Source organism: Alteromonas sp. KS69, from assembly GCF_003989595.1.
Lineage (GTDB): Bacteria > Pseudomonadota > Gammaproteobacteria > Enterobacterales > Alteromonadaceae > Alteromonas > Alteromonas naphthalenivorans.
Genome location: NZ_PYHU01000033.1, coordinates 1 through 115,343, shown reverse-complemented (window position 1 = coordinate 115,343; position 115,343 = coordinate 1). Strand labels below are relative to the sequence as shown.

Genomic DNA, 115,343 nt, shown 5'->3' with positions numbered 1-115,343 from the left:
TTTGATCAATGCTGCTCGGTCGCGGTTAGACGCGTTGCAAATGCCAAATGAAGCGATTCAGTCCTTAATATCGAGCAAAAAAGTTCGTCAAACGATCACTTTTTCGGCACCGCAAACCGGGTTTGTTGACAATTTAAATATCCGCGAAGGATTCTTTATCAAGCCAGGCAATACCCTCCTATCCATTGGTGCGTTGGATGAGGTGTGGGTTGATGCTGAAATCTTTGAACGGCAATCCGCGCAAGTCACTGTTGGACTTCCCGTCACAATGACGTTGGATTTTTTACCCGGCAAAACATGGGAGGGTGAGGTTGATTACGTCTACCCCACACTTGAACAGAGCACTCGAACGCTGCGGGTTCGGTTACGCTTTAAAAATGCCGATTACGCGCTTAAGCCGAACATGTTTGCCCAGATCACAATACATTCAGACTTTGACTCAGACAACGTTCTTGTGCCATCAGAAGCGGTTATCAGAACCGGCACGCAAGATCGTGTTGTCTTGGCGTTCGGTGACGGGCAATTCAAGTCCATTGCCGTAGATGTAGGTCGAGTGGTAGAGGACTACACTGAGATTACTACAGGTCTCATCGACGGGGATCAGATTGTCACCTCTGCACACTTTTTACTCGATTCAGAAAGCAGTATCAGTTCAGATTTTAAACGTATGGAAGCACCTGATGCACTCCCGTCGTCGGTTTTTACCGAAGCCACCATCACCGATGTTATGCCCTCACATAACATGATAACAGTGAACCATGGCGCCATCAGTGAATGGGATTGGCCAGAAATGACAATGGATTTTACTGTCGCCAACCACGTAGACCTAACGAGTTTGCGGCAAGGTATGGGGGCGCATATTGAAATTAGTAAAGAAAACGATGGTCAGTATGTGGTAACGACGGTGCATATCATTGACGACAATGCTGATACACAGACTATAAATGGACGCACTATATGGACTGAAGCAACGATTAATTCAGTTATGTCCTCACACAAAATGCTAAATCTTGACCACGGAGCAATTGAAGCGTGGGATTGGCCCGCGATGACAATGGATTTCTTTGTTGCTGACACTATCGATTTATCACAGTTGGAAGCTGGTATGGATTTGCATATTGAAATCACCAAAACCGGTGATAGCGACTATCTGGTAACAACCATCCATGTAAAATCAGCAGAACCAAGTTCAGCGCAAAGCGCAGTGGTGACAGGCACCATTAATGCCATCAATACGCAGTCTCGTGTAGTCAATATTTCACGTGAAGCGATCCCAAAGTGGGATAGGCCTGCGGCAACTCTTGACTTTACCGTGAGCGACGCTATCGATATCAGCCAATTTACGGTCGGTGCTGACATTACATTTACGTTTGAGATCACTGACGGCAACTTTAGGATCCTGAGCATTCAGTCTGAAAGCCAAGATGCTTCGATGGATCATAGCAACCATGGAGGAGCACACGAATGATCGCTGCTATTATTCGATGGTCAGTTTCCAACCGCTTCTTCGTATTACTGACGACCTTAATTATTATCGGCGGTGGTTTATTCACGCTAAAGAATACACCAATTGATGCATTGCCCGACCTATCTGATGTCCAGGTCATCATTAAGACGAGTTACCCTGGACAAGCACCTCAGGTGGTTGAAGATCAAGTGACTTATCCGCTTACCACAGCGATGTTGTCGGTACCAGGCGCTAAAACAGTCAGGGGTTATTCTTTCTTTGGCGACTCATATGTCTACATCATTTTTGATGACAGCACGGATCTCTATTGGGCCCGAAGCCGTGTATTAGAATACCTGTCTCAAGTTGCTCCCAATTTGCCTGAAAATGCTCGGCCACAATTAGGCCCAGATGCAACGGGTGTGGGTTGGGTTTACTTGTATGCATTGGTTGACCGCACAGGCAAAAACGACATATCACAACTACGTAGTCTGCAGGATTGGTTCCTCAAGTACGAACTGCAAACCGTTCCCGGTGTCTCTGAGGTTTCTGCGTTAGGCGGCATGATAAAGCAATATCAAGTTAAAGTTGATCCTGAAAAACTGCGGGCTTATGGGATCCCGCTATCGCATATTCAAATGGCCATCAAAAGAGGCAACCAAGAAGTTGGCGCATCTGTTATTGAAATGTCTGAGGCTGAATATATGGTCAGGGCGACAGGGTATATTTCAAGCAAACAAGATATCGAAACGATCCCTCTCGGCGTGAATGAAAATGGTACGCCGCTGTTGGTTAGGGATATCGCGGATGTGCAATTAGGTCCTCAAATGCGCAGGGGTATCGCTGAGCTGAATGGCGAAGGAGAAACCGTAGGCGGCATCGTTGTTATGCGATTTGGAGAAAATGCTCAAACAACCATTAACGGAGTCAAAGCTAAACTCGACGATCTTAAAAAAGGATTGCCGGATGGCGTCGAAATCGTCACGGTTTACGATCGCTCAGCTTTGATTGAACGGGCGGTAGATAACTTGGCCTCTAAACTGGTAGAAGAGTTTATCGTCGTTGCCCTAGTGTGTATCGCGTTCTTATTTCATGTACGTTCATCGCTGGTCGCAATTATAAGTATTCCTGTCGGGATCATCACGGCAATCATCGTGATGTATATGCAAGGTATCAATGCGAACATCATGTCCTTGGGGGGGATCGCTATTGCTATTGGTGCAATGAGCGATGGGGCCATTGTCATGATCGAAAATATGCATAAGCATATGGAGCGAACCCCCCTGACGAAAGAAAATCGATGGCAGGTCGTCATAGATTCAGCGTCTGAAGTCGGACCTGCGCTGTTTTTCAGTTTGTTGATCATCACCGTTAGTTTCGTACCAGTGTTTACGCTGGAAGCGCAAGAGGGCAGGATGTTCTCGCCGCTTGCATTCACCAAAACATATGCGATGGCCGCTTCCGCAGCGCTTGCGATCACCTTGGTGCCAGTTTTGATGGGGTACTTTGTGCGCGGTAAAGTACTTGCGGAGCATAAGAATCCTGTAAATCGGTTCTTGACGTTTTTATACATGCCAACACTGAAAACGGTATTACGTTTTCCCAAGTTGACCATGCTGGTCGCCGTTATAGTACTGGGAATTGGGCTTTGGCCAATTGATAAGATCGGTAGCGAATTTATCCCGCCGCTTGATGAAGGTGACTTAATGTATATGCCGACGACTTATGCCGGTATTTCGATAGGTAAAGCACGCGAGTTATTGCAACAAACCAATAAACTGATCAAGACCGTTCCTGAGGTCGAAACGGTGTTTGGCAAGGTCGGACGAGCCGATACGGCAACCGATCCTGCGCCATTAACAATGATAGAAACGTTTATACAATTAAAACCTCAAGATCAATGGCGTGAAGGCATGACGACCCAGGATCTGATCAAAGAATTTGATGCTGTGGTTAATTTGCCGGGGTTAACGAACGCATGGGTTATGCCAATTAAAACGCGGATTGATATGTTGGCTACCGGTATTAAGACCCCCGTGGGCATCAAGATTGGAGGTCCAGATCTTATGGAAATTCAAAAGATTGGTCAACAAATTGAAACGATACTTTCAGATGTTGAGGGCACTGCATCCGTTTATTCAGAGCGCGTTGCCGGCGGGCGTTATGTCAAAGTCGATATCCAACGTGAACGGGCCGCTCGCTATGGTCTTAACATAGCAGACGTTCAACAAGTTGTTTCTAGTGCGATTGGAGGAATGAATGTTACACAAAGCGTCGAAGGATTAGAGCGCTACCCAGTGAATATTCGATATCCACAATCATATCGCTCATCACCTGAATCATTGTCATTGTTGCCTATTGTCACACCACAAGGCAAACGCATTGCGTTGGCTGATGTCGCGGATGTGTATATTGAAGATGGTCCCCCAGGCATTAAAAGTGAAAATGCACGCCTTAATGGCTGGGTGTATGTGGATATTGATGGTGTAGACATTGGCTCTTATGTCGTCGCAGCGCAGCAGGTCGTCAGTGAGGAGCTGGTATTGCCTGCAGGATACTCCATAACGTGGTCGGGACAATATGAATATATGTTGCGGGCAAAAGAAAAATTAACCTATGTAGTGCCATTGACTTTAGCCATTATCGTGATCTTGTTATACCTCAACTTCCGCAATTTTATTGAAGTAGCGATCATCATGGGAACGTTGCCTTTATCGATGGTCGGTAGTATTTGGCTTATGTACTTAGAGGGGTTTAACTTTTCAGTGGCAGTGGGCGTTGGCTTCATTGCATTGGCCGGGGTCGCTGTCGAGATTGGCGTCATTATGCTGGTGTACTTGAATCATGAGTACCAGGCGTTAATCGACAAATGCAAAATGGACGGTATCAAACCCACCGTAGGAATGCTAACCGAAGCCGTATTGCATGGCGCGGGTTTGCGTGTCCGGCCAGTCATGATGACGACCGCAACCATTATATTCGGACTATTACCGGTACTTTATGGCTCAGGTACGGGGTCTGAAGTGATGAGTCGTATCGCTGCGCCCATGGTGGGCGGGATGGTCAGTGCGATTTTATTGACGCTACTTATTTTACCAGCCATTTATTTAATATGGCGAAAACAGCAGCTCAAAACGATGAGTAATTGGTAGTTATGCGTCGCCTTGCTCGTCGGTTACATCGTTTTCTAATGCTGTTAGTCGGCGGGCAGATATTTCTGTGGGCGATGAGTGGACTCTACATGGTGTGGTTTGATATTCACTATATTCATGGCGATCACTTTGTAAAAGGGCCTCCTGTACTCTCGTCATCATCAAGGTTAGAGATTAGCTTCAAAGATGCACTTAGTCGCTTTCCTGAAGCGACCTCAATCATCTTAGAAACCTTGAGAGGAGAGCCTGTTTATCGATTAATGCATGCCGGTGAAACAGTTCTGATCAGTGGTTTGTCTGGTGACATTATAGAGCCACTTTCAGATAAGCGAGCCGCTGCCATCGCAATATCGCGTTTAAACCAACCGTATGAAGTTGACAGTGTCACGTTGCTGGGTGAAAACGAAGAGGATAGTCCGGTTGGGCAACGAGGACGTCCATTATGGCGAGTTGAATTTAAAGGCGCACTTGCGCCAACATTTTACGTCAGTCAAGACACAGGTACGGTTGAATATATTCGACATGCCCCTTGGCAAGTATTTGATTGGTTATGGCGCCTCCATATTATGGATTACCAAGAAGGTGAAGACGTTAGTAATACACTATTAGTGAGCATGACTATCATAGGGCTGTTGGCCGCATTAGCAGGCTTGCTATTGCTGCCTTATTCCTTTTCGTCATCGCGAAAGGCAGCTGACTGAAATGTTCTGGCGGATCATTCACAAATACCTTGCATTAATTGTGTTTTCACAATTAATGGTTTGGCTCGCTACGGGTTTTTTACTCGGACAGGCTGAGCACAGTAAACCGCTCTCCAGAATCGCAAGTGACGCTATTGCAGGAAGTGTATTAACGCCAAACCTAATATCCGTCGAGAACGTCCTTATACGCTCACCCAATGCACTCTCTATTGAGCTGCTTAGCTTGTTGGGAAACCCGACCTATAAGGTTATGACGCACTATGCTAGACATGCCAATGAAAGAGAGTATGAGTTAATAGACGCGATAAAGGGAAATAAAATAGAACTAACAGCGAACGATATCCGTGATCTGGTCAACAATCAGTTCCGGCTAACTTCGCCTATTCAAGATTTGCGCCGTGTTGATCCGCCGATAGAGCATCTACCCAAAGAGCAACAATCGGTTTGGCATGTACGTTTATCAGACAGAGAAACGACACACATTTATGTCCGAGCATCGACAGGGGAATTAGCCGGCGTCGTCGATAGCAACAGGGAATGGACAAACTTGTTGATGCTATTGCACTTTATGGATTATCAGAACACCGGCTCATTTAATCACTGGTGGATCAAGGCTCTCGCGTTACTGACTGTGCTGTTGAGTATTTCAGGAATTACGTGGCTGGTTAGCCTCGTTAAAAATAAGCAAGTATTCATTGGGTGGTCGTATAGAAAGCAAGACTTAGTGGTACGAGATCAGCAAGGTTACCTCCAAAACGTCGTTGCTAAGGACAATGAATCACTTCTGGATTGTCTACAGCACAACGCCCTTTCTATTGGGTCAGTATGTGGGGGAGGGGGAACATGCGGCCAATGTATTGTGCGCCTTGATCCATCGGCTGCCATTTCAGTTGCAGAACGATACCGCTTATCTCAAGACAGGTTGTTGTCCGGGTATCGTTTAGCTTGTCAGCAAAACACTGATTTGAAAGGCAACGTTCAGCTTGTAGAGTCTCCAAACCCCAAAACAGTATCATGCGAGTTGCTCTCAAACACATTCATTACACCCTTTATCAAAGAATTAAGATTTAAATATCAAGGCAGTGTTCCACTGGATTTTAAGCCTGGCAGTTTTGTTCAATTCACGATTAAAGAAGGTCAATCTTTAGCGTTTCCGAAAGACTTACCGAGACGCTATCAGCCTTATTGGCCGCGTTTTGAATCAGCTACATTTTCCCATCCAAACACTGTCAGGCATTATTCAGTTGCAAACCGAAATGATGGTAGTGGCGTGCTTACATTCAATATAAAAATGCAACCGGCACAATCTAACAACCAAAGACCTGGCATCGGTTCTTTTCACCTTGGTAATTTAAGCATCGGCACGGTGGTTGATATAGTTGCGCCTCGAGGGGGATTTAACTTACTTGATGACCTTGGTGTACGAGAAATTGTGTTGGTCGGTGGGGGCTCGGGTATAGCACCTCTAAAAGCTCTAATCGATGAACTAATATTTGGCTTGCATTCGACACTGCCTATAACCCTCTTTTATGGCGCCAAACACCCTGTTGAATTGGCAAATCATTGCTGGTTAAAAGCGGTTGAAACACAACATTCTAATTTTACCTATCAACCGATTGTTTCAAACGCCTCTTCAATTTGGTGTGGACCGGTGGGGCGCGTGCAAATACCTTTGGCCGTATTTTTAGATACACATCGCGACCTCCATCGGTGTTTGTTTTTCCTCTGCGGTCCTCCGGCAATGATGAACGATGTAACCCAATTACTATTACGCTACTCCGTCAATGAAAATGCTATACAAATCGATTCATTTTCACCATTTACTACTACTTAAAACTACCGAGGTTTATTTATGAAAACACTATTGTCAACGTTCTTACTGACCGCTCTTTTCTTGAGCACAAGCAGTTATGCTCACACATCGTTGAAAACGTCCATGCCAAAAAACAATGCGATGTTAATGTCATCGCCTCCACAATTGTCCGTTGTTTTTACTGAGCCAGTTCGTTTGGCCAAATTGACGTTAAATTCTCAAAACGGCGAGCCTGTCGACTTTAATTTTTCTCCATCGATGGAGTCTAGCACTTTCTTTAATTACGACTTACCGACGTTATCGCCGGGTAACTATACCGCACAGTGGATGTTACTTGGTGAGGATGGGCACAAAATGGACGGTTCATTTGACTTCATGGTTCACGGAAGCAAGTCCATGCAAGATGACAAAAAAGCCCATAGTCAACACAAAGACCATTAAAGAGGAAGATTAAAATGGCAATTTGGGAAGTATTGATCCTATCCACGAAGCTTACTGTCTATCTAGGACTGTCGGCGCTTTTAGGCGGATTTCTTATCCTTCTTTTAGTGCCATTTAGTCTGGAAAAACAATCTCAAGTTCGTCTGCTTCTGCAAGGTCATATTATTAAGTATATGGCTATGTTTGGTTTAGTTGGTGTTTTCGCGACTACGTTGGATTTCTTTTTCCAAGTGGGGTCGCTATCTCAAACGGGTTTCACAGGCATGTTTGATGCGGTCATGCGACGTATGGTTGCACAATCTACTTTAGGGACTATTGCAATAAGTCGGCTGTGCATATTCATCGTCGGCATTGCTTTTTGTGGATCGTTTTATTGGCAACTCGCTCGCAAAAAAACGCCTCAATTTATCGTGACTCTTCTTGGTGCAATAATTCTGTGGGGGAGTATTGGATATGTATTCATGCTTTCCGGGCATACCGTGCAACTGGAACGTTCATATGGTTATGCGTTAGCTGTGCATGTGATCATCGCGCTAAGCTGGATGGGCGCTCTTTGGCCGTTGTCAGCAGCATGCCTACACCTATCGCCTACACCGCTATACACTCTGATGCGGAAATTTGGTCATCTTGCTATAGGACTGGTGAGCCTGCTGCTCCTTGCCGGCACTCTGCTAGCATGGGAGCTAGTTGGTTCTGTAGGTAATTTATTCAATCAAATCTATGGACAAAGCCTGCTGTTAAAGCTGGGCTTTGTCAATGCGATCCTGCTGCTTGCCGCATGGCATAAATTAAAATCAACCCCCAAGCTTTTAACGCACAGTAACGCAGCGATAGAAATGCGCCGTTCGATCCAAATTGAAATGCTCATTGGACTATGCATTTTTCTGATCACCGCTGTTTTGACTACTGTTCTTGGTCCTCAATCTTAACTTTGGATTTATATGAAAATTAATTACGTTTTAACGATTGTTTTGTCTATTGCGCTGCTTTCATTTAGTACGTTTGCTCATGAGCCACTCAAATCAATAGAGCGCTCTGCAACTCACTTCAGTGGCTTGGATACTGCAGCGGGTCGCAGTGTGCTCGCTTATCACGAAGCATTATCTAATGGCCAAGCGGATGACGTCATGAGTGCATTGACATCCGAAGTCATTATTTTAGAGGGATCGCGAATAGAACGCAGTGCCGAAGAATATCGGCAACATCATTTACACGCTGATATGCGATTTTCTGCGGCTGTCAAAACCACAACAATTGAACATCATGTTCGCGTTTATGGGGATACGGCGGTCTCAATTGCCAGAAGCCACACCCTTGGCACATACAAAGGTAAACAAATTGATAAGCAAGGAAATGAAACACTGGTACTTAACCTTATCAATGGTCATTGGAAAATAAGTCATATCCATTGGTCCCATTAACACTTTAATTTATAGGAAAACTTTAAATGACGTTACTTATACGAATCTCACTCGTCCTGATGTTAAGCACAACTACACTGGGCGTCTTTGCATCACAGGCAGATGAAGACAAAGCGACGATTGAAGAAATTATCATTGCTATTGAAAACGGTTGGGAGTCGGGCCAAGGACGGCCTTTTTATGAACACTATCTCGACCATAAAGGTGCTCGATACATTGAATCAGGCGGCCAAAACACAGGATTAAGTGATCTCGTCGAAAATCATGTGGAGCCAGAGAAAGAAGTACTCAAACGCCTCACCATCGATATATTGGATATGGATATTACAATTGATGACGATATGGCATGGGCGATTACGACCGTAAATGTGTCTGGTGAAGTAAGAAAAACTGGCTCAACATTTGACAAAAAGGGCTACCAAACGTACTTGTTTAAACGAACGAGTAATGGATGGAAAGTCATACATTCACATTCGTCTACCCGCGATAAAAAGCCCCACAAGCATCATTAAGCGACGTCAGTATGCCCATCACTCGCAACGTTACCCTAGACATCATGCGCACGGTCGCCATTGTATTAATGGTGATCTTTCACTTCGCGTATGACTTGCGGTTCTTTGGCTGGGTAGATTGGAATGTGCCAAATGGTCCTGGTTGGAAACAATTTCGGTATGTCATTTTATCACTCTTTTTCTTAAGTGTGGGTGCATCATTGGTGTTCGCTCATCACCAACGCGTGGATTTGAAATCCTTTGCGAAGCGAATAATGTGGATAGTGGTATGGGCATGCGTTATATCACTATTTACTTATTGGTTTTTCAATAGTAATTGGATATTTTTTGGTGTTTTACACTTTATCGCCGTGGCCAGTGTACTATGCCTTCCCTTCGCACGTTATCCAGTCATGGCTTGTTTTATTGGGATAGGGATTATTACACTGTTCTTAACGAATGTGGTTACAAGTAAATGGCCGTTTAACTTATGGGAATTGGGGCTGCCGTCATCACCCAACGATTATGTTGCACTATTTCCTTGGGTTGGCGTTGTATTGCTGGGCATTGGCGTTGGCCATATGTTTATTAAGGGTATAGATCCCTGTGCTTCACTGAAATTATCAACTAAAATCACGTTTTTAGGACGTCACAGTCTTGCTGTGTATGTGTTACATCAACCTCTGTTTTTTGTAACATTAGGCAGCGTGTATTGGCTTTCGCATTCGGTTATGTGAGTCTAAGTTGAAGGTGAGACAATGATAATAAGGGACCTTTGACAAAAGTAGAGCGTTGTTTGTTTTACAAGTAGTCTCGGCGTTTCTAGCACTTGTATATCAGTAATAGTGTGGGTTCATCCAAGCAATAACCGCAGAAATAACGGCAACTAGGATGGCTGTTAATGTTAATACTGTGTTGGCCAAATTGCGTGTCGCTTCATTATATAACGTTTTCACCGCATCAATATCTTGTTCAATACGCGCAAGTCGACGATTAACTTCTGCATTGGAAAGCGTAGCATTTTCCAATAGTCGTAAATCTCGATTAATCTCATCAACCTGTTTTTTAAGGCCAACTAATCCGCGATAGAAGTCTGCGTGAACATAGTCATCGGTATCGGCAAAGCAAATGGTGGGAAGAAGTAGAGTAAAAACTAACATCCATTTAAACACTGTATATATCCTAATTACTGCAACTGACGGTTGATCGCCATAGCGCTTGAGTAAGTATTACACCAGCTTAACGGTTTATTGTAAATCCCGCTGCAAAGAGCCTGCAAACCTAAGTTGAGGGTCGTATTTCTTTTTTAAAGCAATCAAACGCTCTACATGGTGACCGAAATAACTGGTCAATGGACAGTCGTTGCCCATGTCATAATTTTGGTAGGCATGGCCATTAAAAAATGGGGATAATCGTTCATAGGTTTGATTAACCCAGTCTATAACCTTGGTATTGTCTTGATCGGGCAGAGTCACACCCGTGATGCTACATACAAATGAGGCATCGCGATGAATAAATGCGGTTTCATGGGTCTCGATATCCTGGATCGCGCCACATAACGGATCGAGCATAATGCCCGCTGCGTTGTCTGGGCAAGACTGATAGCATTGCAAAAGCGCATCAATAAACTGTTCCGTAAGTTCACCTTCAATGATCCCATTGCGCCAATAAAGTGCGTGCCCTTGTTCATATTCATTTGACTGGCACTCTATGTATTGTTTATGCGTAACAGAGATATCGGCATCCGTTTCCCATTTTGCTATGTTATTTAGGTTGGAGTCAGGGTCTTCACTAAACCCCATAATTGATATTTTTGCATTTTGTAACGCTGAACGAGCGATGTATGCATATAAGAATTGCGTTCTCGGCCCCTGCAGTACAGCATCGCTGTATTGCTTTAAAATAGGCTTTGCCTTTTGAATTGGCCATTCAATGATACCTCCTTGAACATAAGCTGGAGCCGGGTGCAGCCTAAATGTTATGTGGGTGATAACGCCAAATTGAGAGCCGCCACTGCCGCGTAGTGCCCAAAAAAGATCAGAGTGTTCCAAAGTGTTTATAACTCTTTGCTGACCATCTGCTGTGATCAGATTAAACGCCAAGACATTGTCGCAACTTAACCCATGTTTGCGTGACAAAAAACCGATCCCGCCGCCTAACGTTGCTCCTACAACACCGACATCCGGGCAGGTGCCTAATGGGATCACTTTCTTATATTTCGATAAGAACAGATCCAAATTATGATTTTTCACACCCGCGCCCACTCTTACTGACTGACCAACTGCGCAAAGTTCTATACTTTGAAAGGCAGACATATCAAGGACAATGCCACCGTCAATAACGGCCGCACCCGTTACCCCATGGCCGCCGCCTTTAACTGATATTTGTAAATTAAGGCGATTGGCATAGTCAATTGTATTAATGATATCGACGTCTGACTCAGGCACGACTATCGCATATGGAAAATGTGAAATGGCTCGATTAAAAACATGACGCCGCGCTGAATAGCCTGTACTTCCAACGTCCCAGACACTGCCGCTTAACTTGTTTCGCAACGACAGTGAGTCAGATTCAGTTGGCTTCGTTGAAATAGTTTTATTGGTATCAATTGGGTTGAGCGGCGCTTCGTCAATGCTTTGCAATAAATCCCAATTTGTTCTGCTAAATGTCTTTGGGTCTATACGATTTAACAATTGCCAAAGGTATTGTGCAACAAGGCGCGGCGGTAGTAGCTTGTTCTCTTCATGTAAGCCTCTTAAAAAGGCCGACATCGGCAGTACATCGCTTGGCACTTGCCGGATTTTTTTTTGCATCGCTGTATCAACATTTCCGGGAGCTGCGGTGGCAAAAACAGCTACATCTTCATTAACTTCTTGTCTAAAACAACTACACACCATATTTAAAGCCGTTTTACTCACACAGTATGCTGATGCGCCTTTCACTGCACTAACGGGTTGCTCGCTTGTCAAATACAGTACGCGGCTATGTTTAAACTTATCCAGGCACAGTTGTGTTATCAAAAAGGGGATATCGCAGTTGATTCTTTGTGCCGTGCGCCATTCTTTGTAGCCTATTGATTGAATAGGTTTAAGCGGTGTGACAATACCTGCACAATGCACTAAGTAATCAATCTGTTCGTATTGGCTAAGCGTTTCTTGAATTTCAATCGTTGCCGCTTCGTTATTAAAATCAACGTGTTCTATGATGAGGCGGGGTTCAAATTTTTCATTGAACGCTCCTAGTCCTGAGCTATCACGACACAGTGCAACAACAAGCATATTTGGATCCCTTGATAAGAATTCATTAGTCAATGCTAATCCAATCCCTGATCCTGCACCGGTAATTACCGCAATTTTGTGTTTCGTCATTTCTTATTATCCGCTCACCCAATTAAAAATTGCATCTGGTATTCAGCATATGCCGCTGCAAAGTAGCTATGAGGAGACCTGTTGACGCAGCTTGAGCATAGATAATTTTGAACCAAGGATAAATAAATCGATGATTAGATTACGGAAATGTAATGATTCTGTAATCCGATTGTCGTGAAGGATTGATCTAAATCAATTACATTTATCGTGTGATTTATAGGATGGATTTCATCAAAAGCAAAGGATAAATCGGGTGCAAAAAATTACGATAGCACTAATCTGCAATGCCACAAATGCCTATAACAGATGAAGAGCTTGAGGTTTTGGCCGAATTTTTATCGCCCAAATAGCACCTTGACCTGAGTCTAAGACATAGGATTAAGGTGACAAGTCGTCTATTTCAAACCTAAACCGCTCATGTGAGCACAATTAAAGGAAAAATTATGAAAACATTAACGTCATTATTACTGGCCAGCGCCCTTGTCGCTGCGCCAATTGCGACTTCTTACGCGCATCAACACACTGATAAATCTGACATGCCGATGATGGACGGTCAGATGATGAAGAAAATGCAAACACATATGGAAGAAATGCAAGCAGTTTTAGATGCAGTAAAAAGTGAATCTGATCCTGAAAAGCGTGAAGCCATGTTGCATGAGCATGCCCAAAAGATGCAAGACATGATGGGCATGATGGAAGGCAAAGATTCGATGGGAATGAAAGATGGAAAAGGAATGAAAGGCGGCATGGGCATGGAGCATAAACACAGTGATATGTCGACCGATGAGAAAATGAAAATGATGGAACAGCGTATGGCCATGATGGAAGACATGATGGGGCAAATGATGGGACATACGGCTGAAAAAGCGAAGCCAATACACAAGCATAAAAAGAACTAATCAATGCGTTATGAGGCTGGAAAAGCGACTGCCTCTTTTCTTTTAATAATCGCGGGAGTTTTACATGAACAAATTAATCAAGCTTTTATCAATTGCAGTCTTGTCTGTTGGGCTACTAGGGGGCTGTGCAAGCCAGGTATACCATGACTACATCATGAGTGGGCAGGTTGTTACCGTCGATGATAAACAAGTAGTGGTGTGTGTCTCTGACACCGATGGTCTCAAAGAACATCAAGTCTTTAATGTTTATCGCACCGTTTTTGATGCGACAGCAATTTCTGAAGGGGAAGACGGCTACTCGCGCGAATTCGTGGGCAAAATTCGATTAGGTAAGACGAAGGATGAGCATTTTGCAGAGGCTATTGTACTTGATGGCGAACTTGCACGTTATGACATGGTCGAGTTTGATCGTGGGTTTTAATCGATATTTTTGAATAGGAGCATGCCGTTGTGAAGATTAGAGAGTGTCACCAAACCTACCGTTTAGCGGCTATTGTGAGTCTGGTATTATCTAGTGTCTTATTCACAACCGCGTGTTCAGCGGTAACACAACAAACTAGTTCGAAAGAAAAATCTCAAGAAACACAATCTTCAGACACTGCGCCCGAGTTAGCACCGGCTGACTTTGCAAAGATCCAATCAGCTTTGCGCTCATTAGACAACTCACTGGCAGCGCGATCAAAAAGCAATATCGGCGTTAAACAAAGCGATGCCAGCCCTCAACTCAACGAATCATCTACGCCCCCCAAAGCGACGAGCAAGATGAAGATGGGCATGGGAAAAGGGAAAAAGAAGATGACAATGAACGGAAAGTCTTGCATGGGGATGATGTGTAAGATGATGATGAAAAATAGTTCGATGATGGGTATGCCTCCTGAACAAAATACACCGGAGATATCCAAACCTTCATCAACGATAAGCTTGCCAGGTGCGAGTAGTGCACCTCATATTTACCACCTTGGTGAACAAGCCTTTTTCTTAAACCACACAACAACATTAGAACTAACAGATACGCAGTATCAAACGTTGTTATCGATTCAATCTGAGTGGGAGTCTTCCCAAAAAAGCCTTGCGCAGCAGCGTAGTGCATTAGAGGCATTATTGTGGGAATTGACAGCCCAAGGATTGCCTCAATACGACAATATTAAAGACACCATTAGTGAAATAGAGGCCATAAACAGCACCCTACGCCTACAGTTTATTGCTTCGGTGGGGAAAGCCGTCTCAGTATTAACACCCCCGCAGATTGCGAAAATAAATGCGCTATGGGCGGCTGAACAAAAGGATGCGTCATGACTAGGGGGAGTAAACGCGCATCAATCATTCACCGCTATTGTGTCATTCTAAACGTCGTTCTTTTTTTCGTGATTATAAATGCGCACGCACAGCAACAGACTGAGGATAGTGAGCATGCCAGTCATCATCCTGAGGCAGCGAATGGGCCGATTGTTGCGGCAAGCACAGATTCTCCGCCTTTAGCCAACCAAGTTAAAGGTCAGCCGGGCAATGCCAACGCAATGATGGGGCCAGGTATGGCAAAAGGCATGGATAAAATGATGGAGAAAATGGGAGCGCCTAAACCTAAAGATCTCTATCCAACTTTAATGCGGATGCAATCAACCACGCCGGAACAAAGAGATAGTATCTTAGGCAAAGCGTCGGCGCGTATGCAACAAGGAAGTGAACAACTGACTACCGGGTTTGAATCGCTCGCCCGTGCCGCAGCCGTTGATGACTATACCCAAATGCAAGTAGCTGTTGAGACCGTTAAAGAAGGGATCGCGCATTTTGATAGTGGTCTTGCGGCAAAACGGGCAATACAAGATGGGCAAGATCCCAGAAGAGTGGCATTAACCTGGTTTAAATCGCAAATGAATTTGCTACCCAGTTCACCAGTGAATGATTCCTCAACACTATTTGGCATGACGCCGTTTCATACTGCAGTGATGCTTGTTCTGCTGATCTTCACTGTCGTCATGGTGTATGTTTATGGATTTAAAATGCGCAGAGCTGCCGCATTGCTAGAAGAGCTTAGGTCCACTGAGACCGCAAGCGCTTCTGCGCCCACTAAGCAAACATCACCTAACGAGATACCTACTAACGCACCTGTAGGGACTGACGCTGTTTTAATACCCGCTACAGCGCATGTATTACCTTCTACGACTATGTCACCGCGTAAAGGTGTCTATAGTGGCAGTATGCAAGTCACCGGTATTTTTCATGAGACCCATGATGTTAAAACGTTTCGACTTGCCAGCGCCGATGGTCAAGTCATCCCATTTAGTTTTGAACCTGGACAATTTGTGACTTTTACGCTCACGATTGATGGTGTTGAAAAACCGGTGAAACGGTCTTACACCATCGCATCATCACCCACTGAGCAGTATTACTTTGAAGTCACCATCAAACGCGAGGAATTCGGTGTTGTTTCTCGTCATATGCATGACGTCGTAAATGTGGGAGATACGCTTTCAATTAAAGCGCCTGGCGGCAAGTTTTACTTCAATGGTCAAGATGCAAGTAGCGTTGTATTGATTTCAGGGGGGGTTGGGATCACGCCCATGATGAGCGCGGTACGTTATTTAACCACGACGTGCTGGGACGGTGACATTTATTTTCTGTTTTGTACGCGAACGTCTAACGATTTTATTTTTGAACAGGAATTAAAATATCTACAAGCACGTCACCCAAGGTTGAAAGTACTCGTCAGTATGACACAGGCGGATGGCACATCTTGGATGGGACCTCAGGGGCGTTTTTCATCGGCATTGATAAATGAATTCGTGCCGGACATAGCATTAAAAACAGCACACATTTGTGGGCCGCCGGCAATGATGGATGCAACCAAGGATATTTTATCTGAATTGGGTATGCCTGAAGCGAATATTAAAACAGAAGCTTTCGGTGGTGCGAGTCCGAAGAAAACGGCCACTAAAACGGAGGTCGCCCCAAACACGCCTGTAAACAATACGCGCCAAGTGCGATTTAGTTTATCAAATGCACAGGCACAAGCCGGCACAGATGAAACCGTATTGGACGTTGCTGATGGACTTGATGTTGATATTGAGAATTCGTGCCGGGCAGGCTCTTGCGGCAGTTGCAAAGTGAAATTACTGCGCGGCGATGTTGATATGGAGGTTGATGATGGGTTGGAGCCAGAAGATAGGGTCAGTGGTTATATTTTAGCCTGTCAAGCCATCCCTAAAACTGATGTGGAGGTGGAAGCATAGTGAATAGTCAAGAACGAACCATTGTAGGCAGCTTGGTGGTCTTAATGATCTTACTTTGGCTAGGGTTTGTGTGGCACCGTGACCCAGCATTCCCTGGCAGCTTTGCTGGATTTGTCGTTGGTTTGACTGCGCTGGTATTGATGTTTATTCCGTTGCTTTACATGATCATTAAACGCAACAAAGCACTTAAGAAAGTCGTGACCAAGCAAATAGCCATGCCTACGCTACTGCGCATTCATATTTATGCTGGAGTATTGGGACCTATTCTTGCACTCATCCATAGCGCCCATCGTTTTGATAGTGCTACTGGAGTCTCCATCATCATCTTTATGATGGTCGTTGTGATCAGTGGGTTTGTTGGTCGGTATGTACTAGGACTTATTTCCTCAAATGTGAAAGAGAAAAAGCGTCAAGTGACCGAACTCCAAGGTGCACTTTCAAGCGCCAAACAATCTCTAAAAGACGCGGTCTGCGACGTAAGATATTCGACTTTCGCCCAAACATCAGCGAGACACATTCCATACATTGCTTTAAGTGTACCTACTTCAGCGCAAAGTAAGCTGTTTCGACAAGAGAGTAAGGTTCTATCTATTATCGATGCCATTTCTGATGTTGAATACAGCATTCTGATTCACGACACTGCGAAAACTTGGTTTGCTCGTTGGTTGAAATTTCATATCGTGATTTCGATAACGCTCTATGGCGTATTGTTCTTTCACATTTTCAGTGAAGTTTACTTTGGACTACGCTGGTTATGATCAAGTGGATAATAGTCATTCTGGGCTTAGTCGCAGCGGGCTTTGGTGTTAGCCATTTTTTTCACACACCAGAGGATCTTTCAAAAATTCCATGGGAACAAATGGTAGAGCCTGGTTCACTGAGCAAAGCGCATGCGTTTTTGGCGGATGACTGCTTGAGTTGTCACACGCCAGTAGAAGGCGTTGAGCGCGACAAGTGTGTCGCCTGTCATGCAAATGATACCCATATCGTCGCGCGTCAACCTACTGCGTTTCACGCCGACATAACAGAATGTGCTAGTTGTCATACTGAGCATCAAGGTGAGGATGCTAGGATTTCACTGATGAACCATATTGCATTGGTCGATATTGGGTTCAATATGCTCCCCAACCCAAACGTGCCATTTGACGAAGGCGCAGCCACGATGGCTTTTTTAGAAAATGTTCTAGCGAATAAGCAAACGGCTGATCCCCTATTTGTGCATCCCGACGTCAGTGATAAAGAAGCATTATTGAATTGTTCACAGTGCCACAGCAACGATGATCGCCACTTCACGTTGTTCGGAGAGGATTGCGTGCAATGCCACAGTACAGACAAGTGGTCACTGCCGACGTTTATTCACCCCTCGAGTCAATCTCGTGATTGCAATCAATGTCATGAAGCGCCGCCCAGTCACTACATGCAACATTTTAAAATGATTTCCGCCAAAGTCGCTGGCGAGCCAAAAGCCAAAGTGGAGGCGTGTTATGCCTGTCATCAATCGACTTCCTGGAACGATATTAAGCGTGCCGGCTGGTACAAGCATCATTAAGGGGGAGAAACTGTGATCACAAATTCCATTGCGCTGGCAACCTCACTGTTGGTAGCAATAGTATTGTTTCTGCCTCGCCTACGACAATCTGTCCAATGGCGAGCGACAGTAACACCGCTGGCTTCAATTATTGGCAGTGGCTTTTTGATCATTGCACCACTGCTGCATTCGGTAATGGGTAAATGGGCGCTACTGGGCATTATTTTATTGTCGACTCTGGCATATTTGTTGGGTTCAGTCATTCGCTTCAATATACGTCATGCAGAGCCTGAGCTTGCTCGCAATTCACACGGCAGTATCGCAACGCTTGAGAAAGCCAGTCAATGGGCCCTCGGTGCTGCATACGCAATTTCTGTGGCGTTTTACATTAGCTTGTTTGCCGCGTTTGTCTTTGACCGCTTTGCTATTGACGATACAACGCTCATCAAATTGTTTACCAGTGGGCTGCTTGTCATTATTATGTTGGTCGCTTGGCTTCGTGGTGCAAGAGGATTGGAAACCATCGAGTTATTCGCAGTCACAATTAAGTTGGCGATTATTATTGGTGTACTAACAGCACTAGCAACTTACGATATACAAGTAAAAAGTGCGTGGTTTAAACATGAGGCGATACAATCCCTCAGCCATTTTGAAACCCTTAGCATGCTTGCCGGTATGCTCATGGTGACACAAGGGTTCGAAACCACGCGTTTTATGGGCAATAGCTATAATGCAGAGCAGCGTATTAAAGCGGGACGATATGCCCAGTGGATTGCCATTTTCCTTTACGTTGTTTTTATTGGTTTAACCTGTCCCATTTTTCTCGATTTTCCGATAACCGAACTGAATGAAACAACCATTAGTTATACCCTGGGTCAAGCCATTTGGGTATTGCCGATATTATTACTTGTGGCCGCGACGGCAAGCCAGTTAAGTGCCGCATTAGCCGATACCATAGGTGGCGGTGGTTTGCTAAAAGAGCTCTTCCATTTATCTATATCTCCTCAGTTTTATTATGTTCTTGTCATCGCGATTGCCGGCATATTAGTTTGGTCATCCAACGTATTTGAAATCATTAATCTCGCGTCAAAGGGATTTGCACTTTATTACCTTATACAAACACTCATCGCATTCAAGCTCGTACTACTGCGGCCCAAAGAACAACGCTTCAAATCGCTTCAATTGCTTGGTCTTTGCGCGATTGTTGTTTCCTTATCCTTTGTGATTGGCTGGTCAATACCAGCACCGCACAGTTAATAGAGGACAGAGGCTAATGCAATCCGCAAAAACATGTACGCCAGCAGTTCGCGTCGCAAACAAGGTTAAGCAATATACCATAATAGGGGTAGGAAACATTTTACAGCGTGATGATGGCGTTGGTATACATGCTATCCAAGCCTTACAGCCCATGTTTGAAGACTATTCAAATGTGTCGTGCATTGATGCTGGGACACTGAGCTACGAATTATTAGAATGGGTGTCAAATTCAGATCATACCATTGTCATAGATGCCGCCTATATGCGATGTCCAGCTGGCACGGTTAAAGTCTTCAAAGATGATGAAATCGCGCAGCAATTTGAACAGGCAACGGCGCACTCTGTTCACCAAATTACGTTACGCGATACCTTATTAACCAGCCAAACATTGTTCTCAAAACCGACTGAAGTGACGTTAATTGGCGTAGAGCCTGAAACAATCGAGTGGGGGACGTCCTTAAGTCCAAAAGTCAGTGTCGCGCTCTCTTCCATCATGGATATCGCGTGTGCGTGTCTTTCTACCGATAATTTTCACGCCAATACTCCAGCGATTGAAAAGGAGTCACGATGAACGAAGAACTCATTTTTATAACATCTAATGCTGACACTACGGGCAATGTGATCCCGCTTTTGCATCAGATTCGTCATGCCTTATCCCAGTTACTTGCGCAGCAAGAAGAAACCACGATAGACCTGCGGCGATTGCCATTGAGTGCAAGTGAAGAATCACAGTTGGAGACTTTTCTGGGTCATGGAGAAGTGAAAGCAGATATTCAGGCACTGGGTGACACAGTGGTAATCGAATCACGATATACCGGCGTCTGGCTTGAAACGCATTACAACGAGGAAGCCGAGATCATGGGCAAATATGTGCATATCTGTGACTGTCCACCGCTCATAAAATCTCAACCAGAAGATATGGTGTTATCGCTCAATAATATCGTATCAGACATTCAATCAATGTCTGATACATCGACGAATGACGCGGCTGAGGAGGATTAAAATGTCTCTACCCACACTAAATGCGCAGTTACAAGCGTCAGGTATATCCAGACGCACATTTCTAAAGTTCTGCGCTACGACAGCATCATTGCTCGCCTTACCTCAAAGTGCGGTTGCCGACCTCGCCAATGCACTGGGGAATGCAAAACGACCTTCTGTTATTTGGTTGCCCTTTCAAGAATGTACTGGGTGCACCGAGGCGATTTTACGCTCTCATGCCCCCACTCTGGAAAGCCTTATCTTCGATCACATTTCATTGGATTATCAACATACAATAATGGCTGCCGCTGGAGAGCAAGCAGAGGAGGCACGACGCGCTGCAATGGAAGCGCACAAGGGACAATATTTGCTGTTGGTCGATGGTTCGGTTCCGATGGGGAATCCCGGTTACTCAACGATCAGTGGAATGAGTAATGTTGATATGTTGCGTGAATCGGCCAAAGAGGCTGCGGGTATTATTGCCATTGGTACCTGCGCATCTTTTGGCGGGATCCCCAAAGCTAACCCAAATCCGACGGGCGCTGTTGCAGTCAGCGACATCATTACTGATAAACCAATCGTCAATATTTCAGGATGCCCACCACTGCCTATCGCGATAACAGCAGTGTTGGTTCACTACCTCACATTTAAGCGTTTTCCTGACCTTGATGCACTGCAACGACCACTCGCCTTTTTTGGTGAAACCATTCACGACCGATGTTACCGGCGTCCGTTTTTTGAACAACGTAAATTTGCAAAATCGTTTGATGACGAGGGGGCTAAGAAGGGCTGGTGTCTGTTTGAGCTGGGTTGCAAAGGGCCTGAAACTTTTAATGCGTGTGCAACCGTTAAGTGGAATCAAGGCACCAGTTTTCCTATTGAATCTGGGCACCCGTGTCTTGGCTGCTCTGAGCCCGACTTCTGGGATAAAGGCAGTTTTTACCAAGCCCTTTTTCCATGGGAACGATACAAATCTAAACCGGGTAAAGGTGGACAGAAGCACGCCGGTAAAAACGCATAAGACACAATAGGCAAAGCATATGGACAAGACATCAAATAATGACCGATTGGTCGTCGATCCCATCACTCGAATCGAAGGCCATCTTAGGATAGAAGCTGAAATGGATGGTAATACGATCAAACAGGCGTTCTCTTCGGGTACCTCTGTACGAGGAATTGAACTGATCCTGCAAGGCAGAGATCCTCGGGATGCGTGGGCGTTTGCTCAGCGTATCTGTGGCGTTTGTACATTGGTACATGGCATGGCATCGGTTCGCGCAGTCGAAGATGCCCTCAGAAAAGCGTGGCGTACAAACGCCAAGTTAGGAGTGGCTATTGGACATCCGGCCATGACGTCCATGCCAAAAGGGCCGCTGCAACATGGTAAAAAAGGCAAAGGGCACCGTCATTCAGGCACCGTGATAGGTTCATTGAGTGAAGCTGAGATGGCTATCCCACAAAATGCACAATTAATCAGAAACATCATGATCGGCACCCAGTATGTGCATGATCACGTGATGCATTTTTATCACTTACATGCCCTTGATTGGGTTGATGTTGTATCGGCTTTAGATGCGGATCCAGCTAAAACGGCAGCGCTTGCTGGTCAACTTAGCGATTATCCTCGTTCATCTCCTGGTTATTTTAAGGATATGAAACAAAAAGTTAAAACGCTGGTTGAGTCGGGACAACTGGGGATATTTAACAATGCATATTGGGGGCATCCGGGCTACAAACTGCCACCTGAAGTAAATTTAATGGCGCTAGCGCATTATCTAGATGCGCTAACGTGGCAACGTGACGTTGTTAAAGTTCACACCATATTTGGTGGCAAAAACCCTCATCCCAATTTTGTCGTCGGCGGTGTACCGTCACCCATTAATTTGAATGCATCAACAGGAATTAACACACGACGATTAGTGCAATTACAAGATGCCATCACCCAAATGAAGACATTTGTCGATCAAGTGTACTATCCAGATATTTTGGCCATTGCGGGTTATTACAAAGAGTGGGGAACACGAGGCGAGGGGCTGGGTAACTTTCTAACCTATGGGGACCTACCGACGACCTCAATGGATGATCCCGCGTCATTTTTATTTCCCAGAGGCGCAATACTGGGTCGCGACTTGAGCAAGGTATATGAAGTCGACTTAGATGATCCATCTGAAATTCAAGAATTCGTTTCTTCATCTTGGTATCGCTATAGCGGCGGAAATACAAGTGGCTTACATCCTTTCGAAGGGCAAACAAACCTTGAATATACCGGCCCAAGGCCCCCGTATAAGCACCTTAATACGAGTGCTGAATATTCATGGTTGAAAAGTCCGCGTTGGAAAGGCCATGCAATGGAGGTCGGTCCGTTAGCGCGTGTATTAATGATGTATGCGAAAAAGGATGCTGCAGCGCAAGACATCGTCAACCGCTCTCTTTCTATCTTGGACTTAGCGCCCTCAGCACTTTTCTCGACACTCGGCAGAACGCTCGCCAGAGCGGTTGAAACCAAAATTATCGTCAACCAGCTACAGGATTGGTATGACCAATTGCTTGATAATATTGCGAGCGGCGATACCGATACGTTCAACCCTTTATATTTTGACCCAGCGAATTGGCCTGTAAAAGGTCAAGGCGTCGGGGTTATGGAAGCGCCCAGAGGCGCTTTAGGGCATTGGTTAGTCATGCAAAATGGAAAGATTGATAACTACCAATGTGTCGTGCCCACTACATGGAACGCAGGACCTAGGGATCCTAATTCACAGGCCGGCGCGTATGAAGCCGCGCTGCAAGATAAACATACACTACATGATCCTGACCAACCTTTAGAGATTTTGCGAACGCTTCATAGTTTCGATCCGTGCCTTGCATGTGCTGTGCACGTGATGGATGAAACCGGTGAAGAGCGTCTGCAACTGAAAGTTCGTTAGTCATAGTTGAGGAACTATTATGAGCATCCAAAATATTACAAAGCATCTTACTAACCCACTAATATTAATTTTCTACTCGGTGTTGGGCTCACCAGCGAGCTACGCGCATCCGGGCCACCAAGGCGATCATTCCTTACTGTTAGTCGCACTCCTGTCAGTCACAGTGTTAGTGGCGGTTGGGCTCTTTGTGTACAGAGCGAGAGTGAGAAGTGACGCAATACGGGTACCACAGTAATGTGCCTCGCTGTTCCAATGAAAGTCACAGGAATAAAAGGCTTTAATGCGATATGCGAAGCCAAAGGTGTTTCTCGCGAGGTCAGTTTACATTTAATACAAGGATCAGGTGTCAAGGTGGGTGACTATGTAATGGTGCATGTGGGTTATGCACTGCAAGTGATCACGTATGATGAAGCGCAAGTGACGTGGGAGTTGCTCGATCAGGTGATTGCTTACGATGCATGAAATGAGTCTGTGCTATAGCTTGCTTGACACAATTGCCGTTTACCAACGTGCAAATATGGATAAGTGTGTCGGTCTTGTCCACGTCAAAATCGGCCCACTTTCAGGTGTTGAGCCTGATTTACTGCATCAGGCTTTTTTGACTTGTAGGACACACTCTATCGGCGATCAGGCAGCGCTTCAAATTCACACTAGCGCTATCAAAGTGCGCTGCACATTGTGTGGGAAACATAGCCGTGCAGTAGTAAACCGTATCATATGCGCTAGCTGTGGTTCGTGGCAGACAGAACTCATTCAAGGCGATGAGTTTGTTTTACAGCGAATTGAATTCATCCCGTCCGAAATATCAACCGAACCAAAGGAAAGACAATATGTGCGGTAATTGTGGGTGTGAAACACCTAGGAAAATCGAAAAGCCTATTCAGCAAATGACAAACGTCGTTGAGGTTCATGCGAATCTAAAAAGTAGCAATGATACCCAAGCGATCACAAATTGTGCTTTGTTTGATGCACATGATGTGATGGTGATTAATTTGATGTCATCGCCAGGCAGCGGAAAAACACGGTTGCTGGAAGAAACCATCACTGCGCTCAAATCTCAATACAACATGGCGGTGATTGAGGGCGATCTCGAAACTGAAAATGATGCTAACAGGATTAGGCGTCATGGTGTGCAGGCTGAGCAAATTGCGACAGGGCAAGGGTGCCATTTGGACGCTAATATGGTGTTTAAGGTACTCGGGAAATTTAACCTCGAAAAGCTAGACGTTTTGTTTATTGAAAACGTTGGCAATTTAATTTGTCCCGCATGTTTTGATTTAGGGCAGCACTTGAATGTGATCTTGTTGTCGGTACCAGAAGGCGACGATAAACCCGAAAAGTACCCCGTTATGTTTCGTGCCGCAGATGTCATGCTGATTTCAAAGACCGACTACTTGCAGTTCCACGACGAATTCAATGTGGCGCGTGCGATCCAGTCATTTCGTAAAGTGGGCAATAACGCCCCTGTTATAGAAGTGTCTTCAACGCAAAGTAACCAGCTTGAGGCATGGTTTGCTTACTTTATAGAAACCATTAATGCTCGTGACTCTCGCTCATTGCAAGAACGGGGAGCTTAAGAGTATGTATAGTGTTGAATCGTTACTATCTCTGATCAAGAAAACGCCGCTTACAAAACCGCTCCGTATTCTCAATGTCTGTGGTGGTCATGAGCGCGCGATCACGCGCGCTGGCTTTAGAACGTTATTTCAACACAATATTCATCTGATCCCCGGCCCAGGCTGCCCCGTCTGTATTTGTCCAGAAGAAGATATCGCATTCGCGATTCACTTAGCACTCAACGAAAACGTCGTCATTGTGAGTTTTGGTGATATGCTCCGCGTGCCCATCGATTGTGCTATCGATGGTTGTGATTCATTGATAGCAGCAAAAAATAGTGGAGCAGATGTTCGTCCTATTTCGTCTGTGCAAGAAGCAGTATCTATTGCGATAGGTGAACCTGAAAAGGCGGTTGTATTTTTTGCGGTCGGTTTCGAAACCACCATGGCACCGGTTGCAGCAGCATTGCTTGCTGATTTGCCCAATAACCTTAAAGTTTTATTGTCTGGACGTCTTACTTGGCCAGCTGTTGCCCATGTGCTTAGAAGTCAAAAAGATACATTTGACGCCCTTATTGCACCAGGCCATGTCGCAACCATTATGGGATGTGAAGAATGGCAATTTGTTATCGACCATCATGATTTACCCGTCAGTATTTCAGGATTTCATCCAGAAAGTCTGCTTTTGTCGATCCATGCACTTATCAAAAACTGTTCTAGCAGAGTCATTACACTGAACAATAGTTATCCCGAAGTGGTCAAGCACCATGGTAACTCAGCGGCTAAAACTCTTTTAAAAACAGCGTTTACCCAGGTTGATGCGCATTGGCGTGGAATTGGTGTCATACCGCGTTCTGGATTTTCATTGGCTGCAAAATTGTCGCACTTAGACGTTACCAACCATTATGAGCCAATCGATTCTAGTTCACGAATTATACAAACCGGTCTAAAAACACCCCCGTCCTGTGAGCAAGTGATACTTGGGCAAATGGCACCTGATGGGTGCCCATTTTTCGGTAAGGAATGTATACCGGCTTCGCCCAAAGGAGCCTGTATGGTTTCCGACGAGGGGGCTTGCAGAATCTGGTATAGTACTGGTGAGCGCTCAGTAATAGAAGTTATTGAAAAGGGAAATACGCAAAAAGTGGAGATAAAGTCATGACGGCTTCCGGCTCGCACGAAGCAAATCAAAATAATGCAAAAACGATTGCGTATGAGCTAATCATTACAGGGATGATCCAAGGCGTTGGCTTTAGACCCTTGATTTACCGTTTAGCCCATGAAAAAAACCTTGTGGGATGGGTCAAAAACGATTGTGGGTGTGTGCGCATACATATTGAAGGCTCAGAATCAGATGTTGAACAGTTTTCATATGACTTACTAAATAATGCGTCACTGGTATCGTTGTGTTTGCTCGAAAAGAAAAGCATTAAACCCAATGGCTTAGGCACATTTTCGATAGAAGAAAGCAGTCATGACCCATTAAGCGGGACGGTATCAGTGCCTAAAGACTTGTATTTGTGTGACGCTTGTCAGTCCGAGTTACTGTCTACAGCTAACCGGCGCAGTGATTATAGTTTCATCGCGTGCAGCGAATGTGGACCACGATTCTCGATGTTGCGGGCAATGCCCTATGACAGAAAAAATATTAGTATGTCTGCGTTTCCTATGTGTGAGACGTGTCACCAAGAATATCAATCCCCGCATGACAGGCGCTTTCACGCACAGCCTATCAGTTGTCGCGCATGCGGACCTGAAGTGTTTTGTTCAACAGTTGGCGGTCGTGTGATCGCGCAAGGTGATGACGATGTTGTGACTGCGGTTGTGGGATGCCTTAACCAAGGTGCAATCATTGCGTTAAAAAGTGTCGGCGGGTATCACTTAATTTGTGACGCGCAAAACACTGAAGCGGTTGATCTACTGCGGCGACGAAAGAATCGACCCGACAAGCCTTTTGCGGTGATGCTTCCAGAGCCGCAAAGCGATGTTCCTGGACAGAGTTGGCTCGATAACTGTGTGGTGGTAAACAGTCAAGATAAAGCGCTCCTATCAAGCTCTATAAGACCTATTTTGCTTGCACCAAAAAAACGCAATGCACCCATTGCAGAAAACGTAGCGCCAATGCTTAGTGATTTGGGGGTGATGTTACCATGCAGTGGTTTGCATTTGATGCTCATGAAGCAATTCAATCGTCCGATGATCGCAACCTCAGGCAATGAATACGGTGAACCTATGGTCACATCGACGTCGTCTGCACAACAACAGCTTTCCATGTTGGCTGATTTTTTTGTTCATCATAATCGCGATATCTGTCACACACTTGACGACTCCGTTCTAAGAACTGTGATGTCAGGCGCTATACCGTTTCGTCTAGGGCGGGGCTTAAGTCCCCTGGAATTAACGCTTCCCTATGACGTGGAAGAACCCCTTCTCGCGGTGGGGGCGAATCAGAAAAACACGGTATCGTTTGCATGGAAGAACCGACTAGTGGTAACGCCGCATATTGGCGACCTAGATTCGCCTATAATGCAGGAACATTTTGAAAAATGTATCAGTGATTTTCAAGACCTTTATCATGTCAGTCCGCAGCGTATTCTGTGTGACCGACATCCTGGCTATATTAGTTCTCGTTGGGCCAAGGAAAGCCCATTACCGTCCAGTGAAATTTTACATCATCGTGCCCACGCATCCGCCTGGGCGTTATCTGCTGAAGTCTCGTCACCTAGTTTGGTTTTTGTATGGGATGGGGCAGGGATAGGCAGTAATGGTGATTTGTGGGGTGGTGAAGTGTTTTGGGGCTCACCGGGCAATTGGAAACGCATTGCATCATTGGCTCCTATGAAACTGCAAGGCGGGAATAAAGTACCATATCAGCCTTGGCGCAGCGCCGCAGCACTTGCATGGGAGACTAGTTTCACGGAGGTCGATTTGACCCACTTTGACCCAGAGCACCTGAGTTTCAAGGCATGGAAAAACGAACTTAATTGTTATTTTAGTAGTTCGATGGGAAGACTGTTTGATGCAGCTGCGTTTGCCTGTTGTGAACAAAGTGAAGTCTCATATGAAGGGCAAGCACCGATGATGCTTGAGAGTGTTGCATCCACGCCATCCAAGATTGTGCCGTTATCCTTGATACAGAAAAGTGATGATTTCATTCTAATGGACTGGCGAACGATGGTGCCTGACCTATTTGATAAAACAGTACCCGCACAAATCCGCGCCGCAAATTTTCACGCATCACTCATTGAAACTGCGTGGGAGTTAACCCAGCGTTGTCGCAAAAAGTATGATTTCAAACATATTGGTTTGGCCGGAGGCGTCTTCCAAAACCGCATTTTATGCGATGGCCTAGCTGAACGTTTTGCACAATCAGACATTCCTGTTGTTATCCCAAGCAGTTTACCTTTAAACGATGCAGCAATAAGTGTCGGGCAAATTCACGAATATTGCTCAAGGAGATCATCATCAAAGGCATAGAGCGTAATAATCGAGCATCATCAGAACCGTTGGACACCGATACTATTCGGTTAGCGCAAGGCAATGGTGGAATATTGACCAAAAAACTTATTAATGATGTGTTTAAAAATACTGCCAATAAGGAACTAGATCTGCTACACGACGCGGCTTCGGTAACCTTCGCCGGTCCCTTTCTGAGTATGACAACCGATAGCTTCGTTGTCTCACCTTACACATTTCCAGGTGGCAATGTGGGGGCATTAAGTATTTACGGTACCGTGAATGATCTGGCTGTCGTTGGCGCGACCCCTCGGTATATCAGTACTGCATTCATTATTGAAGAAGGCTTTTCGATGACGGCTCTCAAGGAGGTTGTCCATAAAATGCATCAAGCTGCTGTAGAAACCAATGTGTCCATAATAACGGGAGATACTAAAGTCGTTCCAAAGGGATTCGGTGGTGGCGTTTATATCAATACAACGGGTGTGGGTGACAGCCAAGAAACACCAATTTGGGATACGAGTCTTATAAGGCCGGGCGATCATGTACTTGTCAGTGGCTCTGTTGGCGATCACGGTGCTTGCGTATTACTGGCGCGTGAGGACTATGGGTTGCATGGCCAATTAAAGTCCGACTGTGCCAGCGTTTTCCCGTTAGTCAATGCAATCAGAGACTTAGAAGGCGTTCGTTTTGTCCGAGACCCAACGCGTGGAGGACTATCAGTGTTACTCCATGACGTGGCAACTGAAACGGGTTTCAATATCGAGCTAATTGAAAATAACATTCCGGTGCGTCCAGAGGTCGCAAGCGTGTGTGACATTCTAGGCTTTGATCCTTTCGTTTTGGCTTGTGAGGGACGCGTTATTGCAATTGTCAGTCCCGATATTAGCAGCGAAGTACTCACTCATTGGCGGGGTATAAAAAACGGTGAAAATGCCCAACATATTGGTGTTATATCAAAAAATACAGACTTAAAGGGCCGCGTGTCGATTATTACGCCAATGGGAGGGCGACGCTTCATGAGTGAACTTGAAGATGAGCCACTTCCACGGATCTGTTGAAGGTTTAGGTGTTGACCTGTGAGCGGCTCACAGGTTTATCGTATGAAGGTGAGAGTAAAACATAGGATTAAAGGCGTGTTGTAGCAGCACAACTATGTTGATAAAGAAGGGGGTTTAAAATGCGGGTAAAACAAATAGCAGATGCACTAGATATTAGCGTTGATACCGTACGCTATTATACGCGCATTGGACTTTTGGTCCCAAATAGATCCCACAATGGATACAAGTATTATCGGCCGGCGGATGTGACGCGACTACGATTCATTTTAAGTGCTCGGTCACTAGGTTTTTCGGTCAATGATATTAAAGAGATCCTAGTTACATCTTCACAAACCAATGCGCCGTGTCCAACGGTAAGGCGTGTTATTGAAAAGAGGTTGAAAGAGACTGAACAGCGGTATCAGGACATGCATGAACTTAGAGAGCGCATGCGCTTAGCCACTTCAGAGTGGCAAAACAAACCCGATCAACCTCCAACGGCCGATACGATATGCCATTTAATTGAAGGTTTCACAGCGCTTAAGTCATAACAAGGTTTAAATAGGGAGTGGTTTATGAATTCTAAAACAGACAGTGCGAAAGCACATGGGTGTTGTAGTGGCGGCGATAAAACATCAACTGCGAACGAAGCGGTTGACACTAAAACGCAGACCAGACAGGTGTCTTCCGATGCAGGCGAGATACAACTTAATATTCAAGGGGCGAGTTGTGCCAGTTGCGTCACTAAAATTGAAATAGCCTTAAAACAAGTCGCAGGCGTCACCAGCGCAGAAATGAACTTTGCACAGCGTACAGTGCTTATCAATGGTAATGCCTCGCCAAGCGAACTGGTTCGTGCGGTAGAAGAAGCTGGGTATAACGCAACGCTGGCAAATGCCGATTCTGATGAGGCTGCCATTGAAGAAAAAGAGCAAGCGGATTGGGCATATTATAAAAAGCTAATGCGACATATGGTCATTGCATTGTCGCTTGGAGTACCGCTCATGATCTATGGTTTGGTAACCGGGGAAATGAGCGTCAACACGACCACGGAGCGAATTGTATGGTTGATTATTGGGCTCATGACATTAGGTGTCATGGTGTTCTCTGGTCGTCATTTTTATGTGGGTGCATGGAATTCGTTTAAAAATCATTCGGCCAATATGGATACTTTGATAGCCTTGGGTACAGGAACCGCCTGGTTGTACTCGATGACAGTTGTGTTCTTTCCGGGGTATGTCCCTGAAATGGCACGACATGTTTATTTTGAGGCAACCGCCATGATCATCGGCCTAATTAATTTGGGCCTGGCCCTTGAGATCAAAGCACGCGGTAAAACCTCAGAGGCCATTAAAAGGCTGATAGGCTTGCAAGCCAAGACTGCACGTGTCATTCGAGATGGCGATGATATTGATATTCCTATTGAAGATGTTTTGCTCAATGATCTTATCCGGGTTCGACCCGGAGAACGCATTTCTGTAGATGGTGTAGTCGTCGAGGGCCAAACCAGTATTGATGAATCAATGCTAACGGGTGAGCCTATGCCAATTGAGAAGCGAAAAGACGATGAGGTTGTGGCCGGTACCATCAACAAATCAGGCTCTATCGTCTTTCGGGCAGAACGCGTGGGAAAAGACACCGCGCTAGCTCAGATCATCAACATGGTAAAACGTGCACAAAATTCAAAACCACCTATTGGTCGATTGGCAGATGTTATTTCTGCCTATTTCGTGCCGGTTGTTATGATCATTGCCGTAATGAGCGCACTAGCGTGGCTCAATTTTGGTCCGGCTCCCGAGGTTGCCTTCGCAATCGTGTCAGCAACCACGGTACTGATTATTGCATGTCCTTGCGCATTAGGTTTAGCCACGCCGATGTCGGTCATGGTGGGGGTTGGCAAGGCGGCTGAAGCAGGCGTACTTATCCGCAACGGTGAAGCGCTGCAATCTGCTTCGAAAATTACCACAATGGTATTAGATAAGACCGGCACCATAACAGAGGGGGCGCCTAAAGTTACCGACGTTGTTATTGCGTCAGCTCACAATCAAGATGACGTGCTTTCGTTAGCTGCAAGCCTGGAGTCGGGTTCCGAACACCCACTCGCAATGGCGATCGTTGAATCAGCGAAAGAGCAAGGTGTGCCGATCCACTCGGTGACTGATTTTGAGTCCATTGCAGGGAAGGGCGTAGCGGCAACACTGAATTCTCAGCGTTTGCTATTTGGCAATGAAAAATTGATGAAAGAAAAATCAATAGAACTTCATCATTACGTTGATAAAGCGCAGAGGCTGGCCGCAGAGGCTAAAACCCCAATGTATTTCGCGATTGATTCAAAATTAGTTGCCGTCATTGCTGTTGCGGATCCAATAAAATCAGACTCAATAGATGCGATTAACCGCCTACAGCACAACGGAATACGTGTGGTGATGTTGACGGGGGACAATCGTATGACTGCAAAAGCCGTTGCTCGAAAGGCGGGGATTGTTGATTACGTTGCTGAAGTGATGCCAGAAGATAAAGCAAACAAAGTGCTCGAACTTCAACGTGAGGGTGAAATCGTCGGAATGACCGGCGATGGGATCAATGATGCGCCCGCCTTAGCCCATGCCAACGTCGGATTTGCTATCGGAACAGGCACTGATGTCGCAATAGAAAGTGCAGATATCACGTTGATGCGAGGCTCCTTACATGGGTTAGCGGATGCGATTGCAGTGAGTAAGGCAACGCTGAGAAACATAAAGCAGAATCTCTTCGGAGCATTTATCTATAACGTCGCGGGGATCCCATTTGCTGCAGGTGTTTTTTATCCATTTTTAGGCTTACTACTAAGCCCAGTAATTGCCGGTGCAGCGATGGCATTCTCGTCGTTAACGGTAGTGACCAACGCGAATCGATTACGTTTATTCAAAGCTAAAGAGCACTAGGAGAACCTAAAGATGATGTGGATTAATTTGATAGGGTTAGTCGTGATTGGGCTTATTGTTTGGTGGTTTTGGCTTTACCAAACAAAGTCAACTGAAGTACGAGACGGCAGCATCGAAGTCCGCGTGAAAGATGGCGTGTATCAACCTGCCAATATCACAGTGCCCGCGAATGAGTCTGTACAACTGATGTTCTACAGAGAAGATGCGACTCCCTGTGCGGAAACACTACTAATACCCGAGTTGGAGATCAGTGAAACATTAGTGCTTAACAAGCGTGTGATGGTCACTATTCCCCCCAAAAAGGCAGGTCGCTATCCGTTTCATTGTCAGATGCAAATGTACCGTGGCACTTTGGTGATCAAGTGATTTACCGTTTTCTGAAAACTTAAACGACACAAAAGCGAGGTGTATTGTGAATAAACAAAAATTACCTTTTTGGCGCACCCCCAGTGGTTGGTCCGCCATCGGACTTATAGCGGCGGCAAGCTATTTCTTGTTTGTCGAGCATGGTGAACATGTTTTCCCTTATTTACCATACTTGATCCTGCTGCTATGCCCAGTGATGCATATCTTTATGCACGGAAGTCATGGTAAAGGGCATGAGACACATACTAACGACGAGCAAACATTTAAAGAGCAAACCGAAGACAATGATCAATACAGACAAGGTTATATCGAAGGGTTAGAGCAGGCACGCAAGGAAAGACGTAAAACGGAGAGCGACAATGCACGGTGAATCAGATTATGGGCTTTGGACGTTAGTCATCATTAACTCCGCAATATTTATCTTTTTTGCGTTTAGTTTCGTCAAGCCGAAGTCAAAAACAGACTGGCGAAGCTTAGGCGTATTTTCCGCTTTTATCGTGGCGTTATTTACTGAAATGTATGGTTTCCCGCTTACCATCTATTTTTTGTCCGGTTGGTTAGCCGAAAGTTACCCAGGCGTAGATTTTTTAAGTCACGAAAATGGTCACTTGTGGCATACACTGTTGGGGTTATCTGGCGATGCGCATTGGGATGTACTGCACATCTTGAGTAATGTTCTCATCGTTTTAGGATTCTTTGTTTTATCTGCTTCGTGGAATGTCCTGCATCACGCGCAAAAAACGAGCAGCTTAGCGACCAGCGGTTGGTACGCACGTTGTCGGCATCCCCAATATGTTGCCTTCATTGTGATCATGTTTGGCTTTTTACTGCAATGGCCAACACTACCCACTTTGCTCATGTTTCCCATTCTCATTGTTGTCTATGTTCGACTGGCCAAACGCGAAGAGCAGCACGCCGAAACTGAGTTTGGTGATACCTATAGGCAATATAAGCAAGCCACGCCAGGTTGGTTCCCACGATTTCTCAATTCAAACGTTTCAAGCCCCGTGTAAGGATTTCAAAATGAAGAAAGCATTAGTTTCAATATTGTTTGTCGCAGGCGTTTTATCCGCTACCTTTACGAGTGCTCAGACATCCATGAGTGCCGATGAGATGTTACGCAGTAACGAGCGCGTCATGGATGCATTAATGCAACGCATCCAACGGATCAATGACGTTTCTGAGAGGCAAACGTTGATTGTTGAGCATATGAAGATGATGGATACCTACTTAACGAGTATTGAGAAGAGGATCCAAAGTGAATCTAATACTGAACAAAAGATACGATTAAAAGAGACATATAGAAAGGCCTGCAAAGAAGTCTTGTTCTTATCGAGAGCGGCATATCAGCAAGCGACATTGTTGTGATGGGGAACTCGATAGATGAACATTTGTTGTTAATAGAACAAAGAATGACAGTTTTACGATCGTTAATGCAGCAAGTGGTTAATGCCAATAGCGTTTTAAGTAATTAGAGACGTGACTGACATAACTGCGTAGGAAATTAATTTATAGGAGAAAAGTATGAGCGATTTAGATCACAGAGTGGGCGTTTCTGAGGCTAATTTAGTGGTACGGCATTTGAAGTTAACCGGCATTACCGACGGTAATTTATTAGCAATTGTTGCTGAAATTGATGGGACCTTTGGTATTGATGCCGTTTCATTTGAAGAAGCCAAAAACACTTTGCATATCGGCTATGACGCGACCCACTGCAATTTAGATGGCATTGAGACAATCATTCGTGCACACGGTGCAGACATTTCTGATGATTTTTGGACAAAGATGAAAGAAGGCTACTACCAATTCGTTGACGAAAACATTCGTGAAAATGCGAAACATAAACCCTGGAGCTGCCATCGTGTCCCACCCGGGCAAAGCAATAGACAGAAATAGTGTAGCGCGAATCGAGCAACTTTGTGTTGGACTTCACCAATCAGCACTAATTAAAACAGGATATTAGCACTGTGGATCATAGTAAGAATGAAATGGACAGAATTAAGTCATTTAATTCGGCAATAATTGCAAGAAACCCAGCTGAACATGAATTCCATCAAGCTGTGCAAGAGTTCACAGGGGCAGTAATGCCCTATGTTATGGCCAATGCCAAATATGATGATGGGCATGTATTAGAAAGAATGACAGAGCCAGACCGTATTGTCATTTTTAGAGTATGTTGGGAGGACGATAACGGCCATATTCACTGCAATAGAGCATGGCGAGTCCAATTTAACAATGCTATTGGACCCTATAAAGGAGGCTTGCGCTTTCATCCCAATGTTACGCAAAGTGTTCTTAAATTTTTAGCGTTTGAGCAAGTCTATAAAAATGCATTGACTGGACTTCCGATGGGAGGTGGTAAAGGGGGAAGTGATTTCGATCCGAAAGGAAAGAGTGATCGCGAAATCATGCGATTTTGTCAGTCATTGATGATCGAACTTTCTAAGCATATTGGGGAAGATACTGACATTCCAGCCGGCGATATTGGGGTGGGTGGAAGAGAAATTAGTTATCTGTTTGGTCAATACAAAAGACTAAAAAACAGATTCGTGGGTACGCTAACAGGCAAAGGACTTTCTTATGGTGGAAGTCTTATTCGAACGGAGGCGACAGGCTATGGTGTTGTTTATTTTACTCAGCACATGCTGAATATGCGTAACGAGACATTAGCAGGAAAAACAGCCTTAATTTCGGGCGCCGGCAATGTTGCGATTTTTTGCGCAGAAAAATTGATTAATGAAGGTGCCCAGGTCATGACACTGTCTGACTCAAGTGGTTTCATTTACGATCCTGATGGATTTGACCATCAAAAATTAGCATTTCTAAAAACGCTTAAATTTGTCAAACGGCAACGCTTGAGCGAATACACGGAAAACTACCCACACGCCATATATCATCAAGGCAAAAGGCCTTGGCTTATAAAGGCTGATTTGGCCTTTCCTTGTGCAACGCAAAATGAACTCGAACTTGAGGATGCTAAACTCCTTGTTGATAACGGTATACAGTTGATCGCAGAAGGCGCAAACATGCCTTGTACCCTTGAGGCGGTCAAATACTTTCAGGCTAAAAGTGTACTGTTTGCACCTGCAAAAGCGGCAAATGCTGGAGGCGTTGCCGTTTCTGGGCTAGAGCAAACACAAAACTCACTTCGGCTTCCTTGGACAAGAGAGGAAGTTGATTCACGACTTCAACAGATCATGGCGCATATTCATCGCCAATGTGTTGAATATGGAAAAGAAGACGGTGGCATCAACTATGTGAAGGGGGCCAACATCGCTGGATTTGTAAAAGTCGCCGATGCGATGCTTGCGTATGGAATAGGATAGGGCACTGAGTGACTCGTTTCCGTATGCGGTCGTTTTTCTGCCTAATTGTGTTGGGCTTATACCCGTATAAGGTGAGCGCCTTTTGATTCGTTCAGAAAAATTTTGTGATTTGTGGGTGTCGATACTCTCGCGGTATCGGCTCATTGCCCTGTTTGCCTTACTCATTTTGATAGGCGGACTAAGCATGGGTATCAACCATGTGGTTTTTAATGCGGACTATCGTGAGTTTTTTGAAATCAACGATCCGCAGCGCATGAAGTTTGACGAAATCCAAGACGTTTTCGGCAGTAGCGACAATATCATGTTTTTACTGGTTCCCGCATCGCGGGATGTCTTTACGGAAGAAGTTTTTACGGCCATTCATCAACTAACCGAGCGAGCCTGGCAGATCCCGCATTCCTATCGTGTTGATTCACTGACTAACTATCAATATTCATGGTCTGTTGGCGACGATCTTATGGTTGAAGATCTACTCCCCGACATTGATAATTTATCGTTTGAAAGACTTGCGTGGGCAAAGGAGGCTGCGTTGAGTGAGCCTGGACTAATGGGGCGGTTACTCAATAATGAAGCCTCGGTAACAGCCGTAAATGTTTTGGTCAATGTTCGCGGTAAACCGGCTAGTGCAGAGCATAATGCGGTGCAATATGCCTATGCATTGAGTGAGGAATTGCGTCGTGAATACCCTCAACTCGATGTTTACCTCTTAGGCGAGGTGATGGCAAATGCGACGTTCAACGAATTATACGTTCAAGATACCACGACACTTTTACCGCTGATGGTACTGCTTATTTTACTGTTGGCCATGTTTGCGCTTAAAAGCGCAGTGGCATCAATCCATATTCTTGTCGTAGTAATTGTGTCTGTAACAGCTTCAATCGGTTTGATCGGCTGGCTAGGCGGCGCGTTAACGAGCCACTCATCCGCTGCGCCAATTATCATAGTCACGCTGGCAATTGCAGATTGTGTTCACCTGTTAACGCACTATTTACGATTTCGTCAAGAAGGAATTCTCAATGAGGACGCTATCGCTAAAAGTGTCGATCGCAATGCAAAAGCTATCTTTTATACCAGCTTGACGACCATAATTGGTTTCTTAAGTCTCAATGCAAGCGATTCACCGCCATTTAGAGATCTCGGTAATTTCGTTGCGCTTGGCGTCATGATGGCGTTTTTATTCAGCGTTTTATTACTACCGTTATTACTCATGTTCTTTCCTTGTTCGCCGCGGGGCAACCTCATTCAAATTACATGGAAAGCGTGGATAGATATGTGCCATAGAAACGCGAGAAGCATCGTCGCCTTAACTGTGATGATACTATTAGGATCTGTGTATGGCTTGAAAAAAATGATTTCAACGATGACTGGATTGCATACTTTGATGAGTCTGTTTCTTTCCGACAAGCCGTGGATATTAGTGAACAACACCTTAGTGGCACAACGACATTAGAATACGTGCTCACGAGTCAAACTCGTGTTACAGATCCCGTTTACTTACGAGATGTGGAGTCATTTACACAGTATTTGTATTCATTGCCACAAACAAGACACGTATTTACATTTACTGACGTGCTAAAGCGACTAAACCGCAACATGAATGGTGATGATCCTGCTGAATATTTAATTCCAAAAAACAGAGAGCTCGCGGCGCAGTACTTATTGCTCTATGAAATGTCTTTACCGTTCGGCTTAGACGTGACCAACCAAATAAACTTAGATAAAACTGCAATGCGCATTATGGTGACATTCAAAAACTTGTCTTCTACTCAATTGATTAGTCTGGAAAACGAAATAGCTGTGCACTTGAACAAAGTCGAATCGTTTGATTTTTTTGTCACTAGCCCCAGTAGCATTTTCGCCCATCTAAGCCACAATAATATTCGAAGTATGCTGATAGGGACGGTACTTGCGATGATATTGATAGCCTTTGTACTGATGTTTGCGTTGAAATCAGTCAAGCTTGGCGCACTTAGCGTGATCCCGAACGTTTTACCTGCTTTTGTAGCATTTGGCGTATGGGGACTATGGGTATCAGAAATAAATCTAGGGTTGTCGATTGTAGCGAGTATCACGATGGGCATTGTTGTCGATGATACTGCACATTTCTTGACACATTATCAATATGCTTGGGAAGCCTGCAATTGTAATCGAGTTGACGCATTAGTGAGAACCCTTGAAGAATCCGGTCACGCCATTGTGCTGACGACATTTATTCTAATGATGGGATTTTTAGTATTGGCAAGCAGTGATTTCATCATCAACGCAAACCTTGGGTTGTTGACGGCAATTACCCTGGCACTGGCGTTAGTCGGGGACTTACTGGTGTTACCTGCGATTCTATTACTACCGCAAAAGCGCAATACAAACCCCACTAACTTGGCGACATAAAGCAAGCAAAATGGAAACAATGATAAGGAGAAACGATGTATTATCCCAACTTACGTGTAAAAGCTGGAGAGCTTAAAGCATTGTCACATGCCCCAAATGATTGGCAGGAGAAAATATGCCCCATTTGGAATGTAGAATTTTTAGCATCATTTGAAAAAGCGATCCCAGCGATTGCCGCCACTTGGCCAACTAACAATATAATGGACCTATCTCGTTTTCAATTAAAACGAGTATCAGCACATATTCAACAAATGATTGTTCAGCATGGGTTGCGTTTTGCTATCGATCCGTTTGAAATATCTGATTTAGACAGCAGCGTTGTGTCCGCGTTTGAAGCAAATCCGATATTTCGAATTGAATTTAGTAACGATGTAAGTATCTTTGACGATTCAGTGATTGACGAGCTTGAAACCGCTCTTATACCTTTTGCCTTTAATACTAACACACTACTGCTCATTGATATGGGTGAAGCCAATGATGCAATGATTGCGAGGGCATCGAGCGTTGCAACTGCCATTGAGCAGTTGCATGACGTTGGCTTTTCTAACATTGTCTTTTCATCAGGCGCTTTTCCCACCACACTACAAAATATTGTGGGCGATGAAGAGATCCCCCGGTTGGATAAACAGCTTTATCAAGATGTGGCGGGTGCATTAACATTTGATCTCCACTATGGAGACTATGGCACGTTAAGTCCTCTTTGGGATTCTGGCGAAACACGACGCTCTGGTCATATTGCAATTAAGTATACACTTGATGATCATTGGCTGGTTTTGCGACAAAAAGGTAAGAATACCCAAGCGATAATAGAATTAGCCGAATTCTTAATATTGCATCCCGATTATCGTGGCCCGGCTTTCTCGTGGGGAGATGAAAACTGGCACAACAAAACACTGACACCTCCGCAAGCTGGACCCGGCAATTCAACCGGTCATGTAGCAGAGTTTATGAATCACCATTTTGCTCAGGTGTTGTTTAATGGATAACGATGTAACCATGATAAGCGCTCTATAGCGCGTCTAAGCAACTTGCTCGCTGGGACGCCAGCGAGACAATTGTCGCTGGGTCAATGCCTTTTTTGTCGCCTCTCTTAATTGTGAAAGCGTCAGGTGCTCTGCAATTGTCTTGCGCAGTTGCTCATGATGCATTCGCCCGATGCCTTTAGTGATCCCAGACTGTTGTAAAATGGCACGAGCATCTTGGTTCTCTAGTAGATCAGCCATTCCACTGATATTCACATGAGGGTTGGACTGGGCTGTCCTGACAGTACGTAATTGACCCGAGCCAGATACTTCAAGCACTCCCCACCATTTCGGGATAATGCCAAATGCCTTATTCAAGTGTTTTGTCGCACAGACTAAGGTGACTCTGTCAAAAGACTGTTCATATTGCCACCCTTGGGAAAAGAGGCGTTTCAATGTATCTCGGTGACTCTTGATCTCAAAGCACTCAAGTCGGCTGCCACAGAACACAACATCGGCCCGAGTAAGCCCATTTTGAATAGGAACTTCTTCGCACAGTTGGTTTTCTGAGAATGACTTACGTCTTGCAAGTCGCGCAAATAATAAGTGTCTAATTTCCGGATCAGTCATGTTGATAGCTTACTTGATTTAGTCTGTAAATGATAATAACATAAATAGTCAATTATGCATTTAATATATATATAATGAATATCGATAAATTACAAAAAGATTTACTAAAAAAGTACTGTGACAAGGGATTTAACACATCTGTGTCTATCGCTGAACATGTAAACATGTGTCAGTCGACGGTTTATAGAAATTTGTTCCAGCCACAGAAAAAACTAACTAAAGGGTTATTAGTATTATGCAATTATGCAAATATTAATTATAAAAAGTATCAAGAAATTGATCCTAAATCACATCAATACTTAATGGATGTGTTAACTAACGTTTGGAATGGTACTGACGGTCACGCAAAGCAATTGGGGAGGCTGTTATTGGCGGCACACTCATGTAAACTTGAGCAATAATAATGACATTGGGGGCGAGATGACCGCATTCAAGCTTCCGTCGAAGTCGGCGGTTTACAAACAGATCCGAGATGTCGGCATTAGTAGGGCTACCCTCAATAGAGTGCTGCCTGCGTGGTGGGATGATGCATTATTACAAAGCAACTCAGGTTTTTTACAGTTTGCCAAAGTACTTGATCAACGATTAGGATTAAGTGTCTCAGTCAACGATGGCAACGTATCATTTTTACCCGCTGCTTACACGGTACAATTTAAAAAGCGCGCTCATATCGATATTCAACAATTGTCTGACGCAACTTTTTTATGTCAAGCGGTGGCAAATACACTTATCACAGTGCTCGAGTACAATCACTGCACACCCGATCTTATCCGTTTACAACAGTCGTTGGACTCATTAGGGGAACTCACATTAGCCAACGTGTTGCCAATTTTTTGGGCGTGCCATATACCAGTCATTCATGTGTCTCGCTTTCCAACCAATATTGCACGACCTGCGGGAATGGTGATGCGCTCTAATGAGCATTATGCCATCGTACTGGGTCATAAACACAAGAGTCCCTCTACGCAGCTTTTTGTATTGTTACATGAGCTTGGGCATATCATGTGTGATCACCTTACGCAGGATGGAAGCTTAACGGATTCAGTGTTACCTGAATTAGGGGAATCATTAGAAGTTGAGACCGACCCACAGGAAGACGAAGCCGATGCGTATGCGCTTCGACTGCTGCGCAAAGAGACAGATATTGTTTCAATGGTAAAGCGACTTGGGCGATTGAGTCGACCTGCTGAATTGGCTATTCAGGCTAAGCGTTCAAGCCAAGCGAGCGGCGTCAGTGCTGGGCACTTTGCATTGACGTATGGGCGCGAAACAAGAGATTGGATTTTGACTCAGCAAGCGCTGCGGTTTTTAGAAAAGGGAAACGCCATAGCGACATTACAATTTTCATGTGCTGAGGCAATGCAGCAGCTAGACGTGCGTTCAGAGGATAGTGAGTATCTAATGAGTATGCAGTCTGGGTAGCATAGTGAAAATTAATATTTTTACGGATAACGATGTCATTTTTAAATTGGCACGTTATGCATTATTGACTGACTGTGTCGACCTGTTTACTCATCACAGCTATGTGTTCCGTTACCTTGATGCATTGCCATATGTTGCGGGCATACACACCCCTTCAAGAGCGAATAAAATGGGATTCGAACCGGCGCACATACAAAGTATTCTTTATTTTGTATCTCACAGCGAACCTGTCACAATCTCCGACGAGCAAGCCCTTGATGTTATTGCACAACTTCGTACCCCTCACCTTGACGCAGGAGAACTTATTCTCACGTTTGGCGCTCAAGAAAACAAACCATCAAACCTTTTTACGGGTGATAAACGAGCTTTAAAGGTGGTTAACCGAATGCAACATAACGGTGTATTAGCAATGGAAGGTTGCCATATGCTCCTGTTGGAAGAGGCTATCCGTTTGCTTATGATGTCTGGTGATAGAGATCAGGTTATTGCAAGTATCCAATCTCGTCCACATGTAGATAAAGCGATTGATATATGTTTTCGTGACATAGCGTCGGTAGACGACGCCTTGAAAAGCTACATAGAAAGCATTCGTTCTCAGTGCAGTTTACTGTCATTCGGGTTAACCCAAAACATTTGTTAACATGGAAATTTGGCCTGTTATTTGCGTTAGATAATGTGTGTGTTATCCGGCACACCAGTTTTTAATGAGATCAACGCGAACAGAAGGGTTTCCACGATGCTAAATACCGATTTACTCCAAGTCACGAACACGCCAAATCAAGCCATTAAACCAACAGACAACGAAACCAAACAAAGTGAAGACGGGGGTTGTAACAAAGAGAAGTTTGAAGATTCGCTAGAAAAAGCTTTCAAAGCATTCTCGACAAAGAGTGACGATTAAAAACGTGGCAAGTTTTGGCCGCTGGAAGCGCCTATTTTCCCATTGCGGGCAAATGGGCGCATAAAGTATTTTAGAGCAATTTGGAAAGTGATTGTGGCTTCATCAATAGGTGTTAGAGCAACACCCAATGTTTAAGCTCCAATTGCTTGATAAAGCATCCAAATTCCAGCACCAATCATAAACAAATTTTCAGTAAGCGAAACAAAACCGAGGGGAACATTACTGTCTCCGCCGACGCAAGCGCATTTCAACTCGCGTTTATCTACGTAAACAGCTTTAAATACCGATACTGCACCAATGGTTCCAATAAAGAGAGATACGGGGCCAACGACATAGCCTGATATTCCGGCAAGCATACCAATCCCAGCGAACGCTTCCGCAAATGGATAAACGTAACCGTATCGCACACTGCGCATCGCTAGTAAATCATAAGTAATAAAAGAATTAGTAAAGCCATATAAATCGCGTAATTTTTGAATCGCAAGAATCGACATACTAAGTGCAACAAAGACTTCGATGACTGGAACGGTCGAAAGTGACCCAATTGTGCCGGCGTGCGCGAATACAATACCTAACGCCATTAGAAATGCGGTCGCAAAAATGGCAATAACCGGCGTGTAGGTTGTGCCAGTCTGCCCCGCTTCTCCCATATCAAAAAATTCCCTTAGCTCGTCATATCCCCCAATACGGTTGTCATTAATAAATGTTTGAGGTGTTGTTTCAACGCCATGTTTACCCTTAAATTTATCCGTTTCTTCACGAGAGCTAAGTTTATGATCGTCGATTTTATAACCTTTTCTTTCTAACAGGTCTTTAGAACGCAAGCCATAGGGGCAAATATGTTCCTTCGTATGCATTCTGTATAACGTTGCAGATTTACTCATGTTTGCTATCCGGTATAAAATAATAATAAAAGATAATCGTTACTTTTTACTAAAGTCGGGGACTGGGCGCTGAGTTGCTTCATTCGCTGAGGCCACGATGCCATTATTGTTGATATCTGAGATTAACCATTTCATTTCCTTAATCTCACGCTCTTGCGCGTTTATAATTTCTTCGGCCAATTTTTGAACTCGGACATCATCAATATTTGCACGCTCACTGGTTAAGATCGCAATAGAGTGATGAGGTATCATTGCTTTCATCCACGCGCGACCTTCAATGGTGACTTGCGATCGCACCAAAAACAGCGCCAAACAAAAAACAACGACACTACCTACTAAAATTGAAGCGTTTTTAATTTTGCTTTCATACATATTCAGCATAAATAGCAGCATGATGACCGCCATCATCGCCCCCATGTAGATAGCCATGTATAAGCGAGTCTCGCTAAAGAAAACGTGTTCAATTGAATATGAATTTAAGTACATCATAACCAACATAAAGGCGGTAGAGGTAAGTATCATCACGAAAAATTTAGTATATTTAGTCATGTTTAATTCCTTGAATTCTAGATTAATGTTTCATGTATTTAATTAAAACTGAGGCCGAACAGCTCACGAGTAAAAAGCCAGTCATTGCTTCTATTCCAGCAAGAAATCTCAAATGAGAAGTCGCTTCAATCTGGCCTAGCCCAAGCGTAGTCAAGTTGATTAGCGAAAAGTAGAAAAGCTCAATAAACTGGTTTAAGCTGCCACCCTTTAAGTTCCCTAGGTCTATTGCTATGGAAACTTTAAAAGCAAATGTAAACCACAGAGCTGCTAGCAATTGAGACGCTGTAATCCCACAAAACAGTACAATTAAACCGCGTGCTCCATTGCGAAGACGAACTATGAATTTCGTCAAGTACTGCAATATACGGTAATGGCTAATTGCACTTGCAATAATTGCTAGTAATGCGACTGACAACTGAATCAGTAACGCCATAAACTGTTGGGATAATTCAGACATTAGAACCACACTCGGGCACCGAGAACCACACCTGCTTCATGCACAGGATCGCCTAGGCCACGTAGATTATCCGCTGAGTTTCCCAAAGCTCTAGACCAATAGGCACCAATATACGGGGCAAATTCCCGTGAGACCTCCATTCGATAGCGAAGGCCAACACGAATTGAATTAAACCCAGAAGGTCTATCAAACCGTTCTGACTCAGAAAGTGAAGCAGAGAGTGATATTCGCGGTTGCAAATATGAGGTTTGTGAAATGCGATAGTCATACTCGGCTTCCATTGAGACACTGACATCACCTTCTTCGTTAATAATAAGTGAACTATCTACTTCGAATTGATAGGGTGCCATTCCAAAAAGACTAATAACAGCATAATTTTCCATATTACTGTCACTCGTCAATTCGCCACGGGCGCCAATTCCAACCTGAATTTCCCAAAAAGGTGCAATTAAGCGACTAGCAAGCAGTTCAGCTCTTTCAATATCCGTTGGCTCCCCATCGTTTTGTTTATTTTCACCTTCACTTTTAAAATAAAGACGGTACGTGTCGCCTCCATACCATGCGATCATATCCCAAACCGCGATGTTCTCCTCACGGTTGTTGCGCGCTACTTCTAGCCTGTCAAATAGAACAATACCATTAAGTGTATCTTTGACAGGCGATGGCCAGCTTTCAGGTGTTTCTTGTGCGACACTACGAAGTGTTACGGTAAGTATTATTAGTCCAAATATAATTCGTAAATTCATGAAGGTACCCCTTAAGAAACGTTTACAACGCGGAACATACCAGCGTCCATGTGATATAGAAGGTGACAATGAAATGCCCAATTTCCGGGTGCGTCAGCGCTGATCAGTAAAGAGACTTTTTCGCTCGGTTTGAGACTGATCGTGTGTTTACGGGGGGAAGGGGAGTTACCATTTTCTAGCTCCATCCACATACCGTGAAGATGGATGGGGTGATACATCATCGAATCATTGACAAGAATAAGGCGCACGCGTTCCCCGTACTTGAAATGAACGGGCTTATCCACTTCAGTGAATTTTTTGCCATCAAAAGACCACATGTATCTTTCCATGTTACCGGTCAAATGCAGTTCGATGGTTTGTGTTGGTTCACGGTTATCTGGCCACTGCTTGGCACCTGTAAGGTCTGAATAAACAAGTACCTTGTGAGAAAGCCCATCAAACCCTATTCCAGGGTCGTCTAGTCGGCTGACCGGATTTTTGGCAATCATAGACGCACCTGGTCCGTGGCCGTCCGGTGAGTGCTTAATAGGAATTCCATCCACAGGAACTACCTTGTTTTGCATCGCTGCCATCGAATGATTAGGACCGTGATTTTCTTGGCCACCATAAGTCTCCTTGTTGTTCGTAGCGTCCATTGAATCCATGTCAGCCATTCCCGACATCCCCATAGCGTCCATACCTAATTCAGGCATTGGGCGAAGTGCCGGGATACTTGCTTCTTTGCCGACAGATGTTGCCAATGTGCCTCTGGCATAGCCACTTCTGTCCATGCTTTGTGCAAAAATGGTATAGGTTTTAGTATCTTTGGGTTTTACGATGACATCATAGGTCTCTGCAACAGCGATCCGTATTTCACCTACTGTTACTGGCTTAACAGGCTGACCATCTACTGCAACAACTGTCAGATCCAACCCTGGAACTTGGAAATCAAAATAGGTCATTGCTGACCCGTTAATAAGCCTAAGGCGTATGCTTTCTCCGGGTTTGTACAATGCAGTCCAGTTTGTTTGCGGGTCACGGCCGTTCATCAGGTATGTATAGGTCGCGCCGGTTACATCGAGTATGTCTCTTGGGTTCATGCGCATACGAGACCACATTGCTCGTTCTTTGACCGTATTGATCAGTCCTTGGCTCTTTATATCTTTAATCGTGTTTTCGACTGTACGCTGCTGATAATTATAATAGCCCTCAGCAACTTTAAGGTGACGGAAAACATCGTGAGGGTCTTCAAAGGTCCAGTCGCTGAGAATAATGGTGTGCTCCCGATCTGCACCGATGTCGCCATCTTTTGGTTCAATAACCATGGGGCCAAGGTGCCCAAGCTGCTCCTGAAGACCTGAATGACTGTGGTACCAATATGTACCGTTTTGTTCAATATCGAATTCATAGGTAAAGGTACTGCCAGCGGCGATACCGGGAAACGATACGCCAGGTACACCGTCCATCGTGTAAGGGAGTATCAATCCGTGCCAGTGGATTGACGTACTTTCAAGCAAGTTGTTAGTTACATTTATAGTGACATGCTGACCTTCTTTTAGACGCACTAACGGGCCCGGTGACGAACCATTAATTGTAATTGGTAGGCCAGCTGCGCTTGCAATACGCTTGTGCTGCCTGCTAATCATCATATTGATGTTTTCCCCGCTGACAACGTTGTTTCCAAAACTTGGTTTTAACTCTTGCCCAGCATGAGATAAGCCCTCTGGATTAGCCCAGGCTGGTGAAATTTGACGTAAAAGCGCTGTCCCACCTAATGTCAAAGCGGCAGACTTAACGAATCTGCGCCTATCTTTATTTAATTTGTTTAACATAAATTGTTCTCTAATTTGATGGATAGATTCAGACACATGCTTACGTTAAAACGGACCGAGCATGTACCGAGTTTTCGTAGTTAAAACTAGAACGGGCTTATGCTATTGGGGGTCTAAGCAATCTAGAAGGAGGAGACCGTAGTAAATCACCTTCGAATAATGAGAAAACATAATCAAATGACTTAATTTTGTAGTGATAATTGCCGGTCAGTAGCCAAATTGTAAAACAATTTCCATGAGAACAATCGCAAGATTCTGTACAGCACTCCTCATGACAGCTCTCATCAACATTATCTTCAATGTGCATTTGAACATGCAGCTTTGCTTGTTCAATTTCCGGTGTTCCCTTCATGGATGAGATGTTGCCAGTACCTTCACTTTCGCAACCCAATACAGATGAACCATAAGTCACACTTGCAATAAGCATCAAGCACTTGATAAGTGTACTTAAAGCTATTGTCGTGTGGTCGTCGTGAGTCATCTAAATTTACAATCCTTTAATAGCTGCAATTCGACACAGTGTAAAAATTACCTATCCGCGCATAACATTTACAGCGTCAGATGGCTTATGCCGTTTGCTTAGTATGTATTTACGGTTTACCTAAGACAATCCAATATTTGTGCCATAAGTTCTTTAATACGTGATATTGCTGTTACAATTATCAATCAATGAGCTGAATAAAGTAACGATTTTCATTCGCCGGAAAATACGGATTACAATTTAGTGTGAGATTACTTCTACTAAAATCAGAATGTGGAAAAGAGTTATGCAGACCTCAGTTACCTATCTATATAACAGTAAAATCATTTTCTTTTGCGGCTAAGATAAAGCTTCTCTGCGGTAATTATCAGAAACAAGCCCGCTAATGACGTCCAAATTACGATGCTATCCGTTTTCACCTTAACGACGATGAAAGCTATCAGTACAATTAAATCTAATGTAATGGCGGTTAACAGTATAAACCGGTTGGCAGAAATTTCTTTACGCAGGTAGTTTAGTACGCCCCAGTGAATCGCAATATCCATCAGCAGATAGAAAATCACACCCAAAGAAGCGATTCTGCTTAAATCAAAAAATATCGTTAACGTCATAGCAAGGACTATTGTATATACCAGCGTGTGTTTTTGGATATTTCCTGGCATACCAAAATGGCTGTGTGGTACAAGCTCCATGTCAGTTAGCATCGCTAACATACGCGATACAGCGAATACACTTGCGATGACGCCTGACACGGTAGCAATTATCGCAAAACCGACTGTTATCCAAAGTCCATATTGTCCGAAGGCTGGTTTTGCTGCTTCTGCCAATGCATAATCGCGCGCTGCGACGATCTCCTTGATTGATAGGTTTGTTCCAACTGCTGCGGCAACTAATAGGTATATGAAAATACAAATCGCAATTGAAATGACTATTGCGCGACCCACGTTTTTACGTGGATTTTCGATTTCACCGCCACTATTTGTTATTGTAGTAAAGCCTTTAAATGCCAATACGGCTAGCGCGACGGCCCCCAGAAAGTCAACAATCGAAGCGTCGGTCGTTTGAACAAAAGTGTCAACAACTCCTCTTTGGGCCGCATATATTCCTCCAGACGCTAATACCGCCAATCCTAAAGCTTTGGCGATTCCCATTACAAATGAAATAGATTGGATAGCCTTATTACTCATAATGTTTATGAAAAAGGCAAAGATCAATACTGCTACACCTAACGCTGGGACAAACCAATCGTTGGGTTTTGTATAAATTATTTGTACGGTATATTGACCAAATGTCCGCGCAACTAAGCTTTCATTAATTACCATTGAAAAGTACATGAGTAATGCAAAAACCGCAGTGGCAGTCCCCTTGCCATAAGCTTTTTGTAAAAACATGGCAATCCCTCCTGCAGAAGGATAAGCATTGGATAACTTCACGTAGGAATACGCGCTTGCTGATGTGATCATTGCCGCTATGATAAAGGCTAATGGGAACCACTCGCGGGCCAATTCAGCCACTTGTCCGGTCAAAGCAAAGATACCTGCACCGATCATGACACCTGTACCCATTGCAACCGCGCCAATAAGACTGAGACTTCCTTCTTTGTAATTTGACTTGTGTTGGTGCTTCCTCACAACCTCACTCCATAGTTTATGAATCCAATGAAAGGCTTATAATTCGTGCGCTCGGTTAATACCATGTGCCATTATTTTAATCTCTTGTTGTTCGGTTTCTAAAATAGAATCAAGTAGTTCTATTTGATGCCCAACGACCATTTGCTTCCTTAGATACGAAAATAATTCGATAATTTGTTGATGGCGTTTCATAACGTGCTCTATGACCTGTTCATAAGTAGTGCAATCATCTAGGTTAGGCGGACACAGTAAAGGTATGTCAGGCTTATCGTTTATGTACTCAACAAAATAAGTATCCAATTCTCCGGTTTTACCTAAGTTTTTGAAGGCTAAGATCAGCTTACTTAGGTGGTTTTCATGCATTGCGAGATAATCGAGTACAAGTTTGTTCAAATCTGTCTTCTTACAACAGCAATGCAGTTGTTCAGCGAGAGCCTTATGGTAATTAGCTGTCCACTCTAAAATGTCACTGAATTGCTCAATTTGCATTTGTTTTTCCTCGAAATAACGATAACTGCTAAGTTAGGCTACCGAACATAAGTAATTAACTCATGACGCTGCTATTACTGTTTGATTACATGTTTGTAATATTCCTCATGAATAATAGTCTGGAGCAGCAATTGTCGAGCAGTTGATTAGAAAAGCAAAAGCTAAATCTTTCACTTAAAAGGCTGAAAAAGCTGCGAGATATAATTTTGTGGGTAATTAGGTTGACTACCAATTCCTAGCTCCCCATTACGTGGTGAGGGTCGTTCATTAGAATTGGTGACGAATGTGCCAAGGAGGTGATCCCATAAATGTGTAAACAACCCAAAATTAACGTCACCTCTGGTACCGTCTTTTACGTGATGATGTCGGTGACCTGGGGCAACAGCCCAAACATATTTTAGCGGGCCAAGCCGCATATCAACGTTAGAGTGTTGCAACAGCAACTGTATGGTAGCACTAAACCCTAACAATGCGCCTATTTCTAAGGGCATACCTATCAAAAGTAATGGGAGTGTACCTGCACTTAGTTCAATCGCTTGGTGAAGGGGATGCTTTAACAATCCATTGAACCCGTACATTCGTTCAACGCTATGATGAACCGCGTGTAAGCGCCAAAGCACTTTGTATTTATGACTAAAATAATGTGCCATCGTTATCCCAAAATCAGCGACGATGATGGCAAACCCAAGTTGTAATAGTAGCGGCCAATGGTGTGGCCAAATACTAAAATGCGGCACTATCGCGGTCATTATTGGGATAAACGCGACCGTGAGAGCCAAAGAGCCTTCATTGACAATGGCATGCACTATATCTCGCCCGAAATCGCCCTGCGGTGTATTCCATGCTTTTTCATATGGTAACCATTTCTCAGCTACAAAAGATAAGGCGATGGCGAATAAAAGCAGGGGGATAAGCCAAGCTGGAGATCCTGTGTTTTGGGAAATACTGGTTGCAGCAAAGATAAAGCTTAAAAAAAATAATGGACTGAACATCCATTGGACCAACGTTCTCATAGTATTTACACATTCGCGTTTTTATTGATGCGTATATTATTCCCTAGTCAAACTTGATTCGGCTTGTATCAAACGGCTAATTACTGTGAATTTTAATGGTGTGCGGTTTGAATAACGAGGAAGGTGCAAATCCAAACAGCTGTTTAAACGTTTTACTCATATGAGGTAAGTCAGAAAAACCCGAAGCATGGGCAGCCTCAGTCAATGTTGCTGACTTACTCAGTTGTTCTATTGCGGCGCGCACACGCCACCAGACAATAAAACGACTAATAGGTATACCCACTTCTTGCTTAAAAAGATGTGTGAGACGACTTGGGGACAAGAAAACCTTCGATGATAAAAACGCCATATCGATTGCACAACCTCGCTGCGAAGCAATAATGTCGATGACCGCTCGTACCCGTTTATCCTCTGGGCGCGATGAAAGCGCAGGACTGTAGACTAGCCCTACCGCTTTATTTACTGTTTTCCACACTTTGTCGATATCGACGTCAGTAAATAGATGCTTAGAAATGTATCCCAATTCTTTACCAGTAAGCGGCAGAGTATTAATTCCATCACTCCTGGTTTGACGCAAGGCAGTGAGAAATTGTTGGTTATGCCTATCCTCAGGCTCTAAATAGATGACTACAATTTGATCATCCTGCGCAAAAAGCTTGTGAGGGACATCTTCGAAAATCACAATACATTGTCCGGTGTGAATACTTTGTGCCTTGTAATCTTGAACCGAGATGTCTCTGTCTAAACCAATGCAAATTTGGACTGCATGATGTGCATGAACATCATTATCAGGACTGACTCCGATGTAAATCGCTTTGTAGGGCCACAAATGAATATGCATGGCTGACTCATTATCAAAAGTTCAGGCTAGTATTTTTTGCTTCACAAATCTATACACATGACGAATGTTAGCCGATAGATACAAGTTAAGGTGAGCGCCCGCTATGAAATTGTATGCTTCTTACACTTTTAAGTGTGTAAATAATTTAAAATGCCACAGTCCCTAATGGTTTTGTTTTGATCACACTTTGACGCCATATTTTCGAGTGATGACTTTAATGCGTTTAGCTCTTTAATGCGAATAATGACGTCTGATAAATGCTTAGCTATTAACGTATTGATATTTGAACAGCTCTGATCTGGCCTCGAACGACTGTCCATGAGCGTTTTTACTTCCGTGATAGACATATCTAATGAACGACACTGTTTAATAAACAGGAGTTGTTCAATAGTCCCCTTGTCGTAGACACGATAATTTCCACTTGAGCGCTTGAGCTCAGGTAAGAGACCTTTCTTTTCATAAAAACGAATGGTCTGAATACTACAACCTGTCGTCTTTGCGACATCACCAATTTTCATTTTTTTCTCCTAACCGTTGACTCTATACCAAGTATAGACTTTATACTCATGTCATTCATCAGTAAAGAGTGTGTTTCTAATGAGCGGATGTGGGTGCGAAGTTGAAATAAAAGACCAGTCTCAACGACAGGTTTTGTATTGGCTTTTGGGAATAAACGCGACAATGTTTGTTATAGAAATGGGGATCGGGTTGCTTGCTGATTCAACCGCATTAATAGCCGATTCACTTGATATGCTCGCCGACGCAGTTGTCTATGGTGTTGCCCTTTATGCAATTGGTAAATCGCTATTACACAAAGCGAATGCGGCTAGAATTAGCGGCTTTTTTCAGATGGCACTGGGTCTGTTGATTATCATTGATATTGTAAGACGGTCAATTTACGGTAGCGAACCTGTATCGGGACTAATGATGGCTATGGGGGCAGTTGCACTGGTTGCTAATGTCATTTGTCTTGTGATCATACGCAAACAAAGAAATGAAGAAGTGCATATGCGGGCAAGCTGGATATTTTCAGCCAACGATGTGATTGCCAACTTAGGCGTTATTTTTGCTGGCGTTTTGGTGTTTTGGCTCGATTCTCGATGGCCTGATCTGGTTATCGGTGTGATAGTTTCGTGCGTTGTGTTGCGCGGGGCAAAAATGATCCTCGAAGATGCTGGAAATGAAAGACAGCGAGCGCTTAATGCGCAAAGTTGATAAGAACATGCCAATTTTTAATTGCACATCAAAACTGCGTAGGTTGGCATGGCTACTTATTACTTTGCTCATGTGTCAATCGGGCTTTTCGTTCGCCGCTCAATGCGATGACTACCCGGCGGAGGTATCGTCAGTCCCTGAACAATCAAAGTCCATAGGCACTTATGATGTTCCCGAAAAAAATGTAAATGCTGGTGTTAATACGTCGAGCGAAGAGTCACAGTGTTTCCATTGTGTGCTGTGTCAATGTGGACAGATTAAGTTTCTGGCACAACACCCAATAAATGACGTAGCTAAACCGTTATGTACCAATCAATACAGTTATTCCCGCAACGTCACTGACGGCCTAGTCGAAGGCCTTTTGCGCCCACCTCAACATTAATCCATTCCCTCCTATATGTTTGCATGGGCGCTTTCCATGTATGTCGTTATCTTATGAACAAAAGGTTCTTTTATGCGTTCTTCACGCCCATTGGGCATAAAAAAAGCTAGCTCAGCGTATCTGAAATTGATATCTGCTGTACTGGTAACCATGAGCATATCTGTTCAATCTGCCAATGCACAAAAGTCTTCAATCACGCTTGAAAATGCGCTCAAACGCACATTATCAAACAACCCAGATTTAGTTGTGTTCGAATTTAAATCTTCGGCTTTGGATGGTGAATCAAAAATGGCCAGCTTACGACCTGAAATGTCAGTTGGGGTTGAAGTTGAAAATGTGTTGGGAACAGGCGAAGTGTCTGGTATCAAAGATGCCGAATTGACACTGACCTTATCGTCGGTCATCGAGCTTGGCGATAAAGTCAGCGGCCGAATGAATGTGGTGAGTTCAAAAAAAGCACAACTGCTTACACAACGGCGCATTCGTACGCTGGACATCTTGGGTGAAACAACTCGACGATATATCAATGTCATTGTCCAACAAGCGTTGCACAAGACTGAGCAACGAGCTGAAATGTTGGCTCGCACAATGCTTCAGACAGTCTCTACACGGGTTGAAGCGGGAGCTTCTTCACCACTTGAGAAAAAACGTGCAGAGTCAGCGTTGTCGCAGGCGCGTTTGTCGTTATTGATAAGTGAACAAAAACTCAATGAGTATAAACGCGACCTGGCCATCATGTGGGGTGACACTAACGCTGCGTTTGCGGAAGTTGAAGGGACACTGTTATCGTTTCCAAATTCACTATCACTTGAACATATGCTTTCACAGCTTCAAAGCAATCCACACGTTTTGCTTTATGCTGATAATTATCGGGTTCAAGAGGCCCGACTAAGAGTGGTTCAGACTAGTCAGCAGTTCGACATTGCGTGGGAAGCCGGTATCCGAAGAATGCAGGGAATTGATGACACAGCGTTAGTCGCCAGTATTTCGGTGCCGTTAAATACCAAGCAGCGGAATCTAGGTGAATACGAACAACAGCGCGCATTGCTTGACAGTATAGACTATCAAAAACAAGCGAAAATTCGTGAACTCACTCGCCAATTAAATCAAGTCATTAGCGCAAAAGACCAAGCCTTGCTCACTGTTACGACCCTTCAAGACAATGTCGTCCCAACATTAGAATCTGCATTGAAATTGGCGCGGGATGGCTATGAAAGTGGTCGCTACAACTATATAGAGTGGGTGACAACGCAACAGCAACTCATAGATATGCAACGAACTATGATAAAAGCCGCAGGCTTAGTTCACCTTCGAAGCGCAGATCTGGAAGCACTTACAGGTCTTCCAATTTTTACGACGTCCCCTTCGACTTCTGCTCAATCATCACAATGAATAGAGAAAAAATAATGAATAAATCACAATTTACATTAGTTACTAGCGCACGTGACTTGCTTGGCATGTTAGTCATGCTAGTTACTTTACTGTTTGCTTCTGTCGCCCTGGCTGATGATGACGATGAGGAAGCCGAAGAAAGACCCGAGTACGTAGTGTTATCTCAAGAACGGATGCTTGAACACGATATCGTGACTGCATCGGCCGCATCAGGAACATTATCGCTCACAACCAGAACCTTTGGGCGGATAGTTCATGATCCTGCGTCACTGAGTCATATTCGTGCCCGCTTCGACGGTGTTGTAAAACGTATCATGGTGAATATTGGAGATAAAGTAGAAAAAGGTGACACGCTGGCAATCATTGAGTCAAACGAGAGTTTAAATCAATACTCAATCACCTCACCGATGTCTGGAAAAATCATAGCTAGACACGCCAATGATGGTGAGCTCACCAACGGTCAAGTGCTGCTTTCTGTTGCTAATTACTCTCGCGCAATTGCTCAATTGGCTATTTTCCCCAAACAACGTACTCATATTGCCGCTGATATGGAAGTCACTTTAAGGCTTGAGGAATTGCAGCAACAATCAAGTATAAGCCACATTACGTCCTCACCAGATGACAAACCCTATTCTATCGCGTTTGTGAACGTTAATAATGGCAGTGGTTATTGGCCTTTAGGCGCTATGGTAGAGGGTAATATTCAGATTGGTTTCCAAGAAGTCAATCTGGCACTCCCCAAAAGTTCAATACAAGAGTTAGATGGGCAAACCATTGTTTTTGTCAAAGAAGGGGAACGATTTTACCCCCGCCAAGTAAAACTTGGGAACACGGACAACCGTTTAGTAGAGATTGTGAAGGGCGTGCAAATAGGCCAGCAAGTCGTTGTAGAAAATAGCTATCTACTAAAAGCTGATTTATTAAAAATGGAGGCGGGCGATGATGACTAATTACTTGCGCATTTATTGTCAAAAGCAAAGCCAAGTCCATAAAAACGGTGAGGTGAGAGCATGATTGCACGAATACTCCGTCTATCCATTGAGCGCCGTGGTGTCATGATGTTGTTCGCCTTGTTTGTCGCCTTTTTTGGTATGTACAGTTACAAACAACTGCCGATTGATGCTGTGCCTGATATCACTAACGTGCAAGTGCAGATAAATACCGCAACCCCAGGTTACTCGCCTTTGGAGACTGAGCAACGCATAACGTTTATAGTTGAAACCTCGCTGGCCGGTTTGCCTAATTTATCGTATACCCGCTCGATATCACGCTATGGCTTGTCGCAAGTCACAGTCGTGTTTAAAGAGGGCACCGATTTATATTTCGCACGAAATCTCGTCAACGAGCGTCTCACCGCCATCGCGGCGCAATTGCCAACAGGGTTAACCCCTGAAATGGGCCCTATCGCCACAGGCTTGGGTGAAATTTACATGTACTCGTTAAGTGCTGAGCCTCAGGCGCGACAGGACAACGGTCAACCCTATGATGCTATGGCATTAAGGGAGATCCATGATTGGGTAGTTAAGCCCCAATTGTCGCTTGTTGAGGGGGTGACCGAGGTTTATGCGGTAGGCGGATTTGAAAAGCAATATCATGTGAATCCTAATCCAGTCGCAATGATAAACTTTGGGATAAGTACAGGTGACCTTCTCAGTGCGCTAGAACGCAACAATGCGAATCAAGGCGCTGGTTTTGTAGAACAAAATGGGCAACAAGTACTGATCAGATCGGAAGCCCAACTGAAGGGCATCGACGATATCGGCCAAGTGGTTGTTAAGATCATTGATGGCGTACCGGTAAAAATTCAAGACATCGCCCAAATCAACCTCGGTAAAGAGCTGCGCTCTGGAGCCGGCACGTTAAATGGCCAAGAAACAGTGATTGGCACGACAATGATGTTAGTGGGAGAAAACTCTCGTACGGTCGCCAAAGCTGTGGACAGTAAGCTCGAAACCATTAAAACAAGCTTACCCGAGGGCGTTATCCTTGAAGCGGTTTACGATAGAACAAGCCTCGTTGACAAAACCATCGACACAGTACAAAAAAACCTCGTCGAGGGCGCTTTACTTGTCATCGTTGTGCTATTCGTTTTGCTTGGGAATGTGCGAGCTGCACTTATTACAGCCGCTGTAATACCCATGGCAATGCTTGCCACGATATCGGGTATGGTCAAAACCGATGTGTCTGCTAACTTAATGAGTTTAGGCGCACTGGATTTTGGCTTGATTGTCGATGGCGCAGTTATCATTGTTGAAAACTGTATCAGACGATTATCCGAATCCCAGAAACAAAACGGCGCTACTCTACCGCTCAAAGAAAGGCTGAATGTTGTTTATGAAGCCACTAATGAAGTCATACGCCCCAGTTTGTTTGGTGTATTGATCATTACCATTGTTTATATCCCCTTGTTCACGCTCACTGGCGTCGAAGGTAAAATGTTCCACCCCATGGCAGCGACCGTGATAATGGCTTTGCTTGCCGCAATGGTATTTTGTTTTACCGTAGTGCCTGCGGCGATAGCAATTTTCATGAGAGGTAAAATTAGCGAAAAAGAAAGCCCAATTATTAAAGGTGCAAAGGCAGTCTATCGTCCTGTTTTAACCGGAGCGCTGCGTTTTAGATGGCTAGTGGTAGTAGCAGCGAGTGCTTTGGTTGTCGGCAGTTTATGGATGGGCAGTAAATTAGGCTCCGAGTTTATTCCCCAGCTCAATGAAGGTGATATCTTAGTACAAGCCATTAGGATCCCTGGGACAGGGGTAGAACAAGCAGTTGAAATGCAAAAAACTCTTGAAGCGAAACTTATGCAGTATGAGCAAGTACAGACGGTATTCGGTCGCACGGGTACGGGTGAGGTCGCCACCGACCCTATGCCACCAAACATTACTGATACGTTTGTTATTTTAAAGCCTAGGGAGCAATGGCCCGATCCATCAATGACAAAAGCTGAGTTAGTGAAAACGTTTGAAGAGGACTTGTTTACTTTGCCCGGCAATAATTATGAATTTACGCAACCTATACAAATGCGTTTTAACGAATTGATTAGTGGCGTAAGGGCAGATTTGGGGATAAAGCTATTTGGGGATGACTTAGATACGCTCTTTGCATCTGCTTCTGACATTTTGACCGTTATTTCAACGATTGAAGGAGCTGATGACGCGAGGCTTGAGCAGGTAGAAGGCATTCCAATCTTCACCGTCACACCAAAGCCTGATCAATTGGCACGCTTTGGTTTGGATATAGCCGACTTGCAGTTATGGCTCAATGCTGCGACAGGTGGAGAAACCGCTGGAATGATTTTTGAAGGCGACAGACGCTTTGAGATTGTCGTGCGATATGGCGACGACATTCGAAATGAACTCACTCAGCTTGAGAGCGTTCCCATCGTCACGCCCTCTGGTGAGCATGTACCGATAAGCGAATTAGCCACACTGGCATTTAAAGAAGTACCTAGCCAAATAAGCCGGGAAAATGGCAAACGTAGTATTGTTGTCACAGCAAATGTGCGTGACAGAGATATTGGTTCTTTTGTCGAAGAAGCGAAAGCGAGGATAAAAAATGAAGTCAATTTGCCAGCTGGATACTGGCTTGATTATGGTGGCACCTTTGAGCAGCTTGAAAGTGCAAGCCAACGCTTGACTATTGTAGTACCTGTCACCTTATTTGTGATTGTGACTATGTTGGTAATTGCGTTTGGCTCAATACGTGACGCTTTAATTATTTTCACTGGCGTCCCGTTGGCACTGACGGGTGGTGTTATGGCGCTTTGGTTACGGGGTATGCCATTGTCGATATCTGCTTCAGTAGGATTTATTGCCTTGTCAGGAATTGCAGTGCTCAATGGTTTGGTGATGTTGTCGTTTATCAAGCAACGTTTGTTGGAAACGGGCGAATTGATGAACAGCATCGTTGAAGGCGCACTTATTCGTTTGCGGCCAGTATTGATGACGGCACTAGTGGCAAGCCTCGGATTTGTACCCATGGCGCTGAATACAGGTATTGGTGCAGAAGTACAAAGACCGTTGGCCACTGTTGTGATAGGCGGCATTGTATCATCGACACTACTGACGCTTGTCATTCTTCCGGTTCTTTATCGCATAGTATATGCAAAACGAGAAGGTGTTCTTAATTAGAGTAGATGAAGTAATCAGAACTTGTCATTGATTACTTCACCTTTTTGCTTGATAAAACATTATAAACGTATATTCTAACTTGCATTAATATGTGTGTATAGGTATATTGGAATATATGAATATAAAAGAAATGCGACGGTCTGCCGAAGTAGCATCGGAACTAATGAAAATTTTATCGAACGAAAATCGACTTATGATCCTGTGTCAATTAGTCGATGGTGAAAAATCCGTGGGTGAATTAGTTGAATTATTGGACTTAAACCAACCCACCGTATCACAACAGTTATCTAGAATGAAAAACCAAGGGCTTGTCAGTTATAGAAAAAATGCGCAGACAGTGTATTACTCACTCAAAGGTGAAGCGGCGCAAAAAGTGATCACAGTGCTTTATGAGCTCTATTGTGAATAGCCAAACATAGATACGTAAATAAGAACGATGTATCCCGATAGGTACGTCAATAACGAACGTTTTTAAGTAGAAAGGTAGAGAGGTTATATGAAAAATTTAATAGTAAAGAGCGGCTTATTGATAACGTCTATAAGCACCAGTAGTGTAGCTTGGGCTCAGCAAACAGGTCGGTATTATGACCATAATATGATGTGGGGTGGTAGCGTTTATGGTTGGCTTTTTGGCGTCTTTATGATGCTTTTGTTTATCGCGTTGGGTACCGCTGTGGTGATGCTAGTTGTGAAAGCGCTTGGAGGTCATAAAAAACAATCCGTGTCTACACAATACGACGAAAACACCGATGCGATAAGTATTCTGAAGAAACGGTTCGCAATGGGTGAAATTGATAAAGACGAGTTTGAGCGAACGAAGATATTGTTGGAGCAATAAATTTTAAAATACTGTAAGTGGTTGTTATACCACATGTGCAACGACAACAACGGTGAATTGAAATGAGTAAGTTACAGATAAAAGCATTTTTTGATGATGAGACCAAAACTGTGACCTATGTGGTTTTCGACCGATTAACAAAGGATGCAGCCATTATCGATCCTGTATTTGATTTTAACATGGCATCAGGTGAATTGAGCACGGACAGTGCAGATACTCTGATCCAGTTTATTAACGAAAGTACACTTAATTTAAATTGGATTTTAGAGACGCATGCGCATGCAGACCACATTACATCGGCAACCTATTTGCAACAAAAGTGCGGTGGGAAAATAGGGATTGGTGAACATATCAAGGATGTACACGATGCGTTTGGAGAAACGTTCAACTGTAAAGAACAGCTCACCTGCAATATTGAGCTGTTTGATTGTCTATTCAAAGATGGCGATGTTATTGAACTGGGGCAATTCAATATAGCCGTTATCCATACGCCTGGCCATACACCTGCCTGCGTTAGCTACAAAATAGAAGATAATGTTTTTGTTGGAGATACGCTATTTATGCCGGACTTCGGGACAGCAAGAGCAGACTTCCCGGGTGGTGACGCCAAAACGCTGTATCGCTCAATACAGCGAATACTATCGTTACCTGATGATACTAAAATTTACGTCGGCCATGACTATAAATCACCAGATCGAGCAAAATATGCATGGGAATCCACGGTAGCAGAACAAAAACGTGGTAACGTTCATGTTAGAGACGGAAAGTCTGAACGTGAGTTCGTTCAAATGCGCTCGGATAGAGATGCCGAGTTAGCTGTCCCTAAATTGTTATTTCCATCCATTCAGTTAAATATTCGTGCTGGAACACTCCCCATCGCTGAAGATAACGGTATCGCTTATGTGAAGGTACCGTTAAGCATGAGTAAAGGCTAATCATGCTTAATTTAAGTGTTTGGCTCGCGGCATTACTCATGGGTGTGTTGCTTGGACTATTGGGAGCGGGGGGCAGTATTCTCACGGTTCCAATACTAGTGTATCTTGCTGATCAACCCGAAAAGCTAGCAATCGCTGGGTCATTATTCATCGTCGGCATGACTGCATTAGTCGCATGCATAGCCCACAGTCGTAAAAACCATCTGCACATACAATCTGCGCTGTTTGTTGGTATTCCAAGTATGATATCTGCATCCGGTGGGGCCTATCTCTCTCAGTTCGTAGAAGGGGAAGTGCAGATGATCACACTTTCTCTAATAATGCTCTTAGCTAGCTTAGTGATTCTTTTCCCAGTTAATCTGAACAGGGATTCGTCATATACGACATCCTATTCTAAGGCTAAATTGTCTATTGCTGGTCTATTAATAGGATTGATAACGGGTTTTGTGGGGATTGGTGGTGGATTTCTTATCATTCCAGCCTTATTGATCTTCTCAAAGTTAGCAATGAAACAAGCAATCGGTACAAGTTTATTAATCATTGCCATGCAAGGTTTTTCAGGCTTTGCTAAACACGCATTTTTACTCAAGCAAAATGCAGAGCAATTAAATTGGATGCTTATCATGTTAATCACTGTGTTTTCGATTCTTGGCACTTTAGTTGGCTTTAAAGTAAGTAAGCGGATGTCACAATATCACTTAAAAAGGTTGTTTGGTTTATTGCTGCTTCCGCTCTCTGGTTTTGTGCTGTTCAACAATATTTAAGGAATTGTTATGGAGATTATTTCGATTACTGATAACTATTCCGTATCGGGTGAATTGAATAGAAATACTATCGAAAAATTGGCGAATTTAGGCGTTGGTAGCTTAATAAATGTGCGCCCTGATGGTGAAGAGCAAGGCCAAATGTCAAGTCGAGAGTACGCCGCTATATGTCAAGATTTCGGACTGACCTACATTCATATCCCAGTGACGAGCGGTGAATACAGTGATCATATAATTGCAGAGTTTAAACTAGCGATACACGGTGATCTTGAGCAAGCGAAAGTACATTGTGTCTGCCGCACGGGCACTCGGGCCGTGCATTTATGGGCATTGATGAATCGTGCCTCGAAGACTTTTGAAGCGTTAAATTCTTTAACCACTCCTAAAGGATACGAGCTTATTGCAATCAAAGAGCAGTTTATTCATTTTTGTAAGAAAAACAGGTGATGTCAGGGTGTTAAAGTTGAAAGATATCAAGAGAGATCTATTGGATTTAAGTTGTGATCGGGCACCTGCTCCTATTGAGAAAGCCTTACCAGTTATCAAAGCATTAGCAAATAAAACTCGGCTGTTAATTATTGATTTATTACTGACAACCGAGCGAAGTGTAGATTCAATTTCGTTTCAATTGGCATTACCGCAAGCTGTTGTTTCACAGCATCTAAAAATTTTAGCTCGTAGCGAATTAGTCCGTTGTCATCAACAAGGTAGGCAACGTATATATGGTGTACACCGAAAACATGCCTTACTTATTGGTTTAATTTTCGAGTTAATGTCAGAAAAAGGGAATGGTTAAAATGCGCGAATTCAAGTTCGAAGTGCACCACTCACTAAATTAGGCCGCTCCGCGTAATTGATTAAATACAACTTCAGGTTGTTTGTAACCAAGGCACTTCCTTGGTCTCAAATTCAGAGCACGTTGTGCTTGCGCAATCTGCTCATCTGTTACCGTGCTTAGGTCTGTGCCTTTGCTAATGAACTGCCGCAGTAACCCGTTAAAGTTCTCATTTAAACCTCGTTCCCAAGACGAATAGGGATTGGCGAAGTAGACGTCTGTTTTCAGCTTTTCAGCAACCAACTCATGAGCACAAAATTCCGTGCCGTTGTCTGCGGTAATCGTGTGCACATGCCTGCGATAGCGCCATAACATACCAACCATTGCACGACTGACTTCCGCTGCGCTCTTCGCAGGCACCTTACGAATTAGGTAGAACTTACTTTTCCGCTCGACCAGACTCACAATCGCACCTGTACCGTTTTTGCCTAATACGGTGTCTGCTTCCCAATCGCCAAAGCGTTTCTTTCTATCAACGATAGCAGGCCTATGCTCAATACCAACGCGGTTAGGGATAATCACTCGCTTCGCGCGACTGCCTTTTCGATACTTACGTCGGCCATGGCGCAGCTGTGTGTGTAACTTGCCTCCCGATAATTTATCGCGTTGAACATACCCATAAATCCACTCATGACTAACTGGATGGCCGATAAGTTTACCCACACCGGCTATTTGCTCAGGACTCCACTTTTCAGTCAGGCCAAACTCGACAAAGACAATAGTAAGTGCTGATACACGATATTTTGCTGCACTTCGCCGTCGCTTAACCGTTTTTGATTGCGCAACCTCAGGAAGATAATGTGTACCGCGAATTCTATTACGCCGAACCTCTCGACTTATCGTACTGTGGCTAACTTTCAAACGATTTCCGATTTCTCGATAACTGAAACCCTCGCGTAAGTAGGCTTCTATCTGGTATCGTTGTCCCTCGATCAACTGCTTGTAACTCATGGTAACTACTCTTGTTTTTTGGCGATTACAGAGTACCACCAACAGGCAGTTGATCTCTTCTCACCATTTAACCAAGAGTGGTGCACTTATTATCTGAATTCGGGTGAACTTGATTGCAAAAAAGATAATACATCACTGTACGTCCTCACCAAGATTGGTCTATGTTTTATTGCTACTTATAACCACTGTATTCATCGCACAAATCCCGAGTATCATAATCGATACTGACCCGGAAAATATGCTTGATGAAACCCATCCTGCTCGCCTATTTCATAACGAAGTGAAGACTAAATTTGCAATGCACGATTCCATTGTGGTGGGTGTTGTAGATACTCAGAGTGACAGCGGTATATTCACCTCTCGAACATTGAAAGACATTTTTGAAATTACAAAACAAATCATGGCTTTTGATGGTGTGATTTCAGCGGATGTGATGTCGATATCAACGGTTGACAACATAACTCAAAATGACTCCGGAACGATACGATTCGAATGGCTTATGTCTAAGCCGCCAATCAGTGAATTTGAGGTTATGAAGATTAAGCAAAGTCTTTCTCGGTTACCACTGTTACAAGAGACGCTTGTGTCCAAAAATGGCAAAGCTGCCGCGATTTATATCCCTATTAAAAATAAAAATGAAAGTTTTAGAATTGCTGAGAAAATCCGCTTAGCGACTAGTTCTCTGAGTGGCAATGCTAAATGGTACGTGACAGGATTACCAGTAGCTGAAGATCAGTTTGGTGTGGAAATGTTTAATCAAATGATAGTTGCTGCACCTTTAGCGGGTCTCACAATATTTATATTGTTGTTAGTGTTTTTTCGTAATCTTCCTCTGATCATTGCACCGATGATAGTTGCAATGGCGACAGTCTTGATAACTATGGGGGCTTTGATTGGAGCCGGATTTACTGTGCATATCATGTCTTCAATGATTGCAATTTTTTTAATGCCAATTGCAGTCGTAGACTCTGTGCACATATTATCCGAGTTTAGCGGTCGTTACAAACCCGGCAATGATTTGAAAGAAACCGTTGAGGGGGTTGTCGGGCATTTATTTACACCAATGTTATACACCTCAATCACTTCGTCCATAGGTTTTTATTCCTTGATGTTAACCCCAATTCCACCGGTTCAAATATTTGGTGCTTTTGTAGGGACGGGGATCTTACTCGCATTTTTAATCACCATCACGTTCATTCCGGCATTTCTAACAAGATTGTCAGATAAATCTTTGAGATCGTTGCAAACCACCATGCACTCGAAGGAAAGCAGCAATAAACTGCTCCGCTTTGTGAAATCTACTGGAAGATTCGCGATAAAGAACCGAGTGTCGCTTCTCTTTGTTTTTGTCGCAGTTTTTGTCGTTTCTGTTTGGGGGGTAAGTAAAATTCAAATAAATGACAACCCTGTTCGTTGGTTTAAAACTGATCACGAAATTAGAGTAGCGGACAAAGTACTGAATGAGAATTTTGCAGGCACATATGATGCCTATATGGTTTTGACGTCTACTCAACCACTATTATCTGTTGTGGAAATATTAAATAAAGAACTTCCACACACTTTATTTGAGTGGGTGAAAGAGCAGTCCGATGCGATCATAGAAGCGAGTCTTCATACTCAATATCAAAACATGATCATCATTATTGAGGATAAACTTTTCACTGATCTATCAGGTGAAGAAGTCAATTATTTAGAGAATACGTTGCAGCAACTGGAAACGACGTTAAGTAGATCTAAAGCATTTCAGTCACCAGAACTGCTTCGTTATATTGCTGACTTGCAAATCCATCTAAATGGATCTGGTTTAGTTGGTAAATCTAATTCACTGGCAGATGTCACCAAACTGGTTGCGCGTGAGCTTCGGTCAGGTGAGAGTAAAGATTATCAAATTCCGAATTCTCCTCAAGCAGTTGCCCAAACATTTTTACAATATCAATCCTCACACAGACCAGATGATCTGTGGCACTTTGTGACTCCTGATTTTCAACAAACACTTGTATGGTTGCAATTGAGATCTGGAGATAACCAAGATATGAGTCGAGTGGTTAATCTTGTAGATGAGTATATAGAAAAAAATCCGCTTCCGAAATTTATAAAGTTGGATTGGGCAGGTAAAGCTTATCTTAATGTTGTATGGCAAGAAAATATGGTTGCTGGAATGCTTGACAGCCTTATTAGTGCTTTCGTAATTGTGTTTATTATTATGGTGGCTTTATTTCGTTCCCTGATATTTGGCTTGTTGGCAATGCTTCCACTCACCATTACCATCACTTTTATTTATGGACTTATTGGAATTATCGGCAAGGATTACGATATGCCAATTGCCGTTTTATCAGCATTGACACTAGGACTATCGGTAGATTTTGCGATTCATTTTCTAGAGCGTGCAAGAGAAACGTTTAAATCTACGCAAAGCGTTAAAAAAACTTTTGATTTAATGTTCGAGGAGCCCGCAATCGCGATATCTCGCAACGCAATTGTAATCGCCCTTGGATTTACACCTTTGTTATTTGCGCCACTCGTACCGTATATCACTGTTGGTGTTTTTCTTGCAAGCATCATGGCAATTTCGGCATTGGTGACGTTGCTTATATTGCCATCGGTCATGATTTTAGGTGCTCGTTGGGTTTTTGGTCAGTCATTTAGAGGAGAATAGAAGAATGAAGGTATACAAAATAGCAATAGCAACAACGTTGTTAGCTTTAGTATTGAATAGCGTTGTTTATAATGCTGATGCGGCTATCACGCAGTCCGTTAATGTAGATGAAATAGTGCGAGAAGCAGAGAAGGCTGCCTACTATTCCGGAGAAGACGGCATTGCCGATGCGCGGATGCTGATAATAGACGCACAAGGTCGTAAGCAAATGAGGCAATTTACTATTTTACGTCGTGACATCACTGATAACGGTGATCAGCAAATGATGGTGTTTTTCTCTAGGCCATCTGATGTTAGGGACACGGTATTTCGTGTTGAAAAGCATGCAGATTTAAAAAAGGATGATGATCGTTGGTTATATATGCCAGCGTTGGATCTGGTTAAGCGTATATCGGCTGGGGACAAACGAACTTCATTTGTGGGCTCTCATTTTTTCTATGAAGATGTATCTGGCCGCACAGTCTCTGAGGATAACTTTGAATTAATCGAAGAAAACAAAAAGTACTATGTATTAAAAGGAGTGCCTCTTGACAAATCAACTGTAGAGTTTGATTACTATTCTGTTACGATTGATAAGAAAAGCTTTTTACCCATTCTCATTAACTTTTATAAGGAAAGTGATGACAACTATCGACGAGTAGAGGCTGTTGAAATTCAGGATGTACAAGGATTTCCTACCGTAGTGCGTTCCAAAGTTTCAGACCTCAAGACCGGTGGGTATACGTTGATGGAGTTTAGGAACATAAAATACAACGTTGGCCTTGATGACGACGTATTCAGCGAGCGCAGTTTACGCAATCCCCCTAGACGTTGGCTAGACTAACGCTATGATAATGAGCCGGTTTAACAAAGAGGACATGCAAAGGCGCTTGCTTCAGCGAGTTCTGAGTATAATCATATTCATTGTTTGTGTTCATGGCGAGGTATATTCCAAACCTTTTCCTGAACCATATGAAGATGATTGGGGAATGATTGATTGGGAAGAGGAAAGTGAAGACATTTATCAGCTGAGCGGATTTCTAGAAATGGCTTCAGGCGTCCGCTTGTCGAATGATCCTATTATTGGAACAGACAAAACCCTCAGTGATCTACGTCTACAAGTGCAGTTTGATTATGACCTTCAGGCCTCCCAGTTTTCTTTTGTATCAGACGCATATTTTGATGGTGTCTTGGAACAGACAAGAATAAACATCAGAGAAGCTACATGGGAGGCTCGCCTTGGTTTTTTGGGTGCATGGGGAAACAGATTTGATGCGAAGGTTGGTCAACAAGTTTTGACGTGGGGAACTGGAGATAATGTTTTTTTAAACGATCTTTTTCCGAAAGACTTTCAATCATTTTTTGCGGGACGAGAGGTTGAATATTTAAAGTCTCCATCATTGTCTGCAAAGGTATCGGCGTATTTTGATGTGTTTAATCTAGATGTAGTTTTGACACCTGAATTTGAACCTGACGTATACATCAATGGCGACTATTTTTCATTTTTTCTCCCCACTGCAGCCACTCAGGTAGCATTAGGTTTTGATGTCACTCCTCCCCTGAGACCCCAATCGCCTGAGTATGCGTTGAGGCTATATAAATCGGTAGGCACATCAGAGTACGCGGGGTATTTTTACAGTGGATTTCATAAAAGCCCTAATAGTCTTACACAAGACTATAGACCTACATTTTCATCATTGAACGTCTACGGAGCAAGCTTTCGCACTACGTTGGGAAATGGTATATTTAATGCCGAATTTGCTTATTACGATTCGGTTGATGATAAAAATGGCGATAACCCGTTAGTACCTAATGGGCAAGCTCGATGGTTACTCGGATATGAACAGGAAATTGTTGGAAACCTCGAAGGAAGCCTCCAACTATACACCGAAAGCATCCTCGATCATCAAGCGTTGATTCAAAATTCACTGACGCCTAAATTTGAGCCTAAACAACATCGAGTATGGTTTACGCAAAGATTGCGTTATAAAGGTATGCAGCAAGCATTGGTATTAAATGCCTTTAACTTTTATTCAACCACAGATAAGGATGGTTATTTAAAAGTTAGTGCAGAATATAGCCCTGTTGATTTATGGCGATTATCAGGTGGTTTAAACATTTTTTATGGTAAACAACCTTTTACTTTTTGGGGACAGTTCGAGGATGCCTCAAATTTTTTTGTTCGTTTTCGGTATTTTTATTAAGGAGTTGTCATGTCTTCAGAGAGAGCACTCACTGCATTTGCAGGTTTTATGGTTTTGTTGTCTGTTATTCTAACTATTTGGCTACACCCATATTTCGTATGGTTCACTGTTTTTGTCGGCGTAAATTTGTTCCAACAAAGCTTTACGGGCTTTTGTCCAGCAACCATTATACTCAAAAAATTATTCGGTCTTAAAAGTGAGAGGGAGATTGCGCTTGAAGCTGTATCTACACATCGAGAGTAATGCAAAAAAGTCACTATTCAATAGATATAAGACAAGATAAAGAACGGGGTTTTATATGCTAAGTGAATCCATACAAACATAATAAGGTAAATGCATTATTGGAAATTAAACATGCACAGTCATAATCATTCACATAGCCATACGCACTCAGATGGCAATTCAGACGATGCATCAAAGCGCATTGGCTGGGCGTTCCTTCTAAATGTGGTGTTCACCATCATCGAATTTATTGGTGGTTGGCTAACCAACAGCACCGCTATCATGGCTGACGCGGTGCATGATTTGGGCGACAGTTTGTCGATTGGTACTTCTTGGGGCTTAAATAAACTTAGCGATAAAGATGCCAATCGCACTTTTTCCTATGGCTATAAGCGGTTTTCACTATTGGGGGCGTTAATCAACGGAGTTGTATTGACCATAGGCTCTATTTGGATCTTGTTTGAAGCAATCCCTCGTTTAGCAGAGCCTGAAATGCCCCAAGTAGAGGGAATGTTAGCCTTATCTATTTTTGGTATGGCAGTAAACGGTTTTGCCGCTTATAAACTAAGCGAAGGAACGTCATTAAACGAACGAGTGCTTAATTGGCACTTGTTAGAAGATGTTCTCGGTTGGGTGGCAGTATTTATCGTATCCATCGTCTTAATGTTCAAGCCTTGGGCGATTTTAGATCCCATCTTATCCATTGGCTTCACTTTGTTCATCCTCTTCAATGTGTTTCGTAACCTAAAAGAAACCCTGATGCTATTTTTACAGGCAACGCCAGATGAAGAGCAAATGTCAACAATCCGAAACGACTTGCTTGCAAACGATAAGGTAAGCGACCTCCATCATTTTCATATTTGGTCGTTAGACGGAGAGCGCAATGTTATGACTGTCCACCTTGTCTTAAAAGGAGAAGTTAGTGTTGAACACATTCAGTCATTAAAAGAGAGCATACAAAGCTCATTAGCCAAGTATCATTTTGAACATACTACAGTTGAGCTAGAATTTGCCGATGAACAATGTCGTGACGAAATGAAATAGGTTTGGTATGCTACTTGTTATGAAAAATTTAAAACGTATATGTTACATCATGATCTCGCTGATACTCTTTCAGTCGTTTTCTGCTGTGGCCAATTCGTTAGATTTTGATGCAATAGACACTCAACATTTGCAACATGAACACAATCATGCTGAGCATGATAAGAGTTTGTCATCAACAAGTACGCAAGATGCAAGTACCGACCAAGTACAGGGGCAGCATAATCCAGCCGACTGTCATCACTGTGGTCATTGCCATGGTACACATGTTCAGTGGGTCGGTCATGACAGTATCAATAAACACCATCACGTGGTGTCAAACCACAACTTTAACTATCTAGATGCTCTTATAGACGCACCTATCAACCGCTTACTGCGCCCACCTAAGCAAAAATCCTAAATTCTGTTTAAAGCTAGTCGCGATAACCTTAAACGCGACGTCCGTTATTATTTAATTTTAGGATTATTATGAATCTTACTCATTTTATTGGGCGTGACCTGCATGTCAGGTCGCCACTGCTATCTGCGCCTTTTAAGCGTATTCAAACAACAAAAGCCACATCATTGAGACGGCTTAGCTTACTTACATTTAATGGCACCAAACTGCTGTGCACTTGCTTATTGTTTGTACCGATTTTTGCTCATGCGCAAAATCAGAACTGGGAAAGTTGGTTCTCTTCACAGATAAACAAACATCCCGATATTGTCGCGGCCAAAGAACAATTGTTAAGCACAGGTGCGCTCGCTGATGCTTCTGAACGAGCCCTTTATAACCCTGAATTGTCAACTGACTATACGCGTAATGGCGATAACAATGACTACAGCGTGGGTGTTGAACAGACAATCGACCTTTGGGACAGGCAAGGCGCAAGGCGACAAAAAGCGGGTTTTATGCGCACTGCTGCACAAGCTCAATACCAAGAAGTCGTTTTAAACAAATCAGCTGATGCTATTGATGCATTAATCAATTGGCGTGCAGCAAGAAGTGCCGCTGTAATTGCAAAATCACAACAACAGCAACTTAATTCGTTACTTGAATTGGTCGAAATACGTCAAGCGGCTGGTGATCTAGGGAGTATCGATGCAGAGCTTACCTTTTTGTCGTTATCGAAACAATTTGCTCAAGTGGCGGGAGCAGAGGCTCAACTTCAAATGGCCGAAGCAATGGTGCGGGAGTTACTTCCTGATTGGGAGCCAGAGCGAGGGATTATACCCGACGACTTTTGGCCTTCTAATGCTACATATCCGTCTGATGAAGAATTACTAAAACACCCAAAAGTAGCAAGCGCTTATGCGCAATGGCTCACGCAAAAAGAAGAAGCAGAAGTCACTAGACGTAGTGCAAAAGCAAATCCTACTTTTGGTATTAATGCAGGGCAGGAAGCGCGAGAAAACACCGTTGGGCTGACCTTTTCCATACCGTTAAACATTCGCAACAATTACAGTGCAGAAACTCGCGCCGCAGAACGCATGGCGTTAGAAACTGAAGCACGTTTTAGAGCGCAGTATCGGAAACTTCGTTTCGATTTAAAAGGAGCGTTTGGCGCGTGGCAAAGCTACAACCTACAGTTTACGCAATGGCAATCATTGGTAAAGGGTCGCATCGAGAGTAGTGGTGATTTGTTAGAGAAGCAGTGGCGCAGTGGCGATTTATCAACGACTAACTACCTTATTGCACTGAATCAACGCGCAGAAAGTTTACTGTCTGGCATAGAGCTCGAAAAGCAAACGCGCATAGCATTAAAAAATCTCATGCTGCAATCAGGTCGTCTTATCGACTTGCCCCCAGTTCAACACGATTTCTCAATTGAGTAACAGGATTAACAAAATGAATAAAACAGTATTAGCAGTTTTCATCGCCACATTTGTCGGCGCTGCACCAAGTTTCGCACAAAAGTCTGATCAACAGCATGCTCACAATGAAACGGTAACAAGCATCGATAAAAGCATAAAAGATAAACATGACGAACATACTGATGATGGTCATGAAGAACATGAACTACAAGATGGTCAAAAGCTTGATGAGCATGGAGGCGAGGGTGCCGATGAACATGATGATCACGAAAGCGAACATGCTCATGATAAAGGTGAAAACGAGGATAAAGATGATGAAGAGCATGATGAAACTGCTTCTGCATCGTTAGACTCCAATCAAATGGCATTAGCCAACATTAAAGTAAGCACACTAAGCCCCAAAATTGTCAATTATACTTTGTATGCACCGGGTGAAATATTTTCAAACGGCTATAGCAGCTATAGAGTATCACCCAGAGTGGCATCCGTTGTCACGCGTCGTCATGTGGCATTGGGAGACAGGGTAAATAAAGGCCAAGTGCTTGTCACGCTTTTTAGCGAAACCGTTGCGCAAGCACAAGCCAATTACCGAACAACATATCCAGAATGGGAAAGAGTAAAAGGACTTGGTCGAAAAACTGTTGGAGAGCAGCGCTACATTGATGCAAAAGCTAATTTTGAAGCGGCTAGTGCAGTATTAATCTCATATGGTTTATCCGATGCAGATTTGAAAACGCTCACCTCACAGCAATCAATAGCATTAGGAGAATATAGCTTACGTGCTGAAATTGATGGCGCGGTACTCAGTGACTCGTTTGAACAAGGTCAGCGTATTGATGCGGGAGAGCCGTTGATCTCGTTGGCAGATGAAAGTGAACTTTGGGTAGAAGCGCATCTACCATCGAATATTAACCTGCGGTTAGGTGCAGGTTCTCCGGCACAAATCAAAGTGGGAGACTTCACAGTTGATGCAACGGTTACACAAGAGGCACATACCATTGACCCAATTACTCGAACGAGAACGGTTCGGCTATTAGTGAGCAACCCTGAACATCGTTTGCATCCTGGTCAATTTGCCGAGGTGTATTTCCGTTTTCTGACAAAAATGCCGGTAATGGCTGTTTCAGAAAGTGCGCTAATGCGAGGGCCCGATGGAGACTGGATGGTATTTGTAGAAGATCATCCCGGCGAGTTTTTACCCGTCGAAGTTGAACTTGGAAGAGCGCTTGGTGGCTTGCGGGAAATAACCGGTGTAGAGCCGGGTTCTCGCGTAGTAAGCGAAGGTGCTTTTTTTGTCGCTTCACAAATCGCTAAAGGCGGTTTTGACCCACACAACCACTAATTAGGAGGAGTCTTTATGTTTAATAAATTAATTGATTGGGCTGTTACTAATCGTTTGTTAGTGGTGATTGCTCTGACAACGTTAATAGTCAGCGCGGTTTTTGTTATTCCAAAACTGAATTTGGATGCATTTCCAGATGTCACCAACGTGCAAGTATCTGTCAATACAGAAGCACCGGGGTTAGCTGCCGAAGAAGTAGAGCAGTTAATTACTTATCCAATAGAAGCGGTGATGTATGCCTTACCGGATGTGATGGAAGTGCGCTCTATTTCCAAAACAGGTCTTTCAGGTGTGACCGTTGTGTTTAGCGAGGACACAGATATCTATTTTGCACGTCAATTGGTATTCGAGCGTCTGCAAGCGGCTAAAGAGTTAATTCCCGAGGGCGTCGGTACGCCAGAAATGGGACCCAACACATCAGGATTGGGGCAAGTGTATCAGTATCTATTGTTGGCTGAGCCCGATTCAGGCCTAGACGCTATGGCGTTGCGTAGTTTAAATGATTGGGTGGTGAAATTGCTGCTGCTTCCTGCCGATGGCGTAACGGATGTGCTCTCTTTTGGTGGGGAAGTACGCCAATACCAAGTTAACCTCAATCCATCTCAATTACTTGGATATGGCTTGACTCAAGATATAGTGATGGAAGCACTTGAGCGGAATAATACCAATGTGGGGGGGTGGTATATGAACCGAGGGCAGGAGCAACTTGTGATAAGAGGCACTGGCTGGTTAGATCATGGCGAGGAAGGGTTAGAGCAATTACGTCAGGTACCTTTAAAAACCGTAGACGGAACAACGATTACTGTATCCGATGTGGCGAACGTTGAGTTAGGTAGCGAAATTCGTCAGGGTGCTGCCACCATGACCAGAAAAGACGCCGACGGTAACATTCAAAACTTAGGTGAAGTCGTCTCAGGCATTGTACTTAAGCGCATGGGAGCTAACACGAAAGCCACAATTGATGGCGTCAATGCTCGTATTCAGCGAATTAACCAAGCATTGCCTGATGGCGTGAGTTTTGAAGTATTCTACGATCAAGCTGACTTAATTACTCAAGCCGTGGATACGGTTGTAAATGCGCTAATGTTAGCGTTCGTATTTATTATTGTTATTCTAGCTTTATTTTTGATGAATCTACGAGCCACGTTTTTAGTCCTGATTTCGATCCCTATTTCTATTGGTATTGCCTTAATGGTCATGTCGTGGTTTGGACTTTCTGCCAACCTTATGTCGCTTGGGGGCATTGCAGTGGCAATCGGCATGCTAGTAGATGGCTCAGTGGTAATGGTTGAAAACATGTTTAAACACTTGACTCACGCTGATGCTGAGCATGATCACAAGAGACAATTGGGTGAACATGTTGAAGATGATGATCCATTAGACTCGTCCCATGATACGCACGGTATCGCTTTGCGATTACAAGAAGCGGGCAAGGAGGTAGCCCGGCCTATCTTCTTCGCAACAGCCATAATCCTTGTGGTATTCATGCCTTTGTTTAGCTTTGAAGGCGTTGAAGCAAAATTATTTCAACCAATGGCTATTAGTATTATGTTGGCCATGCTTTCGGCGGTATTAGTTGCACTGATTATTGTACCGGCATTGGCGACGTATCTATTTAAAAAAGGCGTGAAACCACGAGAAAGCGTTGTGTTGAAACCTTTAGACGCGGGGTATCGCAAAGGGCTATCGTGGGCAATTTTGCATAAAAAAGTAGTGATTGGAATTGCTGCAATTATGGTAGTCGCTGCTGGTGTAGTGCTTCCTCGGCTTGGCACAGAGTTTGTACCAGAACTGGAAGAGGGCACCATTAACTTGCGTGTTACTTTAGCGCCTTCATCTAGTTTAGATACTGCCCTAGAGGTCTCCCCTAAGCTTGAGAATATATTAATGGGGTTTCCAGAAGTCACCTATACATTGTCGCGTATCGGTCGCGCCGAAATAGGAGGCGATCCTGAGCCTGTAAACAATATCGAAATTTATATCGGGTTAAAGCCAGTGCCTGAATGGACAAGTGCAAGTAACCGCTATGAACTGCAAGCGTTAATGGAAGAAAAAATGGAGCAACATCCGGGTTTGCTCTTCAATTTTTCTCAACCTATCGCGACAAGAGTGGACGAGTTGTTATCGGGTGTAAGAGCTCAACTTGCCATTAAATTATTTGGACCTGATCTTGACATCTTGGCTGAAAAAGGCCAAGCCATTGAAGCTTTAGTAAAAGAAGTTGAAGGTGCAAGAGATGTTGCTATGGAGCAAATTGCCGGTGAATCTCAACTGATTGTGACACCGAATCGCCGCGCTCTGTCGCGCTATGGGTTGGCCGTGGGTGATGTAATGGAGCTCGTAAGCGAAGGTTTAGGTGGAGCCAGCGCTGGCCAAATCATCAATGGTAATGAGCGCTATGATATTTATGTCAGGCTTGCTGAACAATTTCGAAATAACAGTCAAACGATAGCCGACTTGCGCTTACAAACTCCGTCAGGTGCATGGGTTCGTTTAGGAGATGTTGCAGAAGTGACGATTGCTTCTGGTCCACCGCAAGTCAGACGTGATGACGTACAGAGGCGAGTTGTTATCCAGGCAAATGTTCAAGGTCGAGACATGGGTAGCGTGGTGGCAGATATTCGTCAATCTATTGATGAGCAGCTAGCACTGCCTACTGGCTATTCAGTGGATATTGGCGGGCAATTTGAGAATCAACAACGGGCGCAGAAACGATTATCACTAGTTGTGCCGCTTTCGTTGGGCTTAATTGCATTACTACTGTACTTTGCTTTTGCTTCGTTTGGTCAGGCAATGCTGATCCTCGTGAATGTGCCTCTAGCTGTGATAGGCGGAGTATTTTCACTTTGGTTATCAGGGCAATATCTTTCTGTACCGAGCTCCGTAGGTTTTATTACCTTATTTGGAGTGGCGGTCCTAAATGGGGTGGTGATGGTAGAAAGCATCAATCAGCGCATTGCAGACGGATTATCAGTATCTGACGCTGTATTCGATGGTGCTACATCAAGACTTCGGCCAGTGTTGATGACGGCGATTACATCTGCGCTAGGGCTAATTCCAATGTTAATGTCTAACGGCGTGGGTGCTGAAATCCAAAAACCGTTAGCAAGTGTTATTGTAGGCGGCTTAGTAACCGCGACATTTTTGACACTCTTTGTACTACCTGTGCTTTTCGCCTGGTTTTCAAAAGGGAAGTTAAAAGATATGGCAAGAGCGCCTTCCTAAGCTCAGCTGGCCTGCTGTGTGCGATGAGCATCGGCAGGCTGATTATCACTTTATAAGGGGTTCACCCATTAAGCTGCCCTGTCAAGTAAACAATAATATGCGTTTCCCCTTGGTTCTGGCGGTTCAAGGGTTTTCGATGTCCAATATCCGCCTCTATTCATCTCGTTTTTTAGTCGGACAGCGTCTATTCTTGCTCGCACCAGTCTACCGCATTAATCATTGCAGAAAACGCCAATTAGATCTGTTCCAGGCTAGGGGAATTGGACACTATTCTGGCATCACTTGAACACCAGTTCAGGTGAGACTTAGCACACTTTTTCCCTGATTTCGAGAATTCAATGTTTAAGTAAATCGGAATACGACCGTCAATCTAGAACTCCCGTTTTAACGTCATACAATTCACGTGTCTAATATTACTCATTACGTGATTTACTAAAGTATAAATTATCAGTCATTGCGACATTGGTTGTGCGCCATATTGCTAATGATAGGTATTCGTATTATCATTAGCTAATTAATGCAACTTCTTTTTTACCTTATCACTACCCACCAAGGAATACTTTTTATGCAAACAAAGCTAACGCGCTTAACTTTGTCAGTTTCGACCGCACTACTATCTTTCAGTTCACTAGCTCAAGAAACACCCGATGTAGGCGAGGCGGGTGACAAAATAATGCCTGCTATAGAAGTTATTCGCGTAATAGGCGACAGCACCTCCGCTCTTTTAAAACAAACGGGTAGCGTTGTTATTATCAATCAAGATCAAATTGATAAAATTCAACCCTTGTCGACACAAGATGTTTTGCGAAGTATTCCCGGTGTGAATATTAAAAGTGAAGAAGAAACTGCCATAGTGTCTAACATTGGTATTCGGGGCCTTTCAGCAAGTGAATCTAAGTCTCTACTTTTAGAAGATGGCGTGCCCGTTGCACCGGGTCTTTTTATTGGTAACGCCCGTTATTTTAATCCCCGTATTCAGCGTGTAAGTCAAATTGAAGTACTGAAAGGCTCAGCTTCACTTCGCTATGGCCCATCCACAATAGGCGGCGTAGTGAATTATAAAACTAAAACACCCGATGATGGTGTCATCCTCACTGGCCGTGCTGGTTCCTTTAATATGCAAGAAATTACTGTAGAAGCGGGTGGCAAAAACGAAGACGAGGATGCATTTGCTGGTGTTTTAGCAACCCGCGCTAGCAGCGATGGCTTTATGGATAAAGGCTATGATATGACCGATGTAATGGCAAAAGCTGGTGTTATTTTTGACAATGGTCAAAAGTTAGGCATTAAACTATCGCGTTATGAAAATGACGCAAATATCTCTTATCGTGGATTATTACTAGCTGAGTATGAAGCGGGTGAAGACTACAACCCTGCACCAGACGATTACTACTTAACCGAGCGTACAGCGTTTGATATTAATCACGAATGGTCATTATCTAACGACGCAACCCTAAACACCCTTGTTTATTGGAGTGACGTGAGCCGCGATTATTGGCGTTATAGTGTTGATACTGAGGCCTCAAACGAGGCCAATAGTTGGGTATATACCGACAGTTTAACCGGAAATAATCGCTCGTTTGAGCGCGTTGGAATAGAAACTCGCTTGACTTTAGAACACAGCCTTATGGGTGTAGAAGCCAACAGTGAATTTGGCTTACGTTTCATGCAAGAGGAGTCAAACGACACCCGAATTCGAGCGCTGCGCAGCTCCGATCGCACAGGAGCAAACGATCGCCACCGTATTGATTCGGCGCAAAGCTATGCCGGCTATGCCCAAAGCCGTATTCAATTAAGCAATGCTTTTGCTTTTACACCCGGCCTTAGAGTAGAGTCCTATGAGCAAAAAAGAATAATACTAACCAACGATAATGCAGAAGCAACAACCAGCAACACCGAAATTCTACCCGGTGTTGGCGCAACTTACGACTTGAATGATTCGGCACAAATTTATGGTGGTGTTTACCGCGCTTTCTCGCCCGCTTCAAACGGTGTGGCACTTGACGGGCTGAGCGATCAAAACTTAGATGGAGAGCGTTCAACTAACTATGAGCTAGGCCTCAGAGGAAAGCAGGGCGACATTACTTATGAAGCAGCCGCTTTTATCATGGACTTTAGCAATCAAGTGGTAACGGGTAATAGCGACCCTAATTTGTCTCAGTCCAACGGCGGTGAAACTGAACATTTAGGTATGGAATTGCTGTTAGCCTATGATATTGGTAGTGGCTTTTATATTGATACTAACGCTACGTTTATCCCAACTTCAGAATTTAAAACAGGAGAAAATAGTGGAAACCGACTTCCGTATGCGCCAAAAGTAATTGCCAATGTTGCTTTGAGTTATGAAAGTGATAAGTTAAGCGGGGCATTAACCGTGCATCATCGAGGCGAACAATATGGTGATGCAAGCAACACAGTAGACATACCTGATGATGCCGCGGGTGGCATTTGGGGTGGCTTGTTACCTGCTTATACCTTGTTAGATGTAAACGCTAGTTATACCGTTAACAAAAATATGAAGGTATTCGGCGCTATCAAAAACCTAACTGATAAACGCTACATCACCGGCATGCGACAAGGTATTTATGTTGGCCCTGAGCGTTCGTTTGAAATTGGCGTAAATTATCGGTTCTAGTGTATACTTTTAGACAGAAATGCACTAATTCCGCATTATTGTTGCGGGATTAGTGTTATGCACCTTTGGTAACCGTTAATTTGTATGTAAAACTAAAACACGGTTAGCAGCTGGAACAAATACACGCAACATGATCAGCCGCCAATACCGAAGAGACTTTTCTTAGTAAGTTCAGCATCGCTTTATTATGGCTTATCGTTGTATCGATAAATCGCTTATTATCATTTTATGTGTCTCTCAGATTTACGCTCTAGCCAAGCTAGAGTGCTTAAACTATTGAGTCATGTCACCTATTCATTGTTCATATCAGACAAATACTGGAAGAAACAGGGGAATTGGTTCGTTCAATTATTGACAGCGCACTAACGCGGTTACGGCCGATATTGATGGCCGCATTGGCAGCAAGCCTTGTGTTCGTGCCCATGCCGATCAACGTGGATACTGGCGCAGAGGTATAACGGCCTTTGGCCACAGTGGTCATCGGCGGATAATATCGTCAACCTTGCTAACACTGGTAGTGCTGCCTGTTTTGTTTCGATTGGTTTACAAAAAGCTTGTTGTGTACTGAGCTGGGGCATTCGATATGAGTTCGAGTGCCCTCTTATTAATTGCGCTGTTTATATTACAGTTTAGAACATTCTCGAGACTGACAATATAGCGCAAAAAGGCCTAATCCGACGAGAATAATCAGAGGATGAAATAGCAAGTTGTGTACAACCGATTGTTCCCAAATAAAGCTATGTGATATAGCGCTGATAATGAATATCAGGCCAATTACCAGCAACCAAATGCGGTTAAAAATGGCATGTGAAATAAAGACTTTACTCTTACGTTGTTGGTTATTCATTGTGCTCTCCTAAAGCTTGTTTGAACGGATGTAGTCGATTCGCCGGTTCAAACTATGCCGTAAAATATTTTCATATAAAAAGGATTTGAATCCCTTTAAATTATTACCATGGGCTTGATAAAACGTATCGGGAGAATCAAAAATGCCAAAATCATCGACAATCCCTTCACTTTGAATGAAAGTGTTTTTTCCACACCAAGCAATGTTAGGTGATTGCAGGTTTTTAGTGGCGATGGCGTAACCTGAAAACGTCGTAGCTTTTGGGAATCGCTTTTGAACACTGTTTAAATAGCCGTTATCGAGAATAAAGCCTTCCAACGAGATCCACTCTTTGTCATGTTGTACTTCTACCCAGCTATGAATGATTAGCCGTGGGGCGAGTATATACAGTAAGCCCGTGATAGCACCTTTTTGCAATCGCTTATCGATGGTAAACCCATGCAAACGACATGCAATACCGGTTGCCCTTAACAGTGCCATCAGTAAGGTTGCCTTGGTATTGCATTGACCAAGACCATCTTTAAGCACCTCCGAAGCAGCTATATCATCACGTTTGTTATACCCAAATGCGACATCGTTTTGTATAAAGTGGTAAATAGCACCAATACGCTCAGAGGTAGTCAGTGACTGCCACTCCTTTTCGGCAATAAGCGTCTGAATAGCGGGCGTATCGAAATCAAGTAGGGGAGTGGCTTGTAAATAAGTGGCGTTGATAGGTGACATTAGCGTGCCTCCTCTAGTCTTGTAACAAACTCATCAAAATGTATGGGTTTACCGGCGCGAACGGGTATGAATTCGCCGGTAAAGTGTTCCTCAACCAATACCAATGCTTGGTCGCTTGTATCGTGAGCACCTAACGCAACTATGTCGAATTTTTGTGACATTAACGCAATATCATTAAGTACATCTTGTTTACTGATGGGAGAAAAAAGCCCGCTACCTGACGCCAAACGACGCTGTATATCTATACCAGCAATATGCAGCCGGCCTGTTTCAAGTGGAAAATGTACATCGCCGATTAACGCATATAGAGGAGCCTCAAAATGTGTTTCAATATGGGTTATCAGCGCAGTCAGTGTTTGATGACCACACCCGACAACTACCACGAGTCCTTTGTTTTCGAGATGGATCACCAAGGCTTGTTCGTCAACTCGGCCCAAGACTAGCTGTCGAGGAATGGGGCCGGTTGACGCCAGTGAATCCATGAGTATCGTCGGCTTGTCGATAGTCGTTACATCCTTGCCAGGATAGCTAAGTGGGATGGGGGCAAAAATAGACGTATTCACCAGTGCTGGTTGGTTAAAACCAAAGCCTATACTGCTTTTTTCTTCCCATGTACGCCCACCAATATGATCACGATGGAAATGACTAATAAAAACAGTATCAAGTTCATCAGTGTTTACATCAAGGCGCTGTAAGTTTTGCTCAAGTGGAGATTCTTGTGCTTGTTGTCGGTTGTGTCCCAGATCAAATAACACGGTGTGCTTATCCGTTTGCACTAAGTATGAAACACCAGCCTCTGTGGCAAACCCCGGCTCCCCATAAAAATTAACCACGGGCGTGACACTCAGTCTGTGTGTACTTTCTCCAATCGATATGGGTGTAAAGCGCTGAGATGTCCAGTATTGCGATAATGCACTAGCGGATGACTGGTGGCGAGCGTCAAAAATAAACAATGAAGCAATCACGCACAGTGCGATCACACAAAAGATTATTGCTCGCTTCATCACATCACGCCATACATTGTAATCGGCTAAAACCGGCGCGAGATCGGGAGGGAGGGGCATAGGTTTGAGCGCCGATACGTTACTACCTCCGGTATTACCTTTTGGCACCCACCCCAAAAGATAGCCTGGGATTGTTGCAACGATCCTGAGCAGTTGTCCAAAAATTTCACGGACATCCCGTTGTTTTAGTCCGATCTTCAACATTAAAAGATGAGCGTGTATATGAGGAATAAGATAACGTTGACCCAGAATATGCGCACGCTCTAACGCGATGAAGGCAGATGATAAATCTCCTGTTGCTTCGAGTTCCCGAGCCAATTTCTTTGAGCGTTCATATTCACGTTTTAGAAGTGGTTTCATAATTTTGCTGCCTTCAAACTGTCTATGAACCGGAATTATTCAAGGTTTTAGTCGAAGGGTATTGAACAAATCGCCTGTATTAAGCAAAAGCGCCTATTGTTTATCCATATTTTGGGTTTGTCCTGGTGTTACGCCAATAGTGTCGCGCAGAATTCGTGTAAAATGAGCTTGATCGGCAAAGCCTGCATCATAAGCGGCATCCGCTAAGGAAGCGCCTTTTGCTAATGATTGAAATGCCAAGTTTACCTGTTTCCATACAATGATTTTTGAAAATGGGACGCCAAGGTAGTGTGTCGATAAGGCGCGAAGTCTAGAGACTGAAAGACCTACATGTTTCCCGATAAGCTCGACAGTCGGGCGCTTATCGATACTGTTGAGATAAGTCATCGCCGAGATTAGTCGTGCGTCAATGACACTGTTATTTTGATGATAAAGTGTTTCCAGCTTATTCATCATGTCACGCAAAGGAATATCCGCTAACAACGTGTCTAACATTTCCAGAGAGAGGCTTTGTACTATTAAACCTTTTTGCTGAGAGGGTTGCAGAGCGTCGGCAAAAAAAGAATCTGGTTCAATAAGTAGAATGACGATGGGTGATGATGTAGTAATTCTATGTTTAACACCTGAGGGAATTAACCACCCATTACCTTGTTTTTCAAATGTGTTGTCATCGGTAACAGTAATGCCTGCGCCTGCAACCAACTGCAGAGCGGCATGGGCATGCAAATTATTTTCTGCGCTCATACCTCGAAACGCAATCCAGGTTTCACCAAAACAATATTCGCCTTGCCATTTCAAATTAAATTTACCTTTGTTCGTCAGAGAGGAAAGGTTTATTATCACCGTCGAACATCCTATCTTTAAAATCCTCCTATGTCTAATACGGTTTAGTATTAGACATAACGTATGCAGGTAAGTTATAGTGTTTGCATCTTAACTAACAATCACAACACTCTTGGCAATCACAAAACCTACACCGTTGTTTCCCACGTATACTGAGCTGGCAGAGCTCAGTCTGTCTGACTATCCACAACTAAGTTCATTCTTAGATAAGCAACCAATATGGATGAGACAGCACTGGGACTGGGCGAAAGAATATCTTTTATATATCGGTCGCAACAAATCACAGCACACGTATGTGCGTTTTCGAAATGACATCGAAAAGTTTCTACTGTGGGTCTTCATGGTGGATAAGCAGCCAGTAGACGACTTACGTAAAGCAGATATTTTGCGATACATTGATTTTTGTGTGGCGCCACCAGTTAAATGGATAAGTACGCAGCTCCATGATCGATTTAGCCTCAATAACGGATATTTTGCTTCAAACCTTAAGTGGACGCCGTTCAGACAAACGCCGCCAAAATACGATAAGGAAAGAGTGCTCGATCCGAAAAAGTACCAACCGTCATTGCAAACCCTCGAATCTACCTTTGTGGCATTAAGTTCTTTTTACCGTCATCTCATCGATGAAGAAATTTGTTTCGGCAATCCTATTCCATTAGCAAAACGTGACTGCAAATATATGATTAAAGACAGTCAGGTGAAAACGATCAGTCGATTAACGGAGCAGCAATGGCAATATCTCTTGGATACTGCGGTTGAGATGGCAGATAACGATCCGCTTGTGGAACGCAATTTATTCGTTATTGCTACCATGAAAACCCTATTTCTGAGGCTTTCAGAGCTTTCAGAGCGCCAAGACTGGACACCGTTAATGAGCCATTTTTGGACTGATGAGGACAATAACTGGTGGTTTAAGGCCTATGGAAAAGGCAAAAAGATTAGAGATATCACGGTACCACCGGGTTATCTCACGTTTTTGAAACGATATAGAGAATGGCGTGGACTGTCACCGTTACCATCCAAAGGTGAACAAACCGTTTTGGTCGAAAAAATTCGCGGTCGCGGTGGTTTAACGAGTCGTCAAATTTCCAGGCTTGTACAGCATGTTTTTGATGAGGCTTTCGACAAGATGAAGTCTGAACATGGAGTAGAAGCCGCACAGAAATTAAATGAAGCAACGACACATTACTTGCGTCACACCGGTGCCAGCATGGAGATTGAAAGAGATCGTCCACTGAAAGATTTATCCGAAGATTTAGGGCACTCTAGTAGTGCAACGACCGATACGGTTTATGTCCAGGTAGAACGAAAACGACGTGCATCGTCTGGTAAAGACAGAAAAGTCGAGTAGCTAATGCGAAAGACAACATGCTACATGTGCGATGCCTTAGCGACAACGAAGGAGCATATTCCTCCGAAAGCATTGTTTCCAAAACAAAAAGATGTGCTTAGGGAGCTCAGTCTACGCAAAGAATTAATTACGGTACCATCTTGCGAGGAACACAATAATAGTAAGAGTAAAGACGATGAGTATTTAGTGTTTTGTCTGTCTACGTGCTTTCATGGAAATGACATAAAAGAGCAGCTGTTTAATACCAAGATCATGCGAGCAATTGACCGTCGACCTGACACATATTCGAACTTTTTAGATAACTATCAACGTGTAATGCTGAAACATCCCGATGGAAAAGTAGAACACACTGCAGCGTATTCAATCGACCTAAGACGTTTTGACAGCGTGTTATCGCACATAGCATGTGGATTGTATTACCATCACACTCAAAGTAAGTGGGAAGGCGCCACGCTTGTTATGAGCAATGAATTACGTGATTTGAGCTCTATAAATTCTGATGAAGTAAATAGAATAACTGACGATACTATTGAGCGTGTAACATCGTTCTTAAGCGAGACAAAAAATTTTGGAGCAAATCCAGAGGTTTTCTATTATAAAATTTATGATGATAGGCCCAAAGGTTTTGTAGTTTTAATGACATTTTATTCAGCGATATCTGTCGCGGTAACGTTAAGTGAAAACTTTAAAACTAAATGACCTATATATAAAAAACAGGTACTTACGTTAAAATATCGAATTTCAGTGACCTAAACGGTAGTTCAGCCTATCTATGTAGGTAGGCGCGTTCATGTGTCGATGCATTCCCAACTCTCTATCCCGCTGTGGCCAGTACTAAGGCTGTTCCCTGTCCTAGGTTTAGGTGTGTTTTACCGATATGTTTAAATTTATTTGGCTGAAATGGAAACTACTTTCTAAAGGACAATCTTAAGGAAAATGATTAGAAGCTTACCGTGGATTATGTACTTACTATTAAATTTGCAGCGTGGCGAACATTATTAATAGTTTATTGCGGCTTTATAAATACGTTACGTATGGTTATTACTAACGACGCTTTATTAAGCGTGTTGAGTATTTTTATATGGAAAAAAATTAGTCAGTTATTTTATTTATGTGCTTGTGTGTCTCAACGAGACCTTATCGTGTTTATGCATCAATGATAATGTCAGGGTTATTATTAGTAATTAGATTTGTTTAACAACACGATATTCATATTTTAGCTCCATCTAATTTAACGCGGTGATTATCTAGTACTTCTTATTTACTTTTCTTGCCGCTGGTAAGACACCTAACCTTTTTATAATTCAAATTTTATACTTTGTGTGTTGCATCAATTTTTATTGTGTCTTTTAGAGAGGATATTTTATGCCTAAAAACAACGTATACAGGCTGTAAGGTGTTTATTGATAAGTGATGCTAGTTGAATATACGCTTAACCTAGTACTGAATATGTTAATTGTTGGGAGTAATATTAGCCTCAGTAAAGTTGAAACTTGAGTAATTTTAACGCGCTCCTACGTGAAATCTAAGCGCATAATAGAGGTATATACCGTTAAATTTTACGTAGCGCACGTTTAATAAATAGCCGATTAAAAAAGAAAATGTGGTTATTACCATTACAGCTGTATATAACAACAGTTTAAGTGTGTAGAATCGGGTTAGTATAGGGCTACTTCAGTAATTTCACGCATGATAACTGTAATTATCATGCATGAAATTACTTAGCCAAATTGTCGTGAAAACAATGAGTTAGTTAGATGTCGTCTATATTCAAACCTGGTTCAAATACACAACTGTCTATTGTCGATGGTGACAGTACCAATACAGAACGAGCTGAATATGTTGATGCGTATTTTCGTGACATATTTACAAAGCTACCTCGCAATACCCAACGCGCTTATATCAGTGACTTTAACGACTTCGCCATTTTCTGCCAGTCAGAACGTATCGACAGTTTTAGTGATGATTTCTCTCATAACGAATACGCAATTAAACGCTATGTAGAAGAACTGTGTAAGTCTCCCCTCGCCTACAGAACTATCAAACGCCGCCTATCAGCGCTGAGTAAATTTTTAGGCATTGCGAAACTTCCGAATCCTATCATCCAATCGGTGTATCTGCGGGACTTCGTTCGTTTGTCACTTATTGAAAATTGTAAGTTCCAACTTAGTCATAACCAAGCCGTTCCGCTTACTATCGATTTATTGGACGAAATAAACAATAAAATTATTCCAGACACATTGTTAGAAATGCGAGATTTAACGATTATGAACTTAATGTTCGATGCACTCTTACGCGCTGATGAGCTAGTACGTGTATGTGCTGAGCATATTAGTAGACGCAATAATGCATTGCTAGTTGTTACATCAAAGTCTGATCAAAGCGGCAAGGGTTCACATCGATTTATCTCTACTAGTACTATCAACATGGTTGATGAATATATTGCAGAGGCTAACTTTGATGCTAAGACGCAGAGCGAAAGACTAATTGATGATCCTCGCCGTTTAAACAAAGGTATTCTTTTTCGCCGTGTTTCAAACCGCGGGCATGCGCTGCTGCCTTATAACGAACAGCCAAATACACATCAACATTCACCATTATATGAATCTTCAATTCTCGATTATTCGAGTGTTTATCGAATATGGAAACGAGTTGCTGCCCGTGCAGGAATAAAAGAAAACATTACGCCTCATAGTGGCAGAGTTGGTGGCGCAGTTTCACTTGCAGAAAATGGTGCTACCTTGCCCGAACTCCAATTGGCCGGCGGCTGGCAGTCCCCTGAAATGCCTGGTCACTATACTCAACAAGCTAATGTGAAACGAGGCGGTATGGCTAAGTTATCAGAAAAATTTAAACGTTAATTTTAGGTTTTATTCAACTGCCCGTGCTCGATATTGGATTTACCTCGTTATTTGTCCTAATTGTGTAATTCTTTGGGATAGAACACTAATCGCATATCTTATTGATATTACTAGTGTTAACCCATTCACAAAGTTACGCGTAACTATTTATGCTGATCGTTCCCGTCTTTCCCCTTCTCTTTTCCAAATCTTTCACTTCTTTTCCCGTGTTTGCTATCAAATTTGAACCCAATTATGGAATGGGTTCGTATCAACTAGCATAGGTATTAAAAAAGGAAATGTTATGTCTAATGGTATTAACCCGTCACACGGTAAAACAATTGCAGAGCTCGTCATTCCATCTAAAACGTGGTCACTTCATCCGGAAAAGAAACCAGCATTTACTTCAATTGATGAAGCCATTGACTACTTTGCTGACAACAATGAGCCGCTTTATATCAAAGTGCCATTTGTCGATGAGGAAGATAATGTACTCGTTCATGTGAATTCTAGCGGCGAGGATGTGGTGTTCACTATTTCCGATTTAAATCACGGCGGTGAAAGTCGTGTTGATGCATCACATCTAAAGAATTTAAGTAGTACTGTGGTGGAGTTAATCGAGCAATGTTACGACGAAAAGAAAAGCCCAGAAACCATGTGAAAATCTATGTAGTATAATAATCATTTGGTGGGGATTTGTTTCTAACTCTGTGAACGTTGCTTTCACGGTTTGCTACAGTAAGATAATCCCCCATGTTACCAACACGAGTATCAAACTGATAAATACCGCCGCCGATCCAATATCTTTGGCCTTCCCTATCAGTTCGTGCATATCAGTACTCACGTGGTCTGATAGTTTTTCTACGGCAGTGTTAAGTAGTTCGGTGATTAGTACGACAAACAGTGAGAAGAGTAACAACACTCTTTCGCTGTTTGTTACTTCAAGCATGAACACAATGGGAAGTAATACTGCCATTGCTACAACTTCTTGCCTAACCGCGGCTTCGCTGGAAAATGCCGCTTTTATTCCTCTATAAGAGTAGATAGTAGCAAAATATAAACGAGTAAAACCTGAGCGCTTTGGTGGCATAACGTTACAGTGTTTAGTCATAATTCCTAGACACTAACTTATTTAAATGACAGATATGTTATCAGTCGTTCAGCACTGGTATCAATGTCATTCACGATGCCAGTGTTTAGATTTTTACCGCTAACACATCTCTTTTCACACCGTGCAGTACAGCATTCGCCGTAGATCCTAGAAGAAGCCGAAGCCCACTTTGTCCGTGTGTGCCTATCACAATCAGATCGGCGTTTAACTTTTCAGCTAAGTGATGTATTTCATCCGCAGGTGAACCAATTTCTACGTTTACGTTACTATCTGGAATATTGTTGATTGCTGCAATGTCTTTCAATTTTGTCATTGCTTGTTCTTGCACGTCTTGTGAATAGTCACGTTCCAAAAACAGTCCGTATGGCTCAACGTTAGTCTGTGGAAATGCCACATAAAGTAAATGAACGTTTTTTGGCTCTGATGCTACCCGCATGGCTTTCGCTAAAATTTGCGAATAGTCTGAAAACACATCTATAGGTACTAAAACAGTATTGTAATCGTCCATTAGTTCATTCCATTAACGGGAGTGGATAATCACAATATAGTTAACTTCTCTTCACATTTCTTTGATTGAAATCAATTCGCCGTTCTAGATTTTCACCATAATGAAATTTCAGAATAATAAAGTTGGAGTCGTGAACATGGCAAAACTTACTACTGCATTACCATTAATCGCGTTGTTATTGGCGGGATGCGATTTAGGACCAGACTCGCCTCGGGGGTTTAGCTTACCTGAGGGAAATGCAGACGCTGGTAAAGTGGCATTCCAGAAGTATCACTGTACAGACTGTCACCAAATAGAAGGCATAACGATGCCACAAGATCATGCTTATCTAGTGCCTAAACCAATCCCTCTAGGGGGAAGCAGCGGCAGGATCACAACCTACGGAGAACTGGTCACCAGCGTGATAAATCCCTCACATAAGTTAACGCGTAGGCAGCCTGTTAGTATGACTTCCGTAGATGGAGAGTCTCGCATGCGTAATATGAACAATGTACTTACTGTTCAGGAACTCATTGATTTAGTTGCTTATTTACAACCTAAATATAAAGTCGTCCCCTATCGAACTTCTGAGTATCGTTTGTATCAATTACGCATGCCAGAACAAGATGCTCAAAGTGGAAATTAAGACACTGATTTCGTTTCTTCTTCTATTTCAGCCAATAAGCTGCACGGCATAAAGCTATCAGAATTAGCTTCTTTGACGTGCAGCTTGAATCGCTCTGGAATATCATCACCTAACAGTGTACCGGTTTTCACTAGTGGAAAAATCTCGTCGTAACGTGCGATACTTGCTTGGTCTACCCGTCTAAATATATGCGTGCGGTTTAATTCTGTTGTACTTACATGGCCGGTTGAAGACAGCATATCCATTAACGCATGCAGCGTCTTTTTGTGAAAGCGATACACTCGCTCAGATTTGTCCGTTACATCTAGCCCTTTCGCCAGCTTTGGATCTTGCGTTGCAACGCCGGTTGGACATTTATTAGTGTTACACGAAAGCGACTGCACACAACCAAGCGCTAGCATCATACCTCGTGCACTATTACAAATATCTGCGCCCAAACTTAAGTTTTTAACAAGTTGAAATGCTGAAATAATTTTACCTGAGGCAATAATTTTAACTTGTTTTCTTAAGTCGAAACCAATCAAACAATCGTCTACAAATGCCAGTGCTTCTCTAAGCGGGAATCCAATTGAGTTTGTGTATTCCAACGGGGCGGCGCCTGTACCACCCTCACCGCCATCTACGGTAATAAAATCGGGTGTAATACCGGTTTCTACCATGGCTTTACACATGGCAATAAATTCACTTTTTCTACCTAACGCGAGTTTAATCCCAATAGGCTTGCCGCCACTTAGATCGCGTAGCTTTTGTATATAATCAATCATCTCTAACGGCGTAGAAAAAGCGCTATGACGAGGCGGTGAATCTACTTGAGTACCTGGCTCTACGCCTCTAATTTTCGCTATTTCGGGTGTATTTTTATAAGCCGGTAATATACCGCCATGGCCGGGTTTAGCGCCTTGGCTTAACTTTATTTCAATCATTTTAACTTGCGGCAAACATGCTTTTTCTTTAAACAGGTCGGCATCAAACTTCCCGTCTTTGGTTCGGCACCCAAAATAGCCAGTACCAATTTGCCAAACAATGTCACCACCGTTTTCTTCGTGATAAGGCGTTAACCCACCTTCCCCAGTGTTATGGAAAAAGTTCCCCTTCTTTGCGCCCTTGTTAAGCGCCAGAATGGCATTTTTAGACAAGCTACCAAAGCTCATCGCACTGATATTTAGAATACTTGCAAGATAAGGTTGCTTACAGTCTTTTCCACCAATTGTTACCCTTGGATCGTGGTTCATTTCATCAATATCACGGGCCGATAATGAATGCCCTATCCATTCATAACCATCGTCGTAAGTATTTAATTGGGTGCCAAAAGGAATTGTTTCTCTGCTGTTTTTAGCTCGTTGGTACACAATAGAGCGAAACATACGTGAAATAGGTGCGCCGCCAGTATCTGATTCTAAAACATACTGCTGTATAAAGGGCCGCAGTGTTTCAACGGTCCAGCGAGTTCTTCCAATTAATGGGAAGTTTTTTAGAATCGAATGTTTGTTCTGGACTGTGTCGACGATTGCTAAAACGAGTAACATCACGGTTAATAATAGAAACCACCACGCTGGATGCCAGTAAAAACCTACCAGTAGGTTAAAAATAAATAATGCCGTTAAGGCTCCTAAGATTTGATTTCGCATAGCTACTCCATGTGTGATTATCAGTTTTTACTGTTCCAACACAATTTTGGGTTTTATTAAGCGGCATGTTTACGTATTACTATATCTTTAATTGCTAAAACCTACAGTGATATAAACGCAACATAATGGTATCTATCTTTTCCCATTCGCTCGTGTTTCATTACATGCTAATCTAAACACTTCTATATACATCAGCGTGTTGAGCATTTTGTGTGATCGCCGCGCTAACTAATGTAAGAATGTGAGGTAGAAATGTCATGGCTTAAACGGACTACAGACATTTCTATTGGTACTAATTAATCGAAATGGTGAAAGGTAATTCATGGAGTATGCATTTCTTCTGTTCGCATTTGTTTGCGGTTTAACGGTTAAACTTATTGGGATCCCCCCGTTAGTAGGTTACTTAGTCGCGGGCTTTTTACTCAACTTTTCAGGCTACACGCTCACTGATGATCTTACCAAGATAGCCAACTTAGGTATTACCATCATGTTGTTCACTATTGGTTTAAAGTTAAACATTCGCGACTTAAGTAAACGCGAAGTATGGGCCGGTAGTATTACCCACACCCTCATCTGGGTGGGCATCGTGACTTGCGGTGTATATGGCATTGCTGCTGTAGCCAGCCAGTATATAGAAGGGCTAACGTGGCAAAGCGCTACGCTGATTGCTTTTGCGTTAAGCTTCAGCAGTACGGTTTGTGTTATTAAGGTGCTAGAAGAAAGCGGTGAAAGTAAAACCCGTCATGGCCGACTTGCCATTGGTATTTTGGTTATGCAGGATGTGTTTGCTGTTATATTTTTAGTGGCTGCCACAGGCAAACTCCCTTCGGTGTGGGCACTTGGGTTGTTGGCACTTATTCCCGCGATGCCGCTTATTAACCGTGTTATCAATAAGTCAGGTCACGGAGAGTTACTCCCTCTTACTGGGTTCATTCTTGCCTTAGGCGGCTATCACCTATTCGAGCTGGTGAATATCAAAGGCGATCTAGGTGCTCTGATATTTGGCATTATGTTAGCGCAACATGAAAAGGCCAGTGAGCTTGCTAAATCGTTGCTTAGTTTCAAAGACTTATTCTTGATAGGCTTCTTCCTTACCATCGGGCTGACCGCGCTTCCTGATTTCAATATGATTATTATCGCGTTGGTATTCTGTTTGTTTATCCCTATAAAGGCCACCCTATTCTTTGGCTTATTTACGTCACTTCGATTACGAGGCCGAACGTCTTACTTAAGCAGCCTAGTGCTGTCTAATTTTAGTGAGTTTGGACTTATTGTAGGCGCGCTTGCGGTATCTCTGGGTTTATTGGCTGAAAGCTGGTTAGTAGTGATTGCACTTTCATTGTCAGTCTCTTTCGTTATTACTAGTGTGCTGTATCGCACCTCGCATTCTCAATATCATAAATATAAAGACACGATTAAACGTTTCGAAAAAAACCGCCGGCTTAAAGAAGACATTTACCCTGCTTTGCACAAAGCTGAGTTTTTAGTATTGGGAATGGGACGGGTTGGGCAAGGTGCGTTTAATGCGCTGTCTAAACTTGCCGAGGTGAGTGTATGGGGTATGGACGCCGATAGAGTGAAAGTAAAGCAGATGGCCAGCGAAGGCTTAAACGTTATTTGCGGTGATGGTGAAGATGTAGACTTGTGGGACAACCTAGAACTTAAAAATGTTCACTTAATTTTATTAGCGCTGCCTTCTATACAAGATGCAATCAATATCACCCGTCAGCTTAGAAACGCGGGTTATACCGGTAAAGTAGCAGCGATCGCACGGTATGAAGATGAAGTTAATCATTTGCTAGAACAAGGCGTTGATAAAGTATTTAACTTTTTCACCGAGGCGGGTTTAGGTTTTGCCGAAGAAAGTTTAGCCTATGCAAATACGCAACAAAAATAGTCGACTATTCTTAATGCAAACAAAGGATGAAGTGATAACCATTTCTATTTGTATGCCATTGTTTTTACAGTAATTTTTTGACATTTACGTATTTTCACTCTACACTAGCGTCATATTGATAATTAAGGTTTTTATTATGCAAGGTGACAAACAAGTCGTCGCGAAGCTGAATGATGTACTCACCAGTGAGTTAACGTCTATAAATCAGTACTTTCTGCATGCACGTATGTTCAAGAATTGGGGCTTACAAGAGCTCAATGAAAAGAACTACAAAAAGTCGATTAAAGACATGAAGCAAGCAGATGAGTTGATTGAGCGCATTCTATTTTTAGAAGGGTTACCTAATCTTCAAGCGTTGGGCAAACTTTACATTGGTGAAGATACTGAGGAAATGCTGAGCTGCGATGCCAGGTTCCAAAAAGAGCAGCTACCACTGTTACGTGAAACTATCGCGCTGTGCGAAGAGAAGCAGGATTACGTTACGCGCGACATCCTAGAATCAATTTTAGAGTACGAAGAAGATCATTTAGATTGGATTGAAACTCAAGAATATCAAATTGGCGCTATGGGTATTGAAAACTACCTTCAGGCTCAAGTAATGGGAGATGACTAATGAAAGGTAATCAAACCATCATTAAAGGTCTAAACGAGCTACTTTCTTACGAATTGGCCGCTATGGATCAATACTTCATTCATTCTCAAATGTATTTAGATTGGGGGCTCACTAAACTTTATGAGCGTATCGATCACGAATTTGACGATGAGCGTGGCCACGCCACTAAACTTATCGAGCGTATGCTGTTTTTAGAAGGCGTACCAGACATGGTCACGCGAACTGGCTTTAAAGTAGGTTCAGATGTACCTGAAATGCTTGAGAGCGACCTTCGTGTTGAATATGAAGTAGATGCAAAACTTAAAGAAGTCATCGCGCTATGTGAATCTGAAAAAGACTACGTAACACGTGACATCTTAGTTGTACTGCTTGACGATACCGAGCGCGATCACGCCCATTGGTTAGAGCAACAACTTGGCTTAGTGAAACGCCTTGGCTTGTCTAACTACTTGCAGTCTCAAATGTAATTAATACTACATTGTCGTTTCGAAGTTCAGGTAGCTTGGTGCTGCCTGACCTTCTATATTTAACCGCAATTGCCATTTCATTTTTTCTTCGTTACAGCTTCCCAACATAAACCAACCTGACCATTCGCCATTGTGTTTATTTTCAAGCAGCACGGGCACTTTACCCATGTACATGTTCACGCCCTCTATCCAAGCACTTTCTATCTTTGTGCCTACAGGTAAATCGAGTACTAAGGTAATAGAGGTTTCAGGTTCTACTTTCTCTGAAAATTCCGCGTAAGCATGCCTGCCATGTATTAAAAATTCACAGTGCTCGTTGACAAATGTACAGCTCTCTCCTATTTCCTTTATGGAGCCCGAAGAAGGCGTAGCGGACATTTGGTATTGATGCACTGCAAATACACATACTGCAACGAGAAAAATGCAAAGCGGGGTAAGCCACCTTTGTGAATAAAATGATCTCTTTTTGTTACTGTTATTTAGCATTTCTTAAATTTTGTATATTTCTTCATTGATGGAGATCAAGCTCAGGTAGTTTATGGTATCTTTTTGTAATTAAAAACCTTATCATCCGCGTACCAACTGGCTTGGAGACTATAATTATTACTCTTTCCGAGCTCGGTGTGAAGCGTTATTCCGTTGCTTTCGCATGTCTAGACCGTACTTGAACGGCTGTTGGAGACCATAGTTCATTTGAAGTGGAAGATTCATTAAAATGAGTGAAATAAGCCAAGCACAACCTGACTACAATTATAAAGTAGTTAGGCAATTTACCATTATGACCATAGTCTGGGGTATCATTGGTATGGGCCTAGGGGTATTTATTGCCGCGCAATTATTTGCACCTATGCTTAACTTTGACACACCATGGCTAACGTTTTCGCGTCTGCGTCCTTTGCACACCAATGCCGTTATTTTTGCCTTCGGCGGCTGTGCGTTGTTCGCAACGTCATACTACATCGTTCAGCGTACCTCTCAGGTTAGACTGTTCAGTGACAAACTTGCTGCATTTACGTTTTGGGGCTGGCAAGCCGTTATCGTATTGGCAGTAGTTTCTCTACCTTTAGGTTTAACCAGCTCGAAAGAATACGCTGAACTAGAATGGCCAATCGATATATTGATTACGCTAGTCTGGCTCGCTTATATCATTAACTTCTTCGGAACCCTAGTTATCCGAAAAGTGTCGCATATTTATGTTGCGAACTGGTTCTTAGGGGCGTTCATGCTTACCGTTGCTGTATTGCACATTGGTAATAGCATGGCCATTCCGGTGTCTTTCACTAAGTCTTATTCATTGTATGCAGGCGCAGTAGACGCCATGATGCAGTGGTGGTACGGCCATAACGCAGTAGGTTTCTTCCTAACTGCTGGCTTCTTGGGCATGATGTATTACTTCGTTCCTAAGCAAGCAGGTCGCCCAGTTTACTCGTACAGATTATCTATTGTTCACTTTTGGGCATTGATTTCATTGTACATTTGGGCTGGTCCTCACCACTTACATTATACTGCCCTACCCGATTGGACACAGTCGCTAGGTATGGTGATGTCTATCATTCTATTCGTTCCTTCTTGGGGCGGAATGATAAACGGTATAATGACGCTATCTGGTGCATGGCATAAATTGCGTACTGACCCTGTATTACGTTTCTTAATTGTTTCATTGTCTTTCTACGGTATGTCTACCTTCGAAGGCCCAATGATGGCAATTAAAACAGTTAACGCACTGTCTCACTACACAGACTGGACTATCGGCCACGTACACTCAGGTGCACTAGGTTGGGTAGCCATGGTATCAATTGGTTCTATTTACCACTTAATACCTATCCTGTTTGGTCAGCCAGCGATGTACAGCACACGTCTTGTTAATGTTCACTTCTGGTTAGCAACAATTGGTGTGGTGCTATATATCGTAGCAATGTGGATGTCAGGTGTTCTTCAAGGGCTAATGTGGCGTGCAGTAAATGCTGACGGTACATTAACGTATAGCTTTGTCGAATCGCTTGAAGCGTCTAAACCTTTCTATGTGGTTCGTTTCATTGGTGGTTGTTTCGTGGTTACTGGCATGCTTATTATGGCCTACAACACATGGAAAACCGTTCGTGCCCCTAAAGGTAGTATCGCTGCTGATGTTACAACTCAGCCAGCGTAATAAGGAGACGACATAATGAAAAATCCACATGAGTTAATTGAAAAAAATGTCGGCCTGTTAACCGTGCTAATCCTTGTTGCGATTAGCTTCGGTGCCATGGTTCAAATTACGCCGCTGATGTTTCAGCAGCAAACAATGGAACCGGTAACAGGCTTACGTCCTTATACAGCATTAGAATTAGAAGGCCGTGACATCTATATCCGTGAAGGATGTGTTGGTTGTCACAGTCAGATGATTCGTCCGTTCCGTGCCGAAACAGAACGTTACGGTCACTACAGTGTTGCTGGTGAGTCAGTATGGGAACACCCTTTCCTTTGGGGTTCTAAGCGTACTGGTCCTGACCTAGCACGTGTTGGTGGGCGTTACAGTGATGAATGGCATCGTGTTCACCTGCTTAATCCGCGTAACGTGGTACCTGAGTCGAATATGCCTGGTTTCCCATGGCTTGCAGAAAACAAACTTGACGGTAAGTTAACCGCCAAGAAGATGGAAGTTTTCCAAGGCTTTGGCGTACCGTATACCGACGAAGATGTCGCGGGAGCACAAGCGGCAGTACAGGGTAAATCTGAAATGGAAGCCCTTATTGCATACCTACAATCTCTTGGCACACATTTGAAATAATATGGATCAAGGAATAGTAGGTAGCATTTTTACTGTCATCGTCTTTGTTAGTTTCATTGGCATAGTTTGGTGGGCTTTTAGTAGCCGCAACAAGCAAAAGTTTGATGAAGCGGCGAATTTGCCTTTCGCAGACGAAGACAAAGAAAAATCAAAAGAAGATTAGCAGGAGTCTCGAACTTATGAGTATGTTTTGGACAATATGGATTTCAGTGATAACCCTAGGGTTAATCATTGGTTGCTATTTCCTTCTGCGCTGGTGTTTGTCTAACCAAACAGGCGTGCCAGAAGGAGAATCAATGGGGCATGAATTTGACGGCATCGAGGAGTTGAATAACCAACTTCCTCGTTGGTGGACAATCATGTTCTACATGACAATCATTTGGGGTTTTATCTATCTTGCCCTTTATCCTGGATTGGGTTCATACGAAGGCTTATTTGGCTGGAAGAGCTCAAACCAAGGCATATTGACGCTTGAAGAATCGGCGCAAGCGCGTATCGATGCAAAAGAGCAAGGCAAGTTTGTAGAGTACGATCGTGAGTTGGATTATGCAGCTGAAAAGTTCGACCCAATTTTCGAAGCGTATGCGCAAATTCCTGTTGAGGAGCTAGCGAACGACCCTGAAGCGAATAAAGTAGGACAGCGTTTGTTTATGCAAAACTGTTCTCAGTGTCACGGTTCTGATGCTCGCGGGCAAAACGGTGGTTTCCCTAACCTTACTGATAACGATTGGTTATATGGTGGTTCGGGTGCAAAAATTGTTGAAACCCTAACGTTAGGCCGTAAAGCCGCTATGCCAGCATGGATAGATGTTATGGGTGAGCAAGGCATCGAAGAAGTGGTTGAATATGCATTAAGCCTAAGCGGCCGTGATGTTGACCAGCAACTTGCTGATGCAGGTAAAGTTCGCTTTGCTGCATGTGCTGCCTGTCATGGTATGGACGGTAAAGGTAACCAAGCACTTGGTGCGCCTAACCTGACTGACAACATTTGGTTATATGGCGGAAGCCATCGTGCGGTTACTGAAACACTAACCTACGGCCGAAATGGTGTTATGCCTTCATTCAAGAAAACCTTGGGTGATGACAAAATCCACGTTGTTGCATCGTACGTTTATAGTCTTTCTAACGACTAAATTCGTATAACCAACAATAATGCTAAAAAGCCTCGTTATCACGGGGCTTTTTTTATGAGAAAATACACATCTTCAACTGGATGCCTTATTTTTCCTATCGCGCCGGTTTTCCTGTAGTAAACGAGTTGATGTAATTAATGAATACACCCTGGTATAAACAATTTTGGCCCTGGTTCCTTATTGCTGTTCCCCTAATTACATTAGTAATGGGTGGCGTGTTATTGAAATTGGCTATTTCAACCGAAGACAGCTTAGTAGTAGACGATTATTACAAAGAAGGTAAAGCCATTAATGCCCGGCTAGATAAAGAAGCCATCGCGAAACGCAAAAACATAACAACAGAGTTAACCATTACTGATGGCAGTATTGCAGTAAAATTCCATTCAGGTATTCCTCAAGAAGGAAACGCCCTTAAATTGAATTTTTATCATGTGACCATCGAAGAGCGTGATGCAAGTGTATTATTAAGTCGTGATGCTAATGGTATTTACCGTGGTTTTGTCGAAAAGGACTTAACCGGTAAATGGCAAGTCTCGCTTTCTCCTGTAGACGACAGTTGGAAAGTACAAAATACGTTGCAACTTCCCTACTCTGGCGCCATCAAGTTTAATCCGTAATGAGCGAAAACCTTTGTTACCATTGCGCGTTACCTAACGATGCAACACACAAATATGAAGCAGTAATATTAGGGGAAACCAGGCAGCTCTGCTGCCCTGGTTGCCAAGCTGTTGCTCAAGCCATCGTTGATAATGGCTTAGAAGATTATTATCAGTTTCGTACTGAGCCAGCCCAAAAGTCAGACGATGGTATCTTAGAAAGCCTTTCTGCGCTTAACGTTTATGACGACCCAGCCCTTCAAGAAGAGTTTGTTTTTGACGAAGGACAGCACAAGCAAATACAGCTAACCCTTGAAGGCATAACGTGTGCAGCGTGCGGTTGGCTGATTGAAAAGCAGCTTTCAAAAGTATCAGGTATTGCGCAAGTCGCCGTAAACGTTCAAGAGCGTCGCGCACTAATAACCTGGGAACCCGATGTTATTAAACTTAGCCAGATACTCACCACACTAAAACGCATAGGGTATGTTGGCTCACCGTTTCACCCAGATGAACATGAAGCGAGTTATAAACGCGAGCAAAAATCGTTTATTAAAAAGTTAGGCTTGGCAGGCATCATGACCATGCAGGTGATGATGCTAATGGCTGGGCTTTACTTCGATTGGTTTGGTGCCATTGAACAAGAAACCCGTCAATACTTTTATTGGGTTGCACTCACCCTTACCACCCCCGTAGTACTTTATTCAGGAAGCGCGTTCTATTTAGGTGCTTTGAAGGCAATAAGCGCAAAAACCGTGAATATGGATGTGCCTGTCACCCTCGCGGTATTTGGCACCTACTTTGCGGGTTTACGTTCCACTTTGCTTGAGCAAGGTGAAGTGTATTTTGAATCCATATGCATGTTTATCTTTCTACTGCTGTTGAGCCGATTCCTTGAACATAGAAGCAGGCACCGTGCGGCGCAAATTTCAGCCAATATGATGCAATATATTCCGGTTTCAGCGGCTAAAATTGAAGGTGATGGCAGTATCGTTCAGATCCTTGCAAAGCAATTAGCGCCCAATGATGTAGTACTAGTGAAGCCCGGTGAGACCATCCCTGTCGATGGTATTGTGCTAGACGGTACCGCTGCGGTTGATGAGTCTATGTTAACGGGAGAATTTAACCCCGTCAGTAAATCGGCCAGCCATGTAGTTTACGGCGGTACAGTAAACCAAGATGGCACACTAACGGTTAAAGTGACCCAAAGCTTAAAGCATGCCTTGGTCAATCAAATCGTGCGTTTACAAGCTAGCGCCATGGCAAGCAAGCCAAAAGCTGCGCAGATTGCCGATAACTTTTCCCGTTACTTTGTGTTCTCGGTATTGCTGATATCGGCTTTAACGTACAGTTATTGGTCGTTTGTGGGCAGTGAAGATGCTTTTTGGATCACCATCTCTGTATTAGTGGCAACCTGCCCTTGTGCGCTAGGCTTAGCCACACCTTCAGCGTTAACCTGCGCTATGGCGAAGCTGAATCGTCAGGGCATTTTGTTAAAGCGCGCTGACGCCTTAGAGCAACTTAACGATATTGATACCATTGCCCTTGATAAAACCGGCACACTGACCGAAGGTAAGTTCTCATTGCAACAGCGCTGGTTTGCTAAAGGGGTAGATCCAGTGCAGGTAATGGCGCTAACTACATTGTTAGAGTCTCGTTCTGAGCACCCTATTGCCCGTGCCTTCGACAACGATAATGTTAAGTCAAAACATAGAACCCTGCCTAATACCATGAACGGATTTACCGTTACACCAGGTGGCGGCATTAGTGGTGAGATAGACAACGTCGTTTTTACTATGGGTTCAGCCGTATTTTGTAATTTATCAACCACCTCAAAGGTAGATATACCGGCAAATGTGTTTTTGTGTGCCGACGGTGTATTAATGGCCGCGTTCTGCGTAAATGATAGCTTGCGGCAAGATGCCTTAGCGACACTCACCGCACTGAATGAACATCAATTAGTGGTGCTAAGTGGCGACACACAGAAAAACGTTGATGCACTTACTGCTAGTTTACCAATCAACTTAGCAAAGGGTGGCTTATCACCGGAGCAAAAATATTCACAGGTGCATACTTTGCAAAAGCAAGGTCGCAAAGTCATGATGATGGGCGACGGTATAAACGATGCCCCTGTTCTTGCTAGCGCAGATGTGGCGGTTGCGGTAGGAAACGCCACAGATGTGGCCAAAACAGCCGCCGATGTTATTTTGCTAGGAGACAGCTTGCTATCGGTGCCAACCTTATTTTCTGTGGCGAAACAGGCAAAACGTAAAATTCAGCAAAATATTGCATGGTCAGTAGGTTACAATATTATCATTCTACCCTTTGCAGTGTCGGGGTTACTCTCTCCCTGGATGGCCGTGGTTGGCATGTCACTGAGTAGTATTATTGTGGTCACCAATTCAACGAGGTTATTAAGTAAATAATATGAGTATCATTTACGTCTTAATTCCCATCGCTATTATTATTGTTGCGCTGGCACTGGTTATCTTTTTCTGGGCGGTAAAAACCAATCAGTTTGAAGATCTTGATAGACAGGGCTACAGCATTTTGTTTGATGATGATTTATCAGGTGATGAAAAGAAGCTAGCCGAGCAGCGAAAGCAGTTACAACAACGCAAAGAAACAGATGACAGAGATTAATATATTCTCTGCTTTTTTCATTGGAATTGCTGGCGGCGTGCATTGTGTGGGTATGTGCGGTGGTATTGTTGCCGCACTACGCACAGTAACGCCAAGTAATGAACCGGCATTACCCTACACCCTTGCCTATAATTTTGGCCGTATCCTCAGCTACACATTAGCCGGCGCTATTACAGGCGCTGTCGGCCAAATGGCCACCGAGTTTGTGCCTATTGCTAAACCCGTTTTATCTTTGATTAGTGGCGTTATGCTGCTGCTATTAGCGTGTTATTTGGGAAAGTGGTGGCAAGGCTTGAATTATATTGAAGCTATGGGACGCGGCTTATTTAAAGCTATTCAGCCAATATCTAAACGATTTCTTCCATTCAAAAGCCCGGTTTATGCACTACCCTATGGTTTTATATGGGGCTGGCTACCCTGCGGGTTGGTCTATTCCACGTTAACGTGGTCATTAGCATCGGGGTCGGCCGTTGACGGCGCTGCCATCATGTTATTTTTTGGGTTAGGTACTCTGCCCACTTTGTTAGCTGCAAGCGCAGGTAGCCAGTACCTAATAGCTGGTTTTAGGCACCCCGTGGTAAGACAATGCTTTTCCGTAATAGTGGCTATTTACGCTCTCTTTTTAATTTATGCAGCAATTTCATAAACAAAAGAGTAAGATTAATATTAAGTCGACCCTATTTATAGTTTGAACCTATGAGCAAAGGAAGCCAATTCTCAATTCATTGTCAAAATTGCAGTTTCAGCCACTTGTGTTTGCCCGTTGCGCTAAACAAGACTGAGATTGAATCTTTAGATGATATTATTGAGCGAAAGAAACCCCTTCACAAGAGTGATTTGCTGGTAAAGTCGGGAGATAAATTCAACTCTCTTTACGCAGTACGCACGGGCTCTTTTAAGTCTTTCGTCACCAATTCAGATGGTGAAGAGCAGATTACAGGTTTTCACTTCCCTGGCGATATTATCGGCTTCGATGCCTTACGGGAAAATAAGCACCAAAGTTATGCTCAGGCATTAGAAACCGCCATGGTGTGCGAATTACCGTATGAAACGCTTGATGAAATGTCGGTTCAATTTCCTAAGTTAAGACATCAAATAATGAGTTTTATGAGTGCGGAAATTAAACAAGATCATGATCTCATGATGTTGCTTAATAAACGCTCAGCGGAAGAACGTCTATTGTATTTCCTCTCTCAGCTTTCTCAACGTTTCGAAGAACGTGGATTTTCAAATAAAGAATTTCACCTAACCATGACTCGAAATGAAATTGGGAACTATCTTGGTCTAACTATTGAGACCATTAGCCGCCTGTTAAGCCGTTTTCAAAAAGAAAATATTATCCAAGTGGACGGTAAACTCATCACTATTTTAGATTTTGATGAGATGTCACAACGTTTAACGTCTGTGGTTGCACCTAATATCGCCTGTAATAGCTAATCTTCAAAGCTTTTGATCTAAAACAAGTTACGTAATAGCAAATAGGTATTACACTTAAATTGTAGCAACCAAAATTCTGACTATGTTTGGAGGGGTTATGATTAAGTATGAGCGTATTTTAGCGGTTATTGAAGCCGATAGAGAAACCCAACCTGCGCTTAGCCGTGCATATGAACTTGCCAAAAAGACAGGTGCCTCTGTCACCGCCATGCTGGTGGTTTACGACTTATCTTACGATATGACAACCATGCTTAGCCCTGATGATCGTGAAGCCATGCGTGATGCGGTCACTAAAGAACATGCTGGATGGTTGAAAAAAACTTTAGACGACTTAGGTTTTTCTAAAACAGATATAGTTGTGGAATGGAACAACCGTGCCTTTGAAGCTGTGGTGCATTATGTCATCGACAACAGTATAGATTTAGTGGTAAAAGCAACTAAGCGCCATGACGATTTAGCTTCTGTTATTTTTACTCCTACAGACTGGCATCTACTTAGAAAATGTCCCTCCCCCGTATTATTGGTTAAAGATCATGAATGGCCTGAAAATGGTGAAATTATTGCCGCGGTAAATGTAGGCAGTGAAGACGACGAGCATGCCTTACTTAACGACAAAATCACGGTGATTGCTAACGATTATGCCGCGCTGCTCAGCGGTAACGTAAATTTGGTAAACAGCTACCCAGCTACGCCGCTAAATATTGCTATTGAAGTTCCTGAGTTTGACCCAGACACATACAACAACGCGGTAAAGCATCATCACGAACTTGAGATGAACACACACAGCGAGAAGTATGCTATCGATAGTAAGCGCTGTTATGTGAAGGAAGGCCTTCCTGAAAAAGTCATTCCAAAGATAGCCAAAGATATAGACGCTGAACTTGTTATCATAGGTACGGTTGGCAGAATAGGTATTTCTGCGGCTCTCATAGGTAACACCGCAGAACATGTTATTGATGAACTTGTGTGTGATGTACTGGCAATAAAACCAGACGGCTTTATTTCGCCCCTTTCACGGTAATTCAGACAGGTTCATAAACAGCCTGTCGGCACTGTTTGCTAGCAAACGTTATATAGCCTTAAGCGCTATCGGACTATAGCCTTAAGCGCTATTGGCATTTGTTAGCAGTCAGTGCTAACACGATACAAAAAATCTTCACCTCGCACATTCAATTTTACTTGATTACTGTATAATGGTTTTTTTCGCAGTAACAAAGCTATTGATATGAACAGTGCAGGCACAAACCGTGCGGACGCTCCGTTAACCGCGTCTCAAAACAAACAAAAATACAGCTTTAATAAGCTACAAAAGCGACTTCGTCGAAATGTAGGCAAAGCGATTGCTGATTTCGGCATGATTGAAAACAACGATAAAGTCATGGTGTGCTTATCTGGCGGCAAAGACAGTTACGCTATGCTTGATATTCTTATGTTTTTAAAGCGCATTGCGCCAATTCATTTTGACATTATTGCGGTTAACCTTGATCAAAAGCAGCCAGGATTTCCAGAGCACGTACTTCCTGAATACCTTGAAAGTGTAGGTGTAGAGTACAAAATTGTAGAAGAAGACACCTACTCTATTGTTATGGACAAAGTGCCTGAAGGTAAAACCACGTGCTCACTTTGTTCTCGATTACGTCGCGGTATTTTATACAGCACGGCCAAAAAGCTAGGCGCCACTAAAATTGCCCTTGGCCATCATCGTGACGACATGCTAGAAACGTTCTTTTTAAACATGTTCCATGGCGGTAAGCTTAAATCAATGCCACCAAAGCTGGTTAGCGATAATGGTGAGCACATTGTCATAAGGCCCCTTGCTTATTGTACTGAAAAAGACATTCAGCGTTATTCTGATGCCGTAGAATTTCCTATTATTCCTTGCAACTTGTGCGGGTCTCAAGAAAATTTGCAGCGTCAGAACGTAAAGGCCATGCTACAAGATTGGGATCGCCGTTTCCCTGGGCGTATTGAGTCAATGTTTAGTGCGCTTCAAAATGTAGCGCCGTCACATTTGGTCGACAAGAATTTGCACGACTTTAAAGGCATCTCTACACAGAACGGGCCGGTTGAAGATGGTGATATTGGTTTCGATCCGCCCAGCTTCGAGTCACCCAGTGAGCCTACTGACGACACGGTTCACGTTATCAATTTGATGGAATCAAACTAAATGAAAATTGGTCTAGCATTAGGTGCGGGTGCCGCAAGAGGTTGGACCCACATTGGTATTATTCAAGCATTAGAAAAGCTGGGTATTAAAATTGACGTGGTGGCAGGTTGCTCTATTGGTGCCTATGTTGGTGCCGCTTACGCTAGTGGTAAGTTAGAAGGCCTAAAAGAGTGGTCTTGTTCTTTGTCAGATTGGCAGGTACTTGCTTTGATGGGCGTTGGTTTACGTAGGGGCGGTATTGCTAGCGGGCAAAAAGTGTTTGATAAACTTGCCAGCGAATTTTGTGCCCCAACCTACGAAGCAATGGAAAAACCGTTCGCCTCTGTGGCTACCGATTTGCACACAGGTCGTGAGGTAGTGTTTAGTTCCGGCGAGATTGGCAATACCATTCAAGCTTCGTGTGCTATTCCTGCCCTATTTGCCCCAGTCGCCCATGGCGATCGTTGGTTAGTAGATGGCGCGGTGGTTAATCCAGTGCCTGTTAACCTGTGTCGCCAACTTGGTGCAGACTTTGTTATTGCCGTAAACCTTAATGCTGATTTCAGGCCGCTTAGGCTTGAAAAATTACGACTCGATCACGAAGAAAACCAAAGAAAAACCGAAGACTTTTTCACTAAAAGCCAAAACGTGCTTAAGCAGTGGTTCTCACCTGATAGTAAAGAAAAAGCAGAAACGGAAAGTGAAACCGATAGTAAACATAGCGAGCAAAACGAAGGCGTTGCTAGCGACGCTATTGAGGCCATAGAAGAAACAATTTCGCCGCCACCAAATAAAGTCCCTAAAGGTAACCCTCCAGGGATTTTAAGTGTAATGAGTAGTTCGTTAGAAATACTTCAAGCAAGGGTGACACGTTCTCGTTTAGCGGGCGATCCGCCGGATATTCTGATAGAGCCCCAACTAACCGACGTGGGTATTATGGAATTTCACCGCGCACAAGAGCTATGTGAAAAGGGTGAAGAAACCATCACCCGTATTGCTGAGCAAATTAAGTATCAGCTATTAGCTTGATGCCATAGCGGTAACACGAAGTGGGGCTTTCGGTAGTGTGAGCCCTTTATTTTCGTTAATTTCACTTTGTTCTAAGTGAAGTATGCCGTTATTAATATGCAGGCCTTCTGGGGTAATATAATCCAGATTTTTATCATCAAATTGCAACATCAACCCTTTCACCGTTGGCATTAAGAACGATAAAAAGCTGCCCATTTCATTGAAGAACGCTTCATATTGGCCATAGATAAAATTCAGCTCTTCTTTTGTATAACTGGCGGTTAAGTATTCACTTTTTGTTTCTAGCTGCACAGACATATCACATACATTAGCCGCTTCAGTTAAATCGATACTAATATAGGCATTTGCCAATTTTAGCGCTTTCTCCGTCGGTACAGTGAATCTATACTCATCACTAACCTCTAATGGCATAGTTTGTTTGTCAGTGACTATCTCAGCGTTATTAATTTCACATAACCGCCCTTCACCAACACGCAGAAAACCAAAAGCGAATTGCAAAGCTTGAGTGTCTTCATTATCCAGTTTTTTTACGTGACTATAAAAACGGCTGTATTCCACATTCACCATTTCAGCGGCAACACTTGAGGTGAGTAATGCGCCTATAAGCGCGCATGCTATACGTTTCATTCGGTTAAGAACTCCTGGTTAAACCGGATCATGGTTTGTAATTCGTCTACATAGGCCGCGCCGCGCTCAGAGTAATTCATTAATCCCTCTGCCAAGGCTACGCCAGTAATGGGGATTTGATTTGCTCTTAACCGCTCTCTGATTTCTCGCAAATCGGTATAGGCATCGTGTCTATTCAGGTTACGCATATAAGTATAAGTCGCCCGAGATAGGCTTGGGAACTTCGCGACTTCGTGCGTTGCGCCGGCATTTCGTTTACCGGGAACAAAACCACATCCTTTCACAAAGCACCAAATACCAAAGAAGTTATAACCTTTTCTAGCAAAACGACTGGTGCCCCATGCCGACTCGTTTGCCGCTTGCACGAGCACGAGTTCAGCAGGCAAAATATCAATTTTGTGAAGTAACGCAAGCAGACGAGATGTGAGCGGTTGTTCCGCCTTTACGCGGTACTCAGTTTGCAACCACTCAAGACGGCTAATGTCATCGTCGGTTAGCGGCTCTTCGTTCAAAGCCTTACGATACAACGTTTGTATGTAGTGTCTAAGGGTAAGTAAATACGCATTCTGTTTTTCAACTTCGGGGCGTAAGTAATCGAAAAAGGCACTTTTCTTTTCTTTAACGTCGGTATACGCAGAAAAGTCGGGAACAGGTTTTGTGGCTTCAGGTGTTTCTGGAATATCTAAAATATCGGGCTCGCGCTTAGTTAATATAAGCGCGTTAATGACTATTACTGCCAATACAGCAATAGTAATTAAAACAATTTTTAGCGTTTCCCGTTTATGCATCGAAGCTCGACTCATTCGTTTTACTTTGAACAGTTTGGCTGGGTGTATATTCACCCTCTTCACCGATCATCTCTTCATACAACAACCCTAGCATACTGAAATACAGGGGTAGAACCCACACAAGGGACAAGCCTAATGTAAACGGAACGGAAATAAACAATATAATAAAAATGGCAAACACACCGGCTAACTGTGCCCAATAAGCATTAAATACCCGGCAGGATAAAATAATAGCGCGAAGCGGAGTAAGCGATTTATCGGCAACCAGCATGAGTGAAAAAGAGGTCGCCATCCAAAAATACACACCAGGTACCACTAACAATACCAAGCCAATTTGTACCACTATGCCATTCACCAATTGAGTAAGGGCTAATGCGAATATCAAAGAGACGTAGCTGAAAATAGAGAAAACCGTGGTTTTTTGACCTCTGGCATGGCTCACCCCCATCATATACAACCCGCCAATTAGTGGTGCAACAATGAAAATAGCCACAATTTCAATTAACGATTGGTGTTCAAAAATGAAGGTGCCGTCTTCATTGAAAGTAATGAACTTCTGAGCAACAAAACCGAGTACGACAAACGTAAGAAATAGGACTAATGAAGCTTGGAATAAGCTTAAAAAATTTGCTTTAGCCAAACCATTAGCGCGAGAAAACAACGATTTAATATCGAAATCATATTGCTTTGAAAGTGTTCTTTCTAGCTTGCTTGTTGGCTGGTTATCTTTAAAAGGCATTTTATTATCTGCCACACGATCCTCTACTGCTGCTATCGAATTTAACCGCCGCATTATACATAAATATGGCGATTAACCCCAATTACCACGTGTTAGTTGATTAAATGTAATAACCAGCGTTTTGCCTCAAAGCATAAATCTATGAGTGAAACGTTAGCCCAAGACTAATTTTGCGGCCAAGCCAACCAGTAAAACGCCCATTGCACGGTCGAGCCAGTACCCTTTTTTCCCAATAAGTTGAGCAATTTTACTGGTACTAAGTAGGTAGGATAGAAAACAAAACCAAAGTCCTGTTGCTATGGCTAAGTAAATTCCATAACCAAGCTTGATTGAAAAAGGCGTGTCGATATCAATAATAGCGGTGAACAACGATAAGAAGAATAAGGTTGCTTTGGGGTTTAAGCCATTTGTTAAAAAGCCAATCCAAAGTGCTTTTTGTGCAGATATTTGCGAGTTAGCTTTTTTATTATTGGCCGCCTTGTTATTAGCTAGCTTAGTTTCATCCAGATTATCTACGCTGTTGCTTACCCCTGCCTCGCCGCCTGCTGGCGGTTGGCTAGGCCCGCTTTTTAGTGCGCCATACGCAATATACAATAGATAACCCGCAGCAAGATAACTAAAGGTTTTGAAAAGCCATGGCGTAGTGGCAATAACTACACTTAAACCCACCAGTGAATACCCAACGTGTAGCAAAATCGCCAGTCCAATGCCAACGCTTGTATAAATAGCAATACGGCGACCGTACGCGAGGCTATTGCGAACCACTACCGCAAAATCAGGGCCTGGGCTAGCTACTGCAACAAGGTGTACGAGGGCAATGGTCAAAAATTCATTCAGGTAAGGCATATATTATTAATATTACTCTATATTTTAGGCGCTCAGTGTCAGTGAGCTTACAGGCTAGTAAAGTGTCTTTAGCCATGAATATCTTCAAATTATGGCTTTATTTAAAGATCATATTCTTTAATTAACCGCGTTACAAACGCTGGGACTATTTCAGTGGCATTGCCGCTAATAGATTCATCGAATAACCAATTATTCGCACTGGGTTCTAAATTTAACTCTATGCATTGTGCGCCCGAATCTTTCGCATTAATCACAAACCCAGCGGCAGGATAAACATTTCCTGAGGTTCCAATGGCTAAGAAGATATCTGCGTTCGCAATATCTTGTGAAATTTCTTCCATATAAAGGGGCATTTCACCAAACCATACAATGTCGGGTCGTAAAGTGGCGGTATTACAACAGGCACAAACAGTTTGGCCGTCGAACGCAGTTTTGCATTCAAAAGTCTTATTTGTTGTTACGCAACGGCTAGACAGTAATTTTCCGTGCATATGCAAAATACGTTCGCTGCCCGCGCGTTCGTGCAAATCATCCACATTTTGCGTGATTAATGTGAATCGGTCTTTCAATGCGCGTTCAAGTGTCACTAGCGCTTCATGAGCAGCATTGGGATTAACGCAATCCGTAGTTAATTGCATTCTACGTTCATTATAAAACCGATATACAAGTTCAGGGTTACGGGCAAAAGCTTCGGGCGTAGCAACGTCTTCCACACTGTGCTCTTCCCATAATCCGTTGTTATCTCGAAACGTCTTTAATCCAGATTCTGCTGAAATTCCTGCACCAGTTAACACGACAACGCGAGGCGGTGTATTCATAAGCTCAATTCCTTTGAAATATATACACGTAACACGACTACCCTAAATTAAACGAAGGTTAATCTTTCACTACTGGAAAAGTGGCGTTTGCTCCCCACTCAGACCAAGAACCATCGTAAATAGCAACATCATTTGCACCGCACATGAGTGCAGCAACGCCAATAATACACGCCGTAACCCCTGAACCGCAGGTACAGATAATGGGCTTCGATAAATCAATATTGGCTTTGGCAAAAACATCTTTTAATTTTTCAACGCTTAAGAAAAAACCATTCTCTAACAGCGCTGTGAATGGAAGATTGTAAGCACCTGGCATGTGCCCCGAACGAACCCCAGGGCGAGGCTCTTCTGCTTGCCCGTAAAACCGCGCTTCACTTCTGGCATCGACTAGTTGGGCATCGGTATTAATCGCTTGAATAACCGCGGAACTATTTACAAACCATTTGCTCTGCGCATTACTTTCATACTTAAAATGTGAGGGAATACGTTGTTCTGATACTGGTAAGTTTTTTTCTTCCCACGCTACTTGGCCGCCATTTAACAATTTTACGTTCTCATGCCCCATGGCTTTAAGCATCCACCAAACACGAGGGGCGCTGTACATACCTCGGGTATCGTAAACCACTACAGACGAACGTTCGGTTAAACCTTGTCGGCCTAAGTACAAAGCAAAGTCAGATTCGGTTGGCATACTATGAGGAAAACCCGTAGTGTGATCACTGCCCTCGCCGTCTAAGTCTATATCCACAGAGTTAGGCAACACCATGGCATCTCGAGAATCAGGCGTTTTGGTAACCGGGTCGTCCATAACCGCACGCACTAAAATGATGGGTTCATCTTGCAGTTGCGTGGCAAGCTGTTGAACATTAACTAACATCGACATATCACCCTCTCCATTGAAATGCCCACGTAACGCTGTGGGCATTACTGGTTTGAGCTATTTACGCTTTATATTCTTAATTACAAAGCAGCCATTGCTGAATCGTAGTTTGGTTCTTCCGTGGTTTCAGCCACTTGCTCGGTATAAAGTACCTTACCGTCGGTATCAATCACAACGACTGTTCGTGATAGCAGACCGGTTAGCGGCATAGAGGTGAATGCTACACCGTAGTCGTCACCAAAACTTGTACGGAAAGTAGAACCGGTAATCACATTTTCAATGCCTTCTGCACCACAAAAGCGGCCAGCTGCAAATGGTAAGTCAGCAGATACACAAATAACTTGTGTATTGTCTAGACCAGCTGCTTGTTCATTGAATTTACGCACTGACGTTGCACACGTGCCTGTATCGATAGAAGGGAAAATGTTAAGAATAACGCGTTTACCCTTAAGATCAGCGAGGGTTACTTCACCTAAATCCGCTTTTACTAATGTGAAGTCTGGGGCTTGCTGCCCAACTTCTGGAAGCGAACCTACAGTTGAAACTGAATTACCTTGAAACGTAACTGTTGCCATGTTTTTCTCCTTGGGTTTTGATTGCTTAACCTTATAGTTAAGCGCGAATGCACGCAAGACAAGGGTTACTTAACTTGCGCCTTTGCAAATTCAATTTTGTGACTTAAATGGGGCTTCCCTTTCAAGTATTGATGTCGAAAAATACTGAAGTATTTAGCTAGCGCCGTAGCCGCTTCAACTTCACCTGCCAAATCTAACACGTTTATTCCCACCTCTGCAGTGCAATGCTGGAATTCTCGTGTAGATTCTCGCAACAAGTAATTCGATGATATTTCAGGGGATACACCGAGCACCGGAAACTTATCAAGGTACGGGCTTTTACCAAACATTTTTCGCGCTTCACGCCACGTGCCGTCTAAAAATATAAACAATGGAATTTTATCTGTTTTATCTTCAGGCTTGGGGATGCAGCGCGCTGGCTCAGCATACTCGTGAGGAAATATAATAATGGGTTGGTATTTAGGGTTGCTTAGTAACGCCAGTAAATCTGCATCGGGTTCGGTTCTGTGCCACACAAACGCGTAATTTTCAGCTACCACATCCGCAATTAATCGGCCTGTGTTGGTGGGCTTGTAGTATTCGCCCTTGTACATGATGAATAACACCGCACAGGAGGCTTGTGGTTCGGGCTTATCGGCACATATACACGCGTTTACAGGCAGTAAACAAATATCGCAACGGATAACTTTACTACCCCGCGCATTGAAAGCTCGCTTTGCTCGTTTGAGCTCAGACGTTCTAAGCGCCAGAATGGAATTAATATGTGGAATCACGCAGTAAACTCAATAAGATTAGAGTGATATGGTAGCACAGAGCGTGAGTTAGCCGTAAAGCAAAATGCTGAAATTAATTAGCGTATTATAAGCTTTTAGAATATATATTGGATGTATTTAGATGTAAAAAGAAATGGTGCCCGGGGCCGGACTTGAATTAACATCATAAACAACAGATAAAAAACAATATTATAAAAGATGGGCTAACAGTGTGTTACTAACTATGTCACTAAAATTAATTTCGCTATTTAAACATTACTTGAAAGGGTATTGTTTAAATAGCTCAGTCTTAAACTCTTGAAACACGGAGGTTTGCTCTTCACTGTAGCTTAATGTTTTTGGTGAGCTTCTCATCAATTCAATCGCCCGCGATTCTATTTCACTCAAAACTTCTGCAAGTCTCTCGCTACTTATTCGCTCCAATGAATCATCAACAACCACAGACAACCCGAGCACTTCCAATTTGTATTTTGCTAATGCTTGCTTGTAAAGCGCATAAGCATCATGAGAAGACTCAACTAACTCTTTGCGACGATTTAGTTTGTGTGAGTCTAAGTCCTCTAAATTATCCCCATATAATTTCGAAAAACGCTCAAGGCCTACTTCTATTCCGAGTTGTGTAAAAAACTTAACAACTGTGGATTCTAATGCTTCCTCTGCTTTACTAATCCTATCTGCAATTACATTGGCTCTAAAGCTATTTTTCCATGAATTAAAACCGTAAACAGCAAGAAAAGTTAGAATAACTCCCGTTGCTCCAGCCAAAAAACTACCAAGCTGTGACAAGCTGTTTAGGGTTAACGTAGTGAAGTTTTCAAACCGGCCTAAATGATAGCCCAATACAAACACTACTGGAATCATAAACAGCGAGAACATCGCCATAGCTTTTAATTTCATAATTACTCCAATAAAAAATAGGATTTTGTTAAATTAGCAACCAAGAGAGTCGCAATCAACTGGGAAGGTGTTTTCTCCATTTACATTCATCGATGATAGGGATCTTTAGACTATTATTAAAAAAGAAAAAAGTTTCCTATTTAATAAGTACAAAAATTAAATTAACGGTGGCAATGATCAGGCTCCATTCACTCCAACAAATTACGCCGTATTACCCCATAAATGTAGAGTGTCTGCTCGAGTGTCGTGTAGGGTGTCACTTAGGTGTTCCGTTTTGTATCTCAGCGAGAAAAAACTTTTCAGAGTTACAGGTGTGTAAGTTGTCATTTAGCGGCGGTACTGATTGCCAGACCAACAAAATTTCAACCTGCCCTCTGGGTTGACTGACAATAAAAACCGATTGGTTAAATTTATCGACCTGGTTAGTTAACTTTCGCTGCCTTTCTGGTTGTTATGTATCGTTATGGTTTGAATGTCCTGAACAAAGGCCAACTGCGGTGCGTATTGGTTACGCATACCGGATAACTAAACAACAACCTAATATCAAAATGGGTCATAAATAGAGTAATTTCGAGATGCGTATTACCCTCGGTAGGTGCCCCCCTAGGAATTACCTTTTTAAATTCCTACTGCGTAACGGCGATGCCATTGATAGGCAGATTACCTTTTACGTTACCTTGCATTTGCCCGTTTCCACTCTGGCCGGTATTGTCGTTGACTCTGAACGCTGAACGCTTGCAAATCGTAAAAACTGCGCTGCTACGAACCCGAAGCGCCACTACTCATAAGGACTCCGTTTACTAATTACTAACTACACGTCCTGACACTTGAAAGCGGGACGAAAAAATAATCCTTTAACGCGGAATCAAAAAACGTCCTGTAATGCTCTTATTAGACGTTTTAAGAGTGGCTGGCACTTGTAGCTTGACTTGGTTATCTTTGCTTTAACGCCTTGGCTATGACAAATTACTAAATGATTACCGTTTGTTAGTCGCATACACATTAAATCATCTTTTATTTGTCTTTTTTGCGTCACTTTAAATTCCCCTTAGTACTGAATTTATATCATAAGTGCCTCAATGCCGTATAGCTCACAATGCGCCATTCTGAGCAGCTTTACTGCTGTTTGGATTGATACTATTACATCAAGGTGATCTATGCTGAAGTCGTCTGTTTGGGAGTATCTTAAGGCCAATAGATTACATAGTATTACTTCGGGTTGCTCGATTGTTTGTATTGAGTCCATGATCCACCAGCACTAAATGAATTGTGGATTAAGTCTATTGCCTTGTATTAACGCTGATAATTGTACCCTGTGCCTGTTTATAGTTTACCGTTTATGCTGGTGGCGTTTATTCACTTCTGGACCTTGGGGTAATCTTAGGGGTCACATGGGCTTTGTGTAGTTGCTGGTGTGGTTATGACTCATTTGCAGGCTACAATTCAAAGGTTAAGTCGTGGTTTGGGGTGAGGTTTTCATGGGGTTTGTACCTTAACAATTTATTACACTGCCTTTACCGTAAACTTACCGTATTTCGTTGTCTTAACCTTGCCGTAATCTTGCCCTTTTTGAACGTTATTACCTTGTTGTAATCTTTTTGTGTTTTGTACTATCCAAATGATATGCCTCAGATTACAACCCAAACCACTGCAGAGAAGTGAAATAGTTTCATACTTGCTAGAGCGAAAAGCGCAAGTTCGCTCAATTATCAATGTGCTACCGCTTCAGACAAAAGCGGTCGGTCACGTGTAGCTCATTTCTGCCCCTTTATGAGTTACAATCTAAAATTCAAACACTGATATTCAGGTAACTTTGATATACAAAAGTAATGAACGGCAAGAAAAAAGCCCTCTCCCCGCACTTCTCTTTACGGGGCGTCGTAATGTTATGTGAGCAATAATAACCGCGCAAAGATTAGTGAGTAAATTTTTCAACTTCTTCGGATGAGAGAATGCTGCCAAGTAAGAACGTCTTATCTTGTTTGGCAATAGTATCTTGTTCGTCTTTGATACTTGGGTCCACTTCTGATTCAAGCGCGAAGGTAGATCGATCAAATTTCCACTCGGAGAATTTCATGGATGCAAAGCGATTTTCTGCCAAGCCATTTACGGCTAGCAAATCGAATAAAACCGTACCTTCGAACTTTAAGTTATCGAGTTCTAAGGTTAGCTGTTTTAACTGACGCAAAGGGTGAAAGTCTGCGGTTGCAGTAACCACAGCAAGTGCACCTATAATGCGTATCTTCTTAATCATAATTGTCATGTACTAGCGGTATACAAATTGTCAATGGCATTGTAAGCATCGTTTGAAAGACTAATTGCCATGTCCAAATTTGATATTAAACGGCTACCGCCATCGAACTCCTCCATATGGAATAAGGTATGCCGATGTTTCCTATAAAAACTATAGCCTACAGCGAAGGCGCTTTCCATTGCAGTATTACCGATTTGCGTGCTGAATTCTGGATTAATTGTACACTGTCCACTTTTTTTGTCGACGTTAAAAAAATCACCAAAACCATGTTCAGCGTCAGCAACAGACATACCATATTTGTCAAGAAGTAGCTTCAACACACCTTCTAATGCCCTAAGATCTGGGTATAACAGAAGGCAATAATCGGGGAGCTGAGGCGAAGCAAGTTTTACACAGCAACTCGAAATCAACAACTTTTTTACCTGTGCAGGCAATTGTTCGTAACTATTTACAAAAAATCGCTTTAGGTGATCTTCTGCCATTTCAGTCCGAACTATCTCTGCACCGTTATCGTCTTTTTTGTAGAGAACTTGAGCTAGCGCTTTAAGATCTAACAGATCGGTCAGCATAAAAATCACTCGCCGATAGCAAGATAGGGGCTTCCCCTGGATTTGCATTTTTCTCGTAGTTCTATGGCTCGTTAATTTAAGTTGGTCTTGGTGCTTGATGCTTTTAAGCGTAATTTGCTTGCACGCAAGCTCATCACGATTGGTTTCGATTTTAAACTCACCCGAATCATTGATGAAAGCAATTACTGAATCGAAATCTTCTATCCTTATTCCGTCAATAGACAGATTTACAGATTCAAATTCTGCTGGATTGATTGTTGCTTTCAAGTAATCAGCAAAATGTTCACCTTGTTCCTGATTACTACCAATTTTGTGGTTAATGGTTGTCGTACCATCTTGGTTCAGGTAAAGGTCTACCATAGCGAACTTAGATCCAGCAGAACCAAATTTATAACGCTTTGCTTTTCCGACTACTGCTGGTTCGCAGTCTTGTACCATATTGTTACGTTCTAAAAACTTGACAACGTTAGCATCAATTGCATCCCTATCAAGATTTAGATTTTTATAATTGGACATTAATCACTTCCTGTGAGCGTAACTAAGCTAAAAGGCGAACATATTATATGAAAGCGACACAATAGTAAAAAACAGAAACCTTGCGGCTACGGGGTTAATATACTGGTCATAGGACCGACTATGAATCGCAAATTAAGAATAATGAACAAAGTAAGCTTTTCGACTTCATTTGCCATACTTCATATAGTGCAAATAGTCAGAGTGCTTTGTGGGCCGTAACTAGGAAATGTTCAAAAGTGAGTTAAATCGAACGTATGCCTTTCACTCAGCGCTGTCCATCTTTTCAAATAGCTGCGAAAAAGTCCGCTTTACGTACAGGCTGTGTGAAAACTATTGATCACCTTTTGGTCTAAGCAGTCTTTTTATATGATCAATCGGTCTTAAGTATCGATCCTCAATTGATATCTGAATTGGTACAATAAACTAT

At 43.2% G+C, this 115,343-nt stretch carries 114 protein-coding genes and 1 pseudogene (1 of these 115 running past the window's edge); 81 read left to right on the top strand and 34 right to left on the bottom strand.

The window, feature by feature from the left end; translation table 11 throughout:
- The 9 genes in view from C7Y69_RS16170 to C7Y69_RS16130 are tightly spaced (at most 26 nt apart) and all read left to right on the top strand, a layout consistent with a single transcriptional unit that may run on beyond the window.
- Window positions 1-1,468: the 3' portion of an efflux RND transporter periplasmic adaptor subunit gene (locus C7Y69_RS16170; protein WP_044447422.1), read on the top strand. It extends 533 nt beyond the left edge of the window; 1,468 of the gene's 2,001 nt are visible here — the last part of the coding sequence; the start codon falls outside the window, past its left edge; the stop codon is at window positions 1,466-1,468.
- Window positions 1,465-4,599: an efflux RND transporter permease subunit gene (locus C7Y69_RS16165; RefSeq protein WP_126873370.1), complete on the top strand. Its 3,135-nt coding sequence runs from the start codon at window positions 1,465-1,467 to the stop codon at window positions 4,597-4,599. Before C7Y69_RS16170 ends, C7Y69_RS16165 begins: the two co-directional genes overlap by 4 nt.
- Window positions 4,600-4,601: 2 nt before the next feature.
- Entirely contained in the window at window positions 4,602-5,300 is a 699-nt protein-coding gene (locus C7Y69_RS16160) for a peptidase (RefSeq protein WP_126873369.1), read from the top strand.
- A gap of 1 nt (window position 5,301) precedes the next feature.
- The gene (locus C7Y69_RS16155; protein ID WP_071978932.1) at window positions 5,302-7,134 is read left to right on the top strand and encodes a 2Fe-2S iron-sulfur cluster-binding protein; all 1,833 of its coding nucleotides are present in this window, start codon (window positions 5,302-5,304) and stop codon (window positions 7,132-7,134) included.
- 18 nt (window positions 7,135-7,152) lie between these two features.
- Window positions 7,153-7,554 carry a copper resistance protein CopC gene (locus C7Y69_RS16150; RefSeq protein WP_071978933.1) on the top strand — a complete coding sequence of 134 codons (402 nt, stop codon included), beginning with the start codon at window positions 7,153-7,155 and terminating at the stop codon, window positions 7,552-7,554.
- A 14-nt stretch (window positions 7,555-7,568) separates the two neighbouring features.
- Window positions 7,569-8,483: a copper resistance D family protein gene (locus C7Y69_RS16145; protein WP_126873368.1), complete on the top strand. Its 915-nt coding sequence runs from the start codon at window positions 7,569-7,571 to the stop codon at window positions 8,481-8,483.
- 12 nt (window positions 8,484-8,495) lie between these two features.
- Window positions 8,496-8,975 carry a YybH family protein gene (locus C7Y69_RS16140; RefSeq protein WP_044447434.1) on the top strand — a complete coding sequence of 160 codons (480 nt, stop codon included), beginning with the start codon at window positions 8,496-8,498 and terminating at the stop codon, window positions 8,973-8,975.
- Between the two features lie 26 nt (window positions 8,976-9,001).
- On the top strand, window positions 9,002-9,487 hold the full coding sequence (locus C7Y69_RS16135; protein WP_117316847.1) for a nuclear transport factor 2 family protein: 486 nt from the start codon (window positions 9,002-9,004) through the stop codon (window positions 9,485-9,487).
- A gap of 11 nt (window positions 9,488-9,498) precedes the next feature.
- Window positions 9,499-10,203, top strand: coding sequence for a DUF1624 domain-containing protein (locus tag C7Y69_RS16130; protein ID WP_126873367.1), 705 nt, complete (start codon window positions 9,499-9,501; stop codon window positions 10,201-10,203).
- 99 nt (window positions 10,204-10,302) lie between these two features.
- Here C7Y69_RS16130 and C7Y69_RS16125 read toward each other — a convergent pair whose 3' ends face one another.
- Both C7Y69_RS16125 and C7Y69_RS16120 read right to left on the bottom strand, forming a co-directional pair.
- A complete protein-coding gene (locus C7Y69_RS16125; RefSeq protein WP_232366234.1) occupies window positions 10,303-10,638 on the bottom strand; it encodes a hypothetical protein in 336 nt (111 codons plus the stop codon).
- Window positions 10,639-10,713: 75 nt separating this feature from the next.
- Window positions 10,714-12,834, bottom strand: a complete 2,121-nt coding sequence (locus C7Y69_RS16120) for an SDR family NAD(P)-dependent oxidoreductase (RefSeq protein WP_126873366.1) — start codon at window positions 12,832-12,834, stop codon at window positions 10,714-10,716.
- Window positions 12,835-13,277: 443 nt separating this feature from the next.
- Here C7Y69_RS16120 and C7Y69_RS16110 point away from each other — a divergent pair, with 443 nt between their 5' ends.
- The 28 genes from C7Y69_RS16110 to C7Y69_RS15970 all read left to right on the top strand — a co-directional run bounded on the left by C7Y69_RS16110 (window position 13,278) and on the right by C7Y69_RS15970 (window position 39,695).
- Window positions 13,278-13,733, top strand: a complete 456-nt coding sequence (locus tag C7Y69_RS16110) for a hypothetical protein (RefSeq protein ID WP_105935250.1) — start codon at window positions 13,278-13,280, stop codon at window positions 13,731-13,733.
- A 64-nt stretch (window positions 13,734-13,797) separates the two neighbouring features.
- Window positions 13,798-14,154 (top strand): hypothetical protein, encoded by a 357-nt coding sequence (locus tag C7Y69_RS16105; protein ID WP_044447444.1) that lies wholly within the window; start codon window positions 13,798-13,800, stop codon window positions 14,152-14,154.
- Window positions 14,155-14,183: 29 nt separating this feature from the next.
- A complete protein-coding gene (locus tag C7Y69_RS16100) occupies window positions 14,184-15,029 on the top strand; it encodes a hypothetical protein (RefSeq protein ID WP_105935249.1) in 846 nt (281 codons plus the stop codon).
- Window positions 15,026-16,963 carry a 2Fe-2S iron-sulfur cluster-binding protein gene (locus C7Y69_RS16095; protein ID WP_105935248.1) on the top strand — a complete coding sequence of 646 codons (1,938 nt, stop codon included), beginning with the start codon at window positions 15,026-15,028 and terminating at the stop codon, window positions 16,961-16,963. Before C7Y69_RS16100 ends, C7Y69_RS16095 begins: the two co-directional genes overlap by 4 nt.
- Entirely contained in the window at window positions 16,963-17,721 is a 759-nt protein-coding gene (locus C7Y69_RS16090) for a hypothetical protein (RefSeq protein ID WP_013755285.1), read from the top strand. The genes C7Y69_RS16095 and C7Y69_RS16090 overlap by 1 nt, the downstream gene beginning before the upstream one ends.
- Window positions 17,718-18,512, top strand: a complete 795-nt coding sequence (locus C7Y69_RS16085; protein WP_126873365.1) for a cytochrome c3 family protein — start codon at window positions 17,718-17,720, stop codon at window positions 18,510-18,512. The genes C7Y69_RS16090 and C7Y69_RS16085 overlap by 4 nt, the downstream gene beginning before the upstream one ends.
- 12 nt (window positions 18,513-18,524) lie before the next feature.
- Entirely contained in the window at window positions 18,525-19,748 is a 1,224-nt protein-coding gene (locus C7Y69_RS16080; RefSeq protein WP_071978943.1) for a hypothetical protein, read from the top strand.
- 16 nt (window positions 19,749-19,764) lie between these two features.
- Entirely contained in the window at window positions 19,765-20,319 is a 555-nt protein-coding gene (locus tag C7Y69_RS16075) for a HyaD/HybD family hydrogenase maturation endopeptidase (protein ID WP_071978944.1), read from the top strand.
- Window positions 20,316-20,750, top strand: coding sequence for a hydrogenase expression/formation C-terminal domain-containing protein (locus tag C7Y69_RS16070; protein WP_126873364.1), 435 nt, complete (start codon window positions 20,316-20,318; stop codon window positions 20,748-20,750). The genes C7Y69_RS16075 and C7Y69_RS16070 overlap by 4 nt, the downstream gene beginning before the upstream one ends.
- Before the next feature lies 1 nt (window position 20,751).
- Complete coding sequence (locus C7Y69_RS16065; RefSeq protein WP_126873363.1) at window positions 20,752-21,750, top strand: hydrogenase small subunit; 999 nt, start codon at window positions 20,752-20,754, stop codon at window positions 21,748-21,750.
- A gap of 19 nt (window positions 21,751-21,769) precedes the next feature.
- A complete protein-coding gene (locus tag C7Y69_RS16060; RefSeq protein ID WP_126873362.1) occupies window positions 21,770-23,653 on the top strand; it encodes a nickel-dependent hydrogenase large subunit in 1,884 nt (627 codons plus the stop codon).
- 234 nt (window positions 23,654-23,887) lie between these two features.
- A complete protein-coding gene (locus C7Y69_RS16050) occupies window positions 23,888-24,115 on the top strand; it encodes a HypC/HybG/HupF family hydrogenase formation chaperone (RefSeq protein ID WP_013755277.1) in 228 nt (75 codons plus the stop codon).
- Window positions 24,108-24,494, top strand: a complete 387-nt coding sequence (locus C7Y69_RS16045; protein WP_105935239.1) for a hydrogenase maturation nickel metallochaperone HypA — start codon at window positions 24,108-24,110, stop codon at window positions 24,492-24,494. Before C7Y69_RS16050 ends, C7Y69_RS16045 begins: the two co-directional genes overlap by 8 nt.
- A complete protein-coding gene (gene hypB / locus C7Y69_RS16040) occupies window positions 24,484-25,230 on the top strand; it encodes a hydrogenase nickel incorporation protein HypB (protein WP_126873361.1) in 747 nt (248 codons plus the stop codon). Before C7Y69_RS16045 ends, hypB begins: the two co-directional genes overlap by 11 nt.
- 4 nt (window positions 25,231-25,234) lie before the next feature.
- Window positions 25,235-26,371, top strand: a complete 1,137-nt coding sequence (gene hypD / locus C7Y69_RS16035; protein ID WP_126873360.1) for a hydrogenase formation protein HypD — start codon at window positions 25,235-25,237, stop codon at window positions 26,369-26,371.
- Window positions 26,368-28,686: a carbamoyltransferase HypF gene (gene hypF / locus C7Y69_RS16030; RefSeq protein WP_126873359.1), complete on the top strand. Its 2,319-nt coding sequence runs from the start codon at window positions 26,368-26,370 to the stop codon at window positions 28,684-28,686. The genes hypD and hypF overlap by 4 nt, the downstream gene beginning before the upstream one ends.
- The gene (gene hypE / locus C7Y69_RS16025) at window positions 28,656-29,726 is read left to right on the top strand and encodes a hydrogenase expression/formation protein HypE (RefSeq protein ID WP_260563538.1); all 1,071 of its coding nucleotides are present in this window, start codon (window positions 28,656-28,658) and stop codon (window positions 29,724-29,726) included. Before hypF ends, hypE begins: the two co-directional genes overlap by 31 nt.
- A gap of 119 nt (window positions 29,727-29,845) precedes the next feature.
- Entirely contained in the window at window positions 29,846-30,256 is a 411-nt protein-coding gene (locus C7Y69_RS16020; protein WP_126873358.1) for a MerR family transcriptional regulator, read from the top strand.
- Window positions 30,257-30,280: 24 nt separating this feature from the next.
- Window positions 30,281-32,629: a heavy metal translocating P-type ATPase gene (locus tag C7Y69_RS16015; RefSeq protein ID WP_185864189.1), complete on the top strand. Its 2,349-nt coding sequence runs from the start codon at window positions 30,281-30,283 to the stop codon at window positions 32,627-32,629.
- Between the two features lie 12 nt (window positions 32,630-32,641).
- On the top strand, window positions 32,642-32,995 hold the full coding sequence (locus C7Y69_RS16010; RefSeq protein ID WP_044447459.1) for a cupredoxin domain-containing protein: 354 nt from the start codon (window positions 32,642-32,644) through the stop codon (window positions 32,993-32,995).
- A 46-nt stretch (window positions 32,996-33,041) separates the two neighbouring features.
- Window positions 33,042-33,365, top strand: a complete 324-nt coding sequence (locus tag C7Y69_RS16005; protein ID WP_013755268.1) for a DUF2933 domain-containing protein — start codon at window positions 33,042-33,044, stop codon at window positions 33,363-33,365.
- Complete coding sequence (locus C7Y69_RS16000; protein WP_013755267.1) at window positions 33,355-34,008, top strand: methyltransferase family protein; 654 nt, start codon at window positions 33,355-33,357, stop codon at window positions 34,006-34,008. The genes C7Y69_RS16005 and C7Y69_RS16000 overlap by 11 nt, the downstream gene beginning before the upstream one ends.
- A gap of 10 nt (window positions 34,009-34,018) precedes the next feature.
- On the top strand, window positions 34,019-34,363 hold the full coding sequence (locus tag C7Y69_RS15995) for a hypothetical protein (RefSeq protein ID WP_260563537.1): 345 nt from the start codon (window positions 34,019-34,021) through the stop codon (window positions 34,361-34,363).
- Between the two features lie 156 nt (window positions 34,364-34,519).
- Window positions 34,520-34,891 (top strand): hypothetical protein, encoded by a 372-nt coding sequence (locus tag C7Y69_RS15990; RefSeq protein WP_044447462.1) that lies wholly within the window; start codon window positions 34,520-34,522, stop codon window positions 34,889-34,891.
- A 92-nt stretch (window positions 34,892-34,983) separates the two neighbouring features.
- Entirely contained in the window at window positions 34,984-36,321 is a 1,338-nt protein-coding gene (gene gdhA, locus C7Y69_RS15985) for an NADP-specific glutamate dehydrogenase (protein ID WP_126873378.1), read from the top strand.
- A gap of 82 nt (window positions 36,322-36,403) precedes the next feature.
- A complete protein-coding gene (locus C7Y69_RS15980; RefSeq protein WP_126873357.1) occupies window positions 36,404-37,771 on the top strand; it encodes an efflux RND transporter permease subunit in 1,368 nt (455 codons plus the stop codon).
- Window positions 37,729-38,709 carry an efflux RND transporter permease subunit gene (locus C7Y69_RS15975; protein WP_126873356.1) on the top strand — a complete coding sequence of 327 codons (981 nt, stop codon included), beginning with the start codon at window positions 37,729-37,731 and terminating at the stop codon, window positions 38,707-38,709. Before C7Y69_RS15980 ends, C7Y69_RS15975 begins: the two co-directional genes overlap by 43 nt.
- A gap of 35 nt (window positions 38,710-38,744) precedes the next feature.
- A complete protein-coding gene (locus tag C7Y69_RS15970) occupies window positions 38,745-39,695 on the top strand; it encodes a beta family protein (protein ID WP_126873355.1) in 951 nt (316 codons plus the stop codon).
- Between the two features lie 33 nt (window positions 39,696-39,728).
- Here C7Y69_RS15970 and C7Y69_RS15965 read toward each other — a convergent pair whose 3' ends face one another.
- Window positions 39,729-40,301 (bottom strand): sce7726 family protein, encoded by a 573-nt coding sequence (locus C7Y69_RS15965; protein ID WP_126873354.1) that lies wholly within the window; start codon window positions 40,299-40,301, stop codon window positions 39,729-39,731.
- A gap of 420 nt (window positions 40,302-40,721) precedes the next feature.
- Between C7Y69_RS15965 and C7Y69_RS15955 the strand changes: the two genes are divergently transcribed.
- The 3 genes from C7Y69_RS15955 (at window position 40,722) to C7Y69_RS15945 (ending at window position 42,624) form a co-directional block, all read left to right on the top strand.
- The gene (locus C7Y69_RS15955) at window positions 40,722-41,723 is read left to right on the top strand and encodes an ImmA/IrrE family metallo-endopeptidase (RefSeq protein ID WP_126873353.1); all 1,002 of its coding nucleotides are present in this window, start codon (window positions 40,722-40,724) and stop codon (window positions 41,721-41,723) included.
- Between the two features lie 4 nt (window positions 41,724-41,727).
- Window positions 41,728-42,363 carry a hypothetical protein gene (locus C7Y69_RS15950; RefSeq protein ID WP_126873352.1) on the top strand — a complete coding sequence of 212 codons (636 nt, stop codon included), beginning with the start codon at window positions 41,728-41,730 and terminating at the stop codon, window positions 42,361-42,363.
- Between the two features lie 96 nt (window positions 42,364-42,459).
- A complete protein-coding gene (locus tag C7Y69_RS15945; RefSeq protein WP_044447465.1) occupies window positions 42,460-42,624 on the top strand; it encodes a hypothetical protein in 165 nt (54 codons plus the stop codon).
- A 131-nt stretch (window positions 42,625-42,755) separates the two neighbouring features.
- Here the strand turns inward: C7Y69_RS15945 and C7Y69_RS15940 are convergent, their stop codons facing one another.
- The 11 genes from C7Y69_RS15940 to cadR all read right to left on the bottom strand — a co-directional run bounded on the left by C7Y69_RS15940 (window position 42,756) and on the right by cadR (window position 52,044).
- Entirely contained in the window at window positions 42,756-43,508 is a 753-nt protein-coding gene (locus C7Y69_RS15940) for a MauE/DoxX family redox-associated membrane protein (RefSeq protein WP_044447467.1), read from the bottom strand.
- A gap of 39 nt (window positions 43,509-43,547) precedes the next feature.
- Complete coding sequence (locus C7Y69_RS15935) at window positions 43,548-44,057, bottom strand: DUF305 domain-containing protein (RefSeq protein ID WP_044447469.1); 510 nt, start codon at window positions 44,055-44,057, stop codon at window positions 43,548-43,550.
- Between the two features lie 22 nt (window positions 44,058-44,079).
- A complete protein-coding gene (locus C7Y69_RS15930; RefSeq protein ID WP_185864188.1) occupies window positions 44,080-44,514 on the bottom strand; it encodes a two pore domain potassium channel family protein in 435 nt (144 codons plus the stop codon).
- A complete protein-coding gene (locus C7Y69_RS15925) occupies window positions 44,514-45,260 on the bottom strand; it encodes a copper resistance protein B (protein ID WP_126873350.1) in 747 nt (248 codons plus the stop codon). The genes C7Y69_RS15930 and C7Y69_RS15925 overlap by 1 nt, the downstream gene beginning before the upstream one ends.
- A gap of 11 nt (window positions 45,261-45,271) precedes the next feature.
- Window positions 45,272-47,071 (bottom strand): copper resistance system multicopper oxidase, encoded by a 1,800-nt coding sequence (locus tag C7Y69_RS15920; RefSeq protein WP_126873349.1) that lies wholly within the window; start codon window positions 47,069-47,071, stop codon window positions 45,272-45,274.
- A gap of 97 nt (window positions 47,072-47,168) precedes the next feature.
- Complete coding sequence (locus C7Y69_RS15915; RefSeq protein WP_044447478.1) at window positions 47,169-47,552, bottom strand: hypothetical protein; 384 nt, start codon at window positions 47,550-47,552, stop codon at window positions 47,169-47,171.
- Window positions 47,553-47,875: 323 nt separating this feature from the next.
- Window positions 47,876-49,183 carry an APC family permease gene (locus C7Y69_RS15910; protein ID WP_126873348.1) on the bottom strand — a complete coding sequence of 436 codons (1,308 nt, stop codon included), beginning with the start codon at window positions 49,181-49,183 and terminating at the stop codon, window positions 47,876-47,878.
- Between the two features lie 36 nt (window positions 49,184-49,219).
- The gene (locus tag C7Y69_RS15905; protein ID WP_044447482.1) at window positions 49,220-49,672 is read right to left on the bottom strand and encodes a hypothetical protein; all 453 of its coding nucleotides are present in this window, start codon (window positions 49,670-49,672) and stop codon (window positions 49,220-49,222) included.
- A 170-nt stretch (window positions 49,673-49,842) separates the two neighbouring features.
- Window positions 49,843-50,685 (bottom strand): sterol desaturase family protein, encoded by an 843-nt coding sequence (locus tag C7Y69_RS15900; protein ID WP_126873347.1) that lies wholly within the window; start codon window positions 50,683-50,685, stop codon window positions 49,843-49,845.
- Window positions 50,686-50,761: 76 nt separating this feature from the next.
- Window positions 50,762-51,526 (bottom strand): helix-turn-helix transcriptional regulator, encoded by a 765-nt coding sequence (locus C7Y69_RS15895; protein ID WP_052806655.1) that lies wholly within the window; start codon window positions 51,524-51,526, stop codon window positions 50,762-50,764.
- A gap of 128 nt (window positions 51,527-51,654) precedes the next feature.
- The gene (cadR, locus tag C7Y69_RS15890) at window positions 51,655-52,044 is read right to left on the bottom strand and encodes a Cd(II)/Pb(II)-responsive transcriptional regulator (RefSeq protein WP_044447485.1); all 390 of its coding nucleotides are present in this window, start codon (window positions 52,042-52,044) and stop codon (window positions 51,655-51,657) included.
- Between the two features lie 79 nt (window positions 52,045-52,123).
- On the opposite strand from cadR, the gene C7Y69_RS15885 reads away from it, so the two are divergent.
- The 10 genes from C7Y69_RS15885 to C7Y69_RS15835 all read left to right on the top strand — a co-directional run bounded on the left by C7Y69_RS15885 (window position 52,124) and on the right by C7Y69_RS15835 (window position 61,978).
- A complete protein-coding gene (locus C7Y69_RS15885) occupies window positions 52,124-52,741 on the top strand; it encodes a cation transporter (protein WP_012518514.1) in 618 nt (205 codons plus the stop codon).
- Window positions 52,742-53,195: 454 nt separating this feature from the next.
- Window positions 53,196-54,515 carry a TolC family protein gene (locus C7Y69_RS15875; RefSeq protein WP_126873346.1) on the top strand — a complete coding sequence of 440 codons (1,320 nt, stop codon included), beginning with the start codon at window positions 53,196-53,198 and terminating at the stop codon, window positions 54,513-54,515.
- 14 nt (window positions 54,516-54,529) lie between these two features.
- Window positions 54,530-55,465, top strand: a complete 936-nt coding sequence (locus tag C7Y69_RS15870) for an efflux RND transporter periplasmic adaptor subunit (protein WP_100971747.1) — start codon at window positions 54,530-54,532, stop codon at window positions 55,463-55,465.
- Between the two features lie 60 nt (window positions 55,466-55,525).
- Window positions 55,526-58,645 (top strand): efflux RND transporter permease subunit, encoded by a 3,120-nt coding sequence (locus tag C7Y69_RS15865; protein WP_126873345.1) that lies wholly within the window; start codon window positions 55,526-55,528, stop codon window positions 58,643-58,645.
- A gap of 163 nt (window positions 58,646-58,808) precedes the next feature.
- Window positions 58,809-59,054 (top strand): ArsR/SmtB family transcription factor, encoded by a 246-nt coding sequence (locus C7Y69_RS15860; protein ID WP_260563535.1) that lies wholly within the window; start codon window positions 58,809-58,811, stop codon window positions 59,052-59,054.
- Between the two features lie 87 nt (window positions 59,055-59,141).
- A complete protein-coding gene (locus C7Y69_RS15855) occupies window positions 59,142-59,483 on the top strand; it encodes an SHOCT domain-containing protein (protein WP_020746018.1) in 342 nt (113 codons plus the stop codon).
- A gap of 62 nt (window positions 59,484-59,545) precedes the next feature.
- A complete protein-coding gene (locus C7Y69_RS15850; RefSeq protein WP_020746019.1) occupies window positions 59,546-60,418 on the top strand; it encodes an MBL fold metallo-hydrolase in 873 nt (290 codons plus the stop codon).
- 2 nt (window positions 60,419-60,420) lie between these two features.
- A complete protein-coding gene (locus C7Y69_RS15845) occupies window positions 60,421-61,182 on the top strand; it encodes a sulfite exporter TauE/SafE family protein (RefSeq protein ID WP_020746020.1) in 762 nt (253 codons plus the stop codon).
- Window positions 61,183-61,191: 9 nt separating this feature from the next.
- Window positions 61,192-61,629 carry a beta-lactamase hydrolase domain-containing protein gene (locus tag C7Y69_RS15840; protein WP_020746021.1) on the top strand — a complete coding sequence of 146 codons (438 nt, stop codon included), beginning with the start codon at window positions 61,192-61,194 and terminating at the stop codon, window positions 61,627-61,629.
- Between the two features lie 16 nt (window positions 61,630-61,645).
- A complete protein-coding gene (locus C7Y69_RS15835; RefSeq protein ID WP_185864187.1) occupies window positions 61,646-61,978 on the top strand; it encodes an ArsR/SmtB family transcription factor in 333 nt (110 codons plus the stop codon).
- A gap of 39 nt (window positions 61,979-62,017) precedes the next feature.
- On the opposite strand, the gene C7Y69_RS15830 is transcribed toward C7Y69_RS15835, so the two are convergent.
- Window positions 62,018-62,968 (bottom strand): IS30 family transposase, encoded by a 951-nt coding sequence (locus C7Y69_RS15830; RefSeq protein WP_126873343.1) that lies wholly within the window; start codon window positions 62,966-62,968, stop codon window positions 62,018-62,020.
- Between the two features lie 238 nt (window positions 62,969-63,206).
- Here C7Y69_RS15830 and C7Y69_RS15825 point away from each other — a divergent pair, with 238 nt between their 5' ends.
- The 11 genes and pseudogenes from C7Y69_RS15825 to C7Y69_RS22090 all read left to right on the top strand — a co-directional run.
- On the top strand, window positions 63,207-65,624 hold the full coding sequence (locus C7Y69_RS15825) for an efflux RND transporter permease subunit (protein ID WP_020746023.1): 2,418 nt from the start codon (window positions 63,207-63,209) through the stop codon (window positions 65,622-65,624).
- Window positions 65,625-65,628: 4 nt separating this feature from the next.
- The gene (locus C7Y69_RS15820; protein ID WP_020746024.1) at window positions 65,629-66,447 is read left to right on the top strand and encodes an outer membrane lipoprotein-sorting protein; all 819 of its coding nucleotides are present in this window, start codon (window positions 65,629-65,631) and stop codon (window positions 66,445-66,447) included.
- A gap of 145 nt (window positions 66,448-66,592) precedes the next feature.
- Window positions 66,593-67,807, top strand: coding sequence for a hypothetical protein (locus C7Y69_RS15815; protein ID WP_126873342.1), 1,215 nt, complete (start codon window positions 66,593-66,595; stop codon window positions 67,805-67,807).
- A gap of 9 nt (window positions 67,808-67,816) precedes the next feature.
- Window positions 67,817-68,050: a DUF2892 domain-containing protein gene (locus C7Y69_RS15810; RefSeq protein ID WP_020746026.1), complete on the top strand. Its 234-nt coding sequence runs from the start codon at window positions 67,817-67,819 to the stop codon at window positions 68,048-68,050.
- Between the two features lie 111 nt (window positions 68,051-68,161).
- Window positions 68,162-69,073 (top strand): cation diffusion facilitator family transporter, encoded by a 912-nt coding sequence (locus C7Y69_RS15805; protein ID WP_020746027.1) that lies wholly within the window; start codon window positions 68,162-68,164, stop codon window positions 69,071-69,073.
- 19 nt (window positions 69,074-69,092) lie between these two features.
- Complete coding sequence (locus C7Y69_RS15800; protein WP_071981290.1) at window positions 69,093-69,470, top strand: hypothetical protein; 378 nt, start codon at window positions 69,093-69,095, stop codon at window positions 69,468-69,470.
- Between the two features lie 68 nt (window positions 69,471-69,538).
- Complete coding sequence (locus C7Y69_RS15795; RefSeq protein WP_126873341.1) at window positions 69,539-70,885, top strand: TolC family protein; 1,347 nt, start codon at window positions 69,539-69,541, stop codon at window positions 70,883-70,885.
- 13 nt (window positions 70,886-70,898) lie between these two features.
- Window positions 70,899-72,206, top strand: coding sequence for an efflux RND transporter periplasmic adaptor subunit (locus C7Y69_RS15790; protein WP_126873340.1), 1,308 nt, complete (start codon window positions 70,899-70,901; stop codon window positions 72,204-72,206).
- Between the two features lie 15 nt (window positions 72,207-72,221).
- Window positions 72,222-75,431, top strand: coding sequence for an efflux RND transporter permease subunit (locus C7Y69_RS15785; RefSeq protein ID WP_126873339.1), 3,210 nt, complete (start codon window positions 72,222-72,224; stop codon window positions 75,429-75,431).
- 565 nt (window positions 75,432-75,996) lie between these two features.
- Window positions 75,997-78,066 carry a TonB-dependent receptor family protein gene (locus tag C7Y69_RS15780; RefSeq protein ID WP_012518524.1) on the top strand — a complete coding sequence of 690 codons (2,070 nt, stop codon included), beginning with the start codon at window positions 75,997-75,999 and terminating at the stop codon, window positions 78,064-78,066.
- 305 nt (window positions 78,067-78,371) lie between these two features.
- A pseudogene (locus tag C7Y69_RS22090) lies at window positions 78,372-78,634 on the top strand (efflux RND transporter permease subunit); the annotation flags it as partial.
- A gap of 54 nt (window positions 78,635-78,688) precedes the next feature.
- Here the strand turns inward: C7Y69_RS22090 and C7Y69_RS15770 are convergent.
- From C7Y69_RS15770 to C7Y69_RS15755, 4 genes are all read right to left on the bottom strand, one after another.
- The gene (locus C7Y69_RS15770; protein ID WP_012518526.1) at window positions 78,689-78,913 is read right to left on the bottom strand and encodes a hypothetical protein; all 225 of its coding nucleotides are present in this window, start codon (window positions 78,911-78,913) and stop codon (window positions 78,689-78,691) included.
- Between the two features lie 9 nt (window positions 78,914-78,922).
- Window positions 78,923-79,636: a transglutaminase-like domain-containing protein gene (locus C7Y69_RS15765; RefSeq protein ID WP_012518527.1), complete on the bottom strand. Its 714-nt coding sequence runs from the start codon at window positions 79,634-79,636 to the stop codon at window positions 78,923-78,925.
- Window positions 79,636-81,000 (bottom strand): MBL fold metallo-hydrolase, encoded by a 1,365-nt coding sequence (locus C7Y69_RS15760; RefSeq protein WP_012518528.1) that lies wholly within the window; start codon window positions 80,998-81,000, stop codon window positions 79,636-79,638. The genes C7Y69_RS15765 and C7Y69_RS15760 overlap by 1 nt, the downstream gene beginning before the upstream one ends.
- A 93-nt stretch (window positions 81,001-81,093) precedes the next feature.
- The gene (locus tag C7Y69_RS15755; RefSeq protein WP_015067768.1) at window positions 81,094-81,798 is read right to left on the bottom strand and encodes a helix-turn-helix domain-containing protein; all 705 of its coding nucleotides are present in this window, start codon (window positions 81,796-81,798) and stop codon (window positions 81,094-81,096) included.
- Window positions 81,799-81,955: 157 nt separating this feature from the next.
- On the opposite strand from C7Y69_RS15755, the gene C7Y69_RS15750 reads away from it, so the two are divergent.
- From C7Y69_RS15750 to C7Y69_RS15735, 4 genes are all read left to right on the top strand, one after another.
- Window positions 81,956-83,194, top strand: a complete 1,239-nt coding sequence (locus tag C7Y69_RS15750) for a tyrosine-type recombinase/integrase (RefSeq protein WP_049588607.1) — start codon at window positions 81,956-81,958, stop codon at window positions 83,192-83,194.
- A 3-nt stretch (window positions 83,195-83,197) separates the two neighbouring features.
- Window positions 83,198-83,893: a hypothetical protein gene (locus tag C7Y69_RS15745; protein ID WP_126873338.1), complete on the top strand. Its 696-nt coding sequence runs from the start codon at window positions 83,198-83,200 to the stop codon at window positions 83,891-83,893.
- 1,058 nt (window positions 83,894-84,951) lie between these two features.
- Complete coding sequence (locus C7Y69_RS15740; RefSeq protein WP_013784102.1) at window positions 84,952-86,055, top strand: tyrosine-type recombinase/integrase; 1,104 nt, start codon at window positions 84,952-84,954, stop codon at window positions 86,053-86,055.
- A gap of 283 nt (window positions 86,056-86,338) precedes the next feature.
- Window positions 86,339-86,695 (top strand): hypothetical protein, encoded by a 357-nt coding sequence (locus C7Y69_RS15735; RefSeq protein WP_126873337.1) that lies wholly within the window; start codon window positions 86,339-86,341, stop codon window positions 86,693-86,695.
- Between the two features lie 72 nt (window positions 86,696-86,767).
- Here the strand turns inward: C7Y69_RS15735 and C7Y69_RS15730 are convergent, their stop codons facing one another.
- A complete protein-coding gene (locus C7Y69_RS15730; RefSeq protein ID WP_244360485.1) occupies window positions 86,768-87,145 on the bottom strand; it encodes a diacylglycerol kinase in 378 nt (125 codons plus the stop codon).
- Window positions 87,146-87,230: 85 nt separating this feature from the next.
- Window positions 87,231-87,653, bottom strand: a complete 423-nt coding sequence (locus C7Y69_RS15725; RefSeq protein ID WP_126873336.1) for a universal stress protein — start codon at window positions 87,651-87,653, stop codon at window positions 87,231-87,233.
- A gap of 136 nt (window positions 87,654-87,789) precedes the next feature.
- Here C7Y69_RS15725 and C7Y69_RS15720 point away from each other — a divergent pair, with 136 nt between their 5' ends.
- Window positions 87,790-88,278: a c-type cytochrome gene (locus C7Y69_RS15720; RefSeq protein ID WP_126873335.1), complete on the top strand. Its 489-nt coding sequence runs from the start codon at window positions 87,790-87,792 to the stop codon at window positions 88,276-88,278.
- Here the strand turns inward: C7Y69_RS15720 and C7Y69_RS15715 are convergent.
- A complete protein-coding gene (locus tag C7Y69_RS15715) occupies window positions 88,275-89,906 on the bottom strand; it encodes an FMN-binding glutamate synthase family protein (protein ID WP_126873334.1) in 1,632 nt (543 codons plus the stop codon). The genes C7Y69_RS15720 and C7Y69_RS15715 overlap by 4 nt on opposite strands.
- A 322-nt stretch (window positions 89,907-90,228) precedes the next feature.
- On the opposite strand from C7Y69_RS15715, the gene C7Y69_RS15710 reads away from it, so the two are divergent.
- The 3 genes from C7Y69_RS15710 to bfr (C7Y69_RS15700) all read left to right on the top strand — a co-directional run bounded on the left by C7Y69_RS15710 (window position 90,229) and on the right by bfr (C7Y69_RS15700) (window position 92,883).
- Complete coding sequence (locus tag C7Y69_RS15710; protein ID WP_126873333.1) at window positions 90,229-91,803, top strand: cation:proton antiporter family protein; 1,575 nt, start codon at window positions 90,229-90,231, stop codon at window positions 91,801-91,803.
- Window positions 91,804-91,939: 136 nt separating this feature from the next.
- Window positions 91,940-92,416 (top strand): bacterioferritin, encoded by a 477-nt coding sequence (bfr, locus tag C7Y69_RS15705; protein WP_013784109.1) that lies wholly within the window; start codon window positions 91,940-91,942, stop codon window positions 92,414-92,416.
- Window positions 92,416-92,883 (top strand): bacterioferritin, encoded by a 468-nt coding sequence (bfr, locus tag C7Y69_RS15700; protein WP_057791833.1) that lies wholly within the window; start codon window positions 92,416-92,418, stop codon window positions 92,881-92,883. The genes bfr (C7Y69_RS15705) and bfr (C7Y69_RS15700) overlap by 1 nt, the downstream gene beginning before the upstream one ends.
- 6 nt (window positions 92,884-92,889) lie before the next feature.
- On the opposite strand, the gene C7Y69_RS15695 is transcribed toward bfr (C7Y69_RS15700), so the two are convergent.
- Entirely contained in the window at window positions 92,890-93,276 is a 387-nt protein-coding gene (locus C7Y69_RS15695) for a hypothetical protein (RefSeq protein ID WP_260563534.1), read from the bottom strand.
- Between the two features lie 322 nt (window positions 93,277-93,598).
- On the opposite strand from C7Y69_RS15695, the gene ccoN reads away from it, so the two are divergent.
- From ccoN to C7Y69_RS15635, 12 genes are all read left to right on the top strand, one after another.
- Window positions 93,599-95,032, top strand: coding sequence for a cytochrome-c oxidase, cbb3-type subunit I (gene ccoN, locus C7Y69_RS15690; protein WP_013784112.1), 1,434 nt, complete (start codon window positions 93,599-93,601; stop codon window positions 95,030-95,032).
- A 15-nt stretch (window positions 95,033-95,047) separates the two neighbouring features.
- On the top strand, window positions 95,048-95,653 hold the full coding sequence (gene ccoO / locus C7Y69_RS15685) for a cytochrome-c oxidase, cbb3-type subunit II (protein WP_013784113.1): 606 nt from the start codon (window positions 95,048-95,050) through the stop codon (window positions 95,651-95,653).
- 1 nt (window position 95,654) lies between these two features.
- Window positions 95,655-95,816 (top strand): cbb3-type cytochrome oxidase subunit 3, encoded by a 162-nt coding sequence (locus tag C7Y69_RS15680; RefSeq protein ID WP_013784114.1) that lies wholly within the window; start codon window positions 95,655-95,657, stop codon window positions 95,814-95,816.
- Window positions 95,817-95,832: 16 nt separating this feature from the next.
- Window positions 95,833-96,786, top strand: a complete 954-nt coding sequence (ccoP, locus tag C7Y69_RS15675) for a cytochrome-c oxidase, cbb3-type subunit III (RefSeq protein ID WP_041452524.1) — start codon at window positions 95,833-95,835, stop codon at window positions 96,784-96,786.
- A 137-nt stretch (window positions 96,787-96,923) separates the two neighbouring features.
- Entirely contained in the window at window positions 96,924-97,403 is a 480-nt protein-coding gene (locus C7Y69_RS15670) for a FixH family protein (protein ID WP_013784116.1), read from the top strand.
- Entirely contained in the window at window positions 97,403-99,805 is a 2,403-nt protein-coding gene (locus tag C7Y69_RS15665) for a heavy metal translocating P-type ATPase (RefSeq protein WP_126873331.1), read from the top strand. The genes C7Y69_RS15670 and C7Y69_RS15665 overlap by 1 nt, the downstream gene beginning before the upstream one ends.
- 1 nt (window position 99,806) lies before the next feature.
- Window positions 99,807-100,022, top strand: a complete 216-nt coding sequence (gene ccoS / locus C7Y69_RS15660) for a cbb3-type cytochrome oxidase assembly protein CcoS (RefSeq protein ID WP_013784118.1) — start codon at window positions 99,807-99,809, stop codon at window positions 100,020-100,022.
- Entirely contained in the window at window positions 100,009-100,668 is a 660-nt protein-coding gene (locus tag C7Y69_RS15655; RefSeq protein ID WP_013784119.1) for a sulfite exporter TauE/SafE family protein, read from the top strand. The genes ccoS and C7Y69_RS15655 overlap by 14 nt, the downstream gene beginning before the upstream one ends.
- Window positions 100,669-100,718: 50 nt before the next feature.
- On the top strand, window positions 100,719-101,459 hold the full coding sequence (fnr, locus tag C7Y69_RS15650) for a fumarate/nitrate reduction transcriptional regulator Fnr (protein WP_041452525.1): 741 nt from the start codon (window positions 100,719-100,721) through the stop codon (window positions 101,457-101,459).
- 97 nt (window positions 101,460-101,556) lie between these two features.
- On the top strand, window positions 101,557-102,480 hold the full coding sequence (uspE, locus tag C7Y69_RS15645; protein ID WP_126873330.1) for a universal stress protein UspE: 924 nt from the start codon (window positions 101,557-101,559) through the stop codon (window positions 102,478-102,480).
- A gap of 204 nt (window positions 102,481-102,684) precedes the next feature.
- A complete protein-coding gene (ttcA, locus tag C7Y69_RS15640) occupies window positions 102,685-103,626 on the top strand; it encodes a tRNA 2-thiocytidine(32) synthetase TtcA (RefSeq protein ID WP_013784122.1) in 942 nt (313 codons plus the stop codon).
- A complete protein-coding gene (locus C7Y69_RS15635) occupies window positions 103,627-104,634 on the top strand; it encodes a patatin-like phospholipase family protein (RefSeq protein WP_126873329.1) in 1,008 nt (335 codons plus the stop codon). It begins immediately after the preceding gene.
- Here C7Y69_RS15635 and C7Y69_RS15630 read toward each other — a convergent pair.
- From C7Y69_RS15630 to C7Y69_RS15580, 11 genes are all read right to left on the bottom strand, one after another.
- Window positions 104,626-105,261: a DUF2987 domain-containing protein gene (locus C7Y69_RS15630; protein ID WP_126873328.1), complete on the bottom strand. Its 636-nt coding sequence runs from the start codon at window positions 105,259-105,261 to the stop codon at window positions 104,626-104,628. The genes C7Y69_RS15635 and C7Y69_RS15630 overlap by 9 nt on opposite strands.
- On the bottom strand, window positions 105,258-106,049 hold the full coding sequence (locus tag C7Y69_RS15625; RefSeq protein WP_126873375.1) for a glucosaminidase domain-containing protein: 792 nt from the start codon (window positions 106,047-106,049) through the stop codon (window positions 105,258-105,260). Before C7Y69_RS15625 ends, C7Y69_RS15630 begins: the two co-directional genes overlap by 4 nt.
- A complete protein-coding gene (locus C7Y69_RS15620) occupies window positions 106,042-106,803 on the bottom strand; it encodes a stress protein (RefSeq protein WP_260563533.1) in 762 nt (253 codons plus the stop codon). The genes C7Y69_RS15625 and C7Y69_RS15620 overlap by 8 nt, the downstream gene beginning before the upstream one ends.
- 138 nt (window positions 106,804-106,941) lie before the next feature.
- A complete protein-coding gene (locus C7Y69_RS15615; RefSeq protein ID WP_126873327.1) occupies window positions 106,942-107,634 on the bottom strand; it encodes a LysE family translocator in 693 nt (230 codons plus the stop codon).
- Window positions 107,635-107,735: 101 nt separating this feature from the next.
- On the bottom strand, window positions 107,736-108,452 hold the full coding sequence (gene cobB / locus C7Y69_RS15610) for a Sir2 family NAD+-dependent deacetylase (protein ID WP_126873326.1): 717 nt from the start codon (window positions 108,450-108,452) through the stop codon (window positions 107,736-107,738).
- A 58-nt stretch (window positions 108,453-108,510) separates the two neighbouring features.
- Entirely contained in the window at window positions 108,511-109,335 is an 825-nt protein-coding gene (locus C7Y69_RS15605; RefSeq protein ID WP_126873325.1) for a sulfurtransferase, read from the bottom strand.
- A 77-nt stretch (window positions 109,336-109,412) separates the two neighbouring features.
- Complete coding sequence (gene tpx, locus C7Y69_RS15600; RefSeq protein ID WP_013784130.1) at window positions 109,413-109,907, bottom strand: thiol peroxidase; 495 nt, start codon at window positions 109,905-109,907, stop codon at window positions 109,413-109,415.
- A 65-nt stretch (window positions 109,908-109,972) separates the two neighbouring features.
- Entirely contained in the window at window positions 109,973-110,680 is a 708-nt protein-coding gene (locus C7Y69_RS15595) for a tRNA-uridine aminocarboxypropyltransferase (protein WP_185864186.1), read from the bottom strand.
- A gap of 255 nt (window positions 110,681-110,935) precedes the next feature.
- The gene (locus C7Y69_RS15590; RefSeq protein ID WP_126873324.1) at window positions 110,936-111,577 is read right to left on the bottom strand and encodes a hypothetical protein; all 642 of its coding nucleotides are present in this window, start codon (window positions 111,575-111,577) and stop codon (window positions 110,936-110,938) included.
- A gap of 1,915 nt (window positions 111,578-113,492) precedes the next feature.
- On the bottom strand, window positions 113,493-113,840 hold the full coding sequence (locus C7Y69_RS15585) for a type II toxin-antitoxin system RnlB family antitoxin (RefSeq protein WP_260563532.1): 348 nt from the start codon (window positions 113,838-113,840) through the stop codon (window positions 113,493-113,495).
- Window positions 113,837-114,916 (bottom strand): type II toxin-antitoxin system RnlA family toxin, encoded by a 1,080-nt coding sequence (locus C7Y69_RS15580; protein WP_126873323.1) that lies wholly within the window; start codon window positions 114,914-114,916, stop codon window positions 113,837-113,839. Before C7Y69_RS15580 ends, C7Y69_RS15585 begins: the two co-directional genes overlap by 4 nt.
- Window positions 114,917-115,343: the final 427 nt, after the last annotated feature.

Coding starts and splice junctions, on each gene's coding strand:
- C7Y69_RS16165 (WP_126873370.1), top strand. CDS start 1,465: ATGATCGCTGCTATTATTCGATGGTCAGTTTCCAACCGCTTCTTCGTA.
- C7Y69_RS16160 (WP_126873369.1), top strand. CDS start 4,602: ATGCGTCGCCTTGCTCGTCGGTTACATCGTTTTCTAATGCTGTTAGTC.
- C7Y69_RS16155 (WP_071978932.1), top strand. CDS start 5,302: ATGTTCTGGCGGATCATTCACAAATACCTTGCATTAATTGTGTTTTCA.
- C7Y69_RS16150 (WP_071978933.1), top strand. CDS start 7,153: ATGAAAACACTATTGTCAACGTTCTTACTGACCGCTCTTTTCTTGAGC.
- C7Y69_RS16145 (WP_126873368.1), top strand. CDS start 7,569: ATGGCAATTTGGGAAGTATTGATCCTATCCACGAAGCTTACTGTCTAT.
- C7Y69_RS16140 (WP_044447434.1), top strand. CDS start 8,496: ATGAAAATTAATTACGTTTTAACGATTGTTTTGTCTATTGCGCTGCTT.
- C7Y69_RS16135 (WP_117316847.1), top strand. CDS start 9,002: ATGACGTTACTTATACGAATCTCACTCGTCCTGATGTTAAGCACAACT.
- C7Y69_RS16130 (WP_126873367.1), top strand. CDS start 9,499: ATGCCCATCACTCGCAACGTTACCCTAGACATCATGCGCACGGTCGCC.
- C7Y69_RS16120 (WP_126873366.1), bottom strand. CDS start 12,834: ATGACGAAACACAAAATTGCGGTAATTACCGGTGCAGGATCAGGGATT.
- C7Y69_RS16110 (WP_105935250.1), top strand. CDS start 13,278: ATGAAAACATTAACGTCATTATTACTGGCCAGCGCCCTTGTCGCTGCG.
- C7Y69_RS16105 (WP_044447444.1), top strand. CDS start 13,798: ATGAACAAATTAATCAAGCTTTTATCAATTGCAGTCTTGTCTGTTGGG.
- C7Y69_RS16095 (WP_105935248.1), top strand. CDS start 15,026: ATGACTAGGGGGAGTAAACGCGCATCAATCATTCACCGCTATTGTGTC.
- C7Y69_RS16085 (WP_126873365.1), top strand. CDS start 17,718: ATGATCAAGTGGATAATAGTCATTCTGGGCTTAGTCGCAGCGGGCTTT.
- C7Y69_RS16075 (WP_071978944.1), top strand. CDS start 19,765: ATGCAATCCGCAAAAACATGTACGCCAGCAGTTCGCGTCGCAAACAAG.
- C7Y69_RS16070 (WP_126873364.1), top strand. CDS start 20,316: ATGAACGAAGAACTCATTTTTATAACATCTAATGCTGACACTACGGGC.
- C7Y69_RS16065 (WP_126873363.1), top strand. CDS start 20,752: ATGTCTCTACCCACACTAAATGCGCAGTTACAAGCGTCAGGTATATCC.
- C7Y69_RS16060 (WP_126873362.1), top strand. CDS start 21,770: ATGGACAAGACATCAAATAATGACCGATTGGTCGTCGATCCCATCACT.
- C7Y69_RS16050 (WP_013755277.1), top strand. CDS start 23,888: ATGTGCCTCGCTGTTCCAATGAAAGTCACAGGAATAAAAGGCTTTAAT.
- C7Y69_RS16045 (WP_105935239.1), top strand. CDS start 24,108: ATGCATGAAATGAGTCTGTGCTATAGCTTGCTTGACACAATTGCCGTT.
- hypB (WP_126873361.1), top strand. CDS start 24,484: ATGTGCGGTAATTGTGGGTGTGAAACACCTAGGAAAATCGAAAAGCCT.
- hypD (WP_126873360.1), top strand. CDS start 25,235: ATGTATAGTGTTGAATCGTTACTATCTCTGATCAAGAAAACGCCGCTT.
- hypF (WP_126873359.1), top strand. CDS start 26,368: ATGACGGCTTCCGGCTCGCACGAAGCAAATCAAAATAATGCAAAAACG.
- C7Y69_RS16020 (WP_126873358.1), top strand. CDS start 29,846: ATGCGGGTAAAACAAATAGCAGATGCACTAGATATTAGCGTTGATACC.
- C7Y69_RS16015 (WP_185864189.1), top strand. CDS start 30,281: ATGAATTCTAAAACAGACAGTGCGAAAGCACATGGGTGTTGTAGTGGC.
- C7Y69_RS16010 (WP_044447459.1), top strand. CDS start 32,642: ATGATGTGGATTAATTTGATAGGGTTAGTCGTGATTGGGCTTATTGTT.
- C7Y69_RS16000 (WP_013755267.1), top strand. CDS start 33,355: ATGCACGGTGAATCAGATTATGGGCTTTGGACGTTAGTCATCATTAAC.
- C7Y69_RS15995 (WP_260563537.1), top strand. CDS start 34,019: ATGAAGAAAGCATTAGTTTCAATATTGTTTGTCGCAGGCGTTTTATCC.
- C7Y69_RS15990 (WP_044447462.1), top strand. CDS start 34,520: ATGAGCGATTTAGATCACAGAGTGGGCGTTTCTGAGGCTAATTTAGTG.
- gdhA (WP_126873378.1), top strand. CDS start 34,984: ATGGACAGAATTAAGTCATTTAATTCGGCAATAATTGCAAGAAACCCA.
- C7Y69_RS15970 (WP_126873355.1), top strand. CDS start 38,745: ATGTATTATCCCAACTTACGTGTAAAAGCTGGAGAGCTTAAAGCATTG.
- C7Y69_RS15965 (WP_126873354.1), bottom strand. CDS start 40,301: ATGACTGATCCGGAAATTAGACACTTATTATTTGCGCGACTTGCAAGA.
- C7Y69_RS15955 (WP_126873353.1), top strand. CDS start 40,722: ATGACCGCATTCAAGCTTCCGTCGAAGTCGGCGGTTTACAAACAGATC.
- C7Y69_RS15945 (WP_044447465.1), top strand. CDS start 42,460: ATGCTAAATACCGATTTACTCCAAGTCACGAACACGCCAAATCAAGCC.
- C7Y69_RS15940 (WP_044447467.1), bottom strand. CDS start 43,508: ATGAGTAAATCTGCAACGTTATACAGAATGCATACGAAGGAACATATT.
- C7Y69_RS15935 (WP_044447469.1), bottom strand. CDS start 44,057: ATGACTAAATATACTAAATTTTTCGTGATGATACTTACCTCTACCGCC.
- C7Y69_RS15930 (WP_185864188.1), bottom strand. CDS start 44,514: ATGTCTGAATTATCCCAACAGTTTATGGCGTTACTGATTCAGTTGTCA.
- C7Y69_RS15925 (WP_126873350.1), bottom strand. CDS start 45,260: ATGAATTTACGAATTATATTTGGACTAATAATACTTACCGTAACACTT.
- C7Y69_RS15920 (WP_126873349.1), bottom strand. CDS start 47,071: ATGTTAAACAAATTAAATAAAGATAGGCGCAGATTCGTTAAGTCTGCC.
- C7Y69_RS15915 (WP_044447478.1), bottom strand. CDS start 47,552: ATGACTCACGACGACCACACGACAATAGCTTTAAGTACACTTATCAAG.
- C7Y69_RS15905 (WP_044447482.1), bottom strand. CDS start 49,672: ATGCAAATTGAGCAATTCAGTGACATTTTAGAGTGGACAGCTAATTAC.
- C7Y69_RS15900 (WP_126873347.1), bottom strand. CDS start 50,685: ATGAGAACGTTGGTCCAATGGATGTTCAGTCCATTATTTTTTTTAAGC.
- C7Y69_RS15895 (WP_052806655.1), bottom strand. CDS start 51,526: ATGCATATTCATTTGTGGCCCTACAAAGCGATTTACATCGGAGTCAGT.
- cadR (WP_044447485.1), bottom strand. CDS start 52,044: ATGAAAATTGGTGATGTCGCAAAGACGACAGGTTGTAGTATTCAGACC.
- C7Y69_RS15885 (WP_012518514.1), top strand. CDS start 52,124: ATGAGCGGATGTGGGTGCGAAGTTGAAATAAAAGACCAGTCTCAACGA.
- C7Y69_RS15875 (WP_126873346.1), top strand. CDS start 53,196: ATGCGTTCTTCACGCCCATTGGGCATAAAAAAAGCTAGCTCAGCGTAT.
- C7Y69_RS15870 (WP_100971747.1), top strand. CDS start 54,530: ATGAATAAATCACAATTTACATTAGTTACTAGCGCACGTGACTTGCTT.
- C7Y69_RS15865 (WP_126873345.1), top strand. CDS start 55,526: ATGATTGCACGAATACTCCGTCTATCCATTGAGCGCCGTGGTGTCATG.
- C7Y69_RS15860 (WP_260563535.1), top strand. CDS start 58,809: ATGAAAATTTTATCGAACGAAAATCGACTTATGATCCTGTGTCAATTA.
- C7Y69_RS15855 (WP_020746018.1), top strand. CDS start 59,142: ATGAAAAATTTAATAGTAAAGAGCGGCTTATTGATAACGTCTATAAGC.
- C7Y69_RS15850 (WP_020746019.1), top strand. CDS start 59,546: ATGAGTAAGTTACAGATAAAAGCATTTTTTGATGATGAGACCAAAACT.
- C7Y69_RS15845 (WP_020746020.1), top strand. CDS start 60,421: ATGCTTAATTTAAGTGTTTGGCTCGCGGCATTACTCATGGGTGTGTTG.
- C7Y69_RS15840 (WP_020746021.1), top strand. CDS start 61,192: ATGGAGATTATTTCGATTACTGATAACTATTCCGTATCGGGTGAATTG.
- C7Y69_RS15830 (WP_126873343.1), bottom strand. CDS start 62,968: ATGAGTTACAAGCAGTTGATCGAGGGACAACGATACCAGATAGAAGCC.
- C7Y69_RS15825 (WP_020746023.1), top strand. CDS start 63,207: ATGCTTGATGAAACCCATCCTGCTCGCCTATTTCATAACGAAGTGAAG.
- C7Y69_RS15820 (WP_020746024.1), top strand. CDS start 65,629: ATGAAGGTATACAAAATAGCAATAGCAACAACGTTGTTAGCTTTAGTA.
- C7Y69_RS15815 (WP_126873342.1), top strand. CDS start 66,593: ATGATTGATTGGGAAGAGGAAAGTGAAGACATTTATCAGCTGAGCGGA.
- C7Y69_RS15810 (WP_020746026.1), top strand. CDS start 67,817: ATGTCTTCAGAGAGAGCACTCACTGCATTTGCAGGTTTTATGGTTTTG.
- C7Y69_RS15805 (WP_020746027.1), top strand. CDS start 68,162: ATGCACAGTCATAATCATTCACATAGCCATACGCACTCAGATGGCAAT.
- C7Y69_RS15800 (WP_071981290.1), top strand. CDS start 69,093: ATGAAAAATTTAAAACGTATATGTTACATCATGATCTCGCTGATACTC.
- C7Y69_RS15795 (WP_126873341.1), top strand. CDS start 69,539: ATGAATCTTACTCATTTTATTGGGCGTGACCTGCATGTCAGGTCGCCA.
- C7Y69_RS15790 (WP_126873340.1), top strand. CDS start 70,899: ATGAATAAAACAGTATTAGCAGTTTTCATCGCCACATTTGTCGGCGCT.
- C7Y69_RS15785 (WP_126873339.1), top strand. CDS start 72,222: ATGTTTAATAAATTAATTGATTGGGCTGTTACTAATCGTTTGTTAGTG.
- C7Y69_RS15780 (WP_012518524.1), top strand. CDS start 75,997: ATGCAAACAAAGCTAACGCGCTTAACTTTGTCAGTTTCGACCGCACTA.
- C7Y69_RS15770 (WP_012518526.1), bottom strand. CDS start 78,913: ATGAATAACCAACAACGTAAGAGTAAAGTCTTTATTTCACATGCCATT.
- C7Y69_RS15765 (WP_012518527.1), bottom strand. CDS start 79,636: ATGTCACCTATCAACGCCACTTATTTACAAGCCACTCCCCTACTTGAT.
- C7Y69_RS15760 (WP_012518528.1), bottom strand. CDS start 81,000: ATGAAACCACTTCTAAAACGTGAATATGAACGCTCAAAGAAATTGGCT.
- C7Y69_RS15745 (WP_126873338.1), top strand. CDS start 83,198: ATGCGAAAGACAACATGCTACATGTGCGATGCCTTAGCGACAACGAAG.
- C7Y69_RS15740 (WP_013784102.1), top strand. CDS start 84,952: ATGTCGTCTATATTCAAACCTGGTTCAAATACACAACTGTCTATTGTC.
- C7Y69_RS15735 (WP_126873337.1), top strand. CDS start 86,339: ATGTCTAATGGTATTAACCCGTCACACGGTAAAACAATTGCAGAGCTC.
- C7Y69_RS15730 (WP_244360485.1), bottom strand. CDS start 87,145: ATGACTAAACACTGTAACGTTATGCCACCAAAGCGCTCAGGTTTTACT.
- C7Y69_RS15725 (WP_126873336.1), bottom strand. CDS start 87,653: ATGGACGATTACAATACTGTTTTAGTACCTATAGATGTGTTTTCAGAC.
- C7Y69_RS15720 (WP_126873335.1), top strand. CDS start 87,790: ATGGCAAAACTTACTACTGCATTACCATTAATCGCGTTGTTATTGGCG.
- C7Y69_RS15715 (WP_126873334.1), bottom strand. CDS start 89,906: ATGCGAAATCAAATCTTAGGAGCCTTAACGGCATTATTTATTTTTAAC.
- C7Y69_RS15710 (WP_126873333.1), top strand. CDS start 90,229: ATGGAGTATGCATTTCTTCTGTTCGCATTTGTTTGCGGTTTAACGGTT.
- bfr (WP_013784109.1), top strand. CDS start 91,940: ATGCAAGGTGACAAACAAGTCGTCGCGAAGCTGAATGATGTACTCACC.
- bfr (WP_057791833.1), top strand. CDS start 92,416: ATGAAAGGTAATCAAACCATCATTAAAGGTCTAAACGAGCTACTTTCT.
- ccoN (WP_013784112.1), top strand. CDS start 93,599: ATGAGTGAAATAAGCCAAGCACAACCTGACTACAATTATAAAGTAGTT.
- ccoO (WP_013784113.1), top strand. CDS start 95,048: ATGAAAAATCCACATGAGTTAATTGAAAAAAATGTCGGCCTGTTAACC.
- C7Y69_RS15680 (WP_013784114.1), top strand. CDS start 95,655: ATGGATCAAGGAATAGTAGGTAGCATTTTTACTGTCATCGTCTTTGTT.
- ccoP (WP_041452524.1), top strand. CDS start 95,833: ATGAGTATGTTTTGGACAATATGGATTTCAGTGATAACCCTAGGGTTA.
- C7Y69_RS15670 (WP_013784116.1), top strand. CDS start 96,924: ATGAATACACCCTGGTATAAACAATTTTGGCCCTGGTTCCTTATTGCT.
- C7Y69_RS15665 (WP_126873331.1), top strand. CDS start 97,403: ATGAGCGAAAACCTTTGTTACCATTGCGCGTTACCTAACGATGCAACA.
- ccoS (WP_013784118.1), top strand. CDS start 99,807: ATGAGTATCATTTACGTCTTAATTCCCATCGCTATTATTATTGTTGCG.
- C7Y69_RS15655 (WP_013784119.1), top strand. CDS start 100,009: ATGACAGAGATTAATATATTCTCTGCTTTTTTCATTGGAATTGCTGGC.
- fnr (WP_041452525.1), top strand. CDS start 100,719: ATGAGCAAAGGAAGCCAATTCTCAATTCATTGTCAAAATTGCAGTTTC.
- uspE (WP_126873330.1), top strand. CDS start 101,557: ATGATTAAGTATGAGCGTATTTTAGCGGTTATTGAAGCCGATAGAGAA.
- ttcA (WP_013784122.1), top strand. CDS start 102,685: ATGAACAGTGCAGGCACAAACCGTGCGGACGCTCCGTTAACCGCGTCT.
- C7Y69_RS15635 (WP_126873329.1), top strand. CDS start 103,627: ATGAAAATTGGTCTAGCATTAGGTGCGGGTGCCGCAAGAGGTTGGACC.
- C7Y69_RS15630 (WP_126873328.1), bottom strand. CDS start 105,261: ATGAAACGTATAGCATGCGCGCTTATAGGCGCATTACTCACCTCAAGT.
- C7Y69_RS15625 (WP_126873375.1), bottom strand. CDS start 106,049: ATGCATAAACGGGAAACGCTAAAAATTGTTTTAATTACTATTGCTGTA.
- C7Y69_RS15615 (WP_126873327.1), bottom strand. CDS start 107,634: ATGCCTTACCTGAATGAATTTTTGACCATTGCCCTCGTACACCTTGTT.
- cobB (WP_126873326.1), bottom strand. CDS start 108,452: ATGAATACACCGCCTCGCGTTGTCGTGTTAACTGGTGCAGGAATTTCA.
- C7Y69_RS15605 (WP_126873325.1), bottom strand. CDS start 109,335: ATGTCGATGTTAGTTAATGTTCAACAGCTTGCCACGCAACTGCAAGAT.
- tpx (WP_013784130.1), bottom strand. CDS start 109,907: ATGGCAACAGTTACGTTTCAAGGTAATTCAGTTTCAACTGTAGGTTCG.
- C7Y69_RS15590 (WP_126873324.1), bottom strand. CDS start 111,577: ATGAAATTAAAAGCTATGGCGATGTTCTCGCTGTTTATGATTCCAGTA.
- C7Y69_RS15585 (WP_260563532.1), bottom strand. CDS start 113,840: ATGACAATTATGATTAAGAAGATACGCATTATAGGTGCACTTGCTGTG.
- C7Y69_RS15580 (WP_126873323.1), bottom strand. CDS start 114,916: ATGTCCAATTATAAAAATCTAAATCTTGATAGGGATGCAATTGATGCT.